The sequence below is a fragment of the Mesorhizobium sp. ESP-6-2 genome (assembly GCF_020164675.1).
Lineage (GTDB): Bacteria > Pseudomonadota > Alphaproteobacteria > Rhizobiales > Rhizobiaceae > Mesorhizobium.
Genome location: NZ_JAIUGT010000008.1, coordinates 173,014 through 285,832, shown reverse-complemented (window position 1 = coordinate 285,832; position 112,819 = coordinate 173,014). Strand labels below are relative to the sequence as shown.

Here is a 112,819-nt window from a genome sequence, read left to right as displayed (position 1 = left end):
ATATGGGCTCGACCACCACCGACATTATCGCAATCAAGAATGGCGCCGTCGTCAATGAGGGCTACACCGATGCCGGACGGCTTCTGACTGGCGAACTGGTCTATACGGGATTTACCAGGACATTCCTGTTCGGCGTAGCCTCGTCTGCTCCTGTCCATCGAAGACTGACGCCATTGATGAACGAGTATTTCGCCTCGATCGCCGACGCGCACCGGATCCTGGGCGTGCTCGATGAGGAGGACGACATGCACCCTTCCGCCGATGGCAAGGAAAAGACCGTCCACGGTTCGATCGCGCGACTGGCGCGCATGGTCGGGCGCGACGCCGCTGAACTTTCGCCGCCGGAATGGGGTGAAGTCGCACGCTGGTTCAGCGAGCAGCAATTGCGGAAAATCCACGACGCAGCATCCCTGGTGGCCTGGGGTCTTGCTCAAGATGTTCCGATCGTCGGCGCCGGAACGGGCCGCTGGCAGATCAGGCGGCTGGCCGAGCGCATGGAACGTCGCTTTGTCGATTTCGCCGACATCGTCCCCGCTCATGACGCTGTTCGCGGCGAGGCCAGCCGCGCCGCACCAGCATCGGCGGTGGCGCTGCTGGCTGGATATCGATCACAAGCAGCGTAGCGGCGCTCGCGCCGTCATGGCTCACGCGTCCCCGCTGCTGGACCCTTTGGCGGCCAGGTGATCGCTGACACGCTGCATCAGCCAACCCCAGGCTTCCCGTTCGTCGGCGCCGGCTGTCTTTTCGATAGAGATCGAAAGATACGCGATCTCGGCCTCGATCTTGTCGCGGGATAGCATGCCGAGCCGGCTGACCAGGATGGCCAGTTCCAGAACAGCCGCCTTGGCTCGGTTAAGGCCGGTGAAGGGCGCATGCATTTCCTCTCGAACCACGCGGCAGAAATGGCGAGGCCGCACGCCATCATCGTCAACGCTCTCGACTTCGAGAACCGAATGCGCCAGCGCGGTCGCCAACCGGGGAACCAGAAAATCTTCGACGGGAACGGTCGGCCAGTCCTTGCGCCCGGTCAGGCATCCAGCGAAGACGCGCACGTCGTCGGTGTAGTTGGCGATGGCGAACGGCACCGCCGCCAGATTGTCGAGCGTAACCGAGGGACGAAACGGTGCGATGACCCAGCCGTCTTTTTCGGAGATTATGCCGATCGGTGCGATATGGATCTTTCCTGTCTTGTCGACAGTGGTGATGATTGTCTCGCGAATGTAAGGCACCTAGCCCTCCTTCTTCGCGCGAAGCGTCTCGCCCGGTTCGGCAAGACGGGTACGGTCGGTTTCGAGAGCCGGTGCGGCAACGCCCCATGCGAGCGGCTCGTCCTGAACATAGCGCTTGCCGAGGCGCCACGCGATCTCGGCTTTCGTCAGTTCCGCGCCCAGATAGAAAGCATGCGCACCGTCGGTCTCCACGCCAAGTCCGGCGAAAAATTCGAAGGCATCCTTAGCAACCGCGTGCCCTTTGCCATTGAGAATATGGATGCCGTCCTCCGCTGCAGCGATACGGTAGTTGGCGTCGCGCACCGCGGCCGCCAATGCAGCGATATCATCGGTCGAGGCCGTGAAAGGCTTGCGATCGTGGATCTGCAGCAAGCCTGGGTGATAGCTACGCGGCAGTGCACCGTCATTGCGGGCGGCAAACATCACGCGGCGGGCAATGTCGTGCTCCTCGATCGTCCGCACCGTGTGCGGGCTGACATGCACAGCTAGCACATTTCGAACCCCGAGCTCCGAGCAGAGGCCCGTTAGAACGGCCGTAACGCCGGAACTGTCGGCATCGGTAAGTTCGGTGAGATTGCCGGTGCCCATCAGCAATTCGGCCTCCGGCCAGCGGCGCCGCGCCTCGATGAAGCGGCCGATCGATTGGGCAAAGCCGAAGTGGATCGGATCCAACACGGGGTCCGCGATGAAGGGAATGCCAGCGCTTTGCGCCGCATCGATAGCGCGACCAAGCGAATCCAGATCGCCAGGGGCGGAAGGGATCAACACCGCCGTAGCGCCATGACCGAAGATCAACGGCAGCGTGTTCTCGTCGAGGCTGAGAAGATAGTCCGCGCCGGCGCGCGCACCGATCGACAGTTCGTCCGCGCTGGCCGAATCGACGCTGACCTGAAATCCCTGTGCCTTGAGCCCGCGCACTGCCTCCGACAGCAACGGAAATGGCGTTTCAGGCAGGCAGCCAAGATCGATGACATCGGCGCCGGCCGCAGCTAGCGTCCCCGCCCGCAGCATGAGCGCTTCGATCGACAGCATTGGCGCATCGACGATCTCGGCGAAGATGCGCATATCGTGTCGCGTAAGATCCGGCGGCTCGCCGACACGGCCGAGAAAGGCCGGCAGGTCCGCGATCTCGTCAGGACCGCGCGCAAAGGGCACGCCGAAATGGTTCGACAATTGCTCGATATCGCCGCGATAGCGCCCTGGTAGGATAAAGCGGTCAACGGCGTTGGGCGCGATGAGACGCCGCTTTATGATGTCTTCGGTCATCAGTGCGGCGACCTTGACACCTATGTCGACCACCTCCCACGAAAACTCCGTCTCGCCCAGACCGGATAGCAGCTTTTCCAACCGTGCCCTGGCCAGATGTCCTGTGAGAAAGACCAGCCGCTCAGCCATGGCCGGACAGCTCGGCCCGGCGTTGCTGGACCGCCGCGTTGAGGTCCGCGAGCGACTCGACGACCTGGGTTCGTTCGAACCCCTTCAGCCGCTCGGTGTTTTCCAGGTCAATCCTGCGCGGATAGACTTTGACCAGGCCATGCGGTGCCATGGTTTCGAGTTCGGGTGCGGTGTCGCAGGCAAAGACGATGATCGGCACGCGGCACTTTCCGGCTTGCGCAAAGACGTTGGTGGCAAGCGTATCGGAAATACCCCAGACGCATTTGGCAACCGTGTTGGACGAGGCAGGCGCCACCACGACCGTGTGGTAGACGCCGTGGTAAAATTCGCCGACGGGAATGGCGCTCGCCGTCTTGTCGTGCAGCACGCGCGTCGTCTCCGGAAAATCGAGTTTGAGCTTATACATGCGCAGCACTTCATTGGCGGCTTTCGACACGAAAACATCGCAATGTTCGAGTTGGCGAACAAGTGCGAAGCTCTCCGTGAAAAAATGCCCGGAGCCCGTCAAAACCCACGCCCAGCGCGGCACGTGCAGCTTCACCATCGGCTAGCCTGCCTTCTTTGCCGAGCGGGTCGAAGCCACGATCCCGATGCCGGGCAGCTTGCCCGATGCGAGTAGCGCGCCCGCCTCGGCGGCATCCTTCGGACCGGCGAGACGGAAATCGATGCCGTCGGGCAGCATGGCGGCAAAGCCTGCGTCGACAATGCCCCTGGCCTTCAGGCTGTCAGGGGTATCGTTGTCGAAGAATGCATCAGTCTGCTTGATAAGCAACAGCGCGTTCGCGCCAAGCTTCCCGGCAAGCCAGGCGGCCAGGGAATCGGAGGTAATGTCCCAAGAGGCCGGAACGTCCGGTGCCGGCAGCGCCAGTGACGACGGCAGCCACACCGGGACCTTCCCTTCGTCCAATGTTCGCACAATCTCCTCCAGCGATCGTGCCGGCGTCAGTCTTTCGTCCCGATCGAGGATGACGTGGCCGAACTGCTCCATGGCGAGGATCGCCATGGCATGTGCGGCGGTGTCGGAAAAATCCATGCGGGTCTGCGTCTCGCGCACCTGGTCGGCAAACAGGCCGCCGCCGGGCACGATGACGATCGGTAACCTGGAACCCGCCAGCGCCGCGATCCAGCTCGTCATTTCCGCCGCATGGGCAGTGCTGCCGCCAAGCTTGACGACGGCCCGCCCGAGGACGTCGGAGCCTTGCTGGCGCGGCCGGGAAATACTGCTTCTGTCTTTCCGGCCGGCAGAGCCGGAGGCGACACCGCGTCTTGCCGCTTGGCGCTTGCGTTCGATCTCGACGCCGACACCGCCAGGCCCGAGCTCGAGTTTTTCCACCCTTACCGTGACGCGCACGACGCGCTGGTTCTCCAGAACGTGCGCCGCCACTTGCTCGGCCAAAGCCTCGCTGAGCTGAATGTGTCCCCGCGCGACGATGGTGCGAATGCCATCCATGATGATGTCGTAGGAGAACACATGGCGCATGTCCTCGGGATGGTCGGTGACTTGCAGCACGTCGGCGATCACATCAAAGCGCACCTTTTGAGTATGGCCATGCTCGAAGCTGTAGGCACCGATCTGGACCGGCAGAACAAAATCCCGCACGAAAATCCTATCCGTGCCCAGTGTCGGATCAGTGCCCGGCGAATAGCCTCTCGCTGCCAACAGGCGATAGTCGATGCTCGATTTACCGCCTGTCCCAGGCTCTGCCGGGACCAATTCGCGAATCTGCGAGACCGCCTCGGCGCTGATTGAACCCGCGCGGCCGGCATCGCCACACAGCGCGCCGCGAAAGCCGAGGAAATCGGGAGCGAAAGGCAATAAGCGTGGAATATCCGGGGCTTCGAGCGATCCGCTCAGGCCAACCATCAGACCGAGCGACTTCGCTCGATCGACGAATCCCGGAATGCGCTCCGGTGGCAAATGGTCGAGCAGCCGGCCCTTCCCCTTCTGCGCCGTATCAACCATCACGCCGTGGAAGCGGTGCCTGCCGAACACCGGCAGGAACTCGAAGTCCGGTGCAAGATCGGCAAAGAGCACAGCGATCAACTTCGTTCGCGCGGCGAGCGGTTCCAGCGCCTCCGCGCAGGCAGGGATGTCAGCCGATGGGAAAAACCCGATCTTGACATAATCCACGCCGGTCGCCGCGATCTCTTCAGCCTTGGCGCGGATCGTTTCGGGTTCCATCGGCAGGTCGCCGCAGACCGCGCTGACCGGAGCCCGACCAGCGATGAACGAAATCGTTCGGCGGATGGTTTCGGTGGACACCGCGCCCAGCGCTCCCGCCTTCGGGTCCTTCAGATCGACGATGTCGACACCGCCCGAAAGAACGATCTCCGCCTCTTCGATACCGGTGACGCTGGCCAACATTCTGGTCATTTGAACAGTTTCTCCAGCTTGGAGGCCAAGATCTTTTTTTGTTCCTCGTCCGCGCGATTCTCACGCACATCGCGGATGACAAAGCTGCGAACGACCTCGAAATCGAAGGTGGCAATCTTTTCAGCCGCCATGGCATGTTTGTCAAAAAGACATCGAGCCAGGGCAGGCGCGAAAAGTCGTCCGATAGGGTTTGATAAATTTTGCGGGTCGGCTAAGTTGACCATGGGCACCTGGACTTGGCGCTGCTCCGACAACCGTCGGATCTCAGCGCGAGAATGGGTAATTACTATCGATGACGAGCGCGGTGCCGGGCACTCTCGCCGCCTTTTTGTGCTTTTTTTTCCTGACCGTCAACGCTCCGGGGGCGATAGCCCAGGAAGCGGCGGCGAAGCCGGAAAAAAAGATCACTGAAATCAAGATAGGTTATTTGCGGGCCTACGCGCCGCAACTGACGCTTTCCATGCTCGACCTGCCGCCGCGTGACGAAGGTGTCGCCGGCGCCAATGTGGCAATCGGCGATAACAACACGACCGGAAAGTTCACCGACCAGAAATTCAGCCTCGACGTGACCGAGATCAAACCCGAAGCCGACGCGGTCCAGGCATTCGAGGACCTGATCGCCAAGGGTGACCACTATGTCGTCGCGGACCTCTCGGCCAAACAATTGCTGTCGATCGCCGATATCGCCCGCGACAAGGGCGTGCTGATCTTCAACATCGGTGCCACCGACGACAGCCTGCGCGAGGAGGACTGCCGCATCAATGTTTTTCATATCGCACCGACGCGCAGCATGCTTGCCGATGCGCTGGCGCAGTATCTCATGGTGAAGAAGTGGCCGAATTGGGTGCTGCTCTACGGCTCGCATGAGCAGGATCATCTCTACGCCGACGCGTTGCGCCGCGCGGCAACCCGTTTTGGTGGCCAGATCGTCGCCGAGAAGGAATTCAAGGACACCGGCACGGCCAGACGTACCGATACCGGCGCCACGCAGATACAGCAGCAGATTTCCGTATTCACGCAGGATCTGCCGGAGCACGACATTGTGCTTGTCGCCGACGAAAGCGAGGTGTTTGGGACCTACGTGCCCTACCGGACCTGGACGCCGCGGCTGGTCGCCGGCACGGCCGGGCTTGTTGCATCGTCATGGCATCCCGCCAGCGAGCAATGGGGCGGCATCCAGATGCAGAGCCGCTTCCTGAAGACAGCGGGCCGGCGGATGCTTTCAAAGGACATGTCGGCGTGGACAGCAGTGCGTGCCGTCGGCGAAGCCACCACGCGCACCAAAGGCGACGATGCGAAAAAAATCAGCGACTACATCCGGTCGGGCGATTTCTCGGTTGCCGCCTTCAAGGGACAGAAGCTCACCTTCCGCAAATGGAACCTCCAGCTTCGCCAGCCGATCCTGCTTGGCGACACCAAGTCGGTCGTGTCGACATCGCCGCAGGAGGGCTATCTCCACCAATTCTCCGAACTCGATACGCTCGGTATCGATCAGCCGGAAACGAAATGCGTCCTCAAGTAGGGCCAATGGGGAGGAATTTGCGTGCAGACACGAGCTTGTGCATTCGCCATTCTCGCGGCCGGCCTCACGGCCAGTCCGGCATCGGCCTATACGGCCTACGTTTCCAACGAGAAGGACAACACGATGACGGTCGTCGACACGGCCACCATGCAGGTGGTGAAGACCGTCGAGGTCGGCCAGAGACCACGCGGCATCACCATCTCGCATGACGGCAAATTCGTTTATCTCTGCGCCAGTGACGACGACACGGTCGAAATCATCGACACCGCGACGCTGCAGATCGTCGGCACGCTGCCATCCGGCCCCGATCCCGAATTGTTCGTGCTCTCGCCTGACGGCAAGACGCTCTATATCGCCAATGAGGACGACAACCTCGTCACCGCCATCGACGTCGAGAGCAAGCAGGTCATGGCCGAGATTCCAGTCGGCGTGGAACCGGAAGGCATGGGTATCAGCCCTGATGGCAAGACCATGGTCAACACCTCGGAAACCACCAGCATGGCGCATTTCATCGACACTGGCACCCACGATGTAACCGATAATGTATTGGTCGACACGCGCCCGCGCTTTGCCGAATTCAAGCCGGACGGCTCGCAGGTCTGGGTCAGCGCCGAGGTCGGCGGCACCGTCAGCGTCATCGATAACGCCAAACGCGAAGTGGTGAAGAAGATCCAGTTCGCGATTCAGGGATTGCGGGCTGAGACCATCCAGCCGGTAGGCATCGCCATCAGCGCCGACGGCAAGAAAGCCTATGTCGCGCTCGGCCCGGCGAACCATGTCGCCGTGGTCAATACCGACACCTACGAGGTCGAGAAATACATCCTCGTCGGCCAACGCGTCTGGCACCTGGCCTTCACACCCGACCAGAAAACGCTGATCACGACGAATGGCAACTCCAACGACATCACGTTCATCGATACGGCGACCGACGAGCCGGTCCAATCGCTCACCGTGGGCCAGCAGCCTTGGGGTGTGGCCATTTCGCCCAAATAGCAGACATTGATCTAGGGGAGGATCGTGACATGAAATTTCGCCATAGGTTTATCTTCGCCGCGCTCGCCGGATTTGTACTTGCTCCGATCGGCGCAAGCGCGGATGACGCAACGCCAAAACCCTCGCGTGCCAGCAAGAACCTGCCGGAATTGATTATCGGCTCGGCCGATTCCACCTATGCCGTCAATCAGAAGGATTTCGAACTGATCGCCGGCCAAGGCTATCGCTGGAAGATCACCTCCAAGAGCGGTTTCGAATACAAGTTCGTGACCGACCTGTTCCGCAATGTGTGGATGGACCAGATCGTCATCGACGATCTGGAGGTGCATATGGACGGCGGACCGGCCTGGCTGGAATTCGACCACGCGGGAACGATCCAGGTGCAATTCCACACAGTTCGCCCGGGCGAATATACCTGGTCGGTTCCCGACCTCGCCGACAAGGGCCTGAAGGGCAAGATCACGATCAAGTGAGACCAAAGGCAACCAGGCGCGCTAGATAGCAGTGCGTCCTGCCAACGCGTCCTGAAGGAGCGATCCGGGCATGCAGCATGTGAGGACAAGCGGACCGGGAGACGAGGCGCCGGCGCTCGAGGTCAGTGCCGTCAGCCACTCCTATGGACCGAAGCGGGCACTCAACGAGGTTTCGTTCTCGATCTTGCCGGCGACGTTCACCGTCCTGCTCGGCCTCAACGGGGCTGGCAAGACAACGCTGTTCTCCCTGATCAGCCACCTCTACGACACGCGTCACGGGTCGATCCGCATCTTCGGCCACGACATCCGCAGCGCGTCGGGCGAAGCGCTCAGACGGGTCGGCATCGTGTTCCAGGCGCGCACGCTCGACCTCGATCTCAGCGTCTACCAGAATCTCTCCTACCATGCCTCGCTGCATGGCATTGGCGGACGCGAAGCCCGGCAGCGCATCGCCGCGCTGCTTGACACTGTCGACATGCAGGGCCGCCAGCATGACAAGGCGCGCAGCCTCTCCGGCGGTCAGATGCGGCGCATCGAGATCGCCCGGGCGCTGCTTCACCGACCTTCCCTGCTCCTGCTTGACGAAGCGACCGTCGGCCTCGACATCGAGTCGCGCGCCGGCATCCTCGCCACCATCCGCAAGCTCGTCGAAATCGATGGTATCGGCGTGCTCTGGGCCACGCATCTGATCGATGAAGTCGACGATACCGATCATGTCGTCGTGCTGCGGCGGGGTGACCTGGTCGCCAGGGGCAAGGTGTGGGATGTCGTCCAGGCAAATGGAGGAAATTCCATTCGCGATGCCTTTTCGAAGCTCAGCCGCGTCGACGCGGCAGGCATGGCGGAGACATCGTCATGAGCGCTCCTGCGATGCCCGGAAAAGGCGTCGGCATCAAACCGGTAGGGTCTGAACCATTCGGCCTCCGCCACTATCTCATTTGCCTGAAAGGCATCGTCCTGCGCGAGTGCCTGCGCTTCCTGCACCAACGCGAACGGTTCATTTCCTCACTGGTGCGGCCGCTCGTCTGGCTGTTCATCTTCGCCGCCGGCTTCCGCCAGGTGCTCGGCGTGTCGATCATCCCTCCCTACAAGACCTATGTGCTCTACGAGGTCTACATCACTCCGGGTCTGTGCGGCATGATCCTGCTGTTTTCCGGCATGCAGTCTTCGCTGTCGATGGTCTACGACCGCGAGATGGGCAATATGCGCATCCTGCTGGTCAGCCCATTTCCGCGCTGGTTCCTGCTGGTGTCGAAGATGTTGGCCGGCGTGGCCGTGTCGATCGTGCAAGTCTACGCATTCCTGATCGTCGCCTGGTTGTGGGGCGTCAGGGCGCCGCCGCTCGGCTATCTCTACGTGCTGCCGGCACTGTTTCTGTCGGGCATGATGCTTTGCGCGCTCGGCATGCTTTTGTCGTCCATGATCAAGCAGCTCGAAAACTTCGCCGGCATCATGAACTTCGTCATCTTTCCCGGCTATTTCGCGTCTCCGGCGCTGTATCCTTTGTGGCGCATCCAGGAGGCAAGCCCCCTGCTCTACAAGATCTGCCTCGCCAATCCGTTCACCTATGCCGTCGAACTGATCCGCTTCGCCTTCTATGGGCAGATCGACTGGCTGTCGCTGGGCGTCGTCGCCGGTTGCACTCTGTTGTTTCTGGGCGGCGCCATCATTGCATATGATCCTTCGCGCGGCCTGATGACCCGCAAACAGGACACGGGAGGAAACGGCTGATGGCGCGAATGAGACTTGTGCACACCCTGGTTCTGGTCGCCATGCTTGTCCCGATGGACGCCAGGGCGGCAAACACCGATCCCGACTGGCCCTGCATGCAGCGCAAGGTGCCGCAGCTCTCGCTCGGCCAGATCTGGAACGGGCCGGAGCTTCCCCCGGCGGCGAAGGATTGGTCGAAGGATTCGGGCGTCTCCGCGCTGGTCGAGGCGGTGGCGGCCCGACGGACGCCGATTGCCGAAGCCCAGAAGGAGATCAAGGACTTTGCGGCTTCTCTGCCGGCGGAGCAGGTCGCACCAAAGATGGCGATGCTGGTGCAGGGAATGTTCGATCACATGGACGCCGAGCGTTCGCACGTGATTTCCGGCATTTCCCGCTATGCCCACAAACAGCTCGAAATGGCGGCTGAATTGCGCAAGGAAGCATCCGACGTCGACGCCCTGCGTGCCAAAGCCGACGCCGATCCGGACGAAGTCGAACGGCGTACCGACCAGTTGAATTTCGCGACGCGCATTTTCAACGAACGTGTCCAGTCGCTGACCTATGTCTGCGACGTGCCGACGATCATCGAGCAGCGGCTCTATCAATTATCGAGGACCGTCTCGGAAACGCTCGGTCAGAAGAAATAGACCTTCAGTCGACCTCGCGACGGATTTAACGTCCCTTAGGCCATCGACACGTCTGGCGTCTCGCTCTGGTAGATCTGCGAGCGTCGTGCGGCAGCCCATCCCGCTCAGGTATCGGGATAAAGCTTACCGAACAGGGGCAGATACATCGCGCCCTTGCGCATCAGGAAATCGTTGAACGTAGCCATGGCCGGCGAGATTGCGTGATCGGTTCGTATCACCGAGAACCATTGTCGGCGGATCGGCATGCCGACAACGTCGAGGATGACAAGCCGGCCAGCTTCCGTTTCCGCGGCGATGGTGTGGGCAGAAATGAAGGCGATGCCCAGACCAGCCATCACCGCCTGCTTGATCGTTTCGTTCGAGCCCATCTCGACACCGAGTTCGTCGATGCGGCCAGGCACGTCGCTCAGGAATATTTCCAGCGAGATGCGGGTTCCGGAGCCGGGCTCGCGAATAAGGAAATGCTCCTCGGCGATGCGCTCCTTGGAGATATCGCGCGCCGCCGCCAGCGGGTGTTCGGGCGGCGCGATGATGACCAGCGGGTGATCGCCGAAGACCGAAGCACGCACCGGCACCTCTTTCGCCGGGCGCCCCATCAGCGCGATGTCGATGTCGTGATTCTTGAGGTTGTCGATCGTCTGGGCACGATTGCCGATGGCAAGCCGCATGTCGATGTCGGGATGTTCCTTCATGAACGCAGCCATCAACCGCGGCGCGAAATACTTGGCGGTGGAAACGACGCCGAGCCTCAAGCTACCGGTACGAACGCCCTTGATGGCGTCGATCTTGTCTTCGAGCAGACCGAGATGCTCCTCGATCGCCTGCGCCGCCTCAACGACGGCCAAACCTGCGGCAGTGGGACGCATGCCGTCAGACGTCCTGTCGAACAGAGCCAGTTGGAATTCTTCCTCCATTTGCCGCAACTGAATTGTCAGTGCTGAAGGAGACAGACCTAACGCCTTGGCCGCACTCACAATTTTTCCGTGCTTGATGATGGCCTGGATGGTCTTGAAATGCTTGAGCGTGAGGTTTCTCATGCCTGATACTAAATTATTTTTAGTATCAACGTAAAGTTATTGAATTTTACTTATCGAGTGTCGTTTGTTTTCATTCCCCCGATCCAGCCGATCCGAGGAGACGCAGCTGGATCGGGAGGTTACGATGCCAGCGGCAACGCTCGACGCTTTTCTGAACTCCTATCTCGGCCCGCCGGACGAACTCCGCTCCGCGGTCGTAACGACCGTCCGTCAGCTGACACAGGCCGCCAGCAAGGTCCGCAGTACCATCAATCAAGGTGTGCTCGGCGCCGCCTTTGCCGGGACCCGTGGCGCCAACGCCGACGGCGATGTCCAGAAGGATCTCGACGTCTTCTCCGACGAAATCTTCCTCGACGCCATGCGCCACGCTCCGGTCGCGCTTTACGCTTCCGAGGAGCTGGAGCAGCCGGTCCTGCTCGACAGGCAAGCACCACTCGCCATTGCCATCGACCCGCTCGACGGCTCTTCCAACATCGACACCAATGTGTCGATCGGAACGATCTTCTCGCTGTTGCCCATAAATGGCGCGCCGGATGCCGATCCGGCCGCCTCTTTCCTGCAGGCAGGCGCGAATCAGCTAGGCGCCGGTTTCTTCATCTATGGGCCGCAGCTGGCGCTCGTCCTGTCGCTCGGCAGCGGTACGCATATCTTCGTCCTATCGGCCAGGCTCGGCACCTTCGTCCAGGCCTACGAGAGCCGGATCATTCCGCAACGCACCCAGGAGTTCGCCATCAACGCCGCCAACTACCGGCACTGGGACGAGGCCGTGCGGCTCTATGTCGACGACTGCCTGGAGGGCACCGAAGGACCGCGAGAGAAGGATTTCAACATGCGCTGGATCGCCTCCCTGGTCGCCGACTGCTACCGCATATTGATGCGTGGCGGCGTGTTTCTCTACCCCGGTGACCGGCGCAAGGGCTACGGTCAGGGACGGCTGCGCCTGGTCTACGAGGCCAACCCGATTGCCTATCTCATAGAACAGGCTGCCGGTGCGGCCACGGATACGATCAACCGCATCCTGGACATCGAACCCGACAGCCTGCACCAGCGCGTGCCGGTGGTCTTCGGGTCGGCGCGGGAGGTCGCGCGCATCACCCGCTACCACACCGAGCCGAGCAACATCGGCGAACGAGCGCCGCTGTTCAGCCGCCGTGGCCTGTTCAGAGCCTGAGCAGCACCATGTCAGCCAAGCATCCCATCATCACCATCACTGGCTCGTCGGGCGCCGGCACCACCTCGGTCAAGCGTATCTTCGAGCTGATCTTCCGGCGCGAGAACATTGAGGCCGCGTTCATCGAAGGCGACGCATTCCACCGCTACGACCGCGCCGCGATGAAGGCAAAGGTGGCTGAAGAGGAGAAGGCCGGCAATCCGAACTTCACCCACTTCCATGCCGCGGCCAACGAACTCGGGATTCTCGAAGAGGTGTTCGCGGAATACGGCCGCCGGGGATCCGGAAGAACCCGCACCTACGTCCATGACGAGGAAGAGGAAAAGCAGTACGGCACGCCACCGGGAAGCTTTACCGAATGGCGCGAGTTCGCTCCCAGCGACCTGCTCTTCTACGAGGGGCTGCACGGCTGTGTCGTCACCGACACGATCAATTTGGCGAAGCATGCGGATCTCAAGATCGGCGTCGTGCCGGTCATCAACCTCGAATGGATCCAGAAGATCCATCGCGACCGTTCGACACGTGGCTATTCCACCGAGGCGGTGATGGACGTGATCCTGCGCCGGATGCCCGACTATGTCCGCTACATTGTCCCGCAATTCTCGCAGACCGCCATCAATTTCCAGCGCGTGCCGATTGTCGATACGTCCAACCCCTTCATCGCGCGCTGGATTCCGACGCCCGACGAATCGATGCTGGTTATCCGCTTCGCCAATCCGCGCGGCATCGATTTTCCCTATCTGCTGTCGATGATCCACGACTCGTTCATGTCGCGGCCAAATTCCATCGTGGTGCCAGGCAACAAGCTCGACCTTGCCATGCAGCTGATCCTGACGCCGCTCATCCTGCAGTTGATCGAACGCAAGAGCCGTGTGTCGTGAGGAGGACGCCATGACCAGCCAAACAGCACTGAAGCCTGCCGCCGCCGTCGTCTCGGAGCTCGACATGGCGAACGCCATTCGCGTGCTGGCGATGGACAGCGTCCAAAAAGCGAATTCGGGACATCCCGGCATGCCGATGGGCATGGCCGATGTCGCAACGGTGCTGTTCAACCGCTTTATCAATATCGATCCATCCAGGCCGGACTGGCCGGACCGTGACCGTTTCGTGCTTTCAGCCGGCCATGGCTCGATGCTGCAGTACGCGCTGCATTATCTGCTCGGCTATGAAGACATGCCGATCGAGGAGTTGCAGCGGTTTCGGCAACTGGGCAGCCGCACGGCCGGACATCCGGAATATGGCCACGCTCTTGGTGTCGAGACCACCACCGGCCCGCTCGGACAAGGCATTTCCACGGCGGTCGGCATGGCGCTGGCGGAGCGCATGCTTGCTGCCCGCTACGGTGCCGATCTGGTCAACCATCATACCTATGTGATTGCAGGCGACGGCTGCCTGCAGGAAGGCATCAGCCACGAGGCGATCGACCTCGCCGGCCACCTGAAGCTTTCCCGCCTGATCGTCTTCTGGGACGACAATGCGATCTCCATTGACGGGCCAACCTCCCTGTCCACGTCGATGGACCAGCCGGCGCGTTTCAAAGCCGCCGGCTGGGATGTCCAAACGGTCTCCGGCCACGACATGGAAGCTGTCGCCGCGGCTATCGAGGCGGCGCGGCGGTCGGATCGACCGTCGCTGATTGCCTGCCGCACTGTAATCGGCAAGGGCGCCCCCAACCTCGGCGGCTCGGAGAAGACGCATGGCGCGCCGCTGGGCGAGGCAGAGATCGCCGCGACGCGCGAGAACATCGGCTGGACCTTCGCGCCGTTCGAGGTGCCGGACGACGTGCTTTTCGCCTGGCGCGAAATTGCCGGCCGCGGCGAAGCGATGCGGGGCGTCTGGGAGCAGCGGCTTGCCGCCTCGCCGCAGCGAGAGGCCTTCGAGAACGCGGTCGACGCCAGACTGCCCGACGCGGTCTTCGAAGCGCTCGATGCCTTTCGCCGCGAGCATGTCGAGAAGGCAACCAAGGTGGCAACGCGAAAAGCTTCCGAAATGGCGCTGGAGGTCGTCAACGGCGCCACGGAGTTGACCGTCGGCGGCTCGGCCGATCTGACGCACTCGAATCTGACGATCACCAAGGGCATGAAACGCATTGCGCCGAGCGACTATGCCGGCCGCTATATTCACTACGGCATTCGTGAACACGGCATGGCCGCCGCCATGAACGGCATCGCACTGCATGGAGGCTTCGTGCCCTATGGCGGTACGTTCCTCTGCTTCGCGGACTATGCGCGTGGCGCGATACGGCTCTCGTCCCTCATGGGCCAGCGCGTCATCTACGTCATGACGCATGATTCCATCGGCCTCGGCGAGGACGGCCCGACGCATCAGCCGGTCGAGCACCTGGCGATGCTGCGTGCGACGCCGAACCTCAATGTCTTCCGCCCAGCGGATATCATCGAAACGGCGGAGTGCTGGGAACTCGCGCTGAAGAGCAGGGATCGGCCGAGCGTCCTGGTGCTGTCGCGCCAGAACCTGCCGATGCTGCGCGAGGCGCACAGCGATGCGAACCGCTCCAGCCAGGGCGCATACATCCTGCGCGAACCAGCCAGACACCGCGCCGTCACCCTGATCGCCACCGGCTCGGAGGTCGAGATCGCGGTTGCTGCCGCCGAAAGGCTGGAGACCGAGCATGGCGTCGCCGCCGCTGTCGTCTCGATGCCGTGCTGGGAACTTTTCGAGGAGCAGGAAAACGCCACCCGCAAGGCCGTTCTCGGCTCCGCGCCGCGCGTCGCGGTCGAAGCGGCAGCCCGGCTGGGCTGGGACCGCTGGGTCGGCGAGACGGGCGCTGTCGTCGGCATGGCCGGCTTCGGCGCCAGCGCCCCTGCCCCCGATCTCTACCGGCATTTCAACATAACGTCCGAAGCGGTTGCCGCGGCGGCGCTGAAGCTCATCGTCTAGGAGGACCCACAATGGCCCGCATCACCCTTCGCCAGCTTCTCGACCATGCCGCCGAGCATGGCTACGGCGTCCCTGCATTCAATATCAACAACATGGAACAGGGCCTCGCAATCATGGAGGCGGCCAAAGCCTGCGACGCGCCTGTCATCATCCAGGCCTCACGTGGCGCCCGGTCCTATGCCAACGACGTCATGCTGGCCAAGATGATGGAGGCATTGACTGAAATGCACCCGGCCATTCCGCTGTGCATCCATCAGGACCACGGCAACGACGAGGCCACCTGCCTTTCCGCGATCCGCCACGGCTTTACCTCGGTGATGATGGACGGATCCCTGATGGCAGATGCCAAGACGCCGGCAAGCTATGCCTACAACGTCGCCGTAACCGAACGCGTCACACGCATGGCGCATTGGGTCGGGGCTTCCGTCGAAGGCGAACTGGGCGTGCTCGGATCGCTGGAAACCGGCCAGGGCGAGGCCGAGGATGGCCACGGCGCCGAGGGCGCGCTCTCCCACGACCAACTCTTGACCGATCCCGATCAGGCGGTCGACTTCGTGGCCGCAACCCAGGTGGACGCGCTGGCGATCGCCTGCGGCACCTCGCACGGGGCCTACAAATTCACCCGCAAGCCGGACGGCGACATACTGGCCATGCAGGTGATCGAGGCGATCCACGAGAAGCTGCCCAACACGCATCTGGTCATGCATGGCTCTTCCTCGGTGCCACAGGAACTGCAGGACATCATCAACAAATATGGCGGCGAGATGCCCCAGACCTTTGGCGTCCCGGTGGAGGAGATCGAGCGCGGCATCCGCTACGGCGTGCGTAAGGTCAACATCGACACCGATTGCCGCATGGCCATGGCCGGGCAGTTCCGCCGCGTCGCGACGGAGAATCCGCGCGAGTTCGATCCCCGAAAATTCCTGAAGCCCGCCATGGACGCCTTGCACGATCTTTGCCGAGACCGCTTCGAGCGTTTCGGCACGGCGGGTAACGCCTCGAAGATCAAGGTCATCGCCATGGACGAGATGGCCAAACGCTATGCCGCGGGAAAACTCGCGCCACATATCGCAACCGCGAAAGCCGCCTGAGCAACAAACAGGAGACCTGTCATGAACAAGATCGATATGCTGCCAGCGGGCACGCTCAAGGAGGGCAAGGAGCGCTACAAGTCAGGGGTCATCCCTTACAAGAAGATGGGCTACTGGGAGCCGGACTACACGCCCAAGGAGACCGATCTGATCGCCATGTTCCGGATCACGCCGCAACCCGGTGTCGACCACGAGGAGGCAGCGGCCGCCGTCGCCGGTGAATCGTCGACCGCAACTTGGACCGTGGTGTGGACCGACAGGCTGACAGCGTGCGAGCTCTACCGCGCCAAGGCGTTCAGATCCGAGCCGGTTCCAAACACCGGTCCCGGCACCAAGACCGAGCAACAGTACTTCGCCTACATCGCCTACGACCTCGACCTGTTCGAGCCGGGCTCGATCGCCAACCTGACCGCATCGATCATCGGCAACGTGTTCGGCTTCAAGGCGGTCAAGGCGCTGCGGCTGGAAGACATGCGCATCCCGGTCGCCTATCTCAAAACCTTCCAGGGACCTGCAACCGGCATCGTGGTGGAGCGTGAGCGGCTCGACAAGTTTGGCCGTCCGCTGCTCGGCGCGACCACGAAGCCGAAGCTCGGTCTGTCAGGCCGCAACTATGGCCGCGTCGTTTACGAGGCGCTGAAGGGTGGCCTCGACTTCGTCAAGGACGACGAGAACATCAACTCGCAGCCCTTCATGCACTGGCGCGACCGCTTCCTCTACTGCATGGAGGCAGTGAACAAGGCTTCAGCTGCGACCGGCGAGGTCAAGGGCCATTATCTCAACGTCACCGCCGGCACGATGGAGGAGATGTACGAGCGCGCCGAATTCGCCAAACAGCTTGGCTCCTGCATCATCATGATCGACCTCGTCATCGGCTACACGGCGATCCAGTCGATGGCCAAGTGGGCACGCCGCAACGACATGATCCTCCACCTGCACCGCGCCGGCAATTCGACCTATTCGCGCCAGAAGAACCACGGCATGAATTTTCGCGTTATCTGCAAATGGATGCGCATGGCCGGCGTCGACCATATCCATGCCGGCACTGTGGTCGGCAAGCTGGAAGGCGATCCGCTCATGATCAAGGGGTTTTATGACACGCTGCGCGAGGAGCGCACGCCGCAGAACCTCGAGACCGGGCTGTTCTTCGATCAGGACTGGGCCTCGCTCAACAAGGTGATGCCCGTCGCCTCGGGCGGTATTCATGCCGGCCAGATGCACCAGTTGATCCATTATCTCGGCGAGGACGTCATCTTGCAGTTCGGTGGCGGCACGATCGGCCATCCCGACGGCATCCAGGCAGGCGCGACGGCCAATCGCGTTGCATTGGAAGCGATGATCCTGGCCCGCAACGAGGGACGCGACTATTTGCGCGAAGGAACCAAAATCCTCGAGCAGGCGGCCAGATGGTGCACGCCGCTGAAGGCGGCCCTGGAGACCTGGAAGGATGTCACCTTCAACTATGAATCGACCGACACGGCCGACTTCGTGCCAACCGCAACGCCCAGCTTCTAGAAGAAAGGAACCGTCGCCATGATGACCAACCCGGGAAACAAGGTCACGCAGGGACAGTTCTCGTTCCTGCCCGATCTCACTGATGAGCAGATTTCGGCGCAGATCAAATATGCGCTGAAGAACCACTGGGCGGTCAGCGTCGAGTACACGGATGATCCGCATCCGCGAAACACCTATTGGGAAATGTACGGCAACCCGATGTTCGACTTGAGAGACCCGGCGGGCATCCTGCTTGAAGTCAACGCTTGCCGGAAAGCCTGTCCGAACATGTATGTCCGGGTAACCGCCTTCGATTCGACCAAGGGATGGGAAGCGCCGCGCATGTCGTTCATCGTCAACCGGCCGCCCAGGGAACCCGGGTTCCGGCTGCTGCGCCAGGAGCGTGACGGCCGCAGCCAGGGTTATTCGATCGTGCCTTATGCGACCGACAGGCCCGAGGGCGAGCGGAGCTAGCCGAAACCATGCTGGACACGATAGCAAAGGGCGCTGGCGCGCAGGACGAATCGGTTGATCTGCAGGCCGAGTTCGAAGCGTCCAACATCGACGAGGTGATGGACAAGCTCGACCGCGAACTCGTTGGCCTGAAGCCCATCAAGAACCGCATCCGCGAGATCGCGGCTCTTCTCCTGGTCGACCGGCTTCGCCACAAGTTCGGGCTGACCTCGGGCGCACCGACGCTGCATATGAACTTTACGGGAAATCCCGGCACGGGCAAGACCACCGTGGCGCTGAGAATGGCCGAAATCCTGCATCGCCTCGGCTATGTCCGGGAGGGCCACATGGTCGCGGTGACGCGCGACGATCTCGTCGGCCAATATGTGGGCCACACCGCACCCAAGACGCGCGACGTGATCAAGCGTGCCATGGGCGGCGTGCTTTTCATCGACGAGGCCTATTACCTCTACAAGCCCGAGAACGAACGCGACTACGGCCAGGAATCGATCGAGATCCTGCTGCAATGCATGGAAAACAACCGTGACGACCTGGTCGTGATCCTTGCCGGCTACAAGGACAAGATGGATCGTTTCTTCGACAGCAATCCCGGCATGCGTTCGCGCATCGCCCACCACCTCGATTTTCCCGACTACGGCGTCAGCGAGCTGAAATCGATCGCCGAGATCATGCTGGCGGAGCAGAATTACCGCCTCAGCGAAGCGGCCGCCCAGGCGCTCGAAGAGTATCTTCCGATCCGCATGAGGCTGCCGCATTTCTCCAACGCGCGCTCGGTGCGCAATGGGCTGGACCGGGCGCGGCTTCGCCAGGCCAATCGGCTTTTCGCATCGCGAAGCCGTGCCCTGACCAAGGCAGACCTTATCACCATCGAGGAATCCGATATCCGCGGCAGCCGTGTATTCGCGGAAGGGAAGCTCGAAGGCGAACCGGAGACGAAGGCGCGCTGACAGGACGAAGCCGGCTGGCGGGCGACCCCAGACGAAAGACAGAAATTGGAGACGACGACCATGGTCACCAGGACAATCATCGCGCCCTCCGTGCTTTCCGCGGATTTCTCGCGGCTCGGCGACGAGGTCGAAGCTGTCGTTCAGGCGGGCGCCGACTGGATCCATCTCGACGTGATGGACGGGCATTTCGTGCCCAACATCACCTTCGGTCCGCCGGTCATCAAGGCGATCCGTGGCCGAACGGACAAGGTCTTCGACTGCCATCTGATGATCGCGCCGGCCGACCCCTATCTGGCCGCCTTCGCCGATGCCGGTTGCGACATCATCACGGTGCATGCCGAGACTGGACCGCATCTCGACCGCTCATTGCAGGCGATCAGGAATCTTGGCAAGAAGGCCGGGGTGTCGCTCAATCCGTCGACGCCGGAGAGTGTCATCGAGTATGTGCTCGACCGGCTCGATCTGGTGCTGCTGATGACGGTCAATCCAGGCTTCGGCGGCCAGGCTTTCATTTCAGCGGTCGTCGAGAAAGTCAAACGGATCAAGGCTTTGGTTGGCCATCGCCCGATCGACATCGAGATCGACGGCGGAGTCACGGCCGAAACCGCCCCGCTGGTCACGGCGGCTGGCGCCAACGTACTGGTCGCCGGTTCGGCTGTATTCAAGGGAGGCACCGAGGCAGCCTATCGTGCCAATATCGGCGCCATCAGACAGGCGGCCGATGGCGCGATCCGGAAAGCCGCGTAAACCGTTGTCGGGGAGACGAACATGGCTGCGGTCCCACCTGTATGCGATTTCGGCTGGCCCGCCATCGATGCCGTTTTGCCGGGCGTCGACGGCACGTCGCATTCCCTCTTCGGTCACGCCGGCCCGAATGGCCTGGTCGTGGCCTTCATCTGCAATCACTGCCCTTATGTGAAGGCCGTGATCTCTCGCATCGTGCGCGACGCCAATGATCTCAAGGCCGAAGGTATCGGCTTCGTCGCGATCAACTCCAACGATGCCGACGCCTACCCGGACGATTCCTTCGACCACATGAAGCGCTTCGCCATGACGAACGGCTTCAGCTTCCCTTACCTGCACGACGAGGCACAGACCGTAGCGCGCGACTACGCAGCCGTGTGCACTCCCGATTTCTTCGGGTTCAACAGCGAATTGAGACTGCAATATCGCGGCCGGCTGGACGCGTCGCGACGCGAATCCGGACCGCTCGGGCTGCGACGCGATCTGTTCGAGGCGATGAAGCAGGTTGCCCGAACCGGCGATGGCCCGTTCGACCAGATCGCCTCGATCGGCTGCTCGATCAAGTGGAAGGATGCTGCATGAATGTCGGCGCAGGTAGGTCGCTTCGACCGCCGAAGGCGATCCTGTTCGACCTCGACGGCACGCTGGTGGATTCGGCGCCTGATATAACGGTCGCCGTCAACGAGTTGCTGGCCAGCCGCGATCTGCCGCCGTTGCGCCTGGACCAGGTCAAGGCCATGATCGGTGGCGGCGTCAGGAAATTGATCGAGCGGGCATTCGCGGCGTCAGGAGCGCCGCTCATCGGCAACGCGCTGGATGAGGCCAACCGCGTCATGGCGCCGATCTACAGCCGACATCTGACCGGCCTGACAAGACTGATGCCTGGCGTCAGAGAGGTTCTCACACACTTCTACGCGAAGGGAATGGCCATGGGCGTGGCGACCAACAAACCGCAGTTGGCGACTCGCGAGATCCTGCTGCATTTCGGACTGACGGAATATTTCGGTGCGATCATTGGCGGAGACGCTGTGACATGCCTGAAACCCGCGCCCGATGCTCTGCTGCTGGCGCTCGCCCAGCTTGGAGTCGACCCCTGTGACGCGCTGCTGGTCGGAGACAGTGGCGCCGATGCAGGCGCCGCACGCGCCGCCGGCATGCCCGTCATTCTGCTGCGTGGCGGATACACCCATTTTCCTGTTGAAGAGCTTGGCGCCGACCAGGTTTGCGACAGCCTTTTCGACCTGCCTGCGGCGATGCAGGGGCTGCAAGCCGGTGCTTGATCGGGGCGAACGCCGGCCGGACGCACGTTCGAACGGCCGGCGACGCCGCTATTTCGAGAATTGCTTCAAATAGGCGATGACGTTGGCGATGTCTTGGTCCTGCTTGAGGCCGACGAACGCCATCTTCGTTCCTTTGACCATGGCCTTGGGATCGCGAAGATAAGTCGTCAGCGTGGGTTCGTCCCATTTGACGCCGGACTTGCCTGCCGCGACCATCGCTTGGGAGTAACTGAACCCCGGGTGTGTGCCAGCCGTCCGGCCGATGACGCCGTTCAACGACGGGCCGACCTTGTTCTTGTCCTGGTCGGCGACATGGCAGACCTTGCATTTGGCGAAGACCTTCTCGCCCGCCGCGGCATCCTGCGCCTGGGATTGGCTTGTGATAAAGGACACAGCAAACACGACTGCAAAAAATGCGATTGCGCGCATGGGATTTCCTCATGGATCGTCTGGGTGCCCTGGACGATTTTGCGCATGCCGATCTTTCATCCGTTGGCATGCACCTTACGCGGTGGAGTGGAGTATCCGCTTCCCCTTTGTGAAGCGACGCCGCGTGAATCGGAAAGCTAGTTGGCGTGCGGTGAAAGTCAATCGTATAAAGGTATAGAGCTTGGGTACCAGGGTACCGGTATTCGTCTTGTTGACGGCTATCGGGCGAATGCGTAGCTTCAAGACATCCGGTTTCTCCACTGGCACCTCGGGAATCCGGCAACTGGCGATTTTGTCCAGGCTCCTCATTGGGCCGGACCAATCGAGACAGGCGTCCCGGAGCGCAAGAGGTGCTAAATGGATATGGTTGATCTCATATTGACGGTGTGCCTCAGCACCAATCCGGGCAATTGCCGAGACGAACACCTCTATTTCGAGAGCCGCGGCTCTCTGCTCCAATGCATGTTCCTTGCGCCCAGCGAGATCGCGAAATGGTCTCAGGAGCACCCGACCCTCAAGGTCATGCGCTGGAAATGCGCATTTCCGAGCAAGGAACGAGCGATCTGATTGACGTCCTGGAACCCAGGGAGAAGGTGTCATGATGATTTCACGGCGCAACACGCTGCGTCTAGCGGTTCTCGGCACAGTTGCTGCTCTTGCCGCCAGGCCTGTCTTTGCAGCAGCCAGGATTCGCGTCGGTGTCCTGAAGTTTGGAACCGTGAGTTGGGAACTCGACACGTTGAGGCAACACAAATTCGATGTGGCGAACGGGATCGATCTAGAGATCATCGATTTCGCCGGGGAGGACGCGACCAACGTCGCGTTGCTGGCCGGTGCGATCGACATGATCGTCTCCGACTGGCTGTGGGTCTCGCGCCAACGCTCGGAAGGCGGCGACCTCACATTGGCCCCCTATTCGACCGCTGTGGGAGCGATCATGGTGAAGGAAGGATCGCCGATCCGGACGGTCGCCGACCTCAAGCACAGGAAGATCGGCGTCGCCGGTGGCCCGCTCGACAAGAGCTGGCTCCTGATACAGGCCCTGACCAGACGCGACTACGGGATCGACCTGTTGGCAACCAGCGACATCATATTTGGGGCGCCACCGCTGATTTCGGAAAAGGCCATGCAGGGCGAACTCGATGCGGTGCTGAATTTCTGGCATTTCTGCGCCCGTCTCGAGGCCAACGGCTTTCGTCGCTTGATCGGCGTGAACGATGCGACGCGTGCGCTCGGCGCCTTGGGACCTGTGTCGGCACTCGGTTACGTCTTCCATGACCAATGGGCGAACGAGAACCCGGATGCGGCCAGGGGCTTCGTCAGGGCCTCCGCGCAAGCCAAGGACTTGCTGGCGAGATCCGACGAGGAGTGGCTGCGCCTGGCGCCGATCATTCGCGCGGAAGGCAAAGAACTGGAAAAACTGCGCGACCGCTACCGCCAGGGCATCCCAAGACGGTCAGCTGCCGAGGAAGCGGCCGACGCCGGCAGGCTCTATCATGTGCTGGCGGCGATCGGTGGCGCGAAGCTGGTCGGCAGCGCGGCCGAGATGGCGCCCGGCACATTCTGGCAGGACCGCGCGAAATGACCGCACCGGAAACCAGCAACGGCACACGAGGTGCCCCGACGAGCATGTCCGGGCGATCCAGCTTGGCGACAACGCTGATGCCTGCGCTGACCGTGGCGGTTTCCTTGCTCGGGCTTTGCCTGCTGTGGAGCCTTGCGGCGAGTGTCTGGCGGAGCCGTGCCCTCCCGGGGCCGGGACAGGTCTGGCAGGTGCTCCTCAGGGAGGCTGCGAGCGGCGACCTCTTCTATCATCTCGGCGCGACCCTCGGCCGGGTCGCCGCGGCCTATATCGTCGCGATGATCATCGGATCCGTTATCGGCGTTTTGCTCGGCAGCTATCGTCGCGCCGACCGCTTTTTCAACCCATGGATAATTCTGTTCCTCAACATCCCGGCGCTGGTGGTCATCGTCCTCGGCTATATCTGGTTCGGGCTTAACGAGGCGGCGGCGATCGGCGCGGTGGCGGTGAACAAAATCCCGAATGTCGTGGTGACGATGCGTGAGGGCGCCAGGGCGCTTGATCCGAGCTACGCCGAAATGGCCACTGTCTATCGCTTCGGCCCTCTCGATCGCATCCGCCACATCCTGCTGCCGCAGTTGCAACCCTATCTAGCCGCCGCGTCACGATCCGGCATCGCCCTCATCTGGAAGATCGTCCTGGTCGTCGAACTGCTCGGCCGCTCGAACGGCGTCGGCTTCCAGATCCATCTCTATTTCCAGCTCTTCGACGTCGCCGCCATTCTTGCCTACACACTGGCTTTCGTGGCGGTGATGCTCGTCATCGAACTTCTTTTGGTGCAACCCGTTGAACGACATGCAACCCGTTGGCGCCGTCATCCCGCTTAGGGTCGATATCGCTGAAAAGACTTTCAGGTCCGCGCAAGGCGTCTCGATCACGGCGCTTCAGGACCTTTCCTTCGAGGTCCGGCAAGGCGAATTCGCCTGCTTGCTGGGACCGTCGGGCTGCGGCAAAACCACGACGCTGCGTATCCTGCTTGGATTGGACAAGGATTTTTCCGGATCCTTCCAGTTGCCGCAAGGAGGCTCCAGCCGCATCGCGGCCGTGTTCCAGGAGCCGATCTTGCTGCCGTGGCGAACGGTGGAGCAGAATGTCAGGCTGGCGTTGCCGAAAAGCTTGAGAACGAAGAACCTCGACGGTCTGTTTGAAACTCTCGGCCTCGCCGGCATGCGCTCGCTCTATCCTGCGGAACTGTCGCTCGGCCTTGCGCGCAGGGCAGCACTTGCCAGGGCGTTCGCTACCGAGCCGGCGATGCTTGTCCTGGACGAACCGTTTGTCTCGCTCGACCACCAGACCGCCGAGCGGCTTCGTCACCTGCTTCTGTCGGTGTGGTCGGCGCGGCCTACGACCGCCTTGATGATAACGCACGATCTGCGCGAGGCGCTGATGCTGTCGGATCGCATCATCGTGCTCGCGCCGCGACCAGCACATGTGCTCGGCGTGTTCGATGTGCGGCTGCCTCGCCAACACCGCAATTCACAGGTGATGAGCGACCTTCTGCGGTCGTTCCGTCAAAGGTTTCCGGGCGTCACCTGACCGCCCTGATGGCGAAATGCATATCGGAGGACCCCATGCCGATTGATCGGCTACGACGCAGGGTTATGAGTGGCTTTGCCTGCACCGCCGCCAGCGCCGCCTTGCTGCCATGCTGCCTCGGACGAGCCGCCCTGGCCGCGGCCGGCGGCCTGCGGTTCTCGGTCCGCCAAATCGCTGACGGCGTCTTCGCCTTTCAGGGCGTGGATGAATTGATGACCGCAACCAACGACGGTGCGATCTGCAATCTGGGCGTCGTCGTCGGCACCGATGCAGTTGCCGTCATCGACAGTGGCGGCAGCCTGATCGAGGCGCACGCCTTCCTCGCCGCGATCGGAAAGATAACCGCAAAACCGGTTCGCTTCCTGATCAACACCCACATGCATCCCGACCACATTTTCGGCAATGCGGCATTCCGGGAGATCGGCGCGACCCTCGTTGGCCATCGCAATCTGCCGCGTGCCCTCGAGGCGCGTGGCGCGTTCTATCTGCACAATTATCGCGAACAGGTCGGCGAAGCGCTTATGAAGGGAGTCGAGATCGTTTCGCCGGCGATGCTGGTCGACGATCGCCTGGAACTCGACCTCGGCGGGCGCATGCTCGAACTGCGGGCATGGAAGGCTGCGCACACCGACAACGACCTGACCGTCTTCGACCCCGAGACCAGCACGCTCTTTGCCGGCGATCTCGTGTTCATGGGCTCCTTGCCGACGCTCGACGGATCGCTGCTTGGCTGGCTCCGCCAGATGGATGCGCTCGCCGCGATCGGTGCCGCGCGCGTCGTTCCGGGTCATGGTACGGTACCGGCCAACTGGCCGCAGGCGCTGGCAGGAGAACGGCGCTATTTCGAGATTCTGGCGCGGGATATCCGCAAGGCGATCGCCGACGGGACGCCGCTCCGAGAGGCCGTCAAAACCGCCGCCGGAAGCGAACGGGGCAAATGGCACCTGTTCGACGAGTACAATGAGCGCAACGCAACGGCTGCTTTTGCTGAACTCGAATGGGAATAGACCACACCGACATGCGCCAGAGATCATGAAGTGGGGCGATTTGCCAACGCGTCGTCAAAGGCATATTCTAAAAGCAAGCCTGGGCACCACCTCTGTTGCATTGGTGGAGGCATCGAAATGCAAAATCACGCTTACGCGAGCAGGCAGTTCGCCTTGTCGCCTGCATCGTTCTTGGCCGCAATCATCTTGACCATCGGTACGCTGTTCGGCGTCTCCACAACCGCCAACGCACAGCAGACAACGGCTTCTTCGGAGAAGATCTGGGAAGACTTGAAAGGCGACGTGTTCGGCGACCGGGCTATTCTGGTCGATACCGGCGTCATCAGGATCGAAGCGCCAAAGCGGGCGCAAGATGCCGCCATCGTGCCTGTCGACATCTATGTCGACCCAGCCAAGGCTCCGGACGGCATCAAATCCGTGACCTTGATCATCGACGCCAATCCTGCGCCGGTGGCGGCAACGTTCCAGATCGGCAAGGACGCCGGCGTGACACATCTGTCGACACGCGTGCGCGTCAACGACTATTCCTATTTGCGTGCCATAGCGGAGACTCAAGGCGGCCAACTCCACATGGCTCAGACCTTCGTCAAGGCGTCAGGCGGCTGCTCCGCCCCTGCGGTCAAGAACCAGGACGAGGCCATGGCGACGATGGGGCAGATGAAGTTACGCCAATTCCCACCCCAGGAGACGATGAGCAAGGCAGAGGAGTTGCAGTTGATGATCCGCCACCCGAACAATTCGGGCCTGCAGCGGGATCCACTGACCCAGTATTTCATTCCCGCGCATTTTGTTCAGAAGCTGTCGATCTCGCAGGCCGGCCGGCCGATCCTCTCGATGGAAGGTGGAATATCGATTTCGGAAGACCCTAATTTCCGATTCGATTTCACGGCGCACGGCAATGGTGAAATCCAGGTCGAAGCGATCGACACGGATGGCAAGGTATTCCGCAATCAATGGCCGCTGGAGAAAACGGGACTCTGAAGTCTCGAAATACGGTATGCCGCGCTGCCATCGCGATGGGCTTTAGAAGCAACGCACGTCGGCTTCCGACTGCGCACGCTTCAGCTCTGTACGGGCTGCCTTCGCCGGTGCGCTTTCCCGAAACAGACCCGCGTTTTCCCCCGTCGTCAAAGACATGCTCTTGAAGGTCTCGGCCGTCTCATAGTGGTCGTAGGGAAGGATCGAGGCGATGACGTCGATCGAGCAGGAACAGCTTTCCAGCGCCTGACGCGTCTGGCCGTTCGTTCGCATGCAGCCGAGCACGTAGTCGACAACCGTTACTGTGGGATAGTCTCCCGCAGCACCCGCCGGGTTTGCGATGGCCAGTGTCGCGGTGAAGAGCAGCGGCAAGGTCGAAAATCCAACATATCTGATCATGAGGAACCTCCGGTTGGGCCGGGTTCGATGCGCCCGGACGGGATCGGCGTGCCAGTTGGCAACGCGCCGTAAAGCCAGTCAAGCACCCATGGGTTCCGTATACGACCAAAGGAGGAAAGGGCTGTCCACGAGCGATAGCTGTGCATGACGACTTGATGACCGGCTCCGCGCCCGGGCTCCCGCGACCGCTTCGTATCTCGCTCAATACCGGCGAACGACGAGACTTTTTACATGCCATCCAAGATGGGCAGTGATAAACATTAGCAAATAAACTCGGTGTATATTAAAATCAAAAGATCGATAGTAAGACTATTTTAATACGGCTCTCGGTCTCCGCGAGGGCGTAAAACACTTCATATTAAGCTTGTAGTTCTTTTCATTTCTGTATATTGCAGTGCATCATTTAGAATATTGCGGTGCAACAATGCACTAGGCCTTTTTTGCTTGCCTAGCCTTTTGGGATGACATAGCCTTTCCCTGTTTCCGGCTTCAAGGGCGTCACCGTCATTAGGGAGCGGCGACAGTCTTTCGTAGGCCAAAGTGAGGTGGGCAGTAACGGTGCCCTCTGCACATCTGGCTTAGGTCGTGACACGCTGCCGGAAATATTTCCCCCCCGTGAATCGCTTGGGCGAGCCCTTGTGGGCCTAACAGTCGATTCATCACTGTGAACCCCGGGAGGAATTCGGATGCGTGTACTTACGAAAGCTACGTATATTCTAACCACTGCGGCGTTTCTGTCGCTCGGCGCGGCCTATACGGCGTCGGCTAACGAGGATCTTGCAAAGCTCGCTTCGGATGCGAAGAACTGGGCGATGCAGACGGGTGATTACGCCAACACCCGCTATTCCAAACTCAACCAGATTACTGCGGATAATGTGAAGAACCTGCAGGTTAAATGGACCTTTTCCACCGGCGTGCTGCGCGGGCATGAGGGTGGACCGCTGATCATCGGCGATGTGATGTATGTCCATACGCCCTTCCCGAACAATGTCTTTGCGCTCGACCTCAAGAATGACGGGAAAATCCTCTGGAAATACGAGCCCAAGCAGGATCCGAATGTCATTCCGATCATGTGTTGCGATACGGTCAACCGCGGTGTTGCCTATGGTGACGGCAAGATCATTCTCAATCAGGCCGACACCACGGTCGTCGCCCTCGATGCAAAGACCGGCAAGGTCGTCTGGTCGGTCAAGAATGGCGACATGACCGACGGCGGCAAAGGCGAATCCGGCACGGCTGCCCCCGTCGTGGTCAAGGATAAGGTACTCATCGGCGTGTCCGGCGCCGAATTCGGCGTTCGCGGCTGGCTGGCCGCCTACAATCTGAAAGACGGCAAACTTGCCTGGAAAGCCTATTCGGAAGGTCCAGACGCCGACACCCTGATCGATCCCGAGAAAACCACGCAGCTGGGCAAGCCGGTAGGCAAGGATTCCGGCACCAACACCTGGGAAGGCGAGCAATGGAAGACAGGCGGTGGCACGACATGGGGATGGTATTCCTATGATCCCAAGCTGAACCTGGTCTACTACGGCACCGGCAATCCCTCGACGTGGAACCCGGTCCAACGGCCTGGCGACAACCGCTGGTCAATGACGATCATGGCCCGCGATGCCGATACCGGTGTTGCCAAATGGCTCTACCAGATGACCCCGCATGACGAATGGGACTATGACGGCATCAACGAGATGATCCTCGTCGATGGCATGGAGGTCAATGGCGCCAAACACGACGTGCTGGTGCATTTCGATCGTAATGGTTTCGCCTACACGATGGATCGCGCCACCGGCGAGCTTCTCGTCGCCAAGAAATACGATCCGGCGGTGAACTGGGCGACGGAAGTCGTCATGGACCCAAAGAGCGAACAGTATGGTCGCCCGCAGGTCGTGGCGAAATATTCGACCCAGCAGAACGGCGAAGACACCAACTCGACGGGTATTTGCCCGGCGGCGCTTGGAACGAAGGATCAGCAGCCGGCTGCCTATTCGCCGAAAACCGGTCTGTTCTATGTCCCGACCAACCATGTCTGCATGGACTATGAGCCTTACAAAGTAAGCTACACCGCCGGTCAGCCTTATGTTGGCGCCACCGTATCGATGTACCCGGCACCTGGCGGCGACGGCAGCATGGGCAACTTCATTGCCTGGGATGCGGCCAAGGGCGAGATCGTCTGGTCGAAGCCTGAGAAGTTCTCCGTGTGGTCAGGCGCATTGGCGACAGACGGCGACGTCGTCTTCTACGGTACGCTCGAAGGTTACATCAAGGCGGTCGATAAGGACGGCAAAGAACTTTACAAGTTCAAGACCCCGTCCGGCATCATCGGCAACATCACCACGTACGAACATGACGGCAAGCAGTACATCGCCGTTCTGTCCGGCGTCGGCGGGTGGGCAGGTATCGGTCTGGCAGGCGGTCTGCTTTCGCCTGACAACGCTGCTGCCTGGCATGGCGCCGTCGATCAGGGCCGTGCGCAAGGCGATCAGACCGCGGTCGTTGGTACCGCTGGTCTGGGTGCCGTCGGCGGCTATGCGGCACTTGCCGACTATACGACGCTGGGCGGTCAGCTCACCGTCTTCGGTCTCCCGGACTGACGGGCGGGGAACCTTAAGCACGCCTCAGGTCTTTTTGGACCGGAGGTTTGAAGAACGAGAGCCCGGATCATCCGAAACCATGGCCGGGCTCTCGATGCGGTTGCACCCCCGACACACCGATCAATGCCGGCCACGATAGCAAAACCGTGTCCACGGCAAATGAAGGAAGCGTTTGAATGTCCGTTCGCATTGTAATTTCGGCTTTCGTCCTGGCTCTGCTGCCTCTGGCAAGCTCAGGCGTGGCGTGGGCCGAGGACAGCATGGAAAAAGCCAAGGCGGTGAAGCAAGAAGGCGGCAAGTATTTGGATGCGGATGGAAATCCGACCTACAAGATCGAGAACGGAACCGTCGACTGGTACACGTTCAGCGGCTACCGCCGGTATCACTCCGATTGCCATGTCTGTCACGGACAGGATGCGACAGGTTCGAGCTACGCGCCGGCCCTGGTCAACAGCTTGAAAACCATGGACTACGCCACGTTCCTCTCGATCGTCGCCGAGGGCCGCAAGAATGTCGGCGGCGGCAAGGAAAACGTCATGCCTGCCTTTGGCGACAACAAGAACGTCTATTGCTACCTGGACGATCTCTATGTCTACCTGCGCGCGCGCGCCGATGGTGCGGCGCCACGCGGCAGGCCGCCAAAGCACGAAGACAAGCCGCAGGCGGCGAAGGATGCCGAAGCATCCTGCATGGGCGGATGACATGAACGGCTGCGGTGCATTGAAGCTGCGCGTCGTTCTGCCGATTCTCGGCGCGCTGGCCTTGTTGCCATCGAACGCGCAGGGGCAAGGCGCCGGCCTCGGCGCGGCGGGAGAACTGGTCGATCCCGACATTCTGCGCGTCTGCGCCGATCCTTCGAATATGCCCTTCACCGACAAGAGCGGCGAAGGCTTCGAAAACAAACTTGCCGAACTGGTAGCCGCGAAAACCGGACGGAAGTCCGTCGCCTATACCTGGTTTCCACTTGTCACCGGCTTCGTTCGCAACACGCTGGGGGCCAACCGATGCGACATCATCATGGGCTATGCCCAAGGCGATGAACTGGTGCAGAACACCAACGCCTATTATCGCTCCACCTATGTGTTGGTTTACCCGAAGGGCAACGATATGGAGGGCGTCGAAACGATCGAGGATCCCAAACTCACGGGCAAGACGATCGGAGTTGTCGAGCGCACGCCGCCAACCGCCAATATGGCCGCCAACAAGCTTCTGCGGACCGCCAAGATCTATCCGCTTGCGGTGGATACGCGTGTCACCCCCTCCATGGGGGAGGTCATGATCAAGGACATGCTGGCCCACAAGATCGACGCGGCGGTCCTGTGGGGGCCGATGGCAGGCTACTATGCCAAGCAACTTGGAGCCGATGTGGCGATTGTTCCGCTGGTAAAGGAAAAAACCGGCTCGCGCATGTCTTACCGCATCACCATGGGCGTACGTCCGTCCGACCAGGAATGGAAGCGGACGCTCAACCGGGTGATCCGGGAAAACCAGGCGGAGATCAACAGGCTCCTGCTGAGTTACAATGTCCCGCTGATAGATGAACACGACAATCCGATCACCCAATGAAGGGAAAGGAGGCGTTTTTGTTGCTGGTCGCTGCGAGCCTTATGGGTCTGGCCGAACCGACGCGGGCCGGCGAGATCGCCGAACCCAGCGGATACCGGATGGACGACTATCGGGCGCCGGTGCCGCCGACGTTGCGAGGCGCCAGGGTGGTGACGACGGCGGAAGCTGAAGTGCTGTGGCGAGCGAAGAAAGCTGTCTTCTTCGACGTGATGCCGAACACGCCCAAGCCGGCAAATTTACCGGCAGGAACGATATGGAGAGACAAGGTTAGAAAGGACATTCCAGGCAGTACATGGCTGGCCAACGTGGGATACGGCGCTATTTCGCAAGAGACCACCAGCTATTTTCGCCAAGGCCTCGAAGCCAAGGCCGGCACGGACAAATCGCGAGCGATTCTGTTCTATTGCATGACGAATTGCTGGATGTCCTGGAATGCCGCCAAACGGGCGATCGAGTGGGGCTACAGTTCGGTAATCTGGTATCCACTCGGCGCTGATGGGTGGGAAGGTGCAAATCTTCCGCTGGAGGTGAAAAAACCATATGAAACGAACAATTGAAGGAAGATTATGCAATTATTTCCGGTAGTTTTGCTTTTCAATTTTCAAAACCTACTTTTTCGTTTGTCCATTTTGAGACGTGAATGGACGAGCCATTGCTTCGGTGCCCTGCAATGGTTGGCTAACAACAGGGATCGGTCCCTTCGGACTGGTATAAGAGGAGAAATGTCATGAAGAAGAACTGGAAAAAACCGACCATGTGCCAGGTTGCTGCGGGCATGGAAATTTCCCGGTATCTGCCTGCCGAAATTACTCCCAAGAGGTAGGCCGCAGAGGTGCGTGTCCCTGGCAACAGGGGCACGCATCCCCGCAAGGGTTTTGGCGAAAGGTTTTGACGCGTGTAGGGCGCGCGCGGCACTTTTCAGGGCTGCAAATTGCCTGCTGGTCAGAGAAGCCGCGGGGCGGGCATTTTCATGCATTTGAGGATCATCGGATCGGCGGCAGGCGGCGGCTTTCCGCAATGGAATTGCAATTATCGTCTCAGTCGCGCGGCCCGCTCCGGGATGGCTGGCGTGCATTCACGAACCCAATCAAGTGTCATCGCCTCGGCGGATGGGATCGGATGGGTTCTTTTCAATGCCTCTCCCGACATTCGCCAGCAGATCGCGGCAACCCCTGAGTTGCAACCTGCGGGCGACGCGCCGCTGCGCTCGACCCCTATCCGCGCGGTGGTGCTGACCAATGCCGATGTCGATCATATCGCCGGACTGCTCAGCCTGCGCGAGCGGCAGCCTTTCGCCATCTACGCAACGGCGCAGGTCCTGGCGACGCTGGAGGCGAATTCGATTTTCAACGTTCTCGATCCGGCGGTCGTGCCGCGGCGCATCCTGCCGACAGCGAAAGAACTGGTCATCTGCGATGCCGAAGGCAGCGAGACCGGCGTGATGATCGAGAGCTTTCCGGTGCCTGGAAAGGTAGCACTCTATCTGGAGGACAAAGACCATCCAGATGCCAATTTCAGCTCCGACGCCGGTGATACGATTGGAGTCCGAATTGCGGGTATCGGCAGCCGCGATTCTGTCTTCTACATTCCAGGCTGCGCACGCATCGATGCGAGGCTGCGCGCCCGTCTTTGCGATGCAGCCTGTCTTCTGTTCGACGGCACTGTCTACACCGACGACGAGATGATCGTCGCTGGCGTCGGTCAGAAAACCGGCGCGCGCATGGGGCATCTGGCGATTTCGGGAGACGCGGGTTCCATCGCCAGCCTGGCCGATGTGAGGCTGCGCCGCCGCGTCTTCGTCCATATCAACAACACCAATCCGATCCTCGACGAGAATTCGGCCGAACACGCGGCAGTCAAGGCGGCAGGCTGGGAGGTCGCAGGCGACGGCATGGAGATGGAATTTTGAACAATTTCCGCGATGCGGCCAAAGGCGGCCTGTCCACGAGCGATCTCGAAGCCGTGCTGAGGCAGGTCGGCGCCGAGCGCTACCACAATCATCACCCCTTCCATCACAGGATGACCAGCGGCGCGCTATCGAAGGCCGAGATGAAGGCCTGGGCGCTGAACCGTTATTGCTACCAGGCTGTCATCCCGCGCAAGGATGCCATGATCCTCGCACATGCCGAGGATCCGGCGTTTCGCGCCGCCTGGCGCAAACGTATCGAAGACCATGATGGGGAGGACGGCTGGAGCGGCGGTATCGCGCGCTGGCTGCATCTGGCAACCTCGCTCGGCCTGGACGCCGAGGCCGTGAAGAGCGAAAGGCTGGCACTGCCGGCGACACGGTTCGCCGTGGGGGCCTATCTCTCCTTTTGCACCAACCGAACACTGTTCGAGGCGGTCGCGTCATCGCTGACCGAGATGTTCTCACCGCTTATCATCGGCGAGCGCGTACCGGCGATGCTGGCCAAATACGATTATATCACCGAGGATACGCTGGCCTATTTCAAGCAACGACCCGAACAAGCCTCGCGCGACGCCGACTTCGCCCTCACCTACGTGCTCAGCCATGCCGATACGGCGGAACGCCAGCAGCAGGCAATAGATGCGCTGGTGTTCAAATGCGATATACTCTGGGCCATGCTTGATGCGCTTCAACACGCCTATGGCGAGCCGGGAAACATACCGCCCGGCGCCTTCCGCCCCGAGGCAGCCCCATGATGATGCTGCGCGAAAGAGCCTTGGTGTCGCTGCGATCGGTACCCTTCCTGCCGAAGCATGTACGCATACAGTACGATTCCGTGCGGCAGGCATTTGCCGTGCTTTCACCGGAGAGAATATTCTGGCCGAACGATATCAGCCTCGACATATTGCGGCGCTGCGACGGACGGTCCACGGTCGGCGAAATCATCGCCGGCCTTGCCACGGATTATGAGGCCGAGGAGGCGGCCGTGGCGGCCGACGTCATCGCCTTCCTGCAAGAGTGGTCGGACAAGCTGCTGGTGAAGCTATGAGCACGCCCCTCCTCCCTCCTATCGGCATGCTGGCGGAACTGACACATCGCTGCCCGCTGCAATGCCCTTATTGCTCCAATCCGCTCGAATTGCAGAAGGCCAATCGCGAACTCGACACGCAGACCTGGCTCAGCCTGTTCTCGGAGGCCGCCGATCTCGGTGTTCTGCAGGTGCATCTGTCCGGCGGTGAACCGACGCTGCGCCGCGACCTCGAGCAATTGATCGCCGGACTTTCAGCGCGCGGCGTCTACACAAATCTGATTACCGCGGGCGTCGGCATCGCCGAGGGCCGCATCGAAGCATTTGCCGAAGCCGGGCTCGACCATCTGCAATTGAGCTTTCAGGGCGCACGGCCTGAGACCACCGAACGCATCGGCAACCACAAAGGCAGCCACGCCAAGAAGCTGGAGACGGCACGCCGCGCGCGAGCTGCCGGCTTGCCTCTCACCATCAACGCGCCGATCCATCGCCATAACATCGAGGAGGTACCGGATTTCATCGATCTTGCCCTTTCACTGGATGCGGAGAGGCTCGAGATCGCCAACGTCCAGTACGCTGGCTGGGCTTTGATCAATCGCGACCAGCTGATGCCCGAGCGTGCAGCGGTCGACCGGCAGGCGGAGATCGTCGCGGAAGCACGCGAGCGGCTGGCCGGCATTATCAACATCGATTTCGTGACACCGGATTATTTCGCCATCTACCCCAAACCGTGCATGGGTGGCTGGGCGCGTGACGCGTTCATGGTGGCGCCTGACGGCACCGTGCTGCCGTGCCATGCCGCGCAGACGATCCCGTCGCTCAGCTTCGAGCGTTTCAAACCACACACCCTGTCCTCGATCTGGGCCGATTCGCCGGCGTTCAATGCCTTCCGCGGCACGGACTGGATGCAGGAACCCTGTCGCAGCTGTGAACGGCGCGAGATCGACTGGGGCGGTTGCCGCTGCCAGGCGATGGCGATCGCCGGCGATGCCGCCGCAACGGATCCGGCTTGCGCGAAGTCGCCGATCCACGCGCGCATGGCGATGCTGATCGACGAAGCCAAGCGGACCGCGACAGTTCCTTCGGAGAACGAACCATTCACCTACCGGCGTATCGGCGTCGCGACCGAGCCCGCCTGACAGATTCTTTCATTCCGCCGTATTCTCGCGCTCGCGCACTGCGTCGGCGAAAGCCAGGGCATCGCGATTGATCCCGACATTGTGCACACGAAAAATCGAAGCACCCTTCAGTCGCAGGATGACGCTGGTTGCCGCTGTGCCAACGTCCCGCCCTTCGTCGCTTTCGCCGACCAGGTGATGGGCAAGGCGCTTGCGCGAGGTGCCGACGAGCCATGGAAAACCAAGAGCGCGCAGTTCGCCGAAGCGAGCCATGAGTTCAAGGTTCTCCTCTCCGCTCTTGGCGAAAGCGAAGCCTGGGTCCAGCACGATGCGGTCGTCCGGGATGCCGGCGTTGCGCGCGATCTCCAGCGATCTGTTCAGGAACAGGAACTGATCGGCGATTACATCGGCCAATTTTTCACGGTCGCGCCCGGTGTGCATGATGACGAGGCCAGCGCCGGTTTCCGCCGCGACGTGCGCGATGTCGGGTTCGCGCTGCAGGCCATGTACGTCGTTGACGATATGGGCGCCCGCCGCGACGGCGAGACGCGCCGTCTCGGCCCGGTAGGTGTCAACCGAAACGATGCAGTCGCCGTCCGACGACAGCGCCTCGATGATCGGGAGGATACGCGATTGTTCCTCAAGCGCCGAAACGCTGCCGGCGCCGGGCCTGGTCGACTCACCCCCGACATCAATGATCGCCGCGCCCTCGCCGATCATACGCCGGGCCTGTTCGAGTGCCCGCTCCGGCCGATCGAATTCTCCCCCGTCGGAAAAACTGTCCGGCGTAACGTTCAAGATCCCCATCAGTAACGATCTCGCACCAAGATCGAGATGCCGTCCATGAGCAAGTTGCCAGCGCGTCATGCGGCGAGCGCGGCGAGCATCGACGCCATGCCTCCCTGGTGATCGCTCGGACATAGTCTGCCGGGTGCATTCTCGCGAGGGATGCTCACCTCGGTGCCACGCAATACCGCAGTTGGTGTCGTGGTCATCGTCATTGTGGAATTCGTGTCGTATTCGATCTTTCGGTCGCCCAGGCTATCATAACCCCACAGTGCGAGAAGCGAATATTCGGGCACCGCAGATGTGCGAAAAGGCCCCGAGGAGGAACCCGCGGGATGGCAATTTCGATTTTCGGCTGGTGGCGTCAGTTCGCCAGAGACCAACGGAGCCATCGCCCCTAGGCGTGTGCCTTCGCGGGTATGGACGGCTTCACTCATGCGCAATATGTATGAGCATGAGGCCTGCCGTGGCGCTCACATTGTCGTCGCGTCGCTAAGGCAGGTAATGTACGTTCAACGAGGCTGCGCAGGCGGGTAACGCCACCCGCATAAGTGTCGATATCGGGGGATCTGGTCAATGACCGACAACAAGCCAGACGTTACCAAGGATTGGCAGGCGACGCAGGGCCAGAAGTCCTCCGCCACGCGTCTTCGCCTTTTCGCCGCACTCTCGTGGATTGTCGCCATTGGCGGCGAGATCTACGGTATCATGCTGCTTCGCCAGAACAAATTCGACCAGGGACACCTGCCGCTGATCATCGGCCTTCTGGTCGGCATCGCGATTTTCGCAATCGCCGGCAACTTGCTGTGGAAGGCGGCCAACAGGCACGATCCGGCCCGCGCATCCGACACGGCCAGGTTCTTCTTCCAAAACCAGCTCGGCGCAATCATCACGCTGATTGCCTTCCTCCCGCTGGTTTTCCTGATCCTCACCGACAAAAACATGGATCCACGGACAAAGAAGGTTGCCGGCGGCGTCGGTGCTGCGCTGGCCGTGCTCGCGACGGTCATGGGGATCAGTTTCAAACCCCCGTCGGTCGAACAATACACCCAGGACATGAACGCATGCGCAGCCCAGATCAAGTCTGGGCAGCCCACCACTGCCTGTTCGCCCGACGTCGCTGCTCAGGCGCAGGCGATCGCGGCGGACACCGCCGCGGTGGCGGCGGCGACGAAGGACGCGAGCCACCCCGCAGGTCAGGATGTCGTTTACTGGATCGCGCCCGAAAACGGAGCCGCGAAGTCCACCGAGCCGCATGTTTTCCACCTCTGCGCAGGCGTGAGTCCGCTGAAGGACAAGACCGTGAATAGTGGCTCCGTGACGGAAGCCTACGCACAGAACGCCGTCCGCATCACGAAGCAGATCGATATGGAACAGAAGCAGTGCGGCTTCACAGCCACAACCAGCACCAACTGAACGTGGCTGCGTTGGATCGCGTCCAGCCGTTGGTCTTGTCGAGAGAATGGCGCGCAAGCGCAGGTTCAGTATCGATTCGCCGGAGCAACGCTATTGGCCATGGCTCAGAGCCCTAGCAGTTCGGCATCGCGTTGCTCGCCAACAGTGACGGCCCGATGTCCGCGTCGAGCGTAAAGCGCTCGCAACGCTCGCCGTCGGACTCATCGATGAAGCTCTCGACATGTTTGAATCCAAGCTTCGCAAATATCCGCACCGAGGCAAAATTGCGCGCCGCCGCTTCGGCCGTCACCCGTTCAAGCGCCAGGGTTTCGAAAGCGTAGCGGAGAACTTCGCGCGCCGCCTCGCTGCCCAGTCCGTGCCCCCAATGCGCACGTGCGAGCACAAATCCCAATGCAGCTGCCTTGGCGTCGATTGCGCCGAAGGACAGGGTTATTGTCCCGACCGCTTCCGAAACTCCTACTTCATCTATGGACCACTGGATCGCCGTACCGTCAGCGAACCGCTGACGCGAACGGGCGAACCATCGCTCGCCCGCGCTTATGTCGTCGGGAACAGGATCGCCGGCAAGAGAGGCGGATTCGACATCCGTCGCGCGCGCAAACCATGCCGGGATATCCCGTTTTCTCGGCGCCCGAAGCACGAGCCTTGGTGTCGTGAGCCTGGGAAATCGGACAGTTTCCATCGAAGCATTTTCCACCTGAGGCGGCGCCAATGATAGCCGGAAAGCGCCGATCATAAGCAGCCGGCAAGCTCCCCAAGAAAGCCGTCGGCAAGGCAGGCCGTCAACCCGCCAAGGGTCAGTCGCGCGATATGGACAGTCCCGCAAGAAGCGGAGCGTACGCGGCGAGCCTGCGGGATACGAATTCCGTGAAGAGCCGCACGCGCTTCGTCTTGCGTGTCTCCCCCTGCGTGAGAAGCCAGAGCGTTCCGTACATGTGCAGGTCGGTGCCCGGCACCCTCACCAGCAGGGGGTCGGCATCTCCGACGAAGCACGGCAGTGTCGTGATCCCGAGCCCTTGCCGTACAGCAACGATCTGCGCCTCGGCGTCCGTGGTCCTGAATGGAACCCCCGTGGTGCGAACCTCGCCCTCGCGGGCCCAGTCCGGAATTCCATGAACGCTTATGACGATCCACCGGATGGGATCAGCCGCGCCCGCATGCCAGGCGGCCAGTCGATCGCTAGACATATAGACACCGCCGAACAACTCCGGCCCCTTCAGGCCGTGAAGATTGAGCGGCAGGGTTTTGCGGTCATAGACGACGCGGATCGCCACGTCGGCCTCTCGGTTGGTCAGATTTGCCAGCTCCCCGGACGACAAGACGTCCATCTCGATGTCCGGATGCAGACGCGCGAACTCGGCGAAATCCGGCATGAGCAGGTGTGTCGCGAGGGTCGGAGCCAATGTCACCCGCAGAAGCCCGCGCACGCTCTGGTCGCGCCCGAAGACGCGTGTCTCCAACTGGTGCGACGACGCTTCCATCTGGTTCGCGAGCTCGAGCACCTCCTCGCCCGCAGCCGTGAGGCGGTAGCCCGAAGGCAGCTTTTCGAACATCTGCGCGCCGAGGCGTTCCTCGAGCTGTGCAACGCGTCGCAGCACGGTCGAGTGGTTCACACCGAGGCGCTCGCCGGCAGCCCGCACCGAGCCTCCGCGCGCCACCGCCAGAAAATAGCGAACATCATCCCAGTCGATCATGGCGCGATCCCGCACCGCGCGGTGCGCTTTCCAAAGCCCGTATCCAACGCAGTGGTACAGCAGTGTGGGCAGTTATCATAGCTTAGGTCGACGAGCGCGACCCAGTTCCGAACGACGGACACCGATTCGTCGCGGCTGGCGGCAGTCGTCCGACCGGATCGATTTTGCACCACCGATGTGCGCACTTTCGCACTCAAAGCCTGACCCTTGCAGACTTATTTCCAGGCTCTCGGGGTTCTTCCCGAACGATCAAAGGCAGAGCCCGGAAGGAAAAGTCATGGGAAAGCTAAACGGTAAGGTTGCAGTCATCACGGGCGGCGCTACCGGCATCGGCCGCGCCGCGGCGAAGCGCTTCATCGAGGAGGGCGCCTTCGTCTTCATCTTCGGCCGCCGGCAGGAAACGCTCGATGCGGCTCTGGCCGAGCTCGGGCCCAATGCCCGCGCGGTGACGGGCTCGGTCTCGGATGAGGCCGACCTCGACCGACTCTACGCGACGGTGAAGGCCGAGCGCGGAACCCTCGACATCGTCTTCGCCAATGCCGGGGCGGGAAGCCAGCTTGCGCTCGGCGAGATCACCGCCGAGCACATTGACGAAACCTTCGACACCAATGTGAAGGGTACGATCTTCACTGTCCAGAAGGCGCTGCCGCTGATGGGCCAGGGCGGTTCGATAATCCTGACCGGATCGAGCGCCGGCACCACGGGCGCCGCGGCAATGAGCGCCTACAGCGCTAGCAAGGCGGCAGTGCGCAACCTCGCGCGGACCTGGGCGGAGGACCTGAAGGGCACCGGCATCCGGGTCAACGTGCTATCGCCCGGGGCGACCGCGACCGAACTCGCGAAGGAAGCGCTGGGCGAGGAGGGCCAGAAGGTCTTCGCTGCGATGACGCCGCTCCAGCGAATGGCCGATCCGGCGGAGATCGGGGCCGTCGCCGCCTTTCTCGCGTCGTCGGACAGCAGCTTCATGACCGCCAGCGAGGTCGCCGTCGACGGCGGCCTTGCGCAACTCTGAGGCGCCACGCCCGGCCGGTCACTCCATTCAATTGACCAGCGCCGTTGGGGGCCGGGAATCGACATCAACACGGATCGGAGAAGCATTATGAGCCACGCAATTGTAGGATTCGGTAAAATAGGCCAGGCCCTCGCCCACGCCTTCGCCCGTAAGAACATCAAGGTGGCCGTCGCGAGCCGCCGGCCGCCCGAGGCATTGGCGCCGCAGGCTCGGGCGATTGGACCCACGGTCATCGCCAAGTCGCTGCGGGATGCGCTCGAGGCCGACACAATCATCTTGGCGGTCCCGTTCTGGGAGCATCGCGAGGTCGCGAAGGCCCTGCCGAACTGGGAAGGCAAGACGGTCATCGACGCGATGAACACTTTTGGAGTTCTCCCCGAAGAGCTGGACGATCTCCCGTCCTCGGCCTTCGTCGCGAAGGCGTTCACCGGCGCCAAGCTCGTCAAAGGGTTCAACCACCTGGCTGCGGCAACCCTGGCTGCCGATCCGATCATCGAGGGCGGCCACCGGGTCGTCTTTCTGTCTGGTGACGACGAGGACGCGACCGCCCCCGTGGCGGCCCTGGCCAAACAACTCGGGTTCGCCCCCGTCAAGCTGGGAAAGCTCGACGAGGGTGGCGCGCTGGTGCACGCACGCGGCCGCACTTGGGGCCACCTCATCTTCCAGGATTTGTTCAAGAAGGAGCAGTAATCGATTTACGACCGCGTGATCGACGCCGAGAACTGGTCGCGCGCTAACTTCTTCGAGCAGCGCGCGACCGAATATTTGAGGACCACAAGGTCGCGAAGCTGGGGTGGGCCTAGCAGGCTGCTGTTGAAGAAGTCTGCCGTATAGCCTTGAGGATGGCCTCGTCGCCGTTGTGGTAGGTGAATGTGATCTCGATCGAGCCGTCATCGAGCAGTTCGGCGTGGCCGACGCCTGTGCGTTCGTCCATCTCGTCACATCCGGCCCATGTATGCGGGCTGAGTGCGTTCTCACGGCCCCCAAAGCAATATCTCTTGTCAACCGAGATTTGACGGCCGCGTCTCGCTATTGACGCACAGCTGAAGCAGGCCTACTGGTACATATACCGGACCACTAGACCTCTTAGGATGTAAGGACGGATGGATCTACGTGCGATTCTGACCGACGACGGGAGTGCGCTTGGCGGCGTGCCGAAGCATTCGATGAAGGACTTCGTCGTCCAGAAGATCGCGACATTCATTGCGACCGGCATTCTTGACGTAGGCGACCCGCTGCCAAGCGAGCGTGAACTTGCGAGCGCCTTGTCGGTGAGCCGCGAAACGGTGCGCGGTGCGATCCTGATCCTTTCCACAAAGGGCATCCTTTCCGTCGCCCAGGGCACGCGGACAGTGGTGGCCTCGACGGAAGTCGGAGAACTCGCGGTTCAATCGGCCCGCTATCGCGACATTTCCAGATACAGTCTTGACGACGTGCATGAGGCGCGGTTGCTGATCGAAGATCAGGTGGCGCGGGCCGCGGCCGTCCGGGTTGAAGCCGCGACGCTCGAAACCCTGCAAAAGTCGATCGAAGCGCAGGAAGCGGCGATCGACGATCCCGTTCGCTTCCTCATTTGCGATCGCGAATTTCACACGGCCATCTATCGGGCGGGCGGCAATACCGCGCTGGCGGATATCGCCGCCGATCTCTATTCCTACCTTCTCGACCATCGGCGGCGAGCAGTCGCCCAGCCTTCGAGCATCGCAACGAGCATCGCCGATCACCGTGCCATTCTTGCGGGACTTGAGGCGCGCGATTCCGACGCGGCCGCAAGGGCCTTCGCCGTGCACGAAACACGCATCTACACCACGACCAAGCAGCTTCTAACGCAGTCCGCTCGAAAGGGATAAGGATAGGGGCGGATTGCCGGGCAACCATGCAGCACAACAGGAGGAGTTTCCATGCTGACAAGACGCCTTTTTGCCACCGCAGCCCTCGCGGGCGTTGTCGCGCTGACCGGCATTGCCGGGACGGCGACCGCCGCTCTCGCCGAATCCAAGGAGTTGGTCTATTTGACTCCAGGCCTCGACCTTGCCTTCTGGCGATACCTCTCCAAGGGCATCGAGAATGTCGCAACCAAGGGAGGCTACACCTATCAGGCGCTGGATTCGGGCAACAATGCCCAGACCCAGCTTAAAAATGCCAAGGACGCGATCGCCCGCGGCGTCGCCGGGATCATCATCTCTCCGACGGACAGCTCGACCGCGCCGGCCGTGCTCGATCTCGCCAAGCAGGCAAATATTCCCGTGGTCATCGCCGACATCGGCACGGACAGCGGCGACTATGTGTCCTTCATCATCTCTGACAATTATCAGGGCGCGAACGGCGTCGGCAAAGCGCTGGCCGAGGCAATGAAGGCCGCCGGCAAGCAGGACGGCAGCGTGGGCATTGTCGGCATCAGCCAGGCCCGCCTCAACGGCCAGGCCCGCACCAAGGGCTTCAAGGACGCGATGACAGAGGCTGGCATCACCAAGGAAGCCGGGCTGCAGCAGATGCAGACCTACACCGCGGACGAAACCTTCAAGTTCACGCAGGATATGACGACCGCGAATCCGGACATGAAGGGCCTCTTCGTCCAGACCGACGGCCCGACGCTGGGCGCCTTGCAGGCAATCAAGGCGGCCCGCCTCACCGGCGACGTGCTGGTTGCCGGTTTCGACGGCGTGCCGGAATTCGTGCCGTTGCTGCAGTCGGGCGAACTGGTCGTTTCGGGCATGCAGCAGCCATATCTGATGGGTCAGGAATCGGGACGCGCGATGGTTGACCATCTCGGCGGCAAGACTCCCGAAAAGAAAATTCTCGTGCCGATCAAGATCGTGACCAGCAAGAACATCGAGCAGGAGCTTCCAACCATCAAGGAAACGGTCTTCGCCAACGAGATGTAATCGGGGCCTGGCCGACTAGGCCGTCCGGGGGCACGCTCCCCCGGACGCTTTATTCGTACCACTTGGAGTGTGTCCTCGGATGGTAGACAGCAGCAAGATTCCCGAGCCGCTTCTCGTGGCTCGTGGCGTCACCCGCCTGTTCGGGAACGCCTACGCGCTCAGCAACGCGTCGATAGCGCTCTGCCGGTACGAGATCTGCGGATTGCTGGGCGCGAACGGCGCGGGAAAATCGACGCTGTCACGGATCGTTTGCGGACACCTGCCGCCTTCGTCGGGCGAGATACTCTTCAAGGGTGCTCCCTTGACCGTCGGATCCGCGCGCGACGCGCTGCGTTCCGGCATTGCCCTCGTGGCACAGGAAACCAGCCTTGCGCCCGACATGAGCGTGCTGGAGAATATCTTCCTGCCCAGCTACGCGATGCCGGGCCGTCTGTCTTTCAGCCAGTTGCGACACAAGGCACAGACCATCCTGTCGGAACTTGGCCACGACCACGTACTGCCACTCGACATCGAGGTGCGCCGGCTCTCGGCAGCGCAACGCCAACTCGTCGAAATAGCCAAGGCGTTGGCCCTCAACGCCGACCTTGTCATCTTCGACGAGCCGACGGCCTCCCTCTCGCCGATCGAGGTTGACCGGCTGTTCGAGATCATGGGGCGGCTGAAAAACAGCGGGAAGGCACTCGCCTTCGTGTCGCATCGGCTCGAGGAGGTCTTCGCAGTCACCGATCGCGTCACAATCCTGCGCGAGGGCAAGACCGTGGCCGAAAGCGTGCCCACGGCGGGGCTCACGCAGGCCGACGTCATCCGCCACATGGTGGGACGCGACATCGGAAATGTGTATCGAAAGACCGTCTCGCGAGTGACCACTAACGAGCAGCCGATGGCTCTGGAGGTAACTGGGCTCAAAGCCCCACCTTTCGTGCGTGACGTCTCGTTCACGGTGCGCAGGGGTGAAATTCTCGGCCTCGGCGGGCTTGTCGGAGCTGGACGCTCGGAGAGCGCCGAAGCGATATTCGGACTGCGCCACCGCAGCCGCGGGCGCGTCCTTGTCGGCGGCAAGGAGATTGCCCCCAACAGCCCTATCGCGGCAATCCGCGCCGGTCTCGGAATGGTCGCCGAGGACCGGCGGGCCCAGAACATCGTGCCCGACATGACGGTCGGCGAAAATCTCTTCCTCGCCCAGATGGGCAAGCACAGGGGTTTCGGGCGGGGCCATTCGGCGCGCCGCAAGCAGGCCAACGAGCTGATTTCGCGTCTCGACCTTCCGACCGACCGCATGGATGCAAACCTTCTGCACTTCTCTGGCGGCATGCAGCAGAAGATCATCATCGCGCGCTGGCTGCTGATCGAGCCCGAAGTGCTCATCCTCGACGAGCCCACGAAAGGCGTCGACATAGGGACACGCCAGGCAATCTACGAACTGCTGCGCGAAGTGGCCGAAAGGGGGATAGCCGTAGTCGTGATCTCCTCGGATTTCCAGGAACTACTGGGGATCTGCGAGCGGGTCGTCGTGGTGAGTGACGGCTATACCATCGCCGACCTGCCCGCCTCGCGACTGAGCGAAGAGAGCCTGACGCTGCTCGCCGCGCCCCGAAGCTCAGCCGAGCGCAACACGGCATTCCTGCGCGATCTTGTCGCCGGCCACGGCGGCACGGCATTCTGGGGATTGATCGACGACGACCGGTTCGTCTGCCTCGCCCTCGCCGAGGGTACGCCGGCTGCAACGATGGGACTCGCGGCCGGGCATGTCTATCTTGCGCAGGAGACGGCAATCCCCCTCGCGCTTGGAAGGCGTCAACCCGGTATCGTGACCGAGAATGACGGCCGCTCTACCTTGCTTGCACCACTGTCCAATCGCCGGGGGCACAATCTGGGATGGATCGGGCTCAGCCTGCCGGCCGGCTCCGGGCTGCCGGACGCCGGGGCCCTGTCGGCCCGGATCGCCGGCCTGTTCGATACACCTCAAGACGAAAAGATCGACACATGAACGCGCCCACACGATCCTTTGCGACGCCCAGATTCGCCAGCACGCTTGAGTTCCGGATGCTCTGCCTCGCCATGGTGCTTGCGGTGATCCTGTCGTTCATCTCGCCGCACTTCTTCACCGAGCGGAACATGTTCAACATACTCGACCAATCGGTGGTACTTGGCATAGTTGCCGTCGGCATGACCCTGGTGATCCTGACTGGCGGCATCGACCTTTCCGTCGGGTCGGTAGCGGGCGTGACCGGCATCATCCTCGCCCTGCTCCTGAAGGAATTCCCCATTCCGGTGGCGATCGCGCTCGCCATAGGTTGCGGCGCCCTGATCGGGCTTTTCTCCGGCGTTCTCATCGCAGTGTTCGGCCTGGCGCCCTTCGTGGTGACGCTCGGGGTCATGGCGATGGGGCGCAGTCTCGCCTACATCGTGTCGGGACAGCGCTCGATTTCGGGACTGCCCATGGGGCTCCAGAATATCGTCTACACGAACCTGCTGGGCATCCCCGCCAACGTCATCTTCCTCATCGCGCTCTACCTCGCCACCTGGGCGTGGCTGACATATTCCAAGGGCGGGCGAACCATCTACGCGGTCGGCTCGAACATCGAAGCCGCCCGGGCGGCCGGCCTCAACACCCTCTTCTACTCGATCTTTCCCTACGTGGCGTCCGGTGCCCTTTCGGCGACGGCGATGACCTTTTCGCTGGCGCAGATCATGTCGGCTGACCCGATCGGGGGGAACCAGCTTGAACTCGACGCCATCGCGGCCGTGGTCATCGGTGGCGCGAGCCTCTACGGCGGACGAGGCACGATATTCGGCACGCTGATGGGGGTTCTGATCATGGTGATGATCCGCAATGGCCTCAACCTGCTCGGCGTCTCGCCGTTCTGGCAGGGGACCGCCATCGGCGCCATCATCATCCTCGCCTTGCTGGCCGAGCGCCTCATCACCTGGAAATCGCGCCGCGTTTGAGACCAGGAGAATCCTATGACACAGTCCGATCCTTCCCGCGCCGTCCGCCTCTACGGCACCGAAGAACTACCGGCAGAGGAGCGGCTACTGAGCGCCGGGCCCCTCAGCGTGCTTTTCGACGGCGCGAACCTGCGCGACTTCCGCATGCATGGCGAAGAGGTGATCCGCGCAATCTCGTTCGTGGTCCGCGACAAGGACTGGGCGACGCTCATTCCGAAAATCACCGACCTGGTCGTCGAAAAGGACGACGATCGCTTTCGTGTGGCTTATCGCGCAAGCGTTGCCAGCAAAGGCGAGACCTTCGGCTATGACGTGGCCATCGCTGGTACCGCGGCCGGCGTTCTGACCTATTCGGCTCGCGGAACCACGCCGACCGGGCTTCTCACGAACCGGACCGGCTTTGTCGTCCTGCATCCCATAGAGGGCATAAGCGGCGCGGCCGCCACGATCACGCACACAAGCGGCGAGAGGGTCGAGACACGGTTTCCTGTGGAGATCGATCCGGTGCAGCCGATGATGGATCTGCGTGAAATCTCGCACCGTACTCCCGGCGGGCTGGGGGTCAGCTGCCTTATGGAGGGCGACGCGTTCGAGATGGAGGACCAGCGGAACTGGACCGACGCCTCCTACAAGACCTATGTTCGTCCGCTCGCTCTGCCCTGGCCGTACAGGATCGAGCCCGGCGAGGTCGTCGAACAGAAGATCACCCTGACCGTCAAGGGCTCTCCCAAGGGTCCGTCGCGTCAACCGGGAGGCCTCGCCGCCCTGACGCTCGGCGAGGCGGCGGACGCGATTCCACCTCTCGGCGTCGGATTGCAGCCCGAGGACGCTTCGGCCGTATTGCGGCATGTCGAGACGCTTGCCCAGCTCGGCATCGCCCATGTCATCTGCCATCACGATCCGCGGCGCGGCCACGATGCCGAAACGCTGGCGAGGCAGGTCGAGGTCGCCATCGCAATGGGCGCCCAACCCTGGCTCGAAGCAGTGGTCGAGCATGTCGACGATGCTGGCGCCGCGGCGGAAATCGACTCCCTGGGCAAGGTGGCCGCGAGGCTCGATCATCGCTTCACGACGGTTCTGGTGTCGCCCGCACCCGATCTTAAATGCACGCTGCCCGGCAGCATCTGGCCGCCAGCGCCGGATGCGGCGAAGCTCTATACGGCCGCGCGCGCGGCCTTCCCCGGATCTCGCATCGGCGGAGGCATGTTCAGCTTCTTCACCGAGCTCAACCGCAAACGTCCCCCGGCCGAGGCGATAGACCTCGTGACATTCACGACGGCGGCGATCTTCCACGCTGGTGACGACCGCTCCTTGATGGAGACGCTCGAATGCCTGCCGCATATTGCCAGGACCGTGCCGGCGATCGCCAAGGGCCGCCCATATTCCGTTGGGCCGTCCGCAATCGGGTTGCGCGACAATCCCTATGGTGAAGCGCCGGTCGCCAATCCCGCCAACATCCGGCAGGCGGTCAATTTCAATGATCCGCGCCAGCGGGGCGTCATGGGAGCGGCCTGGAACCTCGGCTACTTCGCCGCCTTCGCGGAAGGCGGCGCGGCGGCCATCGCGCTCGGCGCCGCGGTCGGCCCGTTCGGCGTCCTCTCCGTGCCGACGTCGTTTCCGCAGCCCTGGTTCGAAGGCAAGGGCGAGTTCTATCCTGTCTGGCACATCGTGCGAGGCCTGGCGAAGCTCAAAGGCTGCCCGCTCCGTCCGCTGCGATCGTCGGTCCCTGGCGCAGTGCGAGGGATCGCGGCAGTTACCGAAAAAGGCACCGAGCTGTGGTTATGCAACCCCTCGCCCAACGCGCTGGAGGTGCGCCTCCCCGAGGGCTTCGCGCGCGCTGCAATTCTTGACGCCTCATCTTTCGTCGCGGCATCGCGCCAACCGGATCTGCTCGATCGGCTGACGCATGACGGAACGCAAACGCTGTCGCTCGAAGCCTACGCAGTCGTGCGCGCGCTCAGGCAGGTCTGAAGCGGCATCACAAACCAGTCCAAGAGAACGGAGCATCCATGCATATACTCATCATTGGCGCTGGTGGAATGATCGGCCGCAAACTCGCGGCCGAGCTTTCGCGGACAGCATCGCTTGGAGATCGAAAGATCGACCGGATGACGCTGGCGGACGTGACGGAGCCGCCGGTGCCAACCGGTGACATAGGTTTTGTCGAAGCCATTGCCGCCGATATTTCCGCTCCCGGCGCAGCGCAGGATCTGACCGCGCGCCGTGCGGATGTGATCTTCCATCTCGCGGCCATCGTGTCCGGCGAAGCGGAACGCGATTTCGAGAAGGGCTACCGGATTAATATGGACGGCACGCGCGCTCTTTTCGAGGCGATCCGGCTGGAAGGAACCCGGCGGAAATATATCCCGAGGCTGGTGTTCACCTCCTCGGTTGCTGTCTATGGCGCGCCTCTGCCTGACCCTATTCCCGACGACTACATCCTTGCCCCGCTGACCAGCTACGGCACCCAGAAGGCGATATCCGAGCTGTTGCTGGCCGACTACTCGCGCCGCGGCTTCCTCGACGGCGTCGGGATACGCCTCCCGACGATCGTCATTCGGCCCGGCGCTCCCAACGCGGCAGCCTCGGGCTTCTTCTCCGGCATCCTGCGCGAGCCACTCGCCGGGCAGCGCTCCGTGCTGCCGGTGAAGGAGACCGTCAAGCATTGGCTGGCGAGCCCGCGCTCGGCGGTAGCCTTCCTCATCCATGCCGCGATGCTCGATACATCCGCGCTGGGCGCCCGGCGCACGCTGAACATGCCGGGTGTCGCGGCCACGGTCTCCGACCAGATTGCCGCGCTCCGCCACGTGGCAGGGGCCGAAGCCGAGTCGTTGATAGACCGCAAGCCGGACGAGGCGATCGAGGCCATTATTGCCGGGTGGCCGAAATCCTTCACGCCCAGGCTGGCCACCAGTCTGGGCTTTGTGGCCGAAAGCACGGTCGACGAACTGATCGCGGTTTACCTGGCGGACGACGCCCCGAAGACCATCCCTTAACCGCTAGGGCATGGCCGCCAAAGTTCCGTGAAAGTTGAAACTGGGAAATTCCGATGCTTCTGGGCTGCATAGGCGATGATTTCACCGGGTCCTCCGACTTGGCCAACACACTCGCCAAGGGGGGCATGCGCACGGTCCAGTACAACGGCGTTCCCAACACCGCCTCCGACCGCTCGGTTGACGCGGGCGTCGTTGCCCTGAAGACCAGAACGATATCCGGCTCGGAGGCGGTGAAGCAGTCGCTCGCGGCGCTGGAGTGGCTTCGACGCCAAGGCTGCCGCCAATATCTGTTCAAGTACTGCTCGACATTCGACTCGACGCCCGAAGGCAATATCGGTCCCGTGCTGGACGCTCTTGGCGACGCGCTGGGAGCGGCACGCGCGATCGTCTGTCCGGCGTTTCCCGCAACCGGCCGGTCGATCTACCAGGGGCATCTTTTCGTCAACGATCGGCTGTTGAGCGAATCCGGCATGGAGAAGCATCCGCTTACGCCGATGACGGATCCCGATCTGCGGCGTTGGCTTTCGCGACAGACCAGGCGCGCGATCGGTCATGTCCCCTACAGCGTCGTGGCGGAAGGAAGCGGCCCGATCAGAGACGCGCTGGAGGCGGCATCCGCCAGGGGCTCTCGCTACGTCGTGGTCGACGCCATCCAGGACAAGGACCTTATCGCCATTGGCGAGGCTGCCGAAGCCGATGTCCTGCTCAGCGGCGGTTCGGGAATAGCGCTGGGACTTCCGGCCAACTTTCGTCTGGCCGGGTTGATCGGCACGGCGGCCACGCATTGGAAGGGAATACAGGGGCCAGGGGCCGCGCTTTGCGGTTCGTGCTCGACCATGAGCCGGCGCCAGATTGCCGAGCACCGGAAAAGTCATCCGACGCGCGTTGTGGAGGTGGATGCGGTCGTGGACGGCACGGCCAATTCTGTTGAATATGCCGAGTGGGCGATCGATCACCAGCACCACGGCTTGCCACTGGTGTTCTCGTCGGCCGAGCCCGAAGCCGTCGCCGCCGCACAGAACCGCTACGGGAAGGAGCGAGTCGCGACGGCGGTTGAAGGTTTTTTCGGCGAACTGGCGCGTCAGCTTTCGGCGCGTGGCGTACGCCGGCTGGTTACGGCGGGCGGCGAGACATCGGGGGCCGTCGTATCGGCGCTCAACATTTCGTCATTCGAGATCGGACCGGAGATCGACCCCGGTGTTCCGGCGTTGAAGGCCCGTGACCCGGATATGGTGCTCGCCCTTAAATCGGGCAATTTCGGCTCGGCCGGGTTCTTCGAAAAGGCAGCCGACGTCCTTACGGGAGGCGTTCTACGATGAGCGATGAAACAAGACTCAGGGATCAGATCTGCAGCATCGCTGCGTCCATGTTCGCGCGCGGCCTCACTGCGGGAAGCTCGGGGAACATCTCCGCCCGGCTCGGCGATGGTCGGCTGCTCGTGACGCCGACAGGATCGTCCTTTGGCGCGCTCGACCCCGCCCGCCTGTCGCTGTTCGATGCGCAGGGGCGGTTCGTGGACGGTGACAGGCCTACGAAAGAGATGCCGCTGCATCAGGCGTTCTACGAGACGCGCGGTGCGCGCACCGGAGCGGTCGTCCATCTTCATTCGACCCATTCTGTCGCGGTTTCGCTTCTGCCAGACATCGATCCCGACAGCGTCTTCAAGCCGCTGACGGCCTATTCGATCATGCGGCTGGGAAAGGTGAAACTGCTGCCCTACATCCGGCCCGGCGACCCGGCGATGGCAGACGCCGTGCGCGGACTCGCCGGGAAACGGTCGGCCGTATTGCTGGCCCACCACGGACCCGTCGTCGCCGGCAAGGATCTCGAAGCCGCCTCCTACGCGATGGAGGAACTTGAGGAAACGGCCAAGCTCACGCTTCTCACCCAGGGCTTGCGGCCCAGGATCCTCGCGGCTCCGCAAATTCGCGAGTTGGTGGAACACTTTGACGTGGAGTGGGACGACTGATGCAACTTTCGGCCAATCTGGGATTTCTCTTTCGTGACCTAGCGCTTCCGGATGCGATCCGCGCCGCCAAGCGGCGCGGTTTCGCGGCGGTCGAGATGCATTGGCCTTACGATACCGACGCATCGGTGGTCGCGGCGCTGCTCGCCGAAACCGGTCTTCCGCTGCTTGGCATCAACACGGCCCGGGGGGATGTTGGGGCGGGCGATTTCGGCCTCTCCGCGCTGCCGGGCCGTGAAACGGAAGCGCGCGCGGCGATCGACCAGGCGATTGAATGGGCAGCCGTAACAGGCTGTCGCAACATCCATGTGATGGCAGGAAAGGCAATCGGTGACGAAGCCTTCGCGACGTTCACCGGCAATTTGCGGTACGCTTCGAAGACGGCGGCACGGCACAACATCGGTATATTGATCGAGCCCCTGAACCCGCGCGATGCGCCGGGCTATTTCCTCGCCGACCTTTCCACTGCATTGCGTGTGATCGATGCGACAGACGGTGCGGTAAAAGTAATGTTCGACTGCTATCACATGCAGATCATTCAAGGCGATTTGCTTAACTCGGTAAGGCAATTTTCCGACAAGATCGGCCATATCCAATTCGCCGCCGTACCGGATCGTAGCGAGCCCGATCACGGCGAGGTGGACTATGGCTGGCTCCTGCGCGCAATCGCGGACGCCGGCTATGATGGCGCATTCGGCGCCGAATATCGCCCCACTACCGATTCCTTTGCTTGGATGAAGCGTTTCGACCACTAGGTCTGAGTGCGCGTCCTTGCTGGCCTGCAACGATTACGTGAGAAAAACACAGTTCGCGCCTATTTCAGCGTTCTTTGCTCGGCAACCAATAAGTCAACTTGGCCAAGCTGAGCCGAGGATGATCGAGCAGAAGTTTTGGCGGACATAGTTCATGTCCTTCAGCGCCAGCACGTCGGCCTTCACATTCCCGAACGTCGTCAGCGGTTTCCTGACAATGCCGTTGGCGAAGTGATCTATGATGTTCTCCTTGAAGTTCGTCTCGCGCGGATGATGCACGCAGACATGGTCGCGCTGCAGATGCGTGAAATCGTGATAGGCGATGCCGAGCACGTCCATTTCCACACCGGCGGTCACCAGCGCGATTGTTGGGCGCATATGCTCGGGGATGCCGGGCGTCGTGTGGAGCGCGATTGCAGTCCAGACGTCCTCGATATCACGCTCCGGCACGCCGTAGCTCTTCATGAAATCGCGCGCGGCATTAGCACCGTCGACCTCGAAGCGCAGGTCGGGGCTCGCATATTTCTCGGTGAGGCCCATGTCGTGGAACATGGCGCCAAGGTAAAGTAGCTCCGGATCATATTTCAGACCGAGTCGCTCGCCGGTCAGCGCGCCCCAGAAGAAGACGCGCCGGCTATGGTTGTAGAGCAGGTCGTCTTCTGTATCGCGCACGAGGTTCGTGGCCGCCCGCGCGATAGCACTGTCTGGCAGGCGGATGCCGGCGATGATCTCGGACATGGAACGCTCTCCTTAGTTGGGTAACCGGCCAGTGGACGTGCCGGTATTTCGCAGTAGCGCCCTGCTTCGGACAACGAACAGAATCCTTCGGATCAGGACAGCCGTACGTCGTTTCCTGACAAATGCCCGTCTGAACCTTCGCGGCAGATCTATTCCGAGTCAGTCCGCCGGAAGCTGGCGCGATATTGAACGGGAGTGACGCCAAGGCGAGTGCTGAAGACGATCCTCAGCCGGTCCGCAGACCCGAAGCCGCAATCGAAGGCGACGGTCTTCAGCGGCCGATCGGTTCCTTCCAGGATCATGCGCGCCGCATCGACGCGGGCGCGCTCGATGAATTCGTGGGGCGTTATCCCGGTCGCTTGCACGAAATGTCGGGCCAGGTTCCGGGGGCTCATGCCGACGACAGCGGCGAGCGACTCCAGCGTGTGGCGGCCCCCGATATTGGCCATGACATGGTCCTGGATGCGCGCGATCGGCGCCGCTGGATCGGCCGGTGCCGTGAGATAGGGGCTGAACTGCGACTGTCCGCCCTGGCGCTGGGCAACGACGACCAGCCGCTTGGCGACCTTGAGCGCGATTTCCGCGCCGTGCCGCTGCCCCACGAGCGCCAGGCCCAAATCTATCCCCGCAGTCACGCCTGCCGCGGTGATCAGCCGTCCATCGCGGACATAAATCAGATCCGGTTCGACTTTGGCTTTCGGGAACCTTTCGGCCAGCGCCTGCGCGTCCTGCCAATGGGTTGTGACCCGCCGATCGTCCAAGAGACCAGCATAGCCAAGGACAAAGGCCCCGGTGCAGATGGACCCATAAACGCTTGAGCGCCACGGCAACTCCTTGACCCACTGAACCAGACCCGGTTTGGGCTCCGCTTCCGGCGGCGTAGGTGTGCCGGCTACCAGAATGATGTCGAAGCCACCCGCCGCCTCGTCGAAGGTCAGGTCGGCCACCATGCGCATGCCGCTCGATGCACGCAGCGGGTTGCGGTGAGCGGCAATCAATACCGTCTCATAGCGATCGGCGCTGCCCAGAAAGGTGTTCGCCTCGCTGAAGACGTCCATCGGCCCGGCCACGTCGAGTGCCTGGACCCCCTCATAGACGACGATCGCGACAGCTTGTACTGGCACCCCTCACGGCCCCTCCAGTCTGGTGCGGTATTATGCAGGGAACGGGGATACGGTAAAAGGCCTGCGAGTGCGGATAAGCCGACCCTCGCGAGTTGGGCCAACAATGAGAGATGAACGTTGATCATCATTGGGCATGCGAATGGCGTCGCAGCCTCCCTAACTCGATTGCCTCGCGCCATTGACGGCGTCCGATCTCCGTGAATGTTGGCAAGCCGGGCGGCCGCTCATGCTACCCTCAAGTCCAGAATTGCTGTGGACCTCTGTCCTTGCCCGATTGGCTCTCATTACCACAATAAGTTATCTCGCGGCGACGAAGATCGACGCCGCGGGTGAGCTTATCGCCGCATGATCTTGATCACGGCGCCTTGTCCGGCAGCGTCAAGGAATTGTCCTTGGAGTCGACGACGAAGACTGCCAACAAGCTGGCTGGCTCCTTGTCGCTCGCGTTCTCGCTGACCCTGTGATGTGAGCCGGGCATTTCATAAAAGCTCTCGCCTGCGTGGTAGACCTTTGCAGGACCGTCGTCGACCTGACTGCGGACGGCCCCGGATAGCACATAGGCGTAGATGAATGCCGAAGCTGCGTGGTGATGAGCCAGCGACTTGCTCCCGGGAGAATAACTCACGACGACGGCGACTAACCTCTTGCCTTCGATATTCGGGAGTGCGTGCTCGAACGCCGGTCTCACTTGTTCCCGGTCATGCGCGATGGCAGGCGAGCCCCCCAGAGCGATCGCTGCTGCCAGCAGGGCAACTGGAGCCGGGCGCAGTGCTTTCGTCACTGCCTTCAACATATTGCCTGCAAGCTTCGTCGGAGCATGGAGCCAATGGCCCGATCCACTGACGGGTATCACCGCACCTACTCTCCCGGTGACCTCACCTACGCTATTGATATCGTCCGGGCTGCGGTATGTGCTAACGCGCATGGGAATGATCCTTCTCATGATGTTCAGCTTTGTGATGGAGAATCCGGGAACGGAGACGCGGCGATCAGATCGCAAGCGTTCGGGCTCTTGAACCCAGGGATGAAACGTTCGCAGACGCCGGCGTTGACCGTCCCGTAGGTGGTCGCGGGTTTGTGCGCGAAGCCCGCAAAATATTCCCGGACGAAGCCTTCCTTGAAGTTTATGCGCGGGTACTTGGCGACGATTTCCTCGCGGACCTCGGCTGGAAACTGGTCGAAGCCCACCCCCAGCACGTCGAGAAGAACACCCGAATTGAGCAGCGCCACTTCCGAGCGCATATGCTTAGGGATACCCGGGGTGGTGTGCAGCGCGATTGACTCCCAGACGGCCTGCACCTGGTCTTCAGGGACGTTGTGGGCGTTGAGAAACTGCCGCGCGGCATTCGCGCCATCCACCTCGAAGCGTTCGTCCGGGCTCGAGAACTCCTTGATGAGGCCGAGGTCGTGAAAGGCGGCCGCCACGTATAGAAGTTCGCTGTCGAAGCGGAATTTCGTTTGGCGACCTTGCTCAACCGCAAACAGGTAGACGCGGATCGAGTGATTAAAGAGCAGATCGGTGGAATGCTCGCGCAGTATGTCTGTCGCCTCTTTCGCGAGCACGGAATCGGGAATGACGAGAGCATTGGCGCGCGGAGTGGTCATTGTTTCGTCCTTTCCAGGGTGTGGACTAAGCGGGTAGCCTACGCTCTCCAGCGGAAGGAGAGGGCTCGATCCATCAACCCGCTTCCACGGCGAGCACGATCTTTCCCTTCGGCTGAGGCCGCACGCGTTCCAGCATGAGATGAGCCTCGCGCGCGTCCGCGAGGGGCAAGACGGCCCCCACCTTCGTCTTCAGTATTCCACCATCAAAGAGGCTAGCGATCTCCGCCAGGTACCGGCTTGTGACGCTGACCAAAAAAAAGCTGGCTTCTACGCCGTGGCGTTCCGCAAGGCTTTGATCCGGATGGGAGACGGCCGAAATCAGCTTGCCGCCTCGACGAAGAACCTGGAATGAGCGGTCTTGTGTCTCGCCCCCGACCAAATCGATGACGGCGTCCGCTTCCCGAACTTCTTCCTCGAAGCGTTGGGTCCGGTAGTCGATAACCATGTTGGCGCCGAGATCGCGCACGAAGGAGATATCATCCGCCGCCAGGGTTGCGATCGTTTGCACACCCGCGCGGCGGGCCAATTGAACCGCATAGGCGCCGACGCTTCCCGCAGCCCCGTGAATGACCACTGTTTGGCCCGCCTTGAGCTTAGCGTGATCGAACAGTGCCTGCCATGCCGTCACCGAAACGACAGGGGCGGAGGCAGCATCAACGTGGGTCAGCGAGCTGGGCTTGTTCGACACCATCTCCGCCGATGCTACCGCGTACTCGGCATACGCGCCGATGAACTGCGGGTTGGTAACGCCGTAAACCTGATCGCCCACGCGCTGTCCGGACACCCCCGGGCCAACCTCGACGACTTCACCGGAGAGATCAGAGCCAAGCGTGAGCGGAAGCGGTTGCGGCAGAACGCTCTTGCCGGCCCGAATCCAACCGTCCCAGGGGCCGATGCCAGCGGCTTCAACCTTGACCAGGACCTCACCTGGGCCAGGCTCAGGCCGTGGGACGCGCTCGAACATCATGACCTCCGGCGGTCCGAACTCGTGCACGCGCCAGGCCATCATCGTTGAAGGAATTTGCTCCTCATCGGCCTGAGGAACGATGCTGCTGTGGGTCATCTCGTTTCTCCTTGCGCTCAGTTTGTCATGACCACGTCAACCCTCGCGGAGACTTGTTACCGACGACGTCCCTGATCCAGGCTTCTTCCGCGAAGCGGACTTTCTCAATCGAGTTCGCTTGGGCGATGGCGCGCCAGCGGCAGTCGCATGAACGTTCTCCAGGGCGATTGTCAGTTTGGCTTGTCCGTATGTAGCAACCGAGCCCAGCCTGGACCACGAACACGATCCTACGAATCGGGACAGCCGTGCGTCGTTTCCTGACAAAGGCCCGTCGCACCCTTCGCCCCGGCAGAGACGGCGGTCTTGAGTTTGCGGCGCCAGATCTTTTCCGGCCCCGTCAGGTGGCGGCACGCCAGTTGGACGGAGGGAACCTATGATGATTAGCGGTGACGATTCGCATCCCTGGAGGCCGATGCAAAGGGCTCAACCGAAGGTGACGATCTTCAGCGGCCGGGGGCGCTTCGCCTCACCCGCCGGAGGATGGACGCAGGTCAGATTGCGAATTTGGAGAGGTAGGTCACGCACCCCTAGGAAGTGAGAGTACAATGGCTGGCAGCTAGACGGCCGCAACGAAAAGACGCTACGCTATGGCCGCCGATTACCCCTCTCTCCCTCCCATTGTGACATCACGAGGCATTGATTTGCCAGTAATGGACCTCTCGGCAAGCTCGCCTCCGTTCTCAGTGGCGCCATCCGGCTATTGACCTGATCACACGGCCGAAAATCTGAAACGTGTAATGCAAAGGCTATCGATGACTATTACTTCGACCAGATTGCCGACGGTGTGCCATACTACCCCAGACCAACCTTTAATACGCCCCTCTACTCCCACTCGATTGTCCCCGGCGGCTTCGACGTCACATCATAGACCACGCGGTTGATGCCGCGGACTTCGTTGATGATGCGGGTGGCGGCGGCGCCCAGGAAGGCCATGTCGTAGTGATAGAAATCTGCCGTCATGCCGTCGACCGAGGTGACGGCGCGCAGCGCGCAGACGAATTCGTAGGTGCGGCCGTCGCCCATGACGCCAACCGTCTGCACGGGCAAGAGCACGGCGAAGGCCTGCCAGATGGCGTCGTACAGCCCCGCCTTGCGGATCTCGTCGAGATAGATGGCGTCGGCCTCGCGCAGGATCTCCAGCTTCTCGCGCGTGATGCCGCCGGGGCAGCGGATGGCGAGCCCCGGCCCCGGGAACGGGTGGCGGCCGATGAAACTTTCGGGCAGGCCGAGTTCCTTGCCCAGCGCGCGGACCTCGTCCTTGAACAGTTCGCGCAGCGGCTCGACCAGCTTCATGTTCATGCGCTCGGGCAGGCCGCCGACATTGTGGTGCGACTTGATCGTCACCGACGGTCCGCCGGTGAAGGAGACGCTTTCGATGACGTCGGGATAGAGCGTGCCTTGCGCCAGGAAATCGGCGCCACCGAGTTTCTTGGCCTCTTCCTCGAACACCTCGATGAACAGGCGGCCAATGGTCTTGCGTTTCTTCTCGGGGTCCGCCTCGCCTTCGAGCGCACCGATGAAGCGATCCGACGCGTTCACCAGAATGAGCGGCAAATTGTAATGCTCGCGGAACATCGCAACGACGCCGGCGGCCTCGTCCTTGCGCATCAGGCCATGGTCGACGAGGATGCAAGTGAGCTGATCGCCGACGGCCTCGTGGATGAGCAGCGCGGCGACCGAGGAGTCGACCCCGCCCGAGAGCGCGCAGATGACCTTGCCCTTGCCGACCTGCTTGCGGATCGCCTCGACCGCGTGCTCGCGGTAGGCGCGCATCGTCCAGTCGCCCTCGATGCCGGCGATGTTGTGGACGAAATTCCTGAGCAGCCGGGCGCCGTCGGGCGTATGCACCACTTCCGGATGGAACATGATGCCATACATCCTGCGCTCGACATTGCCGAAGATGGCGAAGGGCGAGCCTTCCGACTTGCCGAATACCTCGAACCCCTTGGGCAAGGAGATGACGCGGTCGCCATGGCTCATCCACACCTGGTGGCGCTGGCCGATCGCCCACAGGCCGTCGAATAGCGGACTTTCCTTCTCGATCTCGACGAAGGCGCGGCCGAATTCGCGATGGTTGGAGCTTTCGGCGACGCCGCCCATCTGTACGCACATGGCCATCTGGCCATAGCAGATGCCGAGCACCGGCACGCCGGCGTCGAAGACGATCTGCGGCGCCCGCGGGCTGCCGATATCCGTGGTCGAGGCCGGACCGCCGGACAGGATCACGGCTTTTGGATTGATGCGCTTGAATGCCGCCTCGGCCGACTGGAACGGCACGATCTCGGAAAACACGCCGGCTTCGCGGATGCGGCGGGCGATGAGCTGGGTGAACTGGCTGCCGAAATCGACAATCAGGACGGTGTCGGGTTGATTGGCTGTTTTCATGGCGAGCGTTTAGAGAAAGAAACGAGTCGGCGCAATGGGTTGCGAAGCCTGACTTTCAGACCGGTCCTGCCACGTCACCAGGAGAACCCTTCCGAAGCAAGCCCGATCCGATCGCCTGTTCGAGACGCATGACGGCATCCGCCAGCTTTTCGTCGATGACGTGCAGATATTCGGTCCAGTCGCCGACATGCCTGAGATCAGCAGCGCCGTCGGAAATGCCGCGCAGCCCAATCAGGGGCACGTCGAACAGCTGGCAGGCACGCAGGCAGGCGAAGGTCTCCATGTCGACCATGTCGGCGGCAATTGCATCAAAGGCCGCGCCGGTGATGATCGCACCGCCGGTCGACAGCGTCGCCTCCTTGACGTCAGGGATGCGCAACGGCAGCGGCACCGTAATCGGCAGGTCGAGGAACGGCGTCGCGCCTTTCTCGAAGCCAAGCGGCGAAGCGTCGATGTCACGATAGCTGACCGAGATGGCCTGATAGATCTCCGTCTGCTCCAAGGTCCGGCTGCCGGCGGAGCCGAGCGATACGACGAGGTCCGGCAGCGCCTCTTGCGACTTCAGCCAGGACAATTCGGCGCCAAGCCGGACGGCTGCCTCGACCGGGCCGACGCCGGTCATCAGCGGGGTGAACAGCCGCTGCAAGTGCGGCCCGTATTCGGCCTGCGCCGCCATGACGAAGAGGACATCCTTGCCGGACAGGCGCGACACTTTGTCGGTCATGATGATCTACTCCCTCCCTGTCCTGCAGACTTCACCGCCTGCCCGCCGGGACCCGCTGCCTGCGGCGGCTCCCGGCGTTCGTGACCTTTCATCGTGCCACTGGCACGATGAATTCGCCTGCGGCGAACCTGCCACTCACCCAGCAATCCCGTCGCGGCCCACCATCGTCATCATGGTGCCGGTCATGGTGGCGATCAACTTGGCTTCGCCGTCGGCGGCGAAGGCATAGGCCTGGCCGTCGGCGACGATGATGGTGCGGCCGGGCTTGGTCACCGAACCGCGGAACAGGAAGCGCTCGCCCCTGCCCGGCGCCAGCAGATTGACCTTGAACTCGATGGTCAGCACGCCGGAATTCTCCGGCATCAGCGAGAAGGCCGCATAGCCGCAGGCCGAGTCCAGCGCGGTCGAGATGACGCCGGCATGCAGGAAACCGTGCTGCTGGGTGAGTGCGGCCGAATAAGGCATCTCGATTTCGATGATGCCGGGCGTCACCAGCGTCAATTCAGCGCCGATGGTCGCCATCGCCTGCTGGCGCGCGAAGGACGCCCTGACGCGGTCCTCATAGTCCGGAGCGGGTACGATCTTTGCTGCCATGGCCGTCGCTGCTTTCACCTTTGCCGAAAAGCTTATTGCAGAGGCGTGACCGGCAAGCAATCATCCGATGCTGCACTGCAGCAATTTGACCCCGAGGGCGCGCAGGACGGCTTCGCTTTTCGCTTCATTCAGGCAGCCCTGCGCAGCGCGCAGACGTAGAAACCGTCGGTGCCGCTCAGCGCCGGCGACAGGCAGATGCCGCCCAAAGCGCCAAGCCGCATCGCGGTTTCATGGCCGGGAAAACGGCTGTCCCAGAGCCGGCGATGATCGACCGGGGCAAAACCGCCATTGCGCTGGCAAAACGCGGCGACCTGTTCGCCATTCTCCTCGTCGAACACCGAACAGGTGACGTAGACCAGCAGGCCCCCCGGCCTCACGAAGCTGCTGGCGGTATCGAGGATCGCCATCTGCTCGCCCTTGCGGGCGTCGAGCTGCCTTTGCGTCAGCCGCCATTTGGCATCCGGGCGCCGCCGCCACGTGCCGCTGCCGGTGCAAGGCGCGTCGACCAGAACGAGATCCATATGGCCGGTGAGCGGCGACAGTTCCGCCGGCCTGGTGACGATCTGCACGTTGCGGTTTTCCGAGCGGCGGATGCGGTCGAAGATCGGCGCCAGCCGCGCCTTTTCGGCATCATGGGCGAAGACCTGACCCGTATTGCCCATCGCCGCCGACAGCGCCAGCGTCTTGCCGCCGGCGCCGGCGCAGAAATCGAGCACCTGCATTCCAGGCTCGGCGCCGGCAAGAGCGGCGGCGATTTGCGATCCCTCGTCCTGGACTTCGAACCAGCCCTTCTGGAAAGCCGGCTCGGCCTGCAGGTTGGGGTGCCTGCCGTCGCCGCCGATCGGCGGAATGCGGATGCCTTGGGGGGCGATTTGGGCTGCCTTGGCGCCGGTTTCGGCAAGTTCCGCCAGCACTTTGGCCCGATCGGCCTGCAAGGTGTTGACGCGGATGTCGAGCGGCGGGCGGGTGGCGAGTGCCGCGCCCTCCTCCACCCAGGCCCCGCCAAAGGCGCGTTGCAAAAGCGGCTCGCACCAATCCGGTATGTCGGCGCGCACCGCGGGCGGCGCGTCGGCAACCCGCCGCTCTTCGGTTGCCTGGAGTTCCGTGGGCGTCAGCAGCGGCGGCGCGAACTTGTCGCCGTCGAGCGCTTCGTTGAGCGAGCGCGCGGTCTGGCCCCATTCGAGCAACAGGGCGCCGAAGCCGATGGCGCGCGGCGTATCCTCGCCCAGCAGCCAGCCTGCCGAGCGCTTGCGGCGCAGCGCATCGTAGACGATGTTGCCGATCGCCGCGCGATCGCCGCCGCCGGCAAAGCGGTGCGACAGGCCCCAGTCCTTCAGCGCATCGGCCACCGGCCGATGACGTCGGCCAATGTCTTCCAGCACTTCGATGGCCGCAGCCAGCCGTCCGCCTAGTCGCATTCTTCAGTCCACCAAATCGCGCGCATCATCTCGGCCTGCTCTTAGAGCCTTTCACGGTGAGATTGAACCCCGCCCCGTCTCGCGACGACAGGCAACCTGTCGGGCGATCGGCGAAAACCGCCCGAGCAGTAAATCTTCCGGTGCGGTCAACAGCAGATCGTCAATAGATGCAAGCTCTCTAATGTTCTTAACTGGCGGCTGCAAGCACGGTAGGGATGCGACAGCTCAGCTTTCCAAGTTTTTCGGTTGAGAATACTCTTGCCGCCATGATTCGCGGCGCGGAAAGCGTGGACCGGCGGATCGTCACGAGGAGAGGGTAATGAAGACTTATCTGGCGGAAGTTCTAGGCACATTTCTGTTGGTGTTCATCGGTACCGCGTCGGTGGTGACGGGCGGCTTCGGCGGCGCGCTGCCGCTGGGGCAGGAAGGCATCGGGCTGGCCTTCGGCATCGGCCTTATCGCGGCCGCCTACGCGATCGGCCCCATTTCGGGGGCGCATCTCAACCCGGCTGTGACACTCGGCGTTTTCCTTGCCGGCCGGTTGCCGGCCAAGGACGTCATCCCCTACTGGATCGCACAGATCATCGGCGCCATCCTGGCATCGCTGGCGCTGTGGATCATCGTCTCCGGCCAGGCCGGGGGGCACACTGGCGGCTTCGGCGCCAATGGCTGGGACGAGACGAAATGGGGTGTCTCTTCCGCGTTCCTGTGGGAACTGATCGGCACCTTCACCTTTGTCACCGTGATCCTCGGCGTTACCGCGGAAAGGCATGCGACGGCCTTCGCCGGACTGGTCATCGGCCTGACGCTGGCGGGTATCCACTTCGCCATGATCCCGGTGACCGGCACATCGGTCAATCCGGCTCGTTCCATTGGGCCGGCGCTGTTCTCGGGCGGCGCCGCGATCAGCCAGCTCTGGCTGTTCATCGTCGCGCCGCTGATCGGCGGCGCCGTTGCCGGCGTCGTCGCCAAGGCGCGCGTCTTCGAAAAGGACTGATTTCGAAAGCCTGAACAAGAAAAGGCGCGGGGCCGAGCCTCGCGCCTTTTTTGTCGGGTGGAAAAATCCGCCTGGATCAGGCGGCGATATCGAAGCGGTCGGCGTTCATCACCTTGGTCCACGCCGCAACGAAATCCCTGGCGAATTTCTGCCCGGCATCCGCGGACCCGTACACCTCCGACAGCGCACGCAATTGCGCATGCGAGCCGAAGATAAGGTCGGCGCGGGTACCGGTCCACTTGACCGCCCTGGTCTTGCGGTCTCGCGCTTCGTAGACCTCATCCGAACCGGCGGCCGGATCCCAGACCGTGTTCATGCTGAGCAGGTTGACGAAGAAGTCGTTCGTCAGCGTGCCCGGCCTGTCGGTGAACACGCCGTGCCTGGACTTGCCGGTATTGGCGCCGAGCACCCGCAGGCCGCCGACCAGCACCGTCATCTCCGGCGCGGTCAGCGTCAGCAACTGTGCCCGGTCGACCAGCATCGCCTCGACCGACATCGGCTGCGGGCCCCGGACATAGTTGCGGAAGCCGTCGACCTTCGGCTCGAGTGCGGCAAAGGAGGCGACATCGGTCTGTTCCTGCGAGGCATCCATGCGGCCCGGCGTGAACGGCACCTTCACCTCGTTTCCGCCATCCTTTGCCGCCTTCTCGACCGCGGCGACGCCGCCGAGCACGATCAGATCGGCCAGCGAGATCTTTTTCCCGCCGGTCTGTGCCGCGTTGAACGCCTTCTGGATGGATTCGAGCGTGGCAAGCACCTTGGCCAATTCAGCAGGCTGGTTGACGTCCCAGTCCCTCTGCGGCGCCAGCCGGATGCGGGCACCGTTGGCGCCGCCGCGCTTGTCGGAACCCCTGAAAGTCGAGGCCGAAGCCCAGGCGGTCGAGACCAGTTCGGAAACCGACAGACCCGAGGCCAGGATCTTGGCCTTCAGCGATGCGATATCCTGTTCGCTGACCAGTTCATGGTCGACGGCCGGGATCGGATCCTGCCAGATCAGCTCTTCCTTCGGCACGAGCGGGCCAAGGTAACGCACGACCGGGCCCATATCGCGATGGGTGAGCTTGAACCAGGCGCGGGCGAAGGCGTCGGCGAACTGATCCGGATTCTGGTGGAACCGCCGCGAGATCTTCTCGTAAGCCGGATCGACCCGCAGCGCGAGATCGGTGGTCAGCATGGCCGGCGCGCGGCGCTTGGAGGGATCATGCGCGTCCGGCACCGTGCCGGCACCGGCGCCGCCCCTAGGCGTCCACTGATGGGCGCCGGCCGGGCTTTTCGTCAATTCCCATTCGTAGTTGAACAGGTTGTCGAAGAAGTTGTTGCTCCATTTGGTCGGCGTCGTGGTCCAGGTGACCTCGAGCCCCGAAGTGATGGCATCGCCGGCAATGCCCGACGCGTGCTTGCTCGACCAGCCGAGGCCCTGCGCCTCGATGCCGGCGCCTTCCGGCTCGGCGCCAACCAGCGAGGCATCGCCGGCGCCGTGGGTTTTGCCGAAGGTGTGGCCGCCGGCGATCAGTGCCACCGTCTCCTCGTCATTCATCGCCATGCGGCCGAAGGTTTCCCTGATGTCGCGTGCCGAGGCAAGCGGATCAGGCTTGCCGTTCGGGCCTTCCGGATTGACGTAGATCAGGCCCATCTGCACGGCGCCGAGATGGCCGCGAAGTTCGCGGTCGCCGGAGTAGCGCTCGTCGTCGAGCCATTTGGTTTCCGATCCCCAATCGACGTCCTGCTCGGGTTCCCAGACGTCGGCGCGGCCGCCGGCGAAGCCGAAGGTCTTGAAGCCCATCGATTCCAGGGCGACATTGCCGGTGAGGATCAGCAGGTCGGCCCAGGAGATCTTGCGGCCATATTTCTGCTTGACCGGCCACAGCAGGCGGCGCGCCTTGTCAAGATTGGCGTTGTCAGGCCAGCTGTTGAGCGGTGCGAAACGCTGCTGGCCGGCGCCGGCGCCGCCGCGGCCGTCACCGATGCGGTAGGTGCCAGCGCTGTGCCAGGCCATGCGAATGAACAGCGGCCCGTAATGGCCGAAGTCGGCCGGCCACCAATCCTGCGAATCCGTCATGACATGGTGCAGGTCCTTGATCACCGCGTCGAGATCGAGGCTCGCGAATTCCTTGGCATAGTCGAAGTCCTCGCCCATCGGGTCGGAGAGGCTCGACTGCTGGTGGAGAACGCCGAGGTCCAGCTGGTTGGGCCACCAGTCACGGTTGGTCCTGGCACCAGGTCCATGCGCGACAGGGCATTTGCCCGCGCTGTTGTCGTCGGTTTTCGCGTCCATCTTGCACTCCAATTTTGCCGAGGTTCCGGGCAGCCAGCGCCGCCATCCTGGAATGATTCCAGACTAGGCCAGCCTGCCGATAAAAACAAATTGCCTTTCCTGTTCATTTCAATAGGATTTTCTTATGATAGGCCTAACCGTCCGGCAGATGCATTATTTCGACGCACTTGCGCAGACGCTGCATTTCGGGCGTGCGGCGAAACTTGCAGGCGTGAGCCAGCCGGCGCTGTCCTCGCAGATCGCGGAAATGGAGCAGCGGCTGAACTGTCGGCTGTTCGAACGCGGCGGCAAATCGGTGCGCATGACCGACGAGGCGGCAGCCCTTTTGCCGCGCATCGAACGCATCCTTTCCGACATACGCGAGGTCGAGACCATCGCCCGGCGTGGCCGCCCTGCCATGGGAGGGCGCTTCCGGCTGGGCATCATTCCGACCGTCGCGCCCTATCTTTTGCCGCGTGCGCTGCCCGAGCTGAAAATGCATTTCCCGGACTTGCTGCTCGAACTGCGCGAGGCGGTGACCGCCTCGCTCGTCGAGGACATCGCGTCGCAAAAGCTCGATGCCTTCATCGCCGCGCTTCCGCTCGACCATCCCGGCCTGATGACCGAGGCTTTGTTCCCCGACCGGTTTTTCCTGGCCGTGCCGTCAGGCGATCCGGCTTTCGCCTCGCCACCGGTGCCGCCTGAAAGCCCGGCACTGGAAAGGCTGATGCTGCTGGAGGAAGGCCATTGCCTGCGCGAACAGGCGTTGGCTGTCTGCGGCAATGTGCGGCCGGTGGCGATGGCAAGCTACGGCGCCACCAGCCTGACCACGCTCTTGCAGATGGTGGCGCACGGGCTCGGTGTGACGCTGATCCCCGAAATGGCCGCGGGACCCGCCGGCACTATCCCCGATCTCAAGATCGTGCCGTTCCAGGAACCCATGCCGCAGCGCACGATCTGCTTTGCCTGGCGGCGCAACAGCACCTTGCACAATGAGTGCATGGAGCTGGCGAAGATCATACGAGGGTTGGGAGCGGCGGTGCAGGCGGCGTGAAGCAGGAGGAGCCCAAGCTTACTATCGGCCCAGGCAAACCTCGAATGTGCGCTTGTTGAACGGCTTGAGTGGATAGATCGTCTTCATAAAAGCAAGTGGTCAAGTGCCACGGAACGTGTTGGGCAGAATTCCGGACCGAGCTCATCGTTGGGTCCATAATGGTATACAGGAAGAATGCGACACGCCTGCGAACCGGCCTGTTGCGCAAGCCGGCGCGCGTGGCGACTTCAGGCGGCAGTGCTGGCGCGGCTTGGCTCAAGAACAGACTTGACCTTGTCGGCGACCGCGCGCCCGAGATCGGCGTTATTGCCAGCGGTGAAATGGATGCCGTCGACACCGTCCGTGGTGACGAAATCGCCGGCATTCAGGAAGTCGATCTTCATGAAATCCGCCATCGCCTTATACTGCCTGGCCAGCTCCCTGGACTTTTCATGACCGCCGCCGAACATGCCCTCGAACCAGGGATCCGGCATCGGGGTCAGCGGCGGCGGCGCGATGACCAGCGCTTTCGGAGCCGGATAAGGCGTGCCGATGCCGCCGGCGCTCGTCAGGATTTGCCCGACCAATTTCGCCATTCCGTTGGCGATCTCGTAGGGTGTCCGACGAAAATAGGACTTCGTATCATTGGTGCCCAGCATAACGATGACGAGGTCCAGCGGCAGATGGCTGGCGATGGCCGAGGGCAGGTAATTGGCGCCGTTGAGGCGCGGGTCGTTGGGATCGTCGAGACAGGTCGTGCGCGCGCTCAAACCTTCTTCGATGATGTGGTAGCCCGCTCCCAGCGCCGCCGCCATAACACCCGTCCAGCGCTGATCATAGGGGTAGCGGTAGGTCGGCGACCCTTCCTTGACCGGAACCCAGCCCCAGGTCAGCGAGTCGCCGTAGCACATGATGTTTTTTGGCGGTGACATCCATGTTTCTCCATCTGTTTGCAGTTGTCTGAACGTGCAGATCTATCGATCCAGCCCTAACGCCGGCGCCGGCTTGCCTTGTTTCGATTCAGGAGGTTCGCACGCGCACTCCGTAGAAGATCGCCGCACCGAGGATGATGACGCCCTGGGCGATGAGCTTGCCGGGTTCGTCGATGCCGAGCACCGTCATCACAACGAACAAAAGCGCGAAGCACAGGGAGCCGAAGAAAGGCCCCCAGACGCCGCCGTCGCCGCGACCGAAGGCGACGCCGCCAAGGATCGTTGCCGCGACTGCCAGGATCGGCAGGTCGAGACCGACGCGCACGCTGCCGACGGCGATCGAACCGGTCTGCACCAGAGCCGCGATCGCCGCGATCAGGCCGGCGAGCGTATGCGCCAGGATAACCGTGCGCTGGACGGGCACGCCGGAAAAATGAGCGGCTTCGGCATTCTCGCCAACCGAGGCCACGTAGCGGCCAAATACGGTCTGCGACAGAAGCAGCCACACCGTGGCGGTCAGCATGATCCAGAACAGCACCGGCGTCGGAACCGACAGGAACTTCGTGTTGTAGAGATCGTTGAACAGTTTCGGCACATCGCCGGGTGGATTGCCGCTCGACAGGAACTGCACCAGTCCGACCAGGATGATGCTGACGGCCAGCGTGACGATGACGGCCGACACCCGCCGGATGCCTATCATGAAGCCGTTGAACAGGCCAATGACGAGGCCCGTGGCGAGCGCCAGTACGACGAAGAAGGGCAGCGACGCGCCCGGGAAACTGCCCGACGAGATGAAATAGTTGATCAGCAGGATGATGCCGCCGCCGGAGAGGTCGATCGACTTCACGCGCATGACGACGAGCTGCCCCAGCACGAGAATGCCAAGCGGAACGATCTGCCTGATGAAGATGCCCATGATGTTGAGGTTGAGCATGTTCGGCCGTGCGATCCACAGCGTGGCCAGAAGCACGAGGAAGACAAAGTAGGACGGCGGTATGCGAAGCAGACGCCGGGCGATCGGGTTTGCGAGAACGGCAGTCATCGCTCAGAGCCCCATCTTTTTACGGGATTGCAGCCCGACCACGGCCAAGAGGATGCCGCCCTTGATCGCCGTCTGGACAAAGGGCGAGACGTTGGCGAGATTCATGCCATTGGCCAGCAGTGCCATCACAAGCGCGCCGATCACCGTGCCGTGCAGGCTGCCGATTCCTCCTGAAAGCTGGGTGCCGCCAAGTGCGACGGCGGTGACCGTGTCGAGTTCGAAAAGCAACCCGACATTTGGATCACCCGACACGATGCGCCCGGCCAGGAAGACACCGGCAACGGCCGCGAAACAGGAGCAGACCACATAGGCGAGGATGATGTTGCGGCGATCGGAGACGCCGAAATTGCGGGCGGCGCTTTCGGCCCCCGACGCGATACCGCCGCCGATCGCAAACAGATGCAGGCCGTACCGCGATCCGTAGAGCAGCTTCCAGGCCAACAGCATCACGACGATTCCCCAAAAGACCGGATAAGGAATACCGAGGAAACTGCCTGAGACGGCAGCAATGACGATCTCCGGAACGGTGCCGCCGGAGACGGGACGCAAGATGCGCGTGATGCCAAGGACAATGTACTGCGTCGATAGCGTGGCGATGATTGGATGGACGTTGAAACGGGTGATCGCCAGGCCGTTGATCAGCCCGATGAATGCGGCCAGCACGAAGACCGCCGGGATCAGCACGATCGCCGGCTGGTCGAGCGCCAGCACCGCCGTCGTGAGACTGATGACCGAGCCGACCGACAGATCGAGCCCGCCGACGAGCACGACGACGAGTTGTCCCACCGCCGCGATGACCAGCGGCATCGCCTGCGCAACCAGGTTGAAAAGGTTTTCGGCCGTTGCGAACTGCGCCGTCTGAACCGACAGCCACAGCGAAATGAGCAAGGCAACCAACAATGGCAGACCCCATTGGCCCTGCCGTGTGTTCCGGCCACTCACGATGTTGGACACGCTACGATACATGGAGGGCCCCTAGTGCCGGCGCGCCGAGCCACCCGTCAGGGCCGCGTCGAGGATCTTGTGCTCCGTCGCCTGTGCTGCCGGCATTTCGGCCACGATTGTGTCGTGGTGGACGACATAGATGCGGTCGCACAGCCCGATCAGCTCGATCGTCTCGCGCGAGAGCACCAGCACCGCGCCACCCTTGCGGGTGAAATCGCGCAGCAGATGGTAGATCTCGGACTTGGAGCCGATGTCGACGCCACGGGTCGGCTCTTCCACCAAGAGAAGATCGAGATCCGCGGCGAGGTAGCGGCCGAGCAGCACTTTTTGCTGATTGCCGCCCGACAGCGAACCGACCGGAGCGGACGGCCCTGTCGCCTTTATGTTCATGACATCCATCATGCGGGCGATGACGCTTCGATAGGGCCGCGCCGGCGCAAGTTCGCGTCGCCTCGAATGCAATCCGATGGCGATGTTGTGGGCGATCGGCAAAGCGAGAAAGAGCCCCTCCTCCTTGCGGTCCTCGGGGACGAAACCGACCTTCAGCTGCTGCAAATGGCGAACGCCTGATGATGTCGAGAGCGGCATGTCGAGCGTTTTGCCGTTGATGGAAATCGTCCCGGCAGAAGGATGGTAGCGGCCGATGAGTGAGCGCAGGAAGCGCTGCTGGCCCTGTCCCTCAAGCCCGGCGAGGGCGACGATCTCGCCCTTGTGCAACGTCAGCGACAGAGGCTGCGATGTCTCGGTGATCCTGAGATTCTCGACGCGCAGGATTTCGCCGCCCCTCTCGCCCGTGCGATCTGGGAACAGGTCCTGGAGTTCGCGCCCGACCATCATGGCGATGAGTTCGTCTGTGGTGATCTCGGATACCGTCCTGGTGCCGACCAGTGCGCCGTCCTTCAGCACCGTCACAGTGTCGCACAGCTCGAAGATTTCCTCCATGCGATGCGAAATGTAGACGATTGCCTTTCCCCTATCGCGCAGACGACGGATGTTGCGGTTGAGCATATCGACATCGGCCGCGTTGAGCGCCGCTGTCGGCTCGTCGAGAATAAGCACGCCGGCGTCGGCCTGGATGCAATGCGCGATCTCGACGAATTGCCGCTCGGCAATGGTCAGGTTGGAAACGAGTTGCGAGGGGTCTAGCGTGAGACCGAGTTCGCCGAGTGCCTTGGCGGTTCGGCTGTTCATCACGGAATAGTCGATCGAGCCGAACCGGTTCGTCGGCTCCCGGCCGAGAAACATGTTCTCGGCGATCGACAGATTGGGCAGCAGCGAGTGTTCCTGGAAAACGGTCGAGATGCCGGCATCGAGCGCGGCGCGCGGTGACTTCAGATCGAGCTTTTCCCCATTCATGAAGATCTCGCCGGAATCGGGCTGATACACGCCCGCCAGGATCTTCATCAAGGTCGATTTTCCGGCGCCGTTCTCGCCCATCAGGGCGTGAACGGCGCCGGCCTTCAGATCGAGGGAAACGGAGTGGAGCGCCTTGCTCCCCCCGAATGCCTTCGAAATGTGCGACATCTCGATAAGATTGGCCACGAAACCCTCGCTTCACCACTGGAAGGGCCCGCGGGGACGCTTGTCCACTCCCCGCCGGCCACGGCGTGTCACTTCTTGCCGTAATATTCCTTGAGCTTGTCTTCGGGGAGTTCGCTCGGCCACCAGACATTGGCCGTCAGGTCGTCGCGATAGTATTTCGCGGCCTTGTCCTTGTCCCAGCCATCAGGGTTGTAGACATAGCGCTTGTGGAGTTGCTTGCCCTCGAGCAGGGCTACAGCGGCGCGCACGCCGGCAGCACCCTGGGCCGGGCTGTATTCCGGAGAGATCGACTTGAATCCGTCCGTGATCCACTGGCCGAAATAGCCATTGTTGCCCTCGCCCGAAATCGGCGGGATCGGCGTGCCGAACTGCTTGAAGACATCGACGCAGGCGCGCGTCATGTCGGCGCCGGACGACCAGATGCCGTCGACCTGCGGATTGTTCAGATAGAGGGTCTCGCACAGCTTCTTGGCCTTGTCGTACTGCCAGTCGCCATGCTCCTCGGCGATGATCTGCACATGCGTGCCCTTGAGTGATTCCAGCAGCCCGTTGTAGCGGTTGGTGTCTTCCGGGTGGCCGGCAAGGCCACGCAAGACCCAGATCTTGCCGTTGTCGCCAACGGTCTTCACCAGCCAGTCGCCCATTACCTTGCCGAAGTGCTCGGCTCCCCCTTGGATTTCGGTGGTATAGGCATCGGAATCGATGCGGCCGGTGTGAAGGATGACGGGGATGCCGGCGGCGACCGCCTTGGCGATGCTGGCGTTGGCCGACGTGCTGGTCACCGGCTGAACGATGATCGCGTCGACATGCTGGGCGATCAGATCCTCGATATCGGCTACCTGCTTCTTCTGATCGAAGCCGGCATCGAGCAGGATGAACTTCGAGATGCGCTTGTCCTTTGCCGCGGCATTTTCCGCCTCATGCGCGACCTGCACGGTCCAGGTGTTGGCGTTGACGCCGAAGTCGCTCATTCCGATGACCCAGGGGGGGTCCTTCTTGAATGCGCCGGCCTCGATCATGCGCGTGTCGTCGGGACGCGGGGCGACGCCGTCCATCAGCTTGACATCTTCCGCGTGCGCCAGGGACGTTACGGCAAGCGCTGATACAACGAGCATCCCCAGCCCGACGGTTTTCAGCAATCCTAACATTGAACTCCTCCTTGTGGTTGCTCCGGCCGTACGGACGCGCACGGGCCGCGAGACGCTCTCCCGATGCATGCTTGCCGTCGCGACCGACCTATGCACGCAATTTTCCCGCCCCCGAACACATGTGTGTCGAGGCCCAATTCCCGCTGGACGTTGATGACGGTCGAGAACTCCTCCGGGCACTTTAGAAGCACAGTGGATTTGACCTGTCAATAGTTAGTCATGTTGAATGACTATTCCTTTGCTTGCCTTTCGCCCCTCCGCTATTCATCATGAAGAGCGCTCGTCCTGCACCGGCGCGCGATCAGTCCCGGCGGGAAAATCATGCGATCAGTCTTGTGCTACGGCGACTCCAATACACACGGCCAGATCCCCGGCAAGGGGCCGCTCGAGCGTTATGGTCCGGCTGAGCGCTGGCCGGGGATACTGCGCGCTCAGCTAGGCCCCGACTGGTATGTCATCGAGGAAGGATTGAGCGGTCGAACCACCGTCCACGACGATCCGATCGAGGGGGCACACAAGAACGGCAGAACCTATCTTCGCCCCTGTCTGCAGAGCCATGCGACGCTCGACCTCGTCATCATCATGCTCGGCACCAATGACCTCAAGATCCGCTTCAACAAACCGCCGTCGGAAGTGGCTATGGGCATCGGCTGCCTTGTCTACGACATCAAGGAACTGGCGCCCGGTCCGGGCGGCACCACACCCGAAATCATGATCGTCGCACCGCCGCCGATGCAGGACGACGTCAAGGAATGGAAGTCTATCTTCGCCGGCGCACCGGAGAAATCGCGGCTGCTGGCGCTCGAGTTCGAGGTGCTGGCGGATTCGCTCGAACTGCACTTTTTCGATGCCGGCTCGGTGGTGTCCTGCAGCGAAGCGGACGGATTTCACATCGATGCCGAAGCGCACAGACTGCTTGGCACCGCACTCGCCCGCGCGGTCGATGCGATCGGCTGGAGCCGCTCGACATGAGCAACCATACCGCCGCCAGGCAATGCGCTCTTACCGATGGGGCGACCCTTGCCTGACATGAGATTCGCACCACCCAATCCCTTGCGCATCGCCGATCGTGCGAGCGGGCTGAACGCGTTGAGCGTGCGCAGCTACAACGAGCGTCTGGTGCTGTCGCTGCTGCTTCAGAACGAGGGCATATCGCGGATGGAAATCGGCGAGAAGACCGGTCTGTCGGCGCAGACGGCCTCGGTCATCGTCCGCTCCCTCGAACAGGAAGGCCTGGTCTCGCAGGGCGAGGCGCAGCGCGGCCGTGTCGGCCCCCCCACCATCCCGCTTTCACTCAATCCGGAAGGCGCCTACGCGGTCGGCGTCGGCTTCAGCCGGCGCAGGATCGACATCGCGCTCATCGACTTCATCGGCACTGTGCGCTTCCACACGCAGTTGCCCGCGGATGAAGCCAATCCGTTTCCGCAAAGCAGCGATTTGCTTGCGACGATCAGGCAAGCCATGACGAGCCTGCCGGTCGAGGCGCGCAGCCGGGTCGCGGGTATCGGCCTGGCCGTTCCCGATGAGGTCGACGCCATGGCTGCAACCCGCAACGGATCGAGCACATCCCTGAAGGCATTGCAAAGCGAGATCGAAGAGCAGACCAAGCTGCCGGTCTTCGTGCAGAACGACATCACCGCGGCGGCAGGCGGCGAGAGCATGTTCGGCGTCGCAAAGCCGCTGAACGACTATTTGTTCTTCTATCTAGGGGCTAGGCTGCAGAGCAGGCTCATCCTCAACCACCAGATCTATAAGGGAAACTCCAGCGCCAGCTTCGATCATGGCCTCATGCGCCTGGAAAGCGAACTGGCCATGCGCGGACGCTCGTCCGAAATCATCTGGAGCAGCAGCCCTGAGTGGCCTGATCTTGGAGAGGCCTACACCGAATGGCTGGGGGAATGCTCAAACCGCCTGAAAGCATCGATCTCGGCGCTGACCCAGTTTGTCGAGTTCAGGACGGTCCTCCTGTCCAGCTATGCGCCGCAGAAAATCGCCAGGGCCTTGTGCGCCGATATCGGCCGGGAATTTGCCGCTGTCCAAGCGTTGCCGGCGCGGGTGACCATCAGCCCGAAAGCCGTCGGCGCGGCCAGCCTGCCGTTCAGCTCGCGGTTTATGATTCAATGATCGGAACGCTAAGAACAGAAGGGTTGCAAAGCCCCATCTGAGACGTGGATGCACCCCGTTTGAATGTCGGCTAACTCCGATGCGAGAAGCTGTCCCCATGCCATCTTCTGTGGCCTCGCGCATCAGGAACGGGATGCCGGCGACCGTCATCGGCAATTCCGCGCGGAATCGGATGTGCGTGGGACCTTGTAATGCACGATCTGGCCTGCGGCAACGACTCGGCCGCCTGTCGGGGCACCGCGACGCCGGCGTAGTGGCTTCCCAATTGCCAGAAGGGCAGCGGGAACCGCCCGCGTTCCTCTTCAACGATGCGGAAGCCCGCCGCGCGGATCAAGTGCAGCGGTTGGCGGTTGAGATGACAGCCGCCGGCGAGCCGTCCCCACGGCTTGTTCAGCCGCTCCTGCCATCTGCGGCCGCGCGGCCCCTCGGCCTGGCCGTGCTCGATGAAGATCAGCCGGCCCATGGGCTTCAGGATGCGCCGGATTTCGGTCAACGCCGCGTCAGGGTCGGGAATGGTGCAGAAGGCATAGGTGACGACGACCGTGTCGGCGAGGCCATCGATCAAGGGCAGCCTTTCGCCGCTGGCCCGGATGCAGTCGACGTCGAACGGCAGCGAACGAATCTTCGGTTCGGCCAGGCCGAGCATCGTGCCGTCGGGATCGATGCCGACCAGCCGCTCCACCCTTGCGGCGTCGTAATAGGGAAGGTTCAGGCCGGACCCGAAGCCGACTTCGACGACAATTCCCTGCGCCCGCGGGATCATGCGCCTTCGCATACGCGCGAACACGTTTGCCGAACAGCCGGCATGGACGAGATAGGGGGCAATGCAGCGTGCGTACCAGGAGAGACAGGATTGGCACATGTCTCAGCCTCCTTGCCCTGCGTTCTTGACGCCGATGGGGACGCCACCCCCGGCAATGGCCTCGGACGTGCAATGGCGGGTGAGAGTATTGACCGGTGACATTTCTCGCTCCAAGGAGTCTCCTGATCGGGCCCGATCGGCCCGACGTCGTGGGGGATGGATAGAAGGCCGGCGTCCCCTGAACGTCCTCTCAATATCCCAGGGCGGCGCGTGCAGGTCGATGGAGCGATTGGAGTTCCGACTTCTGGGGTTTCCGGAGTTCCGCCTGAACGGGCGGCGGGTGGAGCTCGCCTTGCGCAAGGCGGCCGCGCTTCTCATCTATCTCGCCGAGGCCGGTGGGCCCGTGGCGCGCGAAGTCGCCGCCACGCTTCTGTGGCCCGAAACCGACGAAGAGGCCGCACGAGCGCGCCTCCGGCGCACGTTGCATAAAATCCGCGTCGCGTTCGGCACGGAGGTCATCGCCGCCGCGGGCGCATCCCTCAGCCTGCACCCGGCGCTTGCCGTCGAGCTCGACTCCAAGGTTTTCGAGCATGCCTGCAACGTCGGCCCTCTCGACGAGGCGTCCGACATCTATAGGGGCGATTATCTCGGCGGCTTCTCACTCCCGGATTGTCCGGAATTCGACGAATGGGTCTTTTTCAGGCGCGAAGCCTTGCGTAGCCGGTTGGTGCAGGCGCTGGAGCGTACCATCGAAGCGAAGATCGCCGGCGGCGAGCCACGCAGTGCCGTCGTGCATGCGACGCGCCTGGCGGCACTCGACCCCTTGAGCGAAAGTGCGCACCGTCACCTGATCCGTGCCCACCTGGCGGCCGGAGACAGGGCGGCAGCCGAGCGCCAGATCGAAAGCTGTGTCCGGCTGTTACGAGACGAACTCGGCGTAGGGCCGGACCCGGCCACGCTTGCCCTGGTGCGGGAGCCAACTCAAGATGTCACTTTGGATGTGCCGAGGACGCGCTATGTCGAAGTGGACGGCATCCATCTCGCGTACCAGACCGTCGGCAGCGGACCAACGGACATCGTGCTTGTTCCCGGCTTCATTTCGCATGTCGAGCGTATCTGGGAAGACAGTCGCTGCCGTGCCTGGATATCAGCGATTTCGCGCATGGGTCGCCTGATCCTGTTCGACCGGCGCGGCATGGGACTTTCCGACCGCGTCGGCGTGCGCCCCACCGTCGAAACGACAGCGCAGGACATCTTGGCGGTCATGAATGCGGCCGGCAGCCGCCGGGCCTTGCTCATCGGCGCGTCGGAGGGCGGGCCTGGTTGTGTCCGTTTTGCTATCGATCATCCCGATCGGCTTATCGGCCTTGTTCTGTGGGGTTCGCTCGCGAAAGGCAGCCGCGCGTCGGACTATCCCTTCGCCCTGACCGCCGCGCAATACGATCTGTGGAAGCAGCGGCTGATCGCCGGCTGGGGCGGCCCGGCGGAAATCGAGACGTTCGCCCCGGGCCTCTCCGGAGACCGCCAGGCGGAGACGTGGTGGGCGGGATTGCTCAGGGCGGCCTCCAGCCCCGGCGCGGTCGCGGGCCTGCTCGAAGCGCTGCGTGATACCGATGTCCGTTCCCTGCTCGCAAGGGTCTCGGCCCCGACGGTTGTCCTGCACCGGTCCGGCGACCGCGCCGTGCGCGTCGAAGCGGGGCGGCTTCTGGCAGCCGGAATCCCAGGCGCCCGGTTCATCGAGGTCGCCGGTAACGACCACTGGTTTTGGGTCGGCGACCAACAGCCGCTGCTCGACAGCATCGGCGCGCTTGCACGAAGCAGCTGATGTGCGATGCGGCGTCAGCCGCCGTCAGTTCCGCGCATGGGCGGCTCCAGGCGCAAACGGCTCCGCCATCAATTTGTCTACGCCACGCGTGGTTGAGCTGGCCTGGGTTTGACCACGGTGGCGAGTACGATGCCGGTGACGATGAAGGCCGCGCCGACCAGATCGTAATCGTGCAAGCCCTCGCCGAGCAGCAGATAGGCTAGCACGGCGACGAACACCGTCTGCAGGTAGAGCAGCATGCTCGCTCGGCTCGCGCCGAGCGTTTCCACGCTTTTGTTGTAGAAATAGTACATCAAGGCGCCGCCCGGACCGGCCAGATAGGCGAGCGCGAGAATGCTGTGGACGTCCATGGCGGAGCGTTCGTCGTTGAACAATTCCCAGACATGGAACGGCAAGGCGACAAGGGCACCGGCGCCGAGCAGCAGCACGACCATCGGCAGGAGTTCGATGCCGAATTTGGCACGCCGCAAAAGCACGGTGTACAGGCCCCAGCAGAACGCGCTGCCGACGATCCAGAGCTCGCCGGCGTTGAACTTGAGTTGCAGCAGCGCCGTCAGGTTCCCGTGGGCAACGATGAAAATCATCCCGGCGAGTGCAACCAGCGCGCCTAGCGACTTCCACAGCCCGAGCGGCTCGCCAAGCACGAAACGGGCGAGCACCATCGTCATGACAGGCGACAGCGCCATGATGATGCCAGCCGTGGTGGCGTCGGTGTCGTTGAGGCCATGGTAGATCATACCCTGACATAGGGTGAGGCCGATCGCCCCCACCGCGACGACCTCCACGGCGCGCGTTCGCAACAGCCCGATCATCGCGTCGTGGTGACGGTGCACGATCGGCAGCAGGATGGCGCAGGCAAGCGTCAGCCGCCAGAAGCAGAGGCCCCAGGGCGGCATTTCAGGCGCCACCCATTTGGCCGCGATATAGACGCCAGCCGAAAGCAGCCAGCACAGGACGGCGGCCGGATAGCCGGTCACGGAGGGCACGACCTCGGATTGCGCGACGTGATGCGCTATCGGCATTGCCTGCATGTCATGCCCTCCCCTTCGATGACGTCGGCCCGATGGGAGCAATATAGCCTGCGCGATTGGGTCATGCATCCGTTTTGAAAGGCGAAAGGAATCTGCACTCGACCACGCGCCTGATACAGGCCCTGTTCAGATCGTGGGGCGCTCGGTGGCTCGCTCGCGAACCAGGCGCGAGCGGAGCCGGGTTTGGAAATGTGAGCGACAGATGGAACCAGTGCACAATTGCGATAAGATGTTTCACCATTTTCGGTTTTCGAGGTCCAATGTCTGAAGTGGACTGGCTCAGCCATCTCTTGCAAATCATTACCGTTACCGGCCAGCTCGAGGTGCGCTGCGCCTACGGTGCGCCGTGGCGCATTGCCTGGAGCAAGGCTGCCGCCAACGAAATTCCCTACCATGTCATAGTCAAGGGCCGGGCCATTTTGGAGGACCCGGACACGAGGGCAGCAAAGGAGCTGGTGAGCGGAGATATTGTGCTGCTGCCTCACGGCGCGGCGCATGTATTGCACGACGGCAGCGGGCAAACACCAATCCCTACCCAGCAACGCCGAGGGGCTGCCGGATGGATGCTGAGCGAGAATGATGGCCAGGGCGAGCAACTGGATCTGCTGTGTGGGCGATTTTTTATCGCGCCGCCCCATGATCGGCTGGTCCGCAACTACCTGCCTGCGGATCTGGTGGCGCGGTCGATGGACGGCGATGAAGAAAACGGCATCGGCTCCGCCTCCAGCCAACTGGCCGGCCTGGTGATGCTGATGCGAATGGAGTCCGCCGGTGACAGAGCCGGAGGACGCGCCATTCTCAACGCGCTTTCTTCGGCCCTGTTCACACTGGTGCTGCGTGCGGCCAGCCAATCCGGGAAAGCTCCCGAAGGCTTGTTGGCCCTGGCCGGCAATCCACGGCTTGCTCCAGCCATTTCCGCGATGTTCGCCGATGCGGCACGGCCCTGGAAACTGCCCGATCTGGCCGATTTGTGCGGGATGTCGCGCGCTACGTTCATCCGCCAGTTCCAGGACAAGCTGGGTCGCTCCGCCCTGGATTTGTTGACCGATCTCCGCGTGAGTCTGGCCGCCAACGAGTTGAAGAAGCCGGCGATCAGCACCGAGGCCGTGGCCGAGACCGTCGGGTATCAATCCGTCTCGGCATTCCGGCGCGTCTTCGCCGAAAGGATGGGGATGACGCCGGGGGAGTGGCGGCGACTGGCGCACAAGGGCGAGTAAGACGCGCAGTCTGGTATCTGGAAGGCGCAATTTGATCCTTTTACGCATCATATTGAGCTTATTCAGTCTCGAAATAATCACGCATCTCCGTAGATTAGGCTTCGCAATCACTTGATAAGGGAGCCATCCAATGAACTGCCTCGCCACCACCGGACCAGCAACCCGCGTAGCCGCCCAGATCTTCACGCAAACCGGGAAGAGCGAAAACGCTTTCGCAACGAATGCCGTCATCGAAACGATCCTGAGCCGCAGTGCCGCCAAGTACTACGACCCTTCTGCCACCCTGAGCGACGAACAGATCCGCGACCTGGTGCGTATCGGCACGTCCGCGCCAACCTCCTTCCACCTGCAGAACTGGCGCTTCATCGCCGTACGCTCGCCGGAAGCCAAGGCACGGCTGCGCCCGATCGCCTGGAATCAGCCGGCGATCACCGATGCGGCCGTGACCTTCATCATCGTCGGCAGGCTGGCCGATGCCAGCACCGTGCCCGACCGCCTGGCGCCCGTGGTGGAAGCCGGCATCATGCCGGCGCACCTGGTGCCGGAGTGGGAGATCCCCGCTCGCGGTCTGTATGACGATCAGCCGCAGCGCCAGCGCGACGAGGCGGTACGCTCCGCGACCTTCGGCGCCGCGGCGATCATCTACACGGCCCGGTCGCTGGGCATGGGTTCGACACCGATGATCGGTTTCGACGCCGAGGCGGTGCACCGCGAGTTCGGCCTGGCCGAAGACGAAGCGCCGGTCATGCTGCTGACCGTCGGGCCGGAGCGAGCCGGCAACTGGCCGCAGAAGCCGCGCATGCCGGTGGCCGATGTCCTGGACTTTGCATAATCCCCAGCAACTCCAGATCTTACGGAGACAAGGATGGCAAGAACTGCCGCTCTCGTGGAAGGCACCGCGCCAATGGCTGACTGCGTGAGAGATCGAAAAGTCCTTCCACGCCCGTAAATTAACCCGAACCAACAAATATCCGAGGAGACAATTCCCATGAAAGCGATCGTAGTGACGGACCAGGCAGCAGGAACGGCCGGGATGAAATTGGTGCAGCGGCCCGAGCCGCAGGCGGCGATAAACGATGTCGTTATCGAAATTCATGCGTCGGGGTTCGTCCCGACCGAGCTGACGTGGCCCTCGACCTGGACCGATCGCGTCGATCGCGACCGGACGCCATCGATCCCCGGGCACGAACTGGCCGGGGTGGTCACCGCCCTGGGCTATGGTACGACAGGCCTGTCGGTCGGACAGCGGGTGTTCGGCCTCGCCGATTGGTATCGCGACGGCACCCTGGCGGAGTATATCGCCATCGAGGCTCGCAACCTCGCGCCATTGCCGGGCGATGTCGACTTCACGGTGGGCGCTAGCCTGCCGATCTCGGGCCTGACCGCGTGGCAGGGACTGTTTCAGCACGGCCGTCTTCAGGCGGGACAGAGCGTCCTCGCGCATGGTGCGGCCGGCGCCGTCGGGTCGATGGTGACGCAGCTCGCACGAGAGGCCGGCGCCTACGTCATTGGCACCGGACGCTCTGCCGACCGCCAGAAGGCGCTCGACTTCGGCGCGAACGAATTCGTCGACCTCGAGAACGACGCCCTGGAAGACGTGCGCGGCGTCGATCTGGTGTTCGATGTCATCGGCGGCGACATCCAGAAGCGGTCCGCTGGCCTGATCCGAGCCGGAGGCACGCTGGTGACCGTGGTCGGACCGGCCGAGGCGCGCCCCTTGGATGGCCTTGCGGTCGACTTCGTTGTCGAGTCCGACCGTGCCCAGCTGAGCGAGATCGTCCAGCGGGTGCGGGACGGACGGCTGCGGACGAACATCGGCAAAGTCGCGACCCTCGACGAGGCGATCGCCGCCTTCAACTCGACCGAACGACGCGCGGGGAAAACGGTCATCCGTGTTCGCCCGTGAGGACTTGGGGGAGAGAGGACGGTTCCTCTCTCCCCGATTTTCGTCCAGGCGGGCGGCTCCGGATAGGTAGCGAGCAGCGAGATCTCATGTCGAACCCGCCGGTTTCGGTGTCGCATTCTGTTGGCCCGCCGACCGCCGACCGGCAGACATACTCAGGATGGCAATTCCGGGCGGGACGAAGATGTTCGTCTCGCTATTCGAGATACGGCGTCAGCACATCTTCGACCCATTTCATGAATGCGCGGACGCGGCGCGACACATTGCTGCGATGTGCTACGACGAAGGACACGGGGATCGCCCGGCGACGCAAATCGGGCATGATCTCCACCAGCGCTCCATGCCCCGAAGGTCGCGTCTTCCCTGGCGACTTCCCAACGCGTAGCACCCTACAGCGGCAAACCTGCCTTGACATAACCGTCAACGAAATGTTGTCGGTCCTCATCGCGTCTAAAGGACTGCGTAGTTGCCCAACGAGATGCGCGGAAGCCAGGATTTATCTCGAGGAACCGTTGGGCTTCCTCTTGAGCTTGGGTGAGCTGACCGAGTTGCGCCAAGCTCGCAGCAAGAATGCGCTTTGCCGGTAGCCGGCCAACCTCCTCCTTGCGGAGAACCCTGACCGCCTGGGTATAATCGCCTGCAGCATAGTACGCGAACCCAAGGTCCCAGTAGTACCAACCCGGCGGATAGGGGTTGAGCCGAAGAGCATTCTCGGCCAGTTCGACGGCATCGTGGGGCCGGCCTTGCAGGACCCTCAAGCCCGCCATGTTCACCATTGTGTCGGCATGGTTCGGATTGATCCGCAGCGCCGTTTGGAGTGCGGACTCCGCCTCTTCGAGCATACCCTCGCAGAGCCGAACAAACCCAAGAACGCTATGCGCCATCGGATCGCTCACATCGATCGACATAGCCTTCTGAGCGTAAGCGAGCCCGAGGGCCTGGTTCGTGTTAAAGTCCTCTCCGTATTGAATCGCCGCGTTGTAGTGCGAGACGGCGAGCCATGCGTAGGCCTCTGCCAGATTCGGATCGAGCTCGGCGGCCTTGGAAAGGAGAATACGAGCAAGATCATTACCGGCGGGCGAATGCATAACAAGAACGCGACCGCGAACGAGGAAGTCATACGCCTCGATCGTCATCCGGCGCCGGGGCCCATCGAGCACTGGGCCAAGCGGCAGCACGTTGACCAAAGCTGCGACGACCCTGCGCACGACTTGGTCCTGCAGATGAAAGAGGTCGGCCAGATCGCCATCAAAGCGCTCGGCCCAAAGACATCTGTTCATCGTCGCCTCAGTGAGACGAGCCCCAATTCTGACCTGGCCTGCGACGCGGCGCACGCTGCCCTCGACGATATATTGGACGCCGAGTTCCTTCGCGATCGATTGCGTATCGGTGAACCTTGCTTTGAGAGCGAACGATGAATGGCTTGCGGTCACCAGGAGGCCAGGAACCTTCGAAAGGTCGGTGATCAGATCGTCCACCAAACCGTCGGCGAAATGCGCCTGCTCCGGATCGGCGCTCATGTACGCAAAGGGCAAGACAGCGAGAGAAGGGTTCGCTTCGAGCGGCAGGCCGGCGTCGACGACTGGAGCCTCGCGCTCCGCGACGGTGAGCGGGCCCGCAAACCGATAGCCCACCCGCGGGAAAGTCGCGATCCATTCTTCCCCGTCGGGTGAGATCCGCAGCCGCCTGCGAAGGGCGGCGATCTGCACCGTCAGATTGCTTTCTTCCACGTTGGTGTTCGGCCAGGCAGCGTCCATCAAAGCCGCCTTGCGCACCACTTGACCACGCGCTTCCACCAAGGCCTTCAGAAGCGCGAGGGATTTGCTTCCAATCGCAACAGGCAGGCTGTGCTCGAATAGTGCGCTGCTGCCAGCGTCAAGCACAAAGGGGCCGAATGCGAAGCGCAGGGACACCATCGCCGATCATACGACTTTCGGAACAATTTTGCGATCAATTCGGAGTTTTTTCAGGATCGGCGCCACGAAATCACCGATGCTCTCCACCGCAGACCAGCCTGAACGGAAACTGTCAGTGGCTTGGCTCCGTACCAAGGGAGCTAATGATATGGCGAAACTAGCTCTAGCGATGAGTGTAGCCGGCGTGACCGCGCTTTACGGCGATGCCGTGGCGGAATCCTCAGCGGTCGGTCCCACCTACATCGGGGATCGGGCGGCGGACCCAGAGGACGAGACGTTCGGCTACCTGGTGAAAACTGAAAGCGATCGCCCGCTCGCTTTCATCGGTCCAGCCCACAATGTCGGTCCCCTCACGGGCGACGTGGAGAAGGACACGATAGCGTACCAGCCGCTGTTGGGAGTGCAAAGCGACGGCCTTTGGTCATTCGTGCTCGTGCGCGGGTGGTGAGGTTTCAAATGCGCGATGGCTATGGAGTGCCGCCTGCCGCCGCGGGGAGGAAGTTCTATGCCCAAGATCAATCGTCGAGAAGTTATTGCCACCGGCAGCGCCGCCCTCGCGGCCTATGCCCTTTTGCATCGCTTTGCCCAAGCTTTTCCATCGCGGCCGGGCGAAAGCGTGGTGCCGTGGCTGGACCAGATGGCGCCCAATCCTGTCCCTGACATCATACAAAACCAGCTCCATTGGGAAGATCTGGATTCGTGGATCACGCCGAACGAGAAGTTCTTCTCAATCGCCCATTTCAATCGGCCGAAGATCGACGCAGGCGCGTGGAAGCTTGAAATCGATGGAATCGTGAAGAAGCCGATGGCCCTCACCCTCGCTGACATTAAGCAACGTCCGAAACAGGAGGTGACCTTCACCGTCGAATGTTCCGGCAATCATGGCTTACCCTTCTTCCACGGCGGAATCGGCAACGCGCGCTGGGCTGGAACGCCGCTCGCGGCGATTCTCGAAGAGGCGGGCATCGCCGGAGGCGGCATCGAAGTGGTGTTTTGGGGTAGCGATGTGGGCGACGTCGCACTGAAGGACATGTTTCGCGATGTGAAGATGCACCAGAACTTTGCCCGCTCCATGTCGCTCACCGATGCGATGGATCCGAAAAATCTACTCTGCTACGAAATGAACGGCCCCGATCTCCCGCCCGCCAATGGCTACCCGCTGCGGCTCATTGCGCCTGGCTGGTACGGTATCGCCAACGTCAAGTGGCTGAAGCGCATCGAAGTCCGCGGCAGCAGATTCATGAACCAGTTCATGGCGCGGGACTATGTCACGATCCGCGAGGAGGAGAACAATGGCGAAACCGTCTGGGCGGAAACCTCGGTTGGCCGCGCGCTGCTGAAATCCGCGCCCGCCCGCGTAACGAAAAGCGATTCAGGCTATCGCATCACAGGTGCCGCCTGGGGTGCGCCCATCGCCAAGGTCGAAGTGAAGATCGACGGGGGTCCTTGGCAGGAGGCCACCATCGATCATCGCGAGGAGGCGGACTTCGCCTGGAAAATCTGGTCCATCGATTGGCCGGATGCGGCAAAGGGCAAGCATACCGTCACCTCGCGGGCCTTCGATATGGTGGGAAATATGCAGCCGGCCATGGACGATCCGCGCATTGCAAAGAAGCATACGTTCTGGGAAAGTAACGGCCAGGTGACGCGGCAAGTCGAACTCAGCTAACCGGCTTTCGCACCTCGGCATCGTCAGTCGAACAAGATTGGATCCGGCAATGTCATTCAGCGCGAAGGTTGACCCGGGTCCCAACCGCCCCAATACGTGACTTTACGGGCAAATTCCAATCTTCGGTGGGTCATTATCGGCGCCGGTCGTGACCCCGCCTCTCCTCAAGATTGTGACTCCAGATCAAGGCGTTACGTTCGTCCGTGAGGGGGTCAACCTTCAGCGCTTATTCACAGCAGGACGGCAGCTCCCCACCTTCCCCCGCCGAAGCTGCCTGTTTGCTCCCGGACTCGCTCAAGCCGGCAATCGGGACCCGAACGAACGGCAAGTTTTGGGTAACGACAGCAGCGAGCCAAACGGCGAGGAAGGGGTCGAAGGCGGACCGGCAGGTTTCCTCATAATCTGCAATCGGGACCGTAAAACCTGACGGTCTGTTCCCGGCCCCCAAAGCCGCCATTTCACAATCGTCTCGATAACCGCGCCTTCTGCCCCACGCAGCCAAACCCGCCGCGCCGAAACGCCCTCAGGCCGTCTTCTGCGTCACCAGCCCCAGTTCCTCCACCATCGCCTGGCGCATGAGGAATTTCTGCGGCTTGCCGGTGACCGTCATTGGCAATTCGGCGCGGAAGCGGATGTGGCGCGGGACCTTGTAATGCGCGATCTGGCCGGCGCAGAAGGCCTTGATCTCCTGCTCGGTGGCGATCTGGCCGGGCTTGAGCACAATCCAGGCGCAGAGCTCCTCGCCGTATTTGGCGTCGGGAATGCCGAACACCTGCACCTCCCTCACCTTGGGGTGTCGATAGAGGAACTCCTCGACCTCGCGCGGATAGACATTCTCGCCGCCGCGAATGACCATATCCTTGACCCGGCCGACGATGTTGCAATAGCCCTCCGCGTCGATGGTGGCGAGGTCGCCGGTGTGCATCCAGCCGTCGCCGTCGATCGCCTCGCGGGTCTTGTCCTCGTCGTCCCAATAGCCCTTCATCACGGAATAGCCGCGCGTGCAGAGTTCCCCCGGCGCGCCCACCGCGACGGTGGCGCCTTCGGCATCGATGGCCTTGACCTCGACATGGGGATGGATGCGCCCGACGGTCGAGACCCGCTTTTCCAGGGGATCGTCGACGCTGCTCTGGAACGACACCGGGCTGGTCTCGGTCATGCCGTAGGCGATCGTCACCTCTTGCATATGCATCAGCGAGACCACCTTCTTCATCACCTCGATCGGGCATGGCGAGCCGGCCATGATGCCAGTGCGCAGGCTGGACAGGTCGAAGGCGGCGAAATCGGGATGGTCGAGCAGGCCGACGAACATGGTCGGCACGCCGTAGAGGCCGGTGCAGCGTTCCTGCGCCACGGCGTTCAACGTCGCGCCGGCATCGAAGCCCTCGCCGGGAAAGACCATGGTCGCGCCCTTGGTGACGCAACCCATCGTGCCCATCGACATGCCGAAGCAATGGTAGAGCGGCACGGGAATGCAAAGCCGGTCGTCGACCGTCAACCTGATCGCCGAGGTGACGAAATTGCCGTTGTTGACGATGTTCAGATGGGTCAGCGTCGCGCCCTTGGGCGCGCCGGTGGTTCCGCTCGTGAACTGGATGTTGATGGCGTCGTCCGGCTTCAGCCCTTCGGAGATGCGGTCGAGACTGTCATGCTCGTCGCGCCCCGCCATGGCCAGCACATCGGCGAAGTTGAACATGCCGGGCGAGTTCTCCTCGCCCATGCGGATGACGATCCGGAGCGCGGGCAGTTTCTGTGCCCTGAGCTTGCCGGGCGTCGCCGTCGCGATCTCCGGCGCCAGCGTCTCGATCATGCCGAGATAATCCGAGGTCTTGAAGCTGGCCGCGGTGACCAGAGCCTTGCAGCCGACCTTGTTCAGCGCATAGTCCAGCTCGGTGAGTCGGTAGGCCGGGTTGATGTTGACCAGGATCAGGCCGATGCGGGCGGTGGCGAATTGCGTCACCAGCCATTCCCAGCGGTTGGGCGACCAGATGCCGACGCGATCGCCCTTTTCGAGGCCCAGCGCCAGGAAACCGGCGGCCAGCGCGTCCACCGTGTCGGACAGCTCGCTCCAGGTGAAGCGCTTGTCCTGGCCGACGAAGACGGCGGCATCGAGCGTGCCGTATCTGCTGGCCGTGTCGGAGAACAGCGCGGGGATGGTCTTGTCGAGCAGCGGCACGCCGCGCTCGCCCGAGACATGCGCCTTGCCGTCGACGGGCGCGACAAAGACACCGCCGGCGTGCGCGCCGCGTCCGCGCAGATTGGTGGCGTTCTTCAGCTCGTCGAGATTGACCGGCATCGCTCTCTCCTCCCAGAACATCCGAGCCTATCAGCCTGCCGGGACGGTGGAAATCCCGCCGAAGGTAGGGCGGCCTTCGGAAGGCAGGCCGCGCCGCCTTCCATGGTCATGAGAATGGCAGGGTCGTGAGAATGGCGCAGAAACGAAAAACCCGCCTCGACGGGCGGGTGGCGCAAATCATCACCATACCGATATTGGTAGCATAGTTGCCGGCACAAAGCAAGAACAAAATTTGTCCGCCGCTTGGCACGACGATCGCCGAGGCATGCTGGACGGGCTATCCCTTCACCGAGGCCATGCTCGCCGCTATGTCGCGCAGCATCGTCTCGTCGGCCGCGGAACGCGTCTTTCGCGACGCGACAAGACACGCCTGCGACCGCAGCACGACGCCGTCGGCCAGCACCTTGAGATGATTGGCGCGCAGCGTCGAGCCCGTGGTGGTGATGTCGACGATGACGTCGGCAAGGCCGGCCGCCGGCGCGCCTTCGGTGGCGCCCAGGCTCTCGACGATGCGATAGACCTGGATGCCGTGCTTCTGCGAGAAGAATTGCTGGGTCAGCCGCCAGTATTTGGTGGCGATCCTGAGCCGCCTTCCATGACGCTGGCGGAAATCGGCGGCGACATCATCAAGGTCGGCCATGGTCTCGACATCGAGCCAGATGTCGGGCACGGCCACCACGACATCGGCATGGCCGAAGCCGAGACGGGCGACGATTTCGGCGCGCGCCTCCCAGTCGGCGAGGTTCTCGCGCACGAGGTCCTCGCCGGTGATGCCGAGATCGACGGCGCCTTGCCCGATCTCGCCCGATATTTCGGAGGCGGAGAGGAAAACGACCTCGACATTGTCCATGCCTTCGACGCGGGCGTGATATTTGCGCTCGTCACCGGGCAGGCTGATGGCGAGGCCGGCTTTCGCCAGCACCTCCAGCGCCTGCTCCTTCAACCGGCCCTTGGACGGGATCGCCAGCGTGATCATCGCGCGCGCTCCCGCAATGCCTCGATGCGGTCGAGCCAGACCGAGAAGCCGACGCCGGGGATCGGCGTCTTGGCGCCGAGCAGGGTCAGCAGCCGGTCGTAGCGGCCGCCGCCGGCCAGCGGCCTGTCACCATCTTGCGCCGCGATCTCGAAGACCACGCCGGTGTAGTAATCGAGCGGGCGCCCGAAAGCGGCATCGTAGCGGATTCCTTGCGCCGGCAAGCCATGTGCCTCGATTGCCCTGGCGCGCGCCGCGAATTTTTCCAGCGCGGCACCCAGCGATAGGCCCGCGTCGGCGGCAAAGCTCTCCAGCGCCCGTGTCGCCGCGCCGAGCGGCACGTCGATCGCCAGAAAGGTCTTCAGCGCCGCGAAGGCTTCGTTGGACAGCCGCACGCTGCGCAGCTCGGCTTTTTCGATCAGCCGCCGCGCGATATCGGCCGGCGCGCGTCCGACTGAGGCCGACAGGCCGGCCTCTTCCATGCCGCCGGCTATATGCGCGGAGAGACCGTCCAGGTCACCGTCGAGCACCAGTGCCACGACCGGACCGGAGAGCTGGCTGTTGCGCGGCGGATTGGCGAGATCGGCAAGGGCTGCCTCCAGCATCGGCGCCGAGCCGAAAGCGCGGGCGAGCCGCATGCGCCAGCCGCGCGGCAGGCCGAGAGCCGCCAGCACCGCCTCGAAGATGGCCTGGTCGCCGAGTGTGATCGCCAGCGCCTGGCCCGGCAGCGCCAGGGACAGCAGCGCATGCGCGTCGGCCACCGAACGGGCATCGGCCGCGGCCGTGTCGCGGTCGCCGAGATCCTCGATGCCGGCCTGGAAGAACTCGTTGCCGCCTTCGCGGCGCTGGCGGAAAACCTCGCCCAGATAGGAGTAGCGACGCGGCGTACCGGCCTGGCTGGCGATATGGTCGAGGCAGACGGGAATGGTGAATTCCGGCCGCAGGCAGAGCGTCTGCCCGGTCTCGCTTTCGGTCAGGAAAATGCGGCGCCGCAAATCCTCGCCCGCCATGTCGAGGAAGGGATCCGCCGGCTGCAGCACGGCGACCTCCACCGCATGCGTGTTGCGGGTCGCGAACAGGCCGGCGATGTCGGCCGCGATGGCGGGGTAGCGGGAGGTCAATTTGCCGACCTCAGTGATTCACGACCCTCTGGTCCCAAACCAGAGGGTCTCCAAGCGGAAGCTGGCGCTTTACGGCGCCCCCCTCTGTCCTGCCGGACAGTCCGGCAGGACAGAGGGGGGCGCGACAGAACGCGGCCTCTACTTACCACGCGCTCTCTCCTCAGCCTGCGCCGCCAGTATCTTCTTCACCTGCGCCACCAGCTCGCCTTCCGCCACCGTGACCTGTGCCGGGCGGGCGGCGCGCCATTCGGCGTTGTCGGTGATTTCCGCCGACAGGCGCGCGCCTTCGATCAGGTCCTTGATCTGCAATTCGCCCTTGGCGCGCTCGTCGCCGCCCTGGATGATTGCGACCGGACAGCCGCGACGGTCGGCATATTTGAGCTGCGCCTTCATGCCGGCGCCGCCGAGATACATTTCGGAGCGAATGCCTGCGGCGCGCAGCTCGCTTACCATCTTCTGGTAGCGGCCGAGGCTTTCGGTGTCCCTGTCCATGACCAGCACGACGACCGGCGCGATCACGTCGGCGCTGTCGAGCTTGCCGAGGTTCTTCAGCGCCGTCATCAGCCTGGAAACGCCGATCGAAAAGCCGGTCGCCGGCACCGGCTCGCCGCGGAAGCGCGACACCAGCCCGTCATAGCGGCCGCCGCCGCCGACCGAACCGAAGCGCACGATCTGGCCATCCTCGTTGGGGATCTCGGCCAGGAGCTCGGCCTCGAAGACCGGACCGGTGTAGTATTCGAGGCCGCGCACAACAGAGCGGTCCATGGCGACGCGATCTTCGCCGTACCCCGCCGCCCTGACCAGGGCCTCGATGGTCGCGAGCTCGCCAACGCCCTCCTGGTAGACTGCATTCGCACCGACGCTGGCATCCTGGCCGGCCTGCGCATTGCGCGCGGTCGCCAGAAGAACCGCCTCGGCTTGCGCATCATCCAGCCCGGCGCCCTTGGCGAAGTCCCCCTCGCCTTCCTTGCCGCCGTCCCAGCGCCCCGGGCCAAGCAGTAATCGCACGCCTTCCGGCCCGAGCTTGTCCAGCTTGTCGATGGCGCGCAGCACCGTCAGCCGGCGGCCCATATTCTCTTCGCCGCCGAGGCCGATCGCCTCGAGCACGCCGTCGAGCACCTTGCGGTTGTTGACGCGAATGACGTAGTCGCCGCGCTTGATGCCGAGCGCTTCCATCACGTCGGCCATCATCATCGCCATCTCGGCGTCGGCCGCGACGCCCGGCGTGCCGATCGTGTCGGCGTCGAACTGCATGAACTGGCGGAAGCGGCCGGGGCCGGGCTTCTCGTTGCGGAACACCCAGCCGGAGCGGTAGCTGCGATAGGGTTTCGGCAAGCGCTCGAAATTCTCGGCGACGAAACGCGCCGTCGGCGCGGTCAGGTCGTAGCGCAGCGACAGCCACTGGTCGTCGTCGTCCTGAAAGGAGAACACGCCTTCGTTCGGCCGGTCCTGGTCGGGCAGGAATTTTCCGAGCGCATCGGTGTATTCGATCAGCGGCTGGTCGGCGGGTTCGAAACCGTAGAGTTCGTAGACCGAGCGGATCGTCGCCATCATCTTCTCGACGGCGCGGATATCTTCGGCGCTGCGGTCGGCAAAACCGCGCGGCAGCCGCGCTTTCGTCTTTTCCGATTTGTCGGCCATGGGATCGCCCGGTATTTCGTGATGCTTGAAGGTCAACAATGTTGCGATTTTCGCAACGCGCGTGTCCTAACCGAAGCAGCTTTGTGCGGCAAGGGCCGGCGCCTCGGCCTTCGCCCTACGGGAGAAGCGGAGAGGAGGCCGGATCTGAAACAAAAACGCACCGAAAATGAAACAATCCCGCCATCGGCGCGGCATCGTGCCGACATAATCGAGGTCGATACAGCGCACCGCAATGAAGGGGTTCGGGACATGATCAGCGCGGTGGAATTTCATGACAACAGGGATGCGGGCGACATGCCGGCACGCCTGCGCGCCGCAGATGTCCATGCTCCCAGGATGATCGGTCAGCCGGCCGGACCGTTCGAGGTTTCCGCCGATACCGGCAAGGGGCTTTCCATGCGCGACACATTGGTGACCGGCCTGCTGGTGATCTATCCGACGGTCGCCACCGTGGTCGCGATCGTCGCCGGCCTGTTCCTGGGAAGTGCCAACGGCACGTGAGGCTATTTCGGCCGTTTGAAAGCCTTCCGTTCTTTCTCGACCTGCTTGCGGCAAACACACCCCTCGAGATGATCGTTGACAAGGCCCATCGCCTGCATGAAGGCGTAGACCGTGGTCGGGCCGACGAAGGTCCAGCCGCGCTTCTTCAGGTCCTTGGAAATGCGGATTGAGACCGCCGTGGTCGGATTGGCGCGCAGATGGGCGAGGTCGACGACCTGCGGCCGTTCCTCCTTGCCGGGTTCGAACTTCCAGAACCAGGCAGCGAGCGAGCCAAATTCATCTGCCATCTCGCGGGCGCGTTTGGCGTTGTTGATCGTCGAGACGATCTTGCCGCGATGGCGGATGATGCCGGCATCGCCGAGCAGGCGCTCGACGTCCTTGTCGGTGAAGGCGGCGACCTTGTCGAAATCGAAGCCGGCGAAAGCGGCGCGAAAATTCTCCCGCTTGCGCAGGATGGTCAGCCAGGACAGGCCCGACTGGAAACCTTCGAGACAGATCTTCTCGAACAGCCGGCGGTCGTCCGCCACCGGGCGGCCCCATTCATGGTCATGGTAATGCAGGTAGTCGGGCAGATTGCCGTGCCAGAAGCAGCGCGCGACACCGTCCGGTCCGGCGAGAAGGCCGGTTCTTTCCTTGTCCATGGCGAGAATTCCATTCGTTAACGCGCTGGTTGCGCTGCTTTACCTTGGCTTTACCAGATTCCTGAACGCGGCGGTAACCACACCGAAAGGTTTAGCGACAGTTCCGCATTTTACACATTCCGATTCATGTTTCGGTTGCTGTTCCCGCGCCAATGATCGCTGAACCGGGAGGTCGTTTCCACCCGGTTTGTCAGACGATCAAGGTGCTTTCCCGATGAAGAGAGTTTTGTTTCCCGTGCTCGGCGCCGTGGCTGCGTTTGCTGCCGGCGTCACACCTTCCACGGCCGGAGACCGCTACGCCGACAGACCGCCGGTGATGGTGAGCCCCGACCTTTCCGCCCCTTGGGTGCTGCAGCTTGGCCACGCGCCGGGCATCGTGCGGCAGAACCGGCAGATCGCGCAGCAGCCGCGCCCGCGTTATGCGCAGCCCGACCGCGTGCAGACGGCGGCCGTGCAGGCCCCGGCCAAGCGAATGGTCGCGCGCGCCCAGATCAACCCGATCTACCTGCCGCAGGAAGTCGCCTATGACGGCCCGCAGAAGCCGGGCACCATCGTCATCGATACGACCCAGAACTTCCTCTATCTGGTCGAAAAGAACGGCAAGGCGCGGCGCTACGGCGTCGGCACCGGCAAGCCGGGTTTCGAATGGTCGGGCGCGCACAAGATCACCAACAAGCGGGTCTGGCCGGACTGGCGCCCGCCGGCCGCGATGATCAAGCGCGAGGCCGCCAAGGGGCGCTACCTGCCGACCTACCTGGCCGGCGGCATGGAGAACCCGCTCGGCGCGCGCGCGCTCTATCTCGGCAGTACGGAATATCGCATCCACGGCACCAACCAGCCCTGGACGATCGGCGGCGCCGTGTCGTCGGGCTGCATCCGCATGCGCAACGAGGATGTCGTCGACCTTTATGAACGGGTCGATGTCGGAACCACTGTCGAGGTGATATAATAGTTGCTGCGAATCACCCGATCCGGAAGCGCAGCGCTTCCCGGATCGGAAGGAAATAACGGGGGACGGGCCGTATGGGGATGCGGCCGGTCAGAAAGGGCGGCACGGGAAACCGTGCTGCCCTTTCCGTTTCGGACGAAGCACTGCCGCGCCCGCACGTCGCGCAAAAGGCATGACGGTTCGCATTCGTGCTGCCATTGCCGCTGTTCTTTTGCTATGGCAAGGCAACGCTCAGGTCAGAAGAGTCCGATCATGTCACTGTCCGACGACAGCCGCTATCTCAAGGGCGGCCCGGTTGCCCGGCGCATCATCGCCGCGGTGCGCGATGATGCGGCGATCGCACGGGCCGAAGGGTTCCCGCCCAAACTGGTGTCGATCACCGTCGGCGATACGGCGGCGGTGGATGTCTATGTACGCAACCAGCGCGCCAAGGCGGAGCTGGCGGGCATCGATTTCGAAGAACGACGCTTTCCCGCCACCATCACCGCGGGCGAACTGGAAGCGGCGATCCACGGCCTGAACGCCGATCCGCGCGTTACCGGCATCATCATTCAGCGGCCGGTGCCGGCACATATTCCGATCAGGACGTTGCAGGCGGCGGTGCATCCGCTGAAGGACGTCGAAGGCATGCATCCGGCCTCGATCGGCAACATCGTCTACAACCAGCTCGATCTGGCGCCCTGCACGGCGGCCGCCTCGGTCGAGCTGCTCAAGGAAACCGGCCTCGACCTCAAGGGCCTGGAAGTGGTGATCGTCGGCCACTCCGAGATCGTCGGCAAGCCGATCACCTTCCTCTTGATGAGCGAAGGCGCGACGGTCACGGTCTGCCACCACATGACGCGCTCGGTCGCCGCGCACGCGCGCCGCGCCGATGCGCTGTTCGTCGCCGTCGGCAAGCCGCGCCTGATCAAGGCCGACATGGTAAAGCCCGGTGCGGCCGTCATCGATATCGGCATCAATTCCGAGACGCTGCCAGACGGTTCCACCCGTATCGTCGGCGACGTCGACACCGACAGCGTGAAGGACGTTGCCTCCTGGATCACGCCGGTGCCGGGCGGCGTCGGCCCGATCACCGTTGCGATCCTGCTGCGCAACACGATGGTGGCGCTCAGCCGCCAGCGCGCGCTCTACGAGGCGACCTACGGCACGATCGACAGGCTGGCGGCGGAATAAACGCCGGGGCGGCCCTACTCAGCGGCGATCAGGCCGGATTCCGCAACGCCTTCCGGTCTCGGCCCGCCATAGGCCCAGTCGAGCAGCTTGATCGTATGCACCACCGGCAGCTTCGCGGCAGACGCGATCTGCGCTATGCAGCCGATATTGCCGGTGGCGACGACCGAGGCGCCGGTAGCCTCGATGTTCTTCACCTTGCGATCGCGCAGCCTGGCCGAAATATCCGGCTGCAAGATGTTGTATGTGCCGGCCGAACCGCAGCACAAATGCCCTTCGCGCGGCTCGCGCACGATGAAGCCGGCTTTGGCCAGCAATTCCCTAGGCTGTCGGGTAATCTTCTGGCCGTGCTGCATCGAACAGGCCGAATGATAGGCGACGACCGTGCCCGGCTTGCGCACCGGTTCGGGCAGGTCGATGGCGGTCAGATATTCGGTAACGTCCTTGGCCAGCATGGAGACACGTGCAGCCTTTTCGGCGTAGGCCGGATCGAGCCGCAGCATGAAACCGTAATCCTTGATGGTCGTGCCGCAGCCCGACGCGGTGATGATAATGGCATCGATCCCGCCTTGTTCGATGGCGCGGGTCCAGGCATCCACATTTTGCCTTGCCGAAGCAAGGGCGGCTTGCTCGCGCCCCATGTGGTGGACGAGCGCGCCGCAACAGCCCTCGCCCGGCGGCACCACGACCTCGACGCCAAGCCGCGTCAGCAGTGAAATGGTCGTGTCGTTGATGGCGGGATCGAGCACCGATTGCGCGCAACCGGTGAGGATGGCGACGCGGCCCCTCTTCGCCCCCTGCCCGGTATGGATGCCCGGCGAAGCCATCGGCGATGCTCCCGGGATCGATTCCGGCGCGAGCTTGAGCATTGCGCCAACCGGCTTCAATGCCGGAATCTTCTCGAACAGGCCGATGAACGGCTTGCCCAATTTCGCCAATTTGAGCGCGGCGCGAAAACGCCGGGGATAGGGCAGGACGAGGGCCAGTATTGCGCGGATCAGGCGATCGAGTACCGGCCGCCTATAGGTCTGCTGGATATGGGCGCGGGCATGGTCGACCAGATGCATGTAGTTGACGCCAGACGGGCAGGTGGTCATGCAGGCCAGGCAGGACAGGCAGCGATCGATATGGGTGACGATCTCCTTGTCGGCGGGGCGGCCGTTTTCCAGCATGTCCTTGATCAGGTAGATGCGCCCGCGCGGTGAATCGAGCTCGTTGCCCAGCGTCACATAGGTCGGGCAGGTAGCGGTGCAGAACCCGCAATGCACGCATTTGCGCAAGATCTTCTCCGATTCCGCGACGTGCGGATCGGCAAGCTGCGCGGGCGAGAAATTGGTCTGCATCTCTTGATGTCCTAGGCCATGCGGCCGGGATTGAGGATGTTCTTGGGGTCGAATTCCTGCTTCAGCCGCTGGCTGAGCGCTGCCAGCGCCGGAGCCTGCGGCTCGAACACCGGCAGGGCGGCGCGATGCGAAGGAGCCGCGCGCACCAATGTCGCATGGCCGCCGCCATGTTTTTTCAGAAGGCCGCGCAGCAGCGCCGCTTCCGGATCGCCCTCCTCCATGCGCAGCCACACCAGCCCGCCCTGCCAGTCATAGAAGGCGCTGACGGCGGCCTGCATGCGCAGCGTCAAAACCATCTGGTGCGCCTGGGCAGGCGCCATCGATACTCGCCAGACCAGCTTGTCGCTGTTGTCCGCGAAGGGGCTGCAATCGCGCACGTCACGCCATAGGGCGGCCGACGCTTCGCTGGAAATCTCCTCCAGGGGCCCGGCATCTCCGAGCAACGTCTTCAGCGCGGCGATGCGATAGGCGACGGAGGGGCCAAAACCCTCCACCCGCAGCAGCGTGGCCGCATCATTGCCGAGCGCACCTGCGGCAACCCGTGCGGCAATCCGCTCCGGCAGGTGGGCGGCGCTCGATACTTCGGCACTGGAGCCGAGCGCCAGGGCCATCGCCGCGGCGGCCGCATCGTCGAGCAGGCCGCGGACGGCGAGCGTGACCTCGGTCTCGGCCGACGGCAGCACCTTGAAGGTGACGTCGGTGAACACGGCCAGCGTGCCCCAGCTGTTGGCCATCAGCTTGGACAAGTCATAACCGGTGACGTTCTTCACCACGCGGCCGCCGGACTTGAAGGCCTCGCCGCGCCCGGAAACCACATGGATGCCCAATATATGGTCGCGCGCGGCCCCCGCCTTCAGCCGGCGCGGGCCGGAGAGGTTCGCCGCAAGCGCACCACCAAGGGTGCCCCTGCCCGGCTCGCCGCCGAGCAGCGGGCCGTAATCCATCGGCTCGAAAGCAAGCTGCTGGCCGTTTTGCGCCAGCAGGTTCTCGATCTCGGCGAGCGGCGTGCCCGCCTTTGCCGACAGCACCAGTTCGGCGGGCTCATAGAGGGTGACGCCGGAGAGCCTCGACAGGTCGAGCGTGTGCTCGGTCTGCAGCGGGCGGCCGATGCCGCGCTTGGAGCCATGGCCAAGGATTTCGAGCGGCGTTTCTTCCGCCGCCGCCCAGGCGATGGTGGAGAGGACTTCGGAAGGGGCCGTGGGAGTGAAGGTGGTCATGGCCCTCAAAACCTCGGAATGTCCGGAAACGCCATTTGGCCGCGATGCACATGCATGCGCCCCAGCTCCGCGCAGCGGCGCAGCTGCGGGAACACCTTTCCCGGGTTGAGCAGGTGCCTGGGATCGAAGGCGCATTTGACGCGCATCTGCTGGTCGAGGTCGATCTCGTTGAACATTTCCGGCATCAGGTCGCGTTTCTCGACGCCCACCCCATGCTCGCCGGTCAAGACGCCGCCGACCTTGACGCACAGCCGCAATATGTCGGCGCCGAAACTCTCGGCTTTGTCGAGTTCGCCCGGCACGTTGGCGTCATAGAGGATCAGCGGGTGCAGATTGCCGTCGCCGGCATGGAAGACATTGGCGACGCCGAGCCCGTATTTTTCGGAGAGCTCGCGCATGCCGGCCAGCACGCGCGGCAGTTCCTTGCGCGGGATGGTGCCGTCCATGCAATAATAGTCGGGCGAGATACGGCCGACCGCGGGAAAGGCTGCCTTGCGCCCTGCCCAGAAGCTCAACCGCTCCTGCTCCGACTGCGAAATGCGGCAGGTGGTCGAACCGTTGCGGATGGCGATCGCCTCGACCGCGGTGATGAGATGATCGACCTCGACGCTGGGCCCATCGAGTTCGACGATCAGCAGCGCCTCGACATCCAGGGGATATCCGGCATGGACGAAATCCTCCGCCGCATGAATCGCCGGGCGGTCCATCATCTCCATGCCACCGGGAATGATGCCGGCGCCGATAATGTCGGCGACGCATTGGCCACCCTGCTCGCTTGTCGGGAAGCCGATCAGCAGCGCACGTGCCGTCTCCGGCTTCTTCAAAATGCGCACGGTGACTTCGGTGACGACGCCCAGCAGGCCTTCGGAGCCGGTCATGACGCCGAGCAGGTCGTAGCCTTCCGCGTCCAGATGCCTGCCGCCGAGCCGCACCACCTCGCCGCTCATCAGCACCATCTCGATGCCGAGCACATTGTTGGCGGTCAGGCCGTATTTGAGGCAGTGCACGCCGCCGGAATTTTCGGCGACATTGCCGCCGATCGAGCAGGCGATCTGGGAAGATGGGTCGGGGGCGTAGTAAAAACCCTCCTGCTCGACGGCCGTGGTGATGCCGAGATTAGTGACGCCCGGCTGGGCGACGACGATGCGATTGGCGAAATCGATCTCGATGATCCGGTTGAAGCGGCTCATGACCAGGAGCACCGCGTCCTCCAGCGGCAGCGCGCCGCCCGACAGCGAGGTGCCGGAGCCGCGCGGCACGACGCGGATGTTGCGGTCGTTGCAGTATTTCAGCACGCGCGAAACCTGCGCCACCGTTTCGGGCAGCACCACGACTAACGGCAGTTGCCGGTAGGCGGTCAGGCCATCGCTTTCGAAGGCGCGCATTTCGTTGGCCGCGTCGACCACGCCCTCGCCCGGCACGATGATGCGCATGTCGGCGACGATCTCACCGCGCCGGCGCATCGTGGCGTCGTCTGGCTTGGGCATGGCAAGGCCGGACATCGGCAGCCTCATCTCGCTTGACTGGTCAAAATCTTTTACCAGTGAAGGGCGGCGGTTGCAAACCCCGCTTTGACGGCGAGCGGGCACGGGCGCAAGGGACGCCTTCCGCAGCGGCAATCTGCCGCTGGCAGGCTATCCTGTGGGAAGTAAAGGCGCGCCTACTCGCCCGGATGTTTCGCCGGCTCGGAATGCATGCGCCGCACCCGCCGCACGCCCCACCAGACCAGCAGGATGGCAAGCGGCACGCACGCCGCCGTGACCACTTCGGGCGCGAAGGCGTGGCCGTAGATCGAGGCGCCCTTGGCGACGTAGCCGACGAGGCCGACGACATAGTAGGAAACGGCCGCGACCGACAGGCCTTCGACGGTCTGCTGCAGGCGCAGTTGCAACCGGGCGCGATTGTTCATCGAGGCGAGCAGGTCGCGGTTCTGCTTCTCGACCTCGACATCGACCCAGGTGCGCAGCAGCGTGGTGGCGCGCGTCAGCTTGCGCGACAGGTTGGCCTGACGCTCCTCGACCGAACGGCAGGTGCGCATGGCAGGCGCCATGCGCCGCCGCAAGAACCCCGCCCAGGTGTCATATCCCTGTACGGCTTCTTCCTCGAGCGCTTCCAGCCTTTCGCCGACGATGCCATCATAGGCACGGCTGGCGCCGAAGCGGTACAGGCTCGACGCCGCGTCGGCCTCCAACTCAGCCGCGAGTTCGGTCAGGTCGGCAAGCAATTTCTGGCTGTCGCGGGTCTCGGCGAGTTTCATCTCCAGCGTGATCTGGGCCAGCCTGTCCTCGATACGGCGGGCGCGGCCGGACAGGGCCAGCGCCAACGGCAGGCCGAGCATGGCCAGCGTGCGGTAGGTCTCGATGTCGATCAGCCGCTGCGACAAGGCGCCGGTGCTGGCCGGCGTCAGGCCGCGGTCAAGGATCAGCATACGGGTCAGGCCGTCGCCATCCTGGCGGAAATCGGTGACGATTGCTGCATTGCCGCGTTCGACCAGCGAATAGCAGAGGCTGGTCGGATCGAAGCCGGCGATCGACCGCTCGCCCGCCTGCGTCCATTTGCGGATCTCGAGCCGGATGCCTGAAATAACGGTTCCGGGTGGAGAAAATCCGTTGCCGAACGGCGAATCCTCCTGGCCCTTGCCGCCTTCGGCAAGCGGCCCTTCCCACAGATAGGTGGAGAATTCGGTATGCCGCTCCCAGCGCAGCGAGCCCTGGCCCCATCTCATGGCGTGATGGCGGGCCTGACGGTCGGGCGCGGCTATGCCGAGCCGGCGTGACAGCTCGGAAAGCACCGAATGATCGACGCCGGCGCCACCCTCGGTCATGAAGGCGAGCTGGATCAGCACACGCGGCTTCTCGATCAGCGGGTGCGGACGGGCATGGACTTCGCCCAGCGCACCAGGCCGTCCCTCATGCGCCGGAAAGCCGAGCACGCTGCCCTTGGCGCGCGGCTGAAATTCGAGATTGGACGGGTCGTGCGACACGGCTTGTTCCCCGGGTTTCTTTGAACCCTCTTGCAGTTGCGTCCTCTAGAGCCAATAGGCCGGTGACGCAAACAGCAAAGTTAGCCGAAGACGATATGGGCGCGAGCCGGGAAGCCGACACGCTTCGACCAATTGGATAAATAATTTGACCAGTTGGCGACGCTGGCTTTATCTTGCGCGACACCGGTTCAGCACTCCCAGGCATGCCGTTGAGCGACATTTTTTCCAGGATCGAGCACTCGCGAACCGCCGATGAGGTGGTGCAGCAGATCGAAAGCCTCGTCCTCGAAGGCGTGCTGCGCACCGGCGACCGGCTGCCTGGCGAGCGCGAGCTGGCGCGCCAGTTCGATGTGTCCCGTCCGATCCTGCGCGACGCGCTGAAGGCGCTCGAGGGACGCGGCCTTTTGACGACGCGGCCGGGCGGCGGCACATATGTCGCCGACATCATCGGCCAGCTGTTCACCAAGCCGGTAGCGGACCTGATCTCGACTCATCGCAAGGCGGTGGCCGATTATCTGGAGTATCGCCGCGAGGTGGAGGGGATCGCCGCCGAATATGCGGCGCGGCGCGCCACGCCGGAGGACCTGGCCCTGCTCGACCGCATCATGGCACGCATGGACGAAGCGCACCGCACCGGGGATTTCGACGACGAAGCCGAGATCGACGTCGAGTTCCATCATGCGATCTGCGAATGCGCGCACAACATCCTGCTCCTGCATACGCTGCGCTCCTGCTATAGGCTGCTGTCGGAAGGCGTGTTCCAGAATCGGTTGCTGGTGTTCACCGTGCCCGGCGCGCGCGATGCGCTGCTGGCCCAGCACCGGGCGATCCACATCGCGGTCAAGGCCGGCGACCCGGCCGGCGCGCGGCAGGCGGCGATGGACCACATGATCTATGTTGAGCGGTCGATGGCGCAAGCCGAGCGCAGCGGCGACTGGCAGCGCGTATCGCGGCTCAGGCTCAGGCAACGCTCTGAAGCCGGCGATGCCGAACCGGCGCGCAAACGCTCCTGAACGATATCGATCAAGCGGGGACACGATGAGCGACATTCTCACCATTGCCGACCTCAAGGACCTGGCGCGACGGCGCGTGCCCAGAATGTTCTTCGAGTATGCCGATTCCGGCGCATGGACCGAGAGCACCTACCGGGCCAACGAGGAGGACTTCCAAAAGATCAAGTTCCGCCAGCGCGTGCTGGTCGACATGAGCAACCGCTCACTGGAATCGACCATGATCGGCGAGAAGGTGGCCATGCCGGTGGCGCTGGCCCCAACCGGCCTGACCGGCATGCAGCATGCCGATGGCGAGATGCTGGCGGCGCAGGCGGCCGAGGAATTCGGCGTGCCGTTCACCCTGTCGACGATGAGCATCTGCTCGATCGAGGATGTCGCGTCGGTGACCAAGAGGCCGTTCTGGTTTCAGCTTTACGTTCTGCGCGACAAGGACTTCGTGCTCGATCTGATCGACCGGGCAAAGGCGGCGAAATGCTCGGCGCTGGTGCTGACGCTCGACCTGCAGATCCTCGGACAACGCCACAAGGATGTCCGCAACGGACTTTCGGCGCCGCCCAAGATGACGCTGGCCAACATTGCCAACATCGCGGTCCGCCCGCGCTGGTGGATGGGCATGGCCGGCACGAAGCGCCGCACGTTCCGCAACATCGTCGGCCACGCCAAGGGCGTCGGCGACGTGGCTTCGCTGGCGTCATGGACGACGGAGCAGTTCGACCCGCATCTGTCATGGAAGGATGTCGCCTGGATCAAGGAACGCTGGGGCGGCAAGCTGATCCTGAAAGGCATTCTCGACAAGGAAGACGCGTTGATGGCCGCTGAAACGGGCGCCGACGCGATCGTGGTTTCCAACCATGGCGGGCGTCAGTTGGACGGCGCATCCTCGTCGATCATGGCGCTGGAGGAAATCGCGGACGCGGTCGGCGACAGGATCGAGGTGCACATGGATGGCGGCATCCGCTCCGGCCAGGACGTGCTGAAGGCACTGTGCCTCGGCGCCAGGGGAACCTATATCGGCCGGCCATTTCTCTACGGCCTGGGCGCGCTCGGCAAGGAAGGCGTTACCAAGGCGCTGGAAATCATCCGTAAGGAGATGGACATCACACTGGCGCTGTGCGGAAAACGTCTGGTGACGGACATGGGCAAGGACCAGATCCGGCGCTAGCCAGGTCGGCGACGGCCTGATCACGGAGACAGCGATACGTTGGCAGAACCCGACATTCATTTCCTGGACGCGCGCGGACCGGACGGCATGCGGCTCTACGCAATCGGCGATGTCCATGGCCGGCTCGATCTGCTGGCGGCCATGCATCAGCGAATCGAGAGCGAGCTCGAATGGAAGCCGGCTCGCGACTGGCGCGTCATCCACCTCGGCGACTATGTCGACCGCGGGCCGGACTCCAAGGACGTCGTCGATTTCCTGATCGAGGCGCGCAAACGCGATCCGCGAAACCTGATGCTCGCCGGCAATCACGATCTCGGCTTTCTCGATTTTCTCGATACCCCTGACCCGGACGGGCTTTTCATGCGGTATGGCGGGGTCCAGACGGCGCTATCCTACGGTGTGCCCCTCGCGGCCGACGCCGGCTGGTTCGGCAGGATGGAGACGCTGAGGCGGGGACATCAGGCTCTGCTCGAAGCCGTACCGCAACGCCATATCGACTTCCTGCGTTCGCTGCCCTTCTCAATCAGCTTCGGCGACTTCTTCTTCTGCCATGCCGGCATCAGGCCAGGCGTTGCCCTGGAGAACCAGAATCCGCAGGATCTGATCTGGATCCGCGACGTTTTCCACGATCACGCCGGCCTTTTCCCGAAGATCGTGGTGCACGGCCATACGCCGGTTCCCGAGGCGGAAGTCATGGCCAACCGCGTCAATGTCGATACGCTCGCCTGGCAATCAGGCATGCTCAGCGCGCTCGTTGTCGAGGACGCCGACAAACGCATTCTGACAATGACAATAAGGGAAGCTTGAGTAGTGCGCGTCGCGGAAACACCCGCGAACGGTCCGGCTATTCAGCGCAGCGAAGCGGTGACGCCGTAACCGTCGACGGCGTTGTGGTTGTTGGCGGCATCGGCCGCATAGATGCCGAGACCGCAAATCACGATGGCGGACATCATGGCAAAGGACAGAAGCGCTGCTTTCACGGACGTCATCTCTTGTTGAGCTTCCTGCATCTGTGCACGAGGCGGTTACCAATGCGTTGAAACCGACAATACGTCTCAAAGTTTCGACGATTTCGCGCTTCTAGGCATGTTCTGTATCGGCGGTGTGTCGCACGGGCCACACAAACGTCCATCGCGGTTGCACCGGTGATGCAGAGCGCGCGCCTTCTAGGATGGCGGGCGTACACAAGCCAAGGACGAAACCGGTTTTCCCCAGGCGGATTCACCGTCGCGTGCCAATTTTGCCACGCTCTGGTCCGCAGAGGTGATGCTCAGATCGTCGCCACCCAGGCGCGGGCGATGGCCAGGCCGGCAGCATCGGCATCCGGTCCGTTGCGGGCCATTTCGCCATCGAGCTTGCCGGCCCAGTCGGGGTGGCGCGCTGCAATGATCGGCGCGAAAGAGGCGCTCCAGTCCTTCACCAGCGGCCGGTCGGCCTCGAAATGAAACTGGAAACCATAGACGGCGCGGCCGACGCGGAACGCCTGGTTCTCGGCGACATCATTGCCGGCGAGCCGCACGGCGTCTTCAGGCAGCACGAAAGTGTCGTCGTGCCACTGAAAGATCGGGAACCGTTCCGGAAGCTCGGCCAACACCGGATCGGCCTTGGCATCCGGCGTCAGCGACACGCCGCGCCAGCCGAATTCGTTGGCGCCGCCGATGCGGTTCTCGCCGCCGAAGGCGCGGGCAACAAGCTGGCTGCCGAGGCAGATACCGAGCACGGCGCGGTCCTTGCCGGCGAAATCGCTGATAAGTTCGAGCAGCGCCGGAAAATAGGGATATTCGTCGTCAGCCAGCGCGTTCTGGCCGCCGCCAAGCACCACCATGGCTTCGTGGCCGTTCGCATCGTCCGGCAGCGGATCGCCCTTGTAAGGAAGGCGGATGTCGAGATCGGCACCGGCTTCCGCCAGTGCCGCGCCGACCTGGCCGAGGCCGGTATTGTCGTAGTTCTGGACCACCAGCACCCGCATCGCAAAACCCTGCTGACATGAAAAAGGTGCGGCGAGCGATATCATGGCGCCGGCATTTCAGCCAAGATGCGGGCGCGCGGAGAAAACTATGCCACTGCAAAACCGGGTCGATCCGTTCGGCGCCATCCACGCCGTGCGCGAGCGCGGCCTGTTCATGGGCAATCGCGGCATCATCCACGATCCCGAGACAAGGACGCTGTTGAAAAAACGCTGGGCGCTTCACGCCTGGATCATCTGCGTCTGCGACTTCCGCGACGTGCGGCGCGAGCCGATGGGCCGCAACCGGCCGGGAGGAAAGGCCGGCTGGACCGAGCTGTTCTTCCTCGACGAGGTGACGGCACTGGCCGCCGGGCATCGCCCCTGCTTCTTTTGCCGGCGCGAACGGGCCAAGGACTTTGTCCAGCGCTTCGGCGAAGCCTTCGCCATTGCCGCGCCGCGCGCGCCGCAGGTCGACAAGCGGCTGCACAAGGAACGGCTGGCTTCGGGCGGCAAGCCCCCGGTGGTGGCGGCCGACGAGCTTGCAGGCCTGCCCGACGGCACGATGATCGACGGCGGCGGCGATGCCTACGCCTTGCGTCGTGGCAGGGCGCTGCGCTGGTCGTTCGCAGGATATCGCGGGGCGCGGGATTTCGACGGCCTCGCTGGCCGGACACTGCGGCTGTTGACGCCGCCGACCACCGTGCGCGTGCTGAGGCAAGGCTACGAACCCGTCTGGCATCCTTCCGCCAAGACTTGACGCCAACCGCCGCCTCGCCCATTCCTCGGCGATGCGCGCAAACTACAAGATGCAACGCCTGTTCGTGCCCGACGATCTCGGGCCGGACGCCGAATTCGATGCCGGTCAGCAGCAAAGCCATTATCTCCAGCATGTGCTGCGGCTTGGCGAGGGCGCCGAGATCCTGTTGTTCAACGGCCGCGACGGCGAATGGTCGGCGGCCATCGCGGCCAAATCCAAGAAGGCGGTGAAGCTGAGGGTGCTGGCGCGGCAACGGCCGCAGCCGCCGCTGCCCGATCTCGTCTACTGCTTCGCACCGCTGAAGCAGGGCCGGCTCGACTATCTCGTGCAGAAGGCGGTCGAGATGGGCGCCGGTGTGCTGCAGCCGGTCATTACCCAGCACACGCAAGTGGCCAAACCCTCCCTCGACCGGTTGCGCGCCAACGTCGTCGAGGCGGCCGAGCAGTGCGGCATCCTTGCGGTGCCGCAGGTGCGGGAAGCGGAAAGGTTCGAGCGCCTGCTGACCGGCTGGGACAAGGAGCGGCGGCTGATCTTCTGCGACGAGGACGCTTCGACCAACAATCCCTTGCCCGCGCTGCAAGCGGTAAGCGAAAGGAAGCTCGGCCTGCTGGTCGGGCCGGAAGGCGGATTTTCCGACGAGGAGCGCAAGGTGCTGCGCGCTTTGCCCTTCGTCACCGCCATTCCGCTCGGCCCGCGCATCCTTCGCGCCGATACGGCAGCCGTCGCCGCACTGGCGGTGATGCAGGCCACGATCGGGGATTGGTAGGGTTCTTCCTTCTCTTTGTGGATATGGGAAGAGCCGCATCGTTCAATTCCTGTTGACCTCTGGCTCAGGATTTTTCGCTTGATCGGCTACTGACATTTCGTCCATCTAGCGCCGGCGGTCGTCCGGCCGCCCTGCAGTGCCGCGCGTCGACGCGCAAAGGCCGCTGTAGTACTTTGATTTTGGCGCATATCCCGAAAATCGAGGTCGATTTCGGGCTCGTGCGCCGCAGGGGCTTGATGATGGCGCGCGACACAACCGATTTCCGGCCGATCGAAGGCATGGACGAACTCGTCGCGCACCTGGCGGAGGGCAACAAGCCGCGAGACAAATGGCGCATCGGCACCGAGCACGAGAAATTCCCGTTCTACGTCGACGGCAACGAGCCGGTGCCCTATGGCGGCGAGCGCGGCATACGCGCCATCCTCGAAGGCATGCAGTCAAAGCTCGGCTGGGATCCCATCATCGATGACGGCCGCATCATCGGCCTGGTCGAGCCGACCGGCCAGGGCGCGATTTCGCTGGAGCCCGGCGGCCAGTTCGAACTCTCCGGCGCGCCTCTGGAGACGATCCACCAGACCTGCCGCGAGGGCAACGCCCACCTGGCCCAGGTGCGCGAGATCGCCGAGCCGATGGGCATCCGCTTCCTCGGCCTTGGCGGCAGCCCGAAATGGTCGCTGGCCGAGACGCCGAAAATGCCGAAGTCGCGCTATGAGATCATGACGCGTTACATGCCCAAGGTCGGCACCAAGGGCCTCGACATGATGTACCGCACCTGCACGATCCAGGTTAATCTCGACTTCGAGAGTGAGGTGGACATGCGGCGCAAGATGCAGGTGTCGCTGAAGCTGCAGCCACTGTCGACGGCGCTGTTCGCCAACTCGCCCTTCACGGAGAGCCGACCGAACGGCCTGCAGAGCTGGCGCGGCGACATCTGGCGCGACACCGACAACCAGCGCTCGGGCCTGCTCGAATTCTGCTTCTCGCCCGATTTCGGCTTTGCCGACTATGTCGAATGGGCGCTCGACGTGCCGATGTATTTCGTCATCCGCGACGGGCAATACCACGACATGACGCACGTCACCTTCCGTCAGTTCATGGCCGGGGCCGCCCGCAATGAAATCCCGGACGGATTGCCGACGATGGGCGACTGGGCGAACCATCTGTCGACGCTCTTCCCCGACGTGCGGCTGAAGCGCTTTCTCGAGATGCGCGGCGCCGATGGCGGGCCGTGGCGGCGCATCTGCGCCCTACCGGCCTTCTGGGTCGGGCTGCTTTACGACGAGGCAGCGCTCGATGCGGCCGAGGCGCTGACTTCGAGCTGGACCTATGAGGAAGTGCTGGCGATGCGCAACGCCGTGCCCGAACAAGGCATTTCGGCGCCGTTCCGCAACGCCACGTTGCGCGACATCGCGCGCGACGTGCTTACCATCTCGCGCATGGGGCTGAAGAACCGCGGCAAGAAGAACCGCGACGGCTATGACGAGACCTCGTTCCTCAACACGCTCGACGAAGTCGTGGCGCGCGGCACCACCAGCGCCGAGGAGATGCTGTCGGCCTACCACACACGGTGGGGCGGCTCGATCGAGCCGGTGTTCATGGAATACGCCTATTAACCCTCGGCTTCGAGGCGGCCGAGGTCGTCCAAAAGGCGCTTCAATCGGCAGTGGAAACGAATTAGGCTTCTCCGGCGGAATTTCCGGAGGAGAGACGAATGCCTTCCTTGTTCGACATGCTGGCGCAGGCCCAGAACGGCAACGGCATGCAGGCGCTTGCCCAACAGTATGGGCTTTCCATGCAGCAGACGCAGGCGGCGGTCGCCGCGCTGCTGCCGGCCTTTTCGCAGGGGCTGCAGCGCAACACCGCAGACCCCTATGGGCTCGGCGCCTTCATGACGGCGATGGCGAGCGGCCAGCACGCCAAATATTTCGAGGACGCGACCCGGGCCTTCTCGCCGCAAGGCGTCGATGAAGGCAACGGCATTCTGGGGCATCTGTTCGGCTCCAAGGATTTGTCGCGCGCCGTTGCCAGTCAGGCGGCGCAGGCGAGCGGCGTGAGCCAGCAGGTGCTGCAGCAGATGCTGCCGGCCATAGCCTCGATGCTGATGGGCGGGCTGTTCAAGCAGACGACAAGTCAGATGCAGGCGGCCGGCGGTTTCGGCGGTGGCGGCAACAATCCTCTGGGCGAGATCATCGAGCAGATGATGCGGCAAGGCGGGGGCGTGCAAGCCCCGGCGCCACAACCGCGCCACGAACCACAGCCGCAGGCCCCGATGGACAATCCGCTCGGCAAGGTCTTGCAGGAGATGTTCGGTGGCGGAACGCCGCAGCCACAAAGCCAACCTCAGCCGCCCCCCGATCCCTACGGCGACAATCCGCTCGGCAAGGTACTGCAGGACATGTTCGGCGGTGGTGCGCAGCCGCCGCAAGACCAGCCTCAGCCGCAGCAGACCCAGAGCCCCTATGGCAACAGTCCGCTGGGCAAGATCTTCGAGGAGATGCTGCGGCAAGGTGGCGGTGTATCAGGCGGCGGGCAACCGGCGCCGCAGCCTCAAGCTCGGCAGCAACCCCAGGCGCCGCAGCCGCAGACCAATCCGAGCGGCAGGCCGAGGAACCCATTCGACGATCTGTTCGGCAAGATGTTCGAAACCGGCGCCCAGCAGCGCGACGACTACCAGAAGGGAATGGAATCTATTTTCGACCAGTTCAAGCGCGGCATGGATCGGCGATAGTTCGGCAAAAAAGCAATGATTAGGTGAAATAGTCATCAATGGCTTGATGGGTGCAGCACTGCTCGGCAGTGTCTACTCAGTTTATCGATATGACTTCCTTAACCCGCGTGACGCACCCGGGTATAAAAACATTCGTGACGCCTTAAAGTATGGCAAGCCGCTATCGTCACAATGGAAGCCCTTAGACGAGAGTAATCGCGCCGGCTATGGGATCTTGCCTTTTGGTCTTCGGAATTTTGATCTTGCCGGTGGACGGCTCATCGAGCTTATTGATCGGTTTTAAGCAAAAAAAGAAAAGCCCGGTCCTTGGGAGGACCGGGCAGCGTGCAGGCGAGCCGGCGGGGATCCGGCAGGGAGTGGGAGCCTGCATAACTCTTCAGTCGCGGTAAGCCTCAAAGAGGTTCACAGCGCCCGCGACGGGGGTAGTAACCGGCCGGCGTGATCAGGCCACCTTGCGGGCGCGATGTCCTCGATGGTTTCGACGCGATCGCTGGCGATTTCGCGCAACATCGCCGTCGGATCGCGGCCAAACGGCACGTCGATGGCGACGTGCAGGTCGGCGCGCGTCAGGCCGATATCGGCAAGCTCGGCGTCCGACATCTCGCCGAGGCGATAGAAGGCACGGCGGTTTTTCCAGGCGCGGTAAGCGTTGGAGACGGTATTTGCCACGCGCGTCGCAACGGCCGGACGCGTGGTGATGCGCGAGGTCTCGGTGGCGAAATCAAACGTGGCCATGTCGGTCTCCTTCAGACTCGAACGGGCAAAACCAGGCAATCGGCGCTTAGCAAACAGCGACCGTTCCGGTTTCGATTCACTTCAAGAAATGCATGTCTTTGGCCCAGAACCGGTGTCCACTTTGGGCGACATGCATTGGTTTCATGTGGACAATGCCAATTTGCCACCACGCGATTGATTAATCCAACGAATGTTTCTAATCTTTAGCATCAACATCAATGATGGATTGAACCGATGAAAGCGCCGCTCGATCTCGATCAGTTGCAGACCTTCATCTCGATTGCCGATACCGGCAGTTTTACGCGTGCGGCCGAAGAGGTGCACCGCACCCAGTCGGCGGTGTCGATGCAGATGCGCCGGCTGGAGGAGCGGATCGGCAAGCCGCTGTTCGAAAAGGAAGGGCGCAGCAACCGACTGACAGAGGAAGGCGACAAGCTGCTTTCCTACGCAAGACGGCTGCTCTATCTCAACCGCGAAACGCTGGCCGCCTTCGACGACCGGCGGCTCGAAGGTACCATCCGCATCGGTACGCCGGACGACTACGCCGACCGTTTCCTGCCCGAGATCATGGCGCGCTTCACGCGTTCCAATCCACGCGTCGAACTGACCGTCGTCTGCGAACCGACGCCGGGGCTGGTCGAACACATCAAGCGCGGCAATCTCGACCTGGCGCTGGTGACGCATAATGACGTGCGCGGCCAGTCCGAGGTGGTGCGGCGCGAACCGCTGCTGTGGGTCACCTCGGCCAACCACGCCACGCACGAGCAGGAAACGCTGCCGATGGCCTTTGGCCGGCCAAACTGTATCTGGCGGCGCGCCGCCGTCGACGTGCTTGACCAGCAGAACCGCGACTACCGCATCCTGTTCACCAGTTTTTCCGCAACCGTCATCACCGCGGCGGTATTGTCGGGCCTGGCGATCTCGGTACTGCCGGAATGCGCTTTGCGGCCCGGCATGCGGGTGCTGGGCGAAGCCGACGGCTTCGGCGCCCTGCCCGACTGCCGCATCGGCATCATGCGCGGCCAGACCTCGCGGCCGGAGATCGTCGATGCGCTGGCCCGGCACATTTCGGAAAGCCTGGACAATATCTCGGTGCCGCTTGGCGAAGAGACGGGAACGTTCGATTTCGCGGCACTCGCCTTCAGCAAGATGCGGCGAACCAAGCCGAACCAGATCCTGCCGGGCTGGTAGACGATCAGACGCACCGAACGCTGAACCTGAAAACAGCCAGCTTGACGCCGGCGCGCAACCACCCCCCAATCGGCCGATGAGCGAAGCAGCATCCGAATCACGCAGCAACGCCACCGAATATACGGTGAGCGAAATATCAGGCGCCCTGAAGCGCACGGTAGAGGATGCCTTCGGCAATGTGCGGGTGCGCGGTGAAATCTCGGGTTATCGCGGGCCGCACTCCTCCGGCCATGCCTATTTCACGCTGAAGGACGACCGCGCGCGGCTCGACGCCGTGGTGTGGAAAGGCACGATGGGCCGGCTGAAATTCCGCCCCGAAGAAGGAATGGAGGTGATCGCCACCGGCAGGCTCACCACCTATCCCGGCAAATCCAACTACCAGATCGTCATCGACAATCTGGAACCGGCGGGCGCCGGAGCCTTGATGGCGCTGCTGGAGGAGCGCAAGCGCCGGCTGCAGGCCGAAGGCCTGTTCGATGCGGGCCGCAAGCGCTTGCTGCCTTTCATGCCGCGCGTCATCGGCGTCGTCACCTCGCCGACGGGTGCGGTCATCCGCGACATCATCCACCGGATCAAGGATCGTTTTCCGCTGCATGTGCTCGTCTGGCCGGTGCGGGTGCAAGGCGAAACCGCGGGCGCCGAAGTGACCACCGCCGTCAATGGCTTCAATGCGCTGGCATGGGACGGCGTCATCGAACGCCCGGACCTGCTGATCGTGGCGCGCGGCGGCGGCAGCCTCGAGGACCTGTGGGGCTTCAACGACGAGGCGCTGGCCCGCGCCGTCGCCGCCTCCGCCATTCCGGTGATCTCGGCCGTCGGCCACGAAACCGACTGGACGCTGATCGACCTCGTCGCGGATGTGAGGGCGCCGACGCCGACGGGGGCGGCCGAAATCGCCGTTCCGGTGAAGGCCGACCTCGAAGCGACGCTCGCCAGTCTCGGCGCACGGCTCAAGGCGGCGGTTTCGCGCAATTTCGAACGCAAGCGCCAGTCTGTCCGCGCGGCGGCACGTGCATTGCCCTCGCCCGATCAATTGCTGGCGCTGCCGCGGCGCCGCCTCGACGAGGCGACGAGCCGGCTCGGACGGGGCCTCATGGTTTCGACCGAGCGCAAGCGGGGACGCTTCCTTGCCCTGAAACTGACGCCGGCAATGCTGTCGCAGCGAATTGCCGAGGCGCGGCGGACCAACGAGCGCAATCTCCTGCGGGCACAGGGCGCGTTGCGCACGCTGACGAGAGCGCGGCGCGCGGAACTCAATCGCGCCGCCGATCAGTTGCCCAAATGCGCGCGGGCGTCGCTGCAGCGGCACCGGCAGCAATTGGCGGCGCTGCAGGGCCGCATCACCATAGAACCCACGGCGCGGCGGCAACGGACCCAAAGGGATTTCCTGACCGCGCTGACGCGGCGCAGCACGCGTGCGGCATCGCTGAGGCTGGAGCGGCTGCGCAGTCGCGTGGCCCAGGCCGACCGCTTGCTGGCGACGCTGTCGCACAAGGCCGTGCTGGCACGCGGCTTCGCCCTGGTGAAGGATGCCGACGGCGCCGTCGTCAAGCGTGCGGCGGAATTGTCGGCGGGCATGGCGCTGTCCCTGGAGTTCGCCGACGGCACGGCGGATGCGGTCGCGACCAGCGGCTCGGCGCGGCCACGACCGGCCGCCAAACCCGCGACCAAAGCCAAGGAGCCCGGCAGCCAGGGCTCCCTATTCTGAAGCCGTGACATGACAGACAATCCGCATCATCGGAAAACGCCCTCCGGCAAGCCGCGCGCGCGAAGCTTCGGCATCGGCTTCGACGGCACGCCCGGCCCGTTCAACGCGATCACCGACGTGCCCGGCGTGTCGGTCGGCTATTCCACGCTGATTTCAGGCGATGGGCCGCTCGTCGTAGGCCAGGGACCGGTGCGCACCGGCGTGACCGCGATCCTGCCAAGGCCGCGCAGCGCGCTCGCCACGCCAGTCTTTGCCGGCATCTTCAGCCAGAACGGCAATGGCGAACTGACCGGCTCGCATATCGTCGAGGAGACCGGCGCCTTCAACTTCCCGGTCACCGTCACCAACACGCATTCCTGCGGCGTTTCGCGCGACGGCACGCTGCGCTGGATGAGCCAGGTGCTGCCGGCCGCACTCGACAGCGGCTGGGGGCTGCCGGTGGCGGCGGAAACCTATGACGGCTTCCTCAACGACATCAACGGTCACCATGTGACATCAGGGCATGTTGCCGAGGCGCTCGATGGCGCCGCCAGCGGACCGATCGAGGAAGGCAGCGTCGGGGGCGGCACCGGCATGATCGCCTTCGGGTTCAAGGCCGGTTCGGGCACCGCGTCGCGCATCACCGAATGGCAAGGGCGCGCCTATACTGTCGGCGCCTTCGTGCAGGCGAATTTCGGCAAGCGGCGCAATTTCACGCTTCGAGGCCTGCGCGCCGGGCCGGACCTCGTCGAACCGGCGATCCGTGAAGGCACGCCACGCGCCGAAAAAGGTTCGATCATTGCCGTTATTGCCACCGACGCACCGTTCCTGCCGCATCAGATGAAGCGGCTGGCCCGCCGCGTGCCGCTCGGCGTCGCCATGACGGGCGGCTTCGGCTATCACAGTTCCGGCGACATCTTCCTCGCCTTCTCTACCGCCAATCCCGACGCGACCCTGGCCCCACCGGGCCGGATCGCTCGCGCCGAGTTCATCCCCGACACCGACATCGATCCGTTCTTCGATGCCGTGGTCCAGGGCGTCGAGGAAGCCGTCCTCAATGCGATGGTCGCCAACGAGGACATGACCGGGCGCGACGGCAATTTCGTGCCGGCGCTGCCGAAGGCGTGGCTGAAGGAGAAATTCGGCTGAGACAAACACGCGGACCGAATGGTCCGCGTACTCATACAGGTTTGCTTCTGAATTTATTCTGCGGCCTTGCTCGCTGCCTGCTGGTGCTCGTCGGCCTCGGCCGCTTCCTCGAGCCGGGAGGCAATGAGTTCCTGGATATCGCCGACTTCTTCCTGGATATCCTCCAGCGGTATGCCGACCTCGGCCGCCTTGGCAGCGCATTCCCTGGCCAGCGTTTCGGCCTGCTTCTCGATCCTGGCGTGGGACTGGCAATGGACTTTTTCGCCAATCCATCCCTGCAAGAATTCGATGGCGTGCTCACTCATATTGCTTTTCCCTGGCGGCGAAGCCGGTTGGTAATCATAAACGTCGGCATCCGGTGAAGGATGCATGTCCCCATTCCAGCCGAGTCGCCACCGGACGGCAAGCCGATGTCGTCCAAGGTCCACAGAGCCAAAGGAAATAGAGGATTGAAGAACATTTTCTGTTTCTGGGGGGCGGGTATCGTTTGGCGGGAATCCTGTCCCGCCTCGAGAGGCTGCTTCTACTTGCTTCTTACGGTTTTCAGGTCCGTTTGCATCTCAATGGCTGTCACAACAGCTGCCCGATGACGTTGCCGTTTCCAGGCACAGCCATCGAAGCCGCCGCTATATAGTGACATCCCCATGCAATGTCGACTCTCCCCGCCACCGTGCATGGAAGCCGCGCGAAAGCCGCATAGCTCGCCATGCGATCAGAAGGTCTCGACCCAAGGCCTGAGCTCC

At 62.8% G+C, this 112,819-nt stretch carries 110 protein-coding genes (2 of these 110 running past the window's edge); 65 read left to right on the top strand and 45 right to left on the bottom strand.

What is annotated here, in order from left to right; genetic code table 11:
* Positions 1-623: the 3' portion of a hydantoinase/oxoprolinase family protein gene (locus LB532_RS21755; protein WP_140642654.1), read on the top strand. 424 nt of this gene lie to the left of the window's left edge; 623 of the gene's 1,047 nt are visible here — the last part of the coding sequence; its start codon lies beyond the left edge, outside the window; the stop codon is at positions 621-623.
* Between the two features lie 21 nt (positions 624-644).
* Here LB532_RS21755 and LB532_RS21750 read toward each other — a convergent pair whose 3' ends face one another.
* From LB532_RS21750 to LB532_RS21730, 5 genes are read right to left on the bottom strand one after another with little or no spacing between them, the layout of a single operon-like run.
* Entirely contained in the window at positions 645-1,229 is a 585-nt protein-coding gene (locus LB532_RS21750) for a DUF447 domain-containing protein (RefSeq protein WP_140642652.1), read from the bottom strand.
* A complete protein-coding gene (locus tag LB532_RS21745) occupies positions 1,230-2,624 on the bottom strand; it encodes a DUF6513 domain-containing protein (protein WP_140642650.1) in 1,395 nt (464 codons plus the stop codon).
* Complete coding sequence (locus LB532_RS21740) at positions 2,617-3,168, bottom strand: flavoprotein (protein WP_140515154.1); 552 nt, start codon at positions 3,166-3,168, stop codon at positions 2,617-2,619. Before LB532_RS21740 ends, LB532_RS21745 begins: the two co-directional genes overlap by 8 nt.
* A 3-nt stretch (positions 3,169-3,171) precedes the next feature.
* On the bottom strand, positions 3,172-4,998 hold the full coding sequence (locus LB532_RS21735) for a (5-formylfuran-3-yl)methyl phosphate synthase (RefSeq protein WP_224557154.1): 1,827 nt from the start codon (positions 4,996-4,998) through the stop codon (positions 3,172-3,174).
* The gene (locus tag LB532_RS21730; RefSeq protein ID WP_140642647.1) at positions 4,995-5,252 is read right to left on the bottom strand and encodes a hypothetical protein; all 258 of its coding nucleotides are present in this window, start codon (positions 5,250-5,252) and stop codon (positions 4,995-4,997) included. The genes LB532_RS21735 and LB532_RS21730 overlap by 4 nt, the downstream gene beginning before the upstream one ends.
* Positions 5,253-5,290: 38 nt before the next feature.
* Here LB532_RS21730 and LB532_RS21725 point away from each other — a divergent pair, with 38 nt between their 5' ends.
* The 6 genes from LB532_RS21725 (at position 5,291) to LB532_RS21700 (ending at position 10,343) form a co-directional block, all read left to right on the top strand.
* Positions 5,291-6,520 carry an ABC transporter substrate-binding protein gene (locus LB532_RS21725; protein WP_140642645.1) on the top strand — a complete coding sequence of 410 codons (1,230 nt, stop codon included), beginning with the start codon at positions 5,291-5,293 and terminating at the stop codon, positions 6,518-6,520.
* Positions 6,521-6,541: 21 nt separating this feature from the next.
* Positions 6,542-7,513: a YVTN family beta-propeller repeat protein gene (locus LB532_RS21720; protein ID WP_140642643.1), complete on the top strand. Its 972-nt coding sequence runs from the start codon at positions 6,542-6,544 to the stop codon at positions 7,511-7,513.
* A gap of 29 nt (positions 7,514-7,542) precedes the next feature.
* Complete coding sequence (locus LB532_RS21715; protein ID WP_140642642.1) at positions 7,543-7,986, top strand: hypothetical protein; 444 nt, start codon at positions 7,543-7,545, stop codon at positions 7,984-7,986.
* A 70-nt stretch (positions 7,987-8,056) separates the two neighbouring features.
* On the top strand, positions 8,057-8,845 hold the full coding sequence (locus tag LB532_RS21710) for an ATP-binding cassette domain-containing protein (protein ID WP_140642640.1): 789 nt from the start codon (positions 8,057-8,059) through the stop codon (positions 8,843-8,845).
* Positions 8,842-9,717, top strand: a complete 876-nt coding sequence (locus LB532_RS21705; protein ID WP_140642639.1) for an ABC transporter permease — start codon at positions 8,842-8,844, stop codon at positions 9,715-9,717. The genes LB532_RS21710 and LB532_RS21705 overlap by 4 nt, the downstream gene beginning before the upstream one ends.
* Positions 9,717-10,343, top strand: coding sequence for a hypothetical protein (locus LB532_RS21700; RefSeq protein ID WP_140642638.1), 627 nt, complete (start codon positions 9,717-9,719; stop codon positions 10,341-10,343). The genes LB532_RS21705 and LB532_RS21700 overlap by 1 nt, the downstream gene beginning before the upstream one ends.
* A 104-nt stretch (positions 10,344-10,447) precedes the next feature.
* On the opposite strand, the gene LB532_RS21695 is transcribed toward LB532_RS21700, so the two are convergent.
* Positions 10,448-11,380, bottom strand: a complete 933-nt coding sequence (locus tag LB532_RS21695; protein WP_140642637.1) for a LysR family transcriptional regulator — start codon at positions 11,378-11,380, stop codon at positions 10,448-10,450.
* A gap of 124 nt (positions 11,381-11,504) precedes the next feature.
* On the opposite strand from LB532_RS21695, the gene LB532_RS21690 reads away from it, so the two are divergent.
* Genes LB532_RS21690 through gph form a run of 10 tightly spaced genes read left to right on the top strand, consistent with a single transcriptional unit; the run spans position 11,505 to position 21,479 of the window.
* On the top strand, positions 11,505-12,551 hold the full coding sequence (locus LB532_RS21690; protein WP_140642635.1) for a class 1 fructose-bisphosphatase: 1,047 nt from the start codon (positions 11,505-11,507) through the stop codon (positions 12,549-12,551).
* 8 nt (positions 12,552-12,559) lie between these two features.
* Positions 12,560-13,432 (top strand): phosphoribulokinase, encoded by an 873-nt coding sequence (locus LB532_RS21685; protein WP_140642634.1) that lies wholly within the window; start codon positions 12,560-12,562, stop codon positions 13,430-13,432.
* Positions 13,433-13,442: 10 nt separating this feature from the next.
* A complete protein-coding gene (gene tkt, locus LB532_RS21680; protein ID WP_140642632.1) occupies positions 13,443-15,449 on the top strand; it encodes a transketolase in 2,007 nt (668 codons plus the stop codon).
* Positions 15,450-15,460: 11 nt separating this feature from the next.
* On the top strand, positions 15,461-16,540 hold the full coding sequence (gene fba, locus LB532_RS21675) for a class II fructose-bisphosphate aldolase (RefSeq protein ID WP_140642631.1): 1,080 nt from the start codon (positions 15,461-15,463) through the stop codon (positions 16,538-16,540).
* Positions 16,541-16,561: 21 nt separating this feature from the next.
* Positions 16,562-18,055, top strand: a complete 1,494-nt coding sequence (locus LB532_RS21670) for a ribulose-bisphosphate carboxylase large subunit (protein ID WP_140642629.1) — start codon at positions 16,562-16,564, stop codon at positions 18,053-18,055.
* Positions 18,056-18,073: 18 nt separating this feature from the next.
* Positions 18,074-18,508 (top strand): ribulose bisphosphate carboxylase small subunit, encoded by a 435-nt coding sequence (locus LB532_RS21665; protein ID WP_140642627.1) that lies wholly within the window; start codon positions 18,074-18,076, stop codon positions 18,506-18,508.
* 8 nt (positions 18,509-18,516) lie between these two features.
* The gene (cbbX, locus tag LB532_RS21660) at positions 18,517-19,455 is read left to right on the top strand and encodes a CbbX protein (RefSeq protein WP_140642625.1); all 939 of its coding nucleotides are present in this window, start codon (positions 18,517-18,519) and stop codon (positions 19,453-19,455) included.
* A 60-nt stretch (positions 19,456-19,515) separates the two neighbouring features.
* Positions 19,516-20,202, top strand: a complete 687-nt coding sequence (rpe, locus tag LB532_RS21655) for a ribulose-phosphate 3-epimerase (RefSeq protein WP_140642623.1) — start codon at positions 19,516-19,518, stop codon at positions 20,200-20,202.
* Between the two features lie 21 nt (positions 20,203-20,223).
* A complete protein-coding gene (locus tag LB532_RS21650; protein WP_140642621.1) occupies positions 20,224-20,781 on the top strand; it encodes a thioredoxin family protein in 558 nt (185 codons plus the stop codon).
* Positions 20,778-21,479, top strand: a complete 702-nt coding sequence (gene gph, locus LB532_RS21645; RefSeq protein ID WP_140642619.1) for a phosphoglycolate phosphatase — start codon at positions 20,778-20,780, stop codon at positions 21,477-21,479. The genes LB532_RS21650 and gph overlap by 4 nt, the downstream gene beginning before the upstream one ends.
* A gap of 48 nt (positions 21,480-21,527) precedes the next feature.
* On the opposite strand, the gene LB532_RS21640 is transcribed toward gph, so the two are convergent.
* Positions 21,528-21,908, bottom strand: a complete 381-nt coding sequence (locus tag LB532_RS21640) for a c-type cytochrome (RefSeq protein ID WP_140498230.1) — start codon at positions 21,906-21,908, stop codon at positions 21,528-21,530.
* Positions 21,909-22,506: 598 nt separating this feature from the next.
* Between LB532_RS21640 and LB532_RS21630 the strand changes: the two genes are divergently transcribed.
* The 5 genes from LB532_RS21630 to LB532_RS21610 all read left to right on the top strand — a co-directional run bounded on the left by LB532_RS21630 (position 22,507) and on the right by LB532_RS21610 (position 27,014).
* A complete protein-coding gene (locus LB532_RS21630) occupies positions 22,507-23,493 on the top strand; it encodes an ABC transporter substrate-binding protein (protein ID WP_140642617.1) in 987 nt (328 codons plus the stop codon).
* A 77-nt stretch (positions 23,494-23,570) separates the two neighbouring features.
* Positions 23,571-24,317 (top strand): ABC transporter permease, encoded by a 747-nt coding sequence (locus LB532_RS21625; protein WP_224557152.1) that lies wholly within the window; start codon positions 23,571-23,573, stop codon positions 24,315-24,317.
* Positions 24,286-25,026 carry an ABC transporter ATP-binding protein gene (locus LB532_RS21620; RefSeq protein ID WP_140642699.1) on the top strand — a complete coding sequence of 247 codons (741 nt, stop codon included), beginning with the start codon at positions 24,286-24,288 and terminating at the stop codon, positions 25,024-25,026. Before LB532_RS21625 ends, LB532_RS21620 begins: the two co-directional genes overlap by 32 nt.
* Positions 25,027-25,061: 35 nt before the next feature.
* Positions 25,062-26,033 carry a quinoprotein relay system zinc metallohydrolase 2 gene (locus tag LB532_RS21615; protein ID WP_140642614.1) on the top strand — a complete coding sequence of 324 codons (972 nt, stop codon included), beginning with the start codon at positions 25,062-25,064 and terminating at the stop codon, positions 26,031-26,033.
* Positions 26,034-26,150: 117 nt separating this feature from the next.
* A complete protein-coding gene (locus LB532_RS21610; RefSeq protein ID WP_140642612.1) occupies positions 26,151-27,014 on the top strand; it encodes a quinoprotein dehydrogenase-associated SoxYZ-like carrier in 864 nt (287 codons plus the stop codon).
* A gap of 42 nt (positions 27,015-27,056) precedes the next feature.
* On the opposite strand, the gene LB532_RS21605 is transcribed toward LB532_RS21610, so the two are convergent.
* Positions 27,057-27,410 carry a hypothetical protein gene (locus LB532_RS21605; protein WP_140498241.1) on the bottom strand — a complete coding sequence of 118 codons (354 nt, stop codon included), beginning with the start codon at positions 27,408-27,410 and terminating at the stop codon, positions 27,057-27,059.
* Positions 27,411-28,222: 812 nt separating this feature from the next.
* Between LB532_RS21605 and LB532_RS21600 the strand changes: the two genes are divergently transcribed.
* The 8 genes from LB532_RS21600 to pqqE all read left to right on the top strand — a co-directional run bounded on the left by LB532_RS21600 (position 28,223) and on the right by pqqE (position 35,639).
* On the top strand, positions 28,223-29,998 hold the full coding sequence (locus LB532_RS21600) for a methanol/ethanol family PQQ-dependent dehydrogenase (protein WP_411908890.1): 1,776 nt from the start codon (positions 28,223-28,225) through the stop codon (positions 29,996-29,998).
* A 176-nt stretch (positions 29,999-30,174) separates the two neighbouring features.
* Positions 30,175-30,699, top strand: a complete 525-nt coding sequence (locus LB532_RS21595) for a c-type cytochrome, methanol metabolism-related (RefSeq protein WP_140515133.1) — start codon at positions 30,175-30,177, stop codon at positions 30,697-30,699.
* On the top strand, positions 30,671-31,564 hold the full coding sequence (locus LB532_RS21590; protein ID WP_140642697.1) for a substrate-binding domain-containing protein: 894 nt from the start codon (positions 30,671-30,673) through the stop codon (positions 31,562-31,564). Before LB532_RS21595 ends, LB532_RS21590 begins: the two co-directional genes overlap by 29 nt.
* Positions 31,561-32,121, top strand: a complete 561-nt coding sequence (locus LB532_RS21585; RefSeq protein ID WP_140642608.1) for a PQQ-dependent catabolism-associated CXXCW motif protein — start codon at positions 31,561-31,563, stop codon at positions 32,119-32,121. The genes LB532_RS21590 and LB532_RS21585 overlap by 4 nt, the downstream gene beginning before the upstream one ends.
* A 413-nt stretch (positions 32,122-32,534) precedes the next feature.
* On the top strand, positions 32,535-33,473 hold the full coding sequence (pqqB, locus tag LB532_RS21580) for a pyrroloquinoline quinone biosynthesis protein PqqB (protein ID WP_140642606.1): 939 nt from the start codon (positions 32,535-32,537) through the stop codon (positions 33,471-33,473).
* A complete protein-coding gene (gene pqqC, locus LB532_RS21575; protein WP_140642604.1) occupies positions 33,470-34,228 on the top strand; it encodes a pyrroloquinoline-quinone synthase PqqC in 759 nt (252 codons plus the stop codon). Before pqqB ends, pqqC begins: the two co-directional genes overlap by 4 nt.
* Positions 34,225-34,521 carry a pyrroloquinoline quinone biosynthesis peptide chaperone PqqD gene (gene pqqD / locus LB532_RS21570; protein ID WP_140642602.1) on the top strand — a complete coding sequence of 99 codons (297 nt, stop codon included), beginning with the start codon at positions 34,225-34,227 and terminating at the stop codon, positions 34,519-34,521. Before pqqC ends, pqqD begins: the two co-directional genes overlap by 4 nt.
* A complete protein-coding gene (gene pqqE / locus LB532_RS21565) occupies positions 34,518-35,639 on the top strand; it encodes a pyrroloquinoline quinone biosynthesis protein PqqE (protein ID WP_140642601.1) in 1,122 nt (373 codons plus the stop codon). Before pqqD ends, pqqE begins: the two co-directional genes overlap by 4 nt.
* Before the next feature lie 9 nt (positions 35,640-35,648).
* On the opposite strand, the gene folP is transcribed toward pqqE, so the two are convergent.
* Positions 35,649-36,425: a dihydropteroate synthase gene (folP, locus tag LB532_RS21560; RefSeq protein WP_411908886.1), complete on the bottom strand. Its 777-nt coding sequence runs from the start codon at positions 36,423-36,425 to the stop codon at positions 35,649-35,651.
* Between the two features lie 555 nt (positions 36,426-36,980).
* Between folP and LB532_RS21555 the strand changes: the two genes are divergently transcribed.
* Complete coding sequence (locus LB532_RS21555) at positions 36,981-37,820, top strand: hypothetical protein (RefSeq protein WP_140642597.1); 840 nt, start codon at positions 36,981-36,983, stop codon at positions 37,818-37,820.
* 112 nt (positions 37,821-37,932) lie between these two features.
* On the opposite strand, the gene LB532_RS21550 is transcribed toward LB532_RS21555, so the two are convergent.
* Together LB532_RS21550 and LB532_RS21545 are read right to left on the bottom strand one after the other, a co-directional pair.
* Positions 37,933-38,556: a GNAT family N-acetyltransferase gene (locus LB532_RS21550; protein WP_224557149.1), complete on the bottom strand. Its 624-nt coding sequence runs from the start codon at positions 38,554-38,556 to the stop codon at positions 37,933-37,935.
* 61 nt (positions 38,557-38,617) lie between these two features.
* The gene (locus tag LB532_RS21545) at positions 38,618-39,514 is read right to left on the bottom strand and encodes a LysR family transcriptional regulator (protein ID WP_140642595.1); all 897 of its coding nucleotides are present in this window, start codon (positions 39,512-39,514) and stop codon (positions 38,618-38,620) included.
* Between the two features lie 277 nt (positions 39,515-39,791).
* Between LB532_RS21545 and LB532_RS21540 the strand changes: the two genes are divergently transcribed.
* Positions 39,792-40,526, top strand: coding sequence for an SDR family NAD(P)-dependent oxidoreductase (locus LB532_RS21540; protein WP_140524721.1), 735 nt, complete (start codon positions 39,792-39,794; stop codon positions 40,524-40,526).
* An 87-nt stretch (positions 40,527-40,613) separates the two neighbouring features.
* Complete coding sequence (locus LB532_RS21535) at positions 40,614-41,216, top strand: NADPH-dependent F420 reductase (RefSeq protein ID WP_140642593.1); 603 nt, start codon at positions 40,614-40,616, stop codon at positions 41,214-41,216.
* Between the two features lie 109 nt (positions 41,217-41,325).
* On the opposite strand, the gene LB532_RS30100 is transcribed toward LB532_RS21535, so the two are convergent.
* Positions 41,326-41,460, bottom strand: a complete 135-nt coding sequence (locus LB532_RS30100) for a hypothetical protein (RefSeq protein ID WP_263487724.1) — start codon at positions 41,458-41,460, stop codon at positions 41,326-41,328.
* 169 nt (positions 41,461-41,629) lie between these two features.
* Between LB532_RS30100 and LB532_RS21530 the strand changes: the two genes are divergently transcribed.
* The 9 genes from LB532_RS21530 to LB532_RS21490 all read left to right on the top strand — a co-directional run bounded on the left by LB532_RS21530 (position 41,630) and on the right by LB532_RS21490 (position 52,077).
* On the top strand, positions 41,630-42,376 hold the full coding sequence (locus LB532_RS21530; protein ID WP_140642591.1) for a FadR/GntR family transcriptional regulator: 747 nt from the start codon (positions 41,630-41,632) through the stop codon (positions 42,374-42,376).
* A gap of 51 nt (positions 42,377-42,427) precedes the next feature.
* Complete coding sequence (locus LB532_RS21525; RefSeq protein ID WP_140498327.1) at positions 42,428-43,411, top strand: substrate-binding domain-containing protein; 984 nt, start codon at positions 42,428-42,430, stop codon at positions 43,409-43,411.
* Between the two features lie 79 nt (positions 43,412-43,490).
* Positions 43,491-45,398 carry a sugar ABC transporter ATP-binding protein gene (locus tag LB532_RS21520; RefSeq protein WP_140642589.1) on the top strand — a complete coding sequence of 636 codons (1,908 nt, stop codon included), beginning with the start codon at positions 43,491-43,493 and terminating at the stop codon, positions 45,396-45,398.
* Positions 45,395-46,360, top strand: coding sequence for an ABC transporter permease (locus LB532_RS21515; protein ID WP_140642587.1), 966 nt, complete (start codon positions 45,395-45,397; stop codon positions 46,358-46,360). Before LB532_RS21520 ends, LB532_RS21515 begins: the two co-directional genes overlap by 4 nt.
* Positions 46,361-46,375: 15 nt before the next feature.
* On the top strand, positions 46,376-48,331 hold the full coding sequence (locus LB532_RS21510; RefSeq protein ID WP_140642586.1) for a hypothetical protein: 1,956 nt from the start codon (positions 46,376-46,378) through the stop codon (positions 48,329-48,331).
* Positions 48,332-48,369: 38 nt separating this feature from the next.
* Positions 48,370-49,356: a D-erythronate dehydrogenase gene (denD, locus tag LB532_RS21505; RefSeq protein WP_140642584.1), complete on the top strand. Its 987-nt coding sequence runs from the start codon at positions 48,370-48,372 to the stop codon at positions 49,354-49,356.
* Positions 49,357-49,409: 53 nt separating this feature from the next.
* Entirely contained in the window at positions 49,410-50,675 is a 1,266-nt protein-coding gene (otnK, locus tag LB532_RS21500) for a 3-oxo-tetronate kinase (protein ID WP_140642582.1), read from the top strand.
* Positions 50,672-51,325, top strand: coding sequence for a 3-oxo-tetronate 4-phosphate decarboxylase (otnC, locus tag LB532_RS21495; protein WP_140642581.1), 654 nt, complete (start codon positions 50,672-50,674; stop codon positions 51,323-51,325). Before otnK ends, otnC begins: the two co-directional genes overlap by 4 nt.
* Entirely contained in the window at positions 51,325-52,077 is a 753-nt protein-coding gene (locus LB532_RS21490) for a hydroxypyruvate isomerase family protein (protein ID WP_140642579.1), read from the top strand. Before otnC ends, LB532_RS21490 begins: the two co-directional genes overlap by 1 nt.
* 93 nt (positions 52,078-52,170) lie before the next feature.
* Here the strand turns inward: LB532_RS21490 and LB532_RS21485 are convergent, their stop codons facing one another.
* The 9 genes from LB532_RS21485 to LB532_RS21445 form a co-directional block, all read right to left on the bottom strand.
* Positions 52,171-52,812, bottom strand: coding sequence for an HD domain-containing protein (locus LB532_RS21485; protein WP_140642577.1), 642 nt, complete (start codon positions 52,810-52,812; stop codon positions 52,171-52,173).
* A 149-nt stretch (positions 52,813-52,961) separates the two neighbouring features.
* A complete protein-coding gene (locus LB532_RS21480; RefSeq protein ID WP_140642575.1) occupies positions 52,962-53,936 on the bottom strand; it encodes a GlxA family transcriptional regulator in 975 nt (324 codons plus the stop codon).
* Positions 53,937-54,291: 355 nt separating this feature from the next.
* Complete coding sequence (locus LB532_RS21475) at positions 54,292-54,729, bottom strand: cupin domain-containing protein (protein WP_140642573.1); 438 nt, start codon at positions 54,727-54,729, stop codon at positions 54,292-54,294.
* Positions 54,730-54,884: 155 nt separating this feature from the next.
* Complete coding sequence (locus LB532_RS21470) at positions 54,885-55,541, bottom strand: HD domain-containing protein (protein ID WP_140642571.1); 657 nt, start codon at positions 55,539-55,541, stop codon at positions 54,885-54,887.
* A gap of 73 nt (positions 55,542-55,614) precedes the next feature.
* The gene (locus tag LB532_RS21465; RefSeq protein ID WP_140642569.1) at positions 55,615-56,604 is read right to left on the bottom strand and encodes an NADP-dependent oxidoreductase; all 990 of its coding nucleotides are present in this window, start codon (positions 56,602-56,604) and stop codon (positions 55,615-55,617) included.
* 822 nt (positions 56,605-57,426) lie between these two features.
* Positions 57,427-58,989: a glutamine-hydrolyzing GMP synthase gene (guaA, locus tag LB532_RS21460; RefSeq protein ID WP_140642566.1), complete on the bottom strand. Its 1,563-nt coding sequence runs from the start codon at positions 58,987-58,989 to the stop codon at positions 57,427-57,429.
* A 55-nt stretch (positions 58,990-59,044) separates the two neighbouring features.
* The gene (locus LB532_RS21455) at positions 59,045-59,713 is read right to left on the bottom strand and encodes a 5'-methylthioadenosine/S-adenosylhomocysteine nucleosidase (RefSeq protein ID WP_140642564.1); all 669 of its coding nucleotides are present in this window, start codon (positions 59,711-59,713) and stop codon (positions 59,045-59,047) included.
* Between the two features lie 135 nt (positions 59,714-59,848).
* Complete coding sequence (locus LB532_RS21450) at positions 59,849-60,307, bottom strand: PaaI family thioesterase (protein WP_027146613.1); 459 nt, start codon at positions 60,305-60,307, stop codon at positions 59,849-59,851.
* A 128-nt stretch (positions 60,308-60,435) separates the two neighbouring features.
* Positions 60,436-61,725 (bottom strand): RsmB/NOP family class I SAM-dependent RNA methyltransferase, encoded by a 1,290-nt coding sequence (locus LB532_RS21445; RefSeq protein ID WP_140642562.1) that lies wholly within the window; start codon positions 61,723-61,725, stop codon positions 60,436-60,438.
* A 319-nt stretch (positions 61,726-62,044) separates the two neighbouring features.
* Between LB532_RS21445 and LB532_RS21440 the strand changes: the two genes are divergently transcribed.
* Positions 62,045-62,722 (top strand): MIP family channel protein, encoded by a 678-nt coding sequence (locus tag LB532_RS21440; protein ID WP_140642560.1) that lies wholly within the window; start codon positions 62,045-62,047, stop codon positions 62,720-62,722.
* A gap of 76 nt (positions 62,723-62,798) precedes the next feature.
* Here LB532_RS21440 and katG read toward each other — a convergent pair whose 3' ends face one another.
* Positions 62,799-64,997: a catalase/peroxidase HPI gene (gene katG, locus LB532_RS21435; protein WP_224557148.1), complete on the bottom strand. Its 2,199-nt coding sequence runs from the start codon at positions 64,995-64,997 to the stop codon at positions 62,799-62,801.
* A gap of 124 nt (positions 64,998-65,121) precedes the next feature.
* Between katG and LB532_RS21430 the strand changes: the two genes are divergently transcribed.
* Positions 65,122-66,030 carry a hydrogen peroxide-inducible genes activator gene (locus LB532_RS21430; protein WP_140642556.1) on the top strand — a complete coding sequence of 303 codons (909 nt, stop codon included), beginning with the start codon at positions 65,122-65,124 and terminating at the stop codon, positions 66,028-66,030.
* A 227-nt stretch (positions 66,031-66,257) separates the two neighbouring features.
* On the opposite strand, the gene LB532_RS21425 is transcribed toward LB532_RS21430, so the two are convergent.
* The 5 genes from LB532_RS21425 to LB532_RS21405 form a co-directional block, all read right to left on the bottom strand.
* Positions 66,258-66,941 (bottom strand): SGNH/GDSL hydrolase family protein, encoded by a 684-nt coding sequence (locus tag LB532_RS21425; protein WP_140642555.1) that lies wholly within the window; start codon positions 66,939-66,941, stop codon positions 66,258-66,260.
* Between the two features lie 88 nt (positions 66,942-67,029).
* A complete protein-coding gene (locus LB532_RS21420) occupies positions 67,030-67,983 on the bottom strand; it encodes an ABC transporter permease (protein WP_140642553.1) in 954 nt (317 codons plus the stop codon).
* A gap of 3 nt (positions 67,984-67,986) precedes the next feature.
* Positions 67,987-68,949 (bottom strand): ABC transporter permease, encoded by a 963-nt coding sequence (locus LB532_RS21415; RefSeq protein ID WP_140642551.1) that lies wholly within the window; start codon positions 68,947-68,949, stop codon positions 67,987-67,989.
* A gap of 9 nt (positions 68,950-68,958) precedes the next feature.
* Entirely contained in the window at positions 68,959-70,470 is a 1,512-nt protein-coding gene (locus tag LB532_RS21410; protein ID WP_140642549.1) for a sugar ABC transporter ATP-binding protein, read from the bottom strand.
* Between the two features lie 68 nt (positions 70,471-70,538).
* On the bottom strand, positions 70,539-71,585 hold the full coding sequence (locus tag LB532_RS21405; RefSeq protein WP_411908889.1) for a substrate-binding domain-containing protein: 1,047 nt from the start codon (positions 71,583-71,585) through the stop codon (positions 70,539-70,541).
* A 354-nt stretch (positions 71,586-71,939) separates the two neighbouring features.
* Between LB532_RS21405 and LB532_RS21400 the strand changes: the two genes are divergently transcribed.
* Both LB532_RS21400 and LB532_RS21395 read left to right on the top strand, forming a co-directional pair.
* Positions 71,940-72,590 carry an SGNH/GDSL hydrolase family protein gene (locus tag LB532_RS21400; RefSeq protein WP_140642545.1) on the top strand — a complete coding sequence of 217 codons (651 nt, stop codon included), beginning with the start codon at positions 71,940-71,942 and terminating at the stop codon, positions 72,588-72,590.
* A gap of 57 nt (positions 72,591-72,647) precedes the next feature.
* On the top strand, positions 72,648-73,742 hold the full coding sequence (locus LB532_RS21395) for an ROK family transcriptional regulator (RefSeq protein WP_140642543.1): 1,095 nt from the start codon (positions 72,648-72,650) through the stop codon (positions 73,740-73,742).
* A gap of 70 nt (positions 73,743-73,812) precedes the next feature.
* On the opposite strand, the gene LB532_RS21390 is transcribed toward LB532_RS21395, so the two are convergent.
* On the bottom strand, positions 73,813-74,604 hold the full coding sequence (locus tag LB532_RS21390; RefSeq protein ID WP_140642541.1) for a class I SAM-dependent methyltransferase: 792 nt from the start codon (positions 74,602-74,604) through the stop codon (positions 73,813-73,815).
* Between the two features lie 220 nt (positions 74,605-74,824).
* Here LB532_RS21390 and LB532_RS21385 point away from each other — a divergent pair, with 220 nt between their 5' ends.
* Positions 74,825-76,369 carry an alpha/beta hydrolase gene (locus LB532_RS21385; protein WP_224557179.1) on the top strand — a complete coding sequence of 515 codons (1,545 nt, stop codon included), beginning with the start codon at positions 74,825-74,827 and terminating at the stop codon, positions 76,367-76,369.
* A gap of 77 nt (positions 76,370-76,446) precedes the next feature.
* On the opposite strand, the gene LB532_RS21380 is transcribed toward LB532_RS21385, so the two are convergent.
* A complete protein-coding gene (locus LB532_RS21380) occupies positions 76,447-77,400 on the bottom strand; it encodes a DMT family transporter (protein WP_140642540.1) in 954 nt (317 codons plus the stop codon).
* 260 nt (positions 77,401-77,660) lie between these two features.
* On the opposite strand from LB532_RS21380, the gene LB532_RS21375 reads away from it, so the two are divergent.
* From LB532_RS21375 to LB532_RS21365, 3 genes are all read left to right on the top strand, one after another.
* Entirely contained in the window at positions 77,661-78,617 is a 957-nt protein-coding gene (locus tag LB532_RS21375; RefSeq protein WP_140642538.1) for an AraC family transcriptional regulator, read from the top strand.
* Positions 78,618-78,747: 130 nt separating this feature from the next.
* Positions 78,748-79,449: a nitroreductase family protein gene (locus LB532_RS21370; protein ID WP_224557146.1), complete on the top strand. Its 702-nt coding sequence runs from the start codon at positions 78,748-78,750 to the stop codon at positions 79,447-79,449.
* Positions 79,450-79,605: 156 nt separating this feature from the next.
* Entirely contained in the window at positions 79,606-80,523 is a 918-nt protein-coding gene (locus tag LB532_RS21365; RefSeq protein ID WP_140642535.1) for an NADP-dependent oxidoreductase, read from the top strand.
* Between the two features lie 193 nt (positions 80,524-80,716).
* Here the strand turns inward: LB532_RS21365 and LB532_RS30095 are convergent, their stop codons facing one another.
* A complete protein-coding gene (locus LB532_RS30095; RefSeq protein ID WP_263492256.1) occupies positions 80,717-80,842 on the bottom strand; it encodes a hypothetical protein in 126 nt (41 codons plus the stop codon).
* A 67-nt stretch (positions 80,843-80,909) separates the two neighbouring features.
* The gene (locus LB532_RS21360; protein WP_140642533.1) at positions 80,910-82,436 is read right to left on the bottom strand and encodes a winged helix-turn-helix domain-containing tetratricopeptide repeat protein; all 1,527 of its coding nucleotides are present in this window, start codon (positions 82,434-82,436) and stop codon (positions 80,910-80,912) included.
* A 148-nt stretch (positions 82,437-82,584) separates the two neighbouring features.
* Between LB532_RS21360 and LB532_RS21355 the strand changes: the two genes are divergently transcribed.
* Positions 82,585-82,884: a hypothetical protein gene (locus LB532_RS21355; RefSeq protein ID WP_140642531.1), complete on the top strand. Its 300-nt coding sequence runs from the start codon at positions 82,585-82,587 to the stop codon at positions 82,882-82,884.
* A gap of 57 nt (positions 82,885-82,941) precedes the next feature.
* Entirely contained in the window at positions 82,942-84,105 is a 1,164-nt protein-coding gene (locus tag LB532_RS21350) for a sulfite oxidase (protein ID WP_224557143.1), read from the top strand.
* Between the two features lie 523 nt (positions 84,106-84,628).
* Here LB532_RS21350 and LB532_RS21345 read toward each other — a convergent pair.
* From LB532_RS21345 to hisS, 4 genes are all read right to left on the bottom strand, one after another.
* Entirely contained in the window at positions 84,629-86,401 is a 1,773-nt protein-coding gene (locus tag LB532_RS21345) for an AMP-binding protein (RefSeq protein ID WP_140642528.1), read from the bottom strand.
* 277 nt (positions 86,402-86,678) lie between these two features.
* A complete protein-coding gene (gene hisG, locus LB532_RS21340) occupies positions 86,679-87,377 on the bottom strand; it encodes an ATP phosphoribosyltransferase (RefSeq protein WP_140642526.1) in 699 nt (232 codons plus the stop codon).
* Positions 87,374-88,495 carry an ATP phosphoribosyltransferase regulatory subunit gene (locus tag LB532_RS21335; protein ID WP_140642524.1) on the bottom strand — a complete coding sequence of 374 codons (1,122 nt, stop codon included), beginning with the start codon at positions 88,493-88,495 and terminating at the stop codon, positions 87,374-87,376. The genes hisG and LB532_RS21335 overlap by 4 nt, the downstream gene beginning before the upstream one ends.
* A 138-nt stretch (positions 88,496-88,633) precedes the next feature.
* On the bottom strand, positions 88,634-90,136 hold the full coding sequence (gene hisS, locus LB532_RS21330; protein WP_140642522.1) for a histidine--tRNA ligase: 1,503 nt from the start codon (positions 90,134-90,136) through the stop codon (positions 88,634-88,636).
* Between the two features lie 249 nt (positions 90,137-90,385).
* Between hisS and LB532_RS21325 the strand changes: the two genes are divergently transcribed.
* Positions 90,386-90,637, top strand: a complete 252-nt coding sequence (locus LB532_RS21325; protein ID WP_140642690.1) for a hypothetical protein — start codon at positions 90,386-90,388, stop codon at positions 90,635-90,637.
* A 2-nt stretch (positions 90,638-90,639) separates the two neighbouring features.
* Here the strand turns inward: LB532_RS21325 and LB532_RS21320 are convergent, their stop codons facing one another.
* Positions 90,640-91,278 (bottom strand): DNA-3-methyladenine glycosylase I, encoded by a 639-nt coding sequence (locus LB532_RS21320; protein ID WP_140642520.1) that lies wholly within the window; start codon positions 91,276-91,278, stop codon positions 90,640-90,642.
* Positions 91,279-91,492: 214 nt separating this feature from the next.
* On the opposite strand from LB532_RS21320, the gene LB532_RS21315 reads away from it, so the two are divergent.
* Together LB532_RS21315 and LB532_RS21310 are read left to right on the top strand one after the other, a co-directional pair.
* Entirely contained in the window at positions 91,493-92,227 is a 735-nt protein-coding gene (locus tag LB532_RS21315) for a L,D-transpeptidase (RefSeq protein WP_140642519.1), read from the top strand.
* A gap of 252 nt (positions 92,228-92,479) precedes the next feature.
* Positions 92,480-93,400, top strand: a complete 921-nt coding sequence (locus LB532_RS21310; RefSeq protein ID WP_140642517.1) for a bifunctional 5,10-methylenetetrahydrofolate dehydrogenase/5,10-methenyltetrahydrofolate cyclohydrolase — start codon at positions 92,480-92,482, stop codon at positions 93,398-93,400.
* A 14-nt stretch (positions 93,401-93,414) separates the two neighbouring features.
* Here LB532_RS21310 and glcF read toward each other — a convergent pair whose 3' ends face one another.
* The 4 genes from glcF to LB532_RS21290 all read right to left on the bottom strand — a co-directional run bounded on the left by glcF (position 93,415) and on the right by LB532_RS21290 (position 98,940).
* Positions 93,415-94,740 carry a glycolate oxidase subunit GlcF gene (gene glcF, locus LB532_RS21305; RefSeq protein ID WP_140642515.1) on the bottom strand — a complete coding sequence of 442 codons (1,326 nt, stop codon included), beginning with the start codon at positions 94,738-94,740 and terminating at the stop codon, positions 93,415-93,417.
* A gap of 11 nt (positions 94,741-94,751) precedes the next feature.
* Complete coding sequence (gene glcE, locus LB532_RS21300) at positions 94,752-95,957, bottom strand: glycolate oxidase subunit GlcE (protein WP_140642514.1); 1,206 nt, start codon at positions 95,955-95,957, stop codon at positions 94,752-94,754.
* A gap of 5 nt (positions 95,958-95,962) precedes the next feature.
* Entirely contained in the window at positions 95,963-97,459 is a 1,497-nt protein-coding gene (locus LB532_RS21295; protein ID WP_140642512.1) for an FAD-linked oxidase C-terminal domain-containing protein, read from the bottom strand.
* 158 nt (positions 97,460-97,617) lie between these two features.
* A complete protein-coding gene (locus LB532_RS21290) occupies positions 97,618-98,940 on the bottom strand; it encodes a DUF3422 family protein (RefSeq protein ID WP_140642511.1) in 1,323 nt (440 codons plus the stop codon).
* Between the two features lie 209 nt (positions 98,941-99,149).
* Here LB532_RS21290 and LB532_RS21285 point away from each other — a divergent pair, with 209 nt between their 5' ends.
* From LB532_RS21285 to LB532_RS21275, 3 genes are read left to right on the top strand one after another with little or no spacing between them, the layout of a single operon-like run.
* Entirely contained in the window at positions 99,150-99,953 is an 804-nt protein-coding gene (locus LB532_RS21285; protein ID WP_140515030.1) for a FadR/GntR family transcriptional regulator, read from the top strand.
* Between the two features lie 25 nt (positions 99,954-99,978).
* Positions 99,979-101,115, top strand: coding sequence for an alpha-hydroxy acid oxidase (locus LB532_RS21280; RefSeq protein WP_140642509.1), 1,137 nt, complete (start codon positions 99,979-99,981; stop codon positions 101,113-101,115).
* Positions 101,116-101,154: 39 nt separating this feature from the next.
* Positions 101,155-101,922 carry a metallophosphoesterase family protein gene (locus LB532_RS21275; protein ID WP_140642508.1) on the top strand — a complete coding sequence of 256 codons (768 nt, stop codon included), beginning with the start codon at positions 101,155-101,157 and terminating at the stop codon, positions 101,920-101,922.
* Positions 101,923-101,963: 41 nt separating this feature from the next.
* Here the strand turns inward: LB532_RS21275 and LB532_RS21270 are convergent, their stop codons facing one another.
* Positions 101,964-102,104, bottom strand: coding sequence for a hypothetical protein (locus LB532_RS21270; protein WP_181165325.1), 141 nt, complete (start codon positions 102,102-102,104; stop codon positions 101,964-101,966).
* 281 nt (positions 102,105-102,385) lie between these two features.
* Positions 102,386-103,084 (bottom strand): type 1 glutamine amidotransferase, encoded by a 699-nt coding sequence (locus LB532_RS21265; RefSeq protein ID WP_140642506.1) that lies wholly within the window; start codon positions 103,082-103,084, stop codon positions 102,386-102,388.
* An 88-nt stretch (positions 103,085-103,172) separates the two neighbouring features.
* Between LB532_RS21265 and LB532_RS21260 the strand changes: the two genes are divergently transcribed.
* From LB532_RS21260 to LB532_RS21245, 4 genes are all read left to right on the top strand, one after another.
* A complete protein-coding gene (locus tag LB532_RS21260) occupies positions 103,173-103,820 on the top strand; it encodes a hypothetical protein (protein ID WP_140642504.1) in 648 nt (215 codons plus the stop codon).
* Positions 103,821-103,851: 31 nt separating this feature from the next.
* On the top strand, positions 103,852-104,586 hold the full coding sequence (locus LB532_RS21255; RefSeq protein ID WP_140642502.1) for a 16S rRNA (uracil(1498)-N(3))-methyltransferase: 735 nt from the start codon (positions 103,852-103,854) through the stop codon (positions 104,584-104,586).
* A 239-nt stretch (positions 104,587-104,825) separates the two neighbouring features.
* Positions 104,826-106,199 carry a glutamate--cysteine ligase gene (locus LB532_RS21250; protein WP_140642500.1) on the top strand — a complete coding sequence of 458 codons (1,374 nt, stop codon included), beginning with the start codon at positions 104,826-104,828 and terminating at the stop codon, positions 106,197-106,199.
* A gap of 98 nt (positions 106,200-106,297) precedes the next feature.
* On the top strand, positions 106,298-107,314 hold the full coding sequence (locus LB532_RS21245; RefSeq protein ID WP_140642498.1) for a DUF937 domain-containing protein: 1,017 nt from the start codon (positions 106,298-106,300) through the stop codon (positions 107,312-107,314).
* Between the two features lie 402 nt (positions 107,315-107,716).
* Here LB532_RS21245 and LB532_RS21240 read toward each other — a convergent pair whose 3' ends face one another.
* Positions 107,717-108,049 carry a DUF1127 domain-containing protein gene (locus LB532_RS21240; protein WP_140642496.1) on the bottom strand — a complete coding sequence of 111 codons (333 nt, stop codon included), beginning with the start codon at positions 108,047-108,049 and terminating at the stop codon, positions 107,717-107,719.
* Positions 108,050-108,283: 234 nt separating this feature from the next.
* Between LB532_RS21240 and LB532_RS21235 the strand changes: the two genes are divergently transcribed.
* From LB532_RS21235 to LB532_RS21225, 3 genes are all read left to right on the top strand, one after another.
* Positions 108,284-109,240, top strand: coding sequence for a LysR substrate-binding domain-containing protein (locus LB532_RS21235; RefSeq protein ID WP_140552395.1), 957 nt, complete (start codon positions 108,284-108,286; stop codon positions 109,238-109,240).
* Between the two features lie 76 nt (positions 109,241-109,316).
* Positions 109,317-110,948 carry an exodeoxyribonuclease VII large subunit gene (xseA, locus tag LB532_RS21230; protein ID WP_140642494.1) on the top strand — a complete coding sequence of 544 codons (1,632 nt, stop codon included), beginning with the start codon at positions 109,317-109,319 and terminating at the stop codon, positions 110,946-110,948.
* A gap of 9 nt (positions 110,949-110,957) precedes the next feature.
* Complete coding sequence (locus LB532_RS21225; protein WP_140642492.1) at positions 110,958-112,076, top strand: P1 family peptidase; 1,119 nt, start codon at positions 110,958-110,960, stop codon at positions 112,074-112,076.
* 53 nt (positions 112,077-112,129) lie between these two features.
* Here the strand turns inward: LB532_RS21225 and LB532_RS21220 are convergent, their stop codons facing one another.
* On the bottom strand, positions 112,130-112,381 hold the full coding sequence (locus LB532_RS21220; RefSeq protein WP_140498383.1) for a DUF768 domain-containing protein: 252 nt from the start codon (positions 112,379-112,381) through the stop codon (positions 112,130-112,132).
* Between the two features lie 407 nt (positions 112,382-112,788).
* A protein-coding gene (locus tag LB532_RS21215; RefSeq protein ID WP_140642490.1) for an SDR family NAD(P)-dependent oxidoreductase crosses the window boundary here: on the bottom strand, positions 112,789-112,819 show its end. The gene runs 659 nt beyond the window's last position; the window shows 31 of its 690 coding nt (coding positions 660-690); its start codon lies beyond the right edge, outside the window; its stop codon occupies positions 112,789-112,791.

Bases quoted from the DNA above. Each gene is read 5' to 3' on its own strand.
- LB532_RS21590 (WP_140642697.1), top strand. From the start codon at position 30,671: ATGCCGAAGCATCCTGCATGGGCGGATGACATGAACGGCTGCGGTGCA.
- LB532_RS21585 (WP_140642608.1), top strand. From the start codon at position 31,561: ATGAAGGGAAAGGAGGCGTTTTTGTTGCTGGTCGCTGCGAGCCTTATG.
- cbbX (WP_140642625.1), top strand. From the start codon at position 18,517: ATGCTGGACACGATAGCAAAGGGCGCTGGCGCGCAGGACGAATCGGTT.
- LB532_RS21315 (WP_140642519.1), top strand. From the start codon at position 91,493: ATGAAGAGAGTTTTGTTTCCCGTGCTCGGCGCCGTGGCTGCGTTTGCT.
- LB532_RS30100 (WP_263487724.1), bottom strand. From the start codon at position 41,460: ATGGACGAACGCACAGGCGTCGGCCACGCCGAACTGCTCGATGACGGC.
- LB532_RS21530 (WP_140642591.1), top strand. From the start codon at position 41,630: ATGGATCTACGTGCGATTCTGACCGACGACGGGAGTGCGCTTGGCGGC.
- LB532_RS21595 (WP_140515133.1), top strand. From the start codon at position 30,175: ATGTCCGTTCGCATTGTAATTTCGGCTTTCGTCCTGGCTCTGCTGCCT.
- LB532_RS21400 (WP_140642545.1), top strand. From the start codon at position 71,940: ATGCGATCAGTCTTGTGCTACGGCGACTCCAATACACACGGCCAGATC.
- LB532_RS21640 (WP_140498230.1), bottom strand. From the start codon at position 21,908: ATGCGCGCAATCGCATTTTTTGCAGTCGTGTTTGCTGTGTCCTTTATC.
- LB532_RS21515 (WP_140642587.1), top strand. From the start codon at position 45,395: ATGAACGCGCCCACACGATCCTTTGCGACGCCCAGATTCGCCAGCACG.
- LB532_RS21385 (WP_224557179.1), top strand. From the start codon at position 74,825: ATGGAGCGATTGGAGTTCCGACTTCTGGGGTTTCCGGAGTTCCGCCTG.
- otnK (WP_140642582.1), top strand. From the start codon at position 49,410: ATGCTTCTGGGCTGCATAGGCGATGATTTCACCGGGTCCTCCGACTTG.
- LB532_RS21690 (WP_140642635.1), top strand. From the start codon at position 11,505: ATGCCAGCGGCAACGCTCGACGCTTTTCTGAACTCCTATCTCGGCCCG.
- LB532_RS21365 (WP_140642535.1), top strand. From the start codon at position 79,606: ATGAAAGCGATCGTAGTGACGGACCAGGCAGCAGGAACGGCCGGGATG.
- LB532_RS21475 (WP_140642573.1), bottom strand. From the start codon at position 54,729: ATGTTGAAGGCAGTGACGAAAGCACTGCGCCCGGCTCCAGTTGCCCTG.
- LB532_RS21220 (WP_140498383.1), bottom strand. From the start codon at position 112,381: ATGAGTGAGCACGCCATCGAATTCTTGCAGGGATGGATTGGCGAAAAA.
- LB532_RS21485 (WP_140642577.1), bottom strand. From the start codon at position 52,812: ATGTCCGAGATCATCGCCGGCATCCGCCTGCCAGACAGTGCTATCGCG.
- hisS (WP_140642522.1), bottom strand. From the start codon at position 90,136: ATGGCCGACAAATCGGAAAAGACGAAAGCGCGGCTGCCGCGCGGTTTT.
- LB532_RS21740 (WP_140515154.1), bottom strand. From the start codon at position 3,168: ATGGTGAAGCTGCACGTGCCGCGCTGGGCGTGGGTTTTGACGGGCTCC.
- LB532_RS21650 (WP_140642621.1), top strand. From the start codon at position 20,224: ATGGCTGCGGTCCCACCTGTATGCGATTTCGGCTGGCCCGCCATCGAT.
- LB532_RS21260 (WP_140642504.1), top strand. From the start codon at position 103,173: ATGCCACTGCAAAACCGGGTCGATCCGTTCGGCGCCATCCACGCCGTG.
- denD (WP_140642584.1), top strand. From the start codon at position 48,370: ATGCATATACTCATCATTGGCGCTGGTGGAATGATCGGCCGCAAACTC.
- rpe (WP_140642623.1), top strand. From the start codon at position 19,516: ATGGTCACCAGGACAATCATCGCGCCCTCCGTGCTTTCCGCGGATTTC.
- LB532_RS21325 (WP_140642690.1), top strand. From the start codon at position 90,386: ATGATCAGCGCGGTGGAATTTCATGACAACAGGGATGCGGGCGACATG.
- LB532_RS21450 (WP_027146613.1), bottom strand. From the start codon at position 60,307: ATGGCAGCAAAGATCGTACCCGCTCCGGACTATGAGGACCGCGTCAGG.
- LB532_RS21605 (WP_140498241.1), bottom strand. From the start codon at position 27,410: ATGATCAGATATGTTGGATTTTCGACCTTGCCGCTGCTCTTCACCGCG.
- LB532_RS21375 (WP_140642538.1), top strand. From the start codon at position 77,661: ATGTCTGAAGTGGACTGGCTCAGCCATCTCTTGCAAATCATTACCGTT.
- LB532_RS21695 (WP_140642637.1), bottom strand. From the start codon at position 11,380: ATGAGAAACCTCACGCTCAAGCATTTCAAGACCATCCAGGCCATCATC.
- LB532_RS21455 (WP_140642564.1), bottom strand. From the start codon at position 59,713: ATGACCGACAAAGTGTCGCGCCTGTCCGGCAAGGATGTCCTCTTCGTC.
- LB532_RS21265 (WP_140642506.1), bottom strand. From the start codon at position 103,084: ATGCGGGTGCTGGTGGTCCAGAACTACGACAATACCGGCCTCGGCCAG.
- guaA (WP_140642566.1), bottom strand. From the start codon at position 58,989: ATGAAAACAGCCAATCAACCCGACACCGTCCTGATTGTCGATTTCGGC.
- LB532_RS21445 (WP_140642562.1), bottom strand. From the start codon at position 61,725: ATGCGACTAGGCGGACGGCTGGCTGCGGCCATCGAAGTGCTGGAAGAC.
- LB532_RS21685 (WP_140642634.1), top strand. From the start codon at position 12,560: ATGTCAGCCAAGCATCCCATCATCACCATCACTGGCTCGTCGGGCGCC.
- glcE (WP_140642514.1), bottom strand. From the start codon at position 95,957: ATGACCACCTTCACTCCCACGGCCCCTTCCGAAGTCCTCTCCACCATC.
- LB532_RS21420 (WP_140642553.1), bottom strand. From the start codon at position 67,983: ATGACTGCCGTTCTCGCAAACCCGATCGCCCGGCGTCTGCTTCGCATA.
- LB532_RS21470 (WP_140642571.1), bottom strand. From the start codon at position 55,541: ATGACCACTCCGCGCGCCAATGCTCTCGTCATTCCCGATTCCGTGCTC.
- LB532_RS21360 (WP_140642533.1), bottom strand. From the start codon at position 82,436: ATGGTGTCCCTGCGCTTCGCATTCGGCCCCTTTGTGCTTGACGCTGGC.
- pqqB (WP_140642606.1), top strand. From the start codon at position 32,535: ATGCATTTGAGGATCATCGGATCGGCGGCAGGCGGCGGCTTTCCGCAA.
- otnC (WP_140642581.1), top strand. From the start codon at position 50,672: ATGAGCGATGAAACAAGACTCAGGGATCAGATCTGCAGCATCGCTGCG.
- LB532_RS21395 (WP_140642543.1), top strand. From the start codon at position 72,648: ATGAGATTCGCACCACCCAATCCCTTGCGCATCGCCGATCGTGCGAGC.
- LB532_RS21550 (WP_224557149.1), bottom strand. From the start codon at position 38,556: ATGATCGGCGCTTTCCGGCTATCATTGGCGCCGCCTCAGGTGGAAAAT.
- LB532_RS21245 (WP_140642498.1), top strand. From the start codon at position 106,298: ATGCCTTCCTTGTTCGACATGCTGGCGCAGGCCCAGAACGGCAACGGC.
- LB532_RS21490 (WP_140642579.1), top strand. From the start codon at position 51,325: ATGCAACTTTCGGCCAATCTGGGATTTCTCTTTCGTGACCTAGCGCTT.
- LB532_RS21735 (WP_224557154.1), bottom strand. From the start codon at position 4,998: ATGACCAGAATGTTGGCCAGCGTCACCGGTATCGAAGAGGCGGAGATC.
- LB532_RS21280 (WP_140642509.1), top strand. From the start codon at position 99,979: ATGAGCGACATTCTCACCATTGCCGACCTCAAGGACCTGGCGCGACGG.
- fba (WP_140642631.1), top strand. From the start codon at position 15,461: ATGGCCCGCATCACCCTTCGCCAGCTTCTCGACCATGCCGCCGAGCAT.
- LB532_RS21520 (WP_140642589.1), top strand. From the start codon at position 43,491: ATGGTAGACAGCAGCAAGATTCCCGAGCCGCTTCTCGTGGCTCGTGGC.
- katG (WP_224557148.1), bottom strand. From the start codon at position 64,997: ATGGACGCGAAAACCGACGACAACAGCGCGGGCAAATGCCCTGTCGCG.
- LB532_RS21345 (WP_140642528.1), bottom strand. From the start codon at position 86,401: ATGCCGGTCAATCTCGACGAGCTGAAGAACGCCACCAATCTGCGCGGA.
- LB532_RS21225 (WP_140642492.1), top strand. From the start codon at position 110,958: ATGACAGACAATCCGCATCATCGGAAAACGCCCTCCGGCAAGCCGCGC.
- LB532_RS21355 (WP_140642531.1), top strand. From the start codon at position 82,585: ATGGCGAAACTAGCTCTAGCGATGAGTGTAGCCGGCGTGACCGCGCTT.
- LB532_RS21620 (WP_140642699.1), top strand. From the start codon at position 24,286: ATGCAACCCGTTGGCGCCGTCATCCCGCTTAGGGTCGATATCGCTGAA.
- hisG (WP_140642526.1), bottom strand. From the start codon at position 87,377: ATGATCACGCTGGCGATCCCGTCCAAGGGCCGGTTGAAGGAGCAGGCG.
- LB532_RS21465 (WP_140642569.1), bottom strand. From the start codon at position 56,604: ATGACCCACAGCAGCATCGTTCCTCAGGCCGATGAGGAGCAAATTCCT.
- LB532_RS21295 (WP_140642512.1), bottom strand. From the start codon at position 97,459: ATGTCCGGCCTTGCCATGCCCAAGCCAGACGACGCCACGATGCGCCGG.
- LB532_RS21715 (WP_140642642.1), top strand. From the start codon at position 7,543: ATGAAATTTCGCCATAGGTTTATCTTCGCCGCGCTCGCCGGATTTGTA.
- LB532_RS21540 (WP_140524721.1), top strand. From the start codon at position 39,792: ATGGGAAAGCTAAACGGTAAGGTTGCAGTCATCACGGGCGGCGCTACC.
- LB532_RS21380 (WP_140642540.1), bottom strand. From the start codon at position 77,400: ATGCAGGCAATGCCGATAGCGCATCACGTCGCGCAATCCGAGGTCGTG.
- LB532_RS21390 (WP_140642541.1), bottom strand. From the start codon at position 74,604: ATGTGCCAATCCTGTCTCTCCTGGTACGCACGCTGCATTGCCCCCTAT.
- LB532_RS21610 (WP_140642612.1), top strand. From the start codon at position 26,151: ATGCAAAATCACGCTTACGCGAGCAGGCAGTTCGCCTTGTCGCCTGCA.
- pqqE (WP_140642601.1), top strand. From the start codon at position 34,518: ATGAGCACGCCCCTCCTCCCTCCTATCGGCATGCTGGCGGAACTGACA.
- pqqD (WP_140642602.1), top strand. From the start codon at position 34,225: ATGATGATGCTGCGCGAAAGAGCCTTGGTGTCGCTGCGATCGGTACCC.
- LB532_RS21405 (WP_411908889.1), bottom strand. From the start codon at position 71,585: ATGCTCGTTGTATCAGCGCTTGCCGTAACGTCCCTGGCGCACGCGGAA.
- xseA (WP_140642494.1), top strand. From the start codon at position 109,317: ATGAGCGAAGCAGCATCCGAATCACGCAGCAACGCCACCGAATATACG.
- LB532_RS21510 (WP_140642586.1), top strand. From the start codon at position 46,376: ATGACACAGTCCGATCCTTCCCGCGCCGTCCGCCTCTACGGCACCGAA.
- LB532_RS21545 (WP_140642595.1), bottom strand. From the start codon at position 39,514: ATGATCGACTGGGATGATGTTCGCTATTTTCTGGCGGTGGCGCGCGGA.
- LB532_RS21270 (WP_181165325.1), bottom strand. From the start codon at position 102,104: ATGACGTCCGTGAAAGCAGCGCTTCTGTCCTTTGCCATGATGTCCGCC.
- folP (WP_411908886.1), bottom strand. From the start codon at position 36,425: ATGGGGATCTTGAACGTTACGCCGGACAGTTTTTCCGACGGGGGAGAA.
- glcF (WP_140642515.1), bottom strand. From the start codon at position 94,740: ATGCAGACCAATTTCTCGCCCGCGCAGCTTGCCGATCCGCACGTCGCG.
- LB532_RS21710 (WP_140642640.1), top strand. From the start codon at position 8,057: ATGCAGCATGTGAGGACAAGCGGACCGGGAGACGAGGCGCCGGCGCTC.
- LB532_RS30095 (WP_263492256.1), bottom strand. From the start codon at position 80,842: ATGCCCGATTTGCGTCGCCGGGCGATCCCCGTGTCCTTCGTCGTAGCA.
- gph (WP_140642619.1), top strand. From the start codon at position 20,778: ATGAATGTCGGCGCAGGTAGGTCGCTTCGACCGCCGAAGGCGATCCTG.
- LB532_RS21725 (WP_140642645.1), top strand. From the start codon at position 5,291: ATGACGAGCGCGGTGCCGGGCACTCTCGCCGCCTTTTTGTGCTTTTTT.
- LB532_RS21440 (WP_140642560.1), top strand. From the start codon at position 62,045: ATGAAGACTTATCTGGCGGAAGTTCTAGGCACATTTCTGTTGGTGTTC.
- LB532_RS21350 (WP_224557143.1), top strand. From the start codon at position 82,942: ATGCCCAAGATCAATCGTCGAGAAGTTATTGCCACCGGCAGCGCCGCC.
- LB532_RS21370 (WP_224557146.1), top strand. From the start codon at position 78,748: ATGAACTGCCTCGCCACCACCGGACCAGCAACCCGCGTAGCCGCCCAG.
- LB532_RS21415 (WP_140642551.1), bottom strand. From the start codon at position 68,949: ATGTATCGTAGCGTGTCCAACATCGTGAGTGGCCGGAACACACGGCAG.
- LB532_RS21310 (WP_140642517.1), top strand. From the start codon at position 92,480: ATGTCACTGTCCGACGACAGCCGCTATCTCAAGGGCGGCCCGGTTGCC.
- LB532_RS21535 (WP_140642593.1), top strand. From the start codon at position 40,614: ATGAGCCACGCAATTGTAGGATTCGGTAAAATAGGCCAGGCCCTCGCC.
- LB532_RS21665 (WP_140642627.1), top strand. From the start codon at position 18,074: ATGATGACCAACCCGGGAAACAAGGTCACGCAGGGACAGTTCTCGTTC.
- LB532_RS21240 (WP_140642496.1), bottom strand. From the start codon at position 108,049: ATGGCCACGTTTGATTTCGCCACCGAGACCTCGCGCATCACCACGCGT.
- LB532_RS21670 (WP_140642629.1), top strand. From the start codon at position 16,562: ATGAACAAGATCGATATGCTGCCAGCGGGCACGCTCAAGGAGGGCAAG.
- LB532_RS21255 (WP_140642502.1), top strand. From the start codon at position 103,852: ATGCGCGCAAACTACAAGATGCAACGCCTGTTCGTGCCCGACGATCTC.
- LB532_RS21525 (WP_140498327.1), top strand. From the start codon at position 42,428: ATGCTGACAAGACGCCTTTTTGCCACCGCAGCCCTCGCGGGCGTTGTC.
- LB532_RS21250 (WP_140642500.1), top strand. From the start codon at position 104,826: ATGGCGCGCGACACAACCGATTTCCGGCCGATCGAAGGCATGGACGAA.
- LB532_RS21430 (WP_140642556.1), top strand. From the start codon at position 65,122: ATGATAGGCCTAACCGTCCGGCAGATGCATTATTTCGACGCACTTGCG.
- LB532_RS21555 (WP_140642597.1), top strand. From the start codon at position 36,981: ATGACCGACAACAAGCCAGACGTTACCAAGGATTGGCAGGCGACGCAG.
- LB532_RS21235 (WP_140552395.1), top strand. From the start codon at position 108,284: ATGAAAGCGCCGCTCGATCTCGATCAGTTGCAGACCTTCATCTCGATT.
- tkt (WP_140642632.1), top strand. From the start codon at position 13,443: ATGACCAGCCAAACAGCACTGAAGCCTGCCGCCGCCGTCGTCTCGGAG.
- LB532_RS21625 (WP_224557152.1), top strand. From the start codon at position 23,571: ATGCCTGCGCTGACCGTGGCGGTTTCCTTGCTCGGGCTTTGCCTGCTG.
- LB532_RS21745 (WP_140642650.1), bottom strand. From the start codon at position 2,624: ATGGCTGAGCGGCTGGTCTTTCTCACAGGACATCTGGCCAGGGCACGG.
- LB532_RS21615 (WP_140642614.1), top strand. From the start codon at position 25,062: ATGCCGATTGATCGGCTACGACGCAGGGTTATGAGTGGCTTTGCCTGC.
- LB532_RS21630 (WP_140642617.1), top strand. From the start codon at position 22,507: ATGATGATTTCACGGCGCAACACGCTGCGTCTAGCGGTTCTCGGCACA.
- LB532_RS21700 (WP_140642638.1), top strand. From the start codon at position 9,717: ATGGCGCGAATGAGACTTGTGCACACCCTGGTTCTGGTCGCCATGCTT.
- LB532_RS21705 (WP_140642639.1), top strand. From the start codon at position 8,842: ATGAGCGCTCCTGCGATGCCCGGAAAAGGCGTCGGCATCAAACCGGTA.
- LB532_RS21425 (WP_140642555.1), bottom strand. From the start codon at position 66,941: ATGTCACCGCCAAAAAACATCATGTGCTACGGCGACTCGCTGACCTGG.
- LB532_RS21600 (WP_411908890.1), top strand. From the start codon at position 28,223: ATGCAGACGGGTGATTACGCCAACACCCGCTATTCCAAACTCAACCAG.
- LB532_RS21320 (WP_140642520.1), bottom strand. From the start codon at position 91,278: ATGGACAAGGAAAGAACCGGCCTTCTCGCCGGACCGGACGGTGTCGCG.